Here is a 115,343-nt window from a genome sequence, read left to right as displayed (position 1 = left end):
CAGAAAAATATGCCAACAAACACGTATCATATGTAGCTGTTGGTAAAAAGGCCAATGATGCTTTTAAGAAAACTGGTAACGTAATTGCAAATAAAAGTGACATTTTTGATGATTTAACTTTTGATAATGTTGCTGAATTGGCACAAATGCTCATGGATAAATTTGTAGCTGGCGAATTTGATAAAATCGAAATCGTTTATAACAAGTTTAAAAATGCAGCAACACAAGAAATCATGGTGGAGCAATTTTTACCAATTGTTCCAATTGAAAAAGATGATAATGTACAATTAGAGTATATTTTTGAACCTTCAAAAATTGAAATCGTTGAACAATTAATTCCAAAGTCTCTTAAAACACAATTATATAAAGGTATTAGAGATTCGTTTGCTTCTGAACATGGCGCGCGTATGACGGCTATGCATAAAGCAACCGATAACGCTACGGAATTACGTGATCAATTAAAATTAACATATAACAAAGCCCGTCAAGCTGCTATTACTAATGAAATTTTAGAAATTGTTGGTGGAGCAGAGGCCTTGAATAATTAAGCTTTTAATAGGCAAGTCAAACAGATAAGACCTTTCAAGTTTAAAACTTGGAAGGTCTTTTTTTATGCCTTATATTTATTTGATATATTAGAGAATCAACCTTTAACATCTAAAATAATGAGAACTAAATACATTGCTGTTTTGTGTATATATGTAATTACTAGTTGCTCAAGTTCAAAAACTAAAATCTCTGTGAATGATTTGGAGTTTCAAGAAAAGCCTCCTTTTGTATTGGAACATATCCAGTATCAACGTTGGGTTTCTGAAATTCCAGGTGAAGGTTTTGTCTATAATATGGGTATATCAGTTTTAGAAAATAAGAATTACGTTCAATTTGATAGTGTGTATTATAAGGGTTATGCTGCTAAAATAGAAGTTGGTAAAATGGGATATTTTGCGACTATTCAAACCCCAGAAAATCGGAAGGAAGATTTAATCATGAGTAATAAACAAGGTGAGGAATATGGGAATTCTACTAAAATATTACGAAATAAACAGTTTGATTTTGGCGAAAAAACCTGTGTTATTAAATATATAGAAAAAGATCAGGTCTTTTATTTTAAATACAATCAGGTAACAAAAAAGGAACTGTAAGATCATCCTAATACTGCACGATTTTTGGAATAATGACTGCGTTGCAAGTCCTGTATTAAAACCTTATATTTAGCACTTCAAATATGGAAACTTGGGTACTATAAAAACCTTTTTTAAGGACACAATAATTTATGGTTTGGCAACCGTTCTGCCAAGACTGATGAATCTTATTTTGGTTCGCCTGCAAACGGATAAATTAGAAACCTCAAGTTATTCTGATAATACAACGTTTTACGTTTACGCTGCATTTTTTAATGTTCTTTTGACTTATGGAATGGAAACGGCTTTTTTCAGATTTTTCACTAAACACGAAGAGAAGGACAAGGTATTTTCAACTACACTGATTAGCCTTACGGTTTCAACCATTCTATTTTTAATTGCTGTTGTAATTTTTAATGAACAGCTGGCTAATTTGGTGAATCTAAACCAAACCTATTTCAATCTATTGATTGGTGTTTTGGTGTTAGATGCACTTGTCGTTGCGCCTTTTGCCTATTTGAGAGCTACTGGAAGACCTATTAAATTTACGGCAATAAAATTGTCCAATGTCATAATTTTTGTAATTCTAAACTATTTCTTTCTTTGGGCAATTCCTGAATTTGGAATCAACTTTCCAGGCTACAATCCAAACGATTTGGTGCAGTACATTTTTATAGCTAATCTTTGTGCAAGTATTACAACGCTGCTATTATTATCGCCTTATTTCTTTAAAACAAAACTTCAGTTTAGTAAAACTATTTTCAAACAATTACTCAATTATGGTTGGCCAATAATGGTAGCCGGTTTGGCTTATGTTATCAACGAAAATTTCGATAAATGGTTATTGCCAGAAATGTTGGGAAAATCAATAAACGGAGCTTATAGTGGTTGCTATAAAATTGCGGTTTTTATGACCATCTTTATTCAAGCTTTCAGACTTGGAGCTGAACCCTTCTTTTTCAATCATGCTAAAGAATTGAATGCAAAAGAAACCTATGCCAGAATTATGAAGTACTTTGTCATTTGTGGTAGCCTCATGTTTGTTTTTACAGTCGCTTTCCTTGATCAGTTTAAAATGCTACTCGTTCAAGATGAATCCTATTGGATTGCCATAGATATTGTTCCTATTGTCCTATTAGCAAACCTTTGCTTAGGTATTTATTTCAATTTGGCTATTTGGTATAAACTCACTGATAAAACACGCTTCGGGATGTATATTTCTATTTTCGGAGCCATTATAACTATTACGTTTAACTATATAATGATTCCTAAAATTGGATTCATGGCATCGGCTTGGGCCACATTAGCCGCTTATGGTAGTATGATGCTCGTTTCATATCAATTAGGAAAAAAGCATTATCCTGTTCCTTATGATATTAAGAGAATAGGCAGTTATTTGGTATTGGCAACCCTAATTTCCGCTGTTTCGTATTACGGATTTAATGCCAATTACTATGTGAGTACCATTTTAGTTTTAGTATTTTTGGGAATCGTTTATATCTCAGAACGAAAAGATATCAAACAATTATTAAAATCATAATATGACAATTAAAATCATTAACAAATCCAATCACGCCTTACCACACTATGAAACCATAGCATCAGCAGGAATGGATTTACGAGCCAATTTATCAGAATCTAGAGTTTTAAAGCCTTTAGAACGAAGCATTGTTGGCACTGGCCTTTTTATAGAATTACCAGTTGGTATTGAAGCGCAGGTAAGACCACGAAGTGGGTTAGCTGCTAAAAAAGGAATTACGGTTTTAAATGCGCCTGGAACAATTGATGCCGACTATAGAGGCGAAATTGGTGTTATTTTGGTAAACCTATCAAATGAAGATTTTACCATAGAAAATGGCGAACGAATTGCGCAATTAGTTATTGCCAAACACGAACGTGCGGAATGGGAACAGGTGGAGATCTTATCTGATACTGATCGAGGTGAAGGCGGTTTTGGGAGTACAGGTGTAAAATGATGGCGAATTATGATTAAAGATTTTGATTTCAGAAGGATAAGAAATAGCTCATTTCTGAAACAAATCAACAACGAAACAAAAAACGAATCAACTTTAAAAGATGAAAATAATAGTACCCATGGCAGGACGCGGTTCGCGTCTGCGTCCACACAGTTTAACAGTACCAAAACCATTAATACCAGTTGCTGGTGAACCTATAGTTCACAGGTTGGTAAAAGATATTGTAAAAGTTCTTAATCAACCTGTTGATGAAATTGCCTTTGTTTTGGGCGATGCAGCGTGGTTTGGTGATGATGTAGTGAGCAGTTTAAAAGCTTTAGCAGCATCTTTAGGTGCTAAAGCATCTATTTACCGTCAAGATGAGCCGCTAGGAACAGGACATGCTATTATGTGTGCTAAAGAGTCGTTATCAGGTCCAACCGTAATTGCCTATGCCGACACTCTAATTCGTGCCGATTTCAAACTAGATCAAGAAGCCGATTCCGTCATTTGGGTTAAAAAAGTAGACAAGCCAGAAGCGTTTGGTGTTGTAAAATTAAATGATAATAACGAAATTGTGGAACTCGTAGAAAAGCCTAAATTCTTTGTAAGCGATTTAGCAGTTATTGGTATATACTACTTTAAAGATGTTAGCGTTTTAAAAGAAGCTCTACAATACGTACTAGATAATAATATTGTTAATGGTGGTGAATACCAAATTAACGATGGTATAAAGCGGATGATGGCCGATGGAAAAATCTTTAAAACAGGTCAAGTAGATGAGTGGATGGATTGTGGAAATAAAGCGGTTACCGTTGAAACAAACGCAAGAATGCTTGGGTTTTTAGAGAAAGATGGCGAGGAATTAATAGCATCAAATTTAAAAATTCATAACTCCAAAATCATTCAACCGTGTTTTATTGGTGAAAATGTCGTGATTAAAGATGCTACTATTGGCCCTAATGTATCCATTGGAAATAATTGTACTATTGAAGCATCAACCGTTAAAAATAGCTTAATTCAGAATCATACCTCTATAAAAAATGCTACTTTAGACGAAGCCATGATTGGTAACCATGTAACCTTTGATGGTAATTTTACTAAAATAAGTATCGGTGATTATTCGGTTATGGAGTAAAATTCCTGCGAAAGCAGGAAGCTCATAATAAACGAGCAAGAACATTGGGACAACTATAAAAAGGCAAACAGTTTTATTTAATTTTTTGAAACAACTTTTTGTTTTGAGAATTGATTATATAATTCATTAAGATTTGAAATAAATACAAGATACCTGCTTTCGCAGACATATTATGAAACAAAAAATCTATATACTCATAAGTCTCTTCGGAATTTTTACATTTCCGCAGACAACGTATGCGCAAATAGATTATAATAAAATTAATCAAGATGATTTAGGTGATGTAGAAGATTTACAACAAGAGTATTTCTTTGAAGCCTTAAAACAAAAAGGGATTGAAAACTATGATCGTGCAGCAAAAGCCCTCCTTAAATGCTTGGAATTAGATGATTCTAAATCGGTTTACTATTACGAATTAGGTAAAAATTATAACAAGCTTAAAAATTTTGGCGCTGCAGAAGATGCGCTTAAAGATGCCGTAAAAATGGAACCTGATAACGAGTGGTATTTGGACGAACTTTACGAAGTCTATGCACAGCAGGATGACTATGACAAAGCTATTAAAGTTGTTAAGCAATTAGTAAAATACCACCCAGACTATAAAGAGGATTTAGCAACTTTATATGTTAAAACTAAAAACTATAATGATGCTTTAGATGTATTAGATGAAATGGATGCCGAATTAGGTATTTCAATGACTAGAGATGTGATAAGAAATCAGATTTACGAAATTACAGGTAAAAAGAAAGAACAAATAGAGAATTTGGAGGATCGCGTGGAAGATCATCCCGATGAAGAAACAAATTATTTAGCTTTAATTTATCGTTACAGTGAAAATAACGAGAAGGATAAAGCCTTTGAAACCGCTAAAAAACTATTAGAAGCAAAACCCAATTCGCAATTAGCACATTTAGCATTATACAAGTTTTACATAGAAGATAACCATCCTGAAGAGGCCATTGCGTCCATGAAAATAGTCATTCAAAGTCCTCAAATAAAACCAGAAGCAAAAATGATGGTATTATCAGACTTTGTAAATTTTGTTTCAGAAAACCCAGAATACGAAGCCGATTTAATTGAAGCTACGGCTTTGGTTACTGAAGATAATAAAGGAACCTCTTCTTTAGAAGTAGCGCAATATTATCTTAAAAAAGGTGAGAAAGATAAAGCCCTATCATATTACGAAAAAGCATTGGAAAAGGATGCAGATAATTTTGGCATTACTAGAAACATTTTATTGCTCCATATCGATTTAAAAAATTATAAAAAAGCGCAAACCATGAGTGCTTCAGCATTAGATAAATATCCATCTCAACCTATATTTTATTTGGTGAATGGTGTTGCCTTAAACGAACTTAAAAAACCAAAAGAAGCCATAGAAACGTTAGAAATGGGTCTGGATTATATTATTGAAGACACCAAAATGCAAGCTGATTTTTACAAACAATTGAGTGTGGCATATACTCAATTGAACAATACAAACAAGGCAAAAACGTTTATAGAAAAAGCCCAACAACTAGAGTCCTCCAATTAATGAATAAAACATATAATTATCCATGGCTTATAACACTCCTGTTTTTAGTGGTTATGAGTTGCAAATCAACAGCTAGCTTAACGTCAGGTGAAGCCAATTTAGCACTTTCCAAAAAAGATGTTTTAAAAGCACATCAAAAAAATACACCTGATTTTAAAACCATGCAAGCCAAAGTTCGTGTGGTTTATACGGAAGGCACGAAATCGCAAACCCATACCGTAAATTTGCGTATGGAAGCGGATAAAACCATTTGGATAAATTCGGCTTTAAATTTAATTCGGGTGATGATAACACCGGAAAAAGTGCAGTTTTATAACAAAATAGATAATACGTATTTTGATGGTGATTTCAGTTATTTAAGTGATTTGTTAGGTACGGAATTGGATTACAATAAAGTCCAAAATTTACTTTTAGGAAATGCCATTTTCAATTTAGATAAAAACAACTATAACATGTCTGTTTATGAAGACGCGTATTTGTTTCAACCCAAAGAACAAATAGCGCTTTTCGAGTTGTTTTATATTGTTAATGCTTCTCATTTCAAGATGAATTCCCAACAGTTGCAACAACCAAGAGAATCCCGATTTTTGCAAGTCGATTATTTAAATTATCAAATTATTGATAAACAAAGTTTACCAGAACAATTAAAAATAATAGCTTTGGAAGGTGACGATGAAACCATTATTGAATTGGAAATAAAATCAGTTAGCTTGAATGAAGAAGTACGATTTCCGTTTAAAATTCCTTCAGGATTTGATAAAATTGATTTAAAGTAATCATGATAAAACCAACGCAAACATATTCTCTAGTATTAGGATTTCTTTTGATGTCTGTTTTAGGCTTTTCGCAAAGTAAAAAGCAACAGGAATTAGAAGAGCGCAGGCAAGCTTTACGTACCGAAATTAAACAAATTAACGAGTTACTGTTTAAGGATAAAACCAAACAGAAATCGCAAATATCGTTGATTGAAGATGTGAATTACCGCGTAAATGTGCGTAAAAATCTCATTCAGGTTACCAATCAGCAAGCCAATTTATTAACGCGAGAAATAAACGACAATCAAAATAAAATTACCGAATTACGGGATGAACTGGAAACACTAAAAGCCAGTTATGCCAAAATGATTGAAACATCGTACAAAAGCAAAAGTGAGCAAAGTCGCGTGATGTTTTTATTATCGTCCACTAATTTTAAGCAAGCCTATAAACGTGTTCAATATTTAAATCAGTATGCCAATTACCAGAAGGAGCAAGGCGAATCCATAAAAACCAAAACAGCCGAACTTCAAGAAACCAATACCGATTTATTACGCCAAAAAGCGGACAAACAAAAGCTGATTGAAGAAAACCGCGTTGCACAGCGTGAACTAGAAAAGGAGCTTGTTCAGCATAGGGAGTTAATGGCTTCTATAACTAAAAATTTAACGAATTATACCGCTCAAATAAAGAAAAAGCAACGTGAAGCTGATCAGATTGATCGTGAGATAGAAAAAATTATTCGCGAAGCTATTGCAGCATCCAACAAAAAAGCGGGGAAAACAACAACCGCATCTAGTGGTTTTGCCTTAACACCAGAAGCAGCAGCTTTAGCCAAAGATTTTGTTTCTAATAAAGGTAAATTATTATGGCCTGTTGAAAAAGGGGTTGTTAAAGTCCGTTATGGAAAACAACCGTCTCCATTGGTGCCAAGTGTTATGATACAAAGTACAGGCGTCCGTATTGCTACCGAAAAAAATGCCCAAGTACGGGCTGTTTTTAATGGCGAAGTATTGCGTGTTATCTCCTCTAAAAACGGAAACCCAACCCTATTAATTCAGCATGGTAATTACATTACAGCCTATTCTAATTTGTCAAAAATATATGTGAAGAAAGGCGATAAGGTAAGCACCAAGCAACCCGTAGGCGAAGTATTTACCAATCCAGCCAACGGCGAAACCATTTTGAGTTTTAGTGTTTTTAAAGAAACCAAAACGGTCAATCCTGCGGAATGGATTTATAGGATGTAAAATAATCCCTTTGAAAAAAGGGATCTCTTTTACGATGTTTGACTATCATCAAAACCCCAAAAATTACGTATAACTACGTATTTTATAAACGGTATATTTAGCCTAGGTTTGTTAGCGAACCATTTAAAAATAAAAGATGAATTTTACAAAACAAAACAAAACAAAACAAAACAAAACAAGTTAAACCTATATTTCTATGGTTTACAATTTTACTAGCCTGTTTAGTTATTACTAATTGCCAAAAGGATGATGATATCCAAAATGCTGTTACCGCAGAAGAATACAAACAGAAACCAATTACCATTTCAACAATTCCTCAAAACCAGTTTATAGCGAACAAAAAAGTATGGTCAAAAATTGGTGCTTTAAAAACTGAACTAGCTGAATTTAGCAAAACAAGTCAAAATAGAACTGTTCATTCAAATGAAGCTGGTCTTTCCATTGATACTGATTTCGCGACTTATATTGAGTTTGAAAACGGATATCATTCCTACACTTTTTTGGTTACTAATACACCTTCAGGTGAAGGTTTACAGAATATTCTTTTAAGTTTACAAGATGATGGAAGCTATAAAGAATTTCTTGTTCATTATGATATTACAGATGAAGAAATTACTCGTTTGGACAATAGAGAAGAAGTAGATTTCTCTAATCGTTTTAGTATGATCGAAATTGAGGGCGGCTTTTCAAATCAACTATTTTCCAAAGTGCTATACCAAGATGATTGCATACTTATGGAATATATACCAGACACCTGTAGTTCAGGCAACCATGTTTATGGGCAAGCATGTGAATATGATGAGGATGATGGCAATCCAAATACTAATCCGCCTCCAAATTCAGGGGAAATTATAGTTACTGAATTTACATGTAATCCAAGTGGTGGTCCATCAGGAGGAGGAGCACCAAGTAATGGAGGTACACCTCCGCCTTATAATCCTGGTAACGGTCATGGTAATGGTAGTACAGGCGGGAATACCTCATCTCCTACTACTTCTTGCAAAGGTAAATGTGTACCGATAGGTGATATAGATTTTGAATGCACTGGAACGGAACCATTTAATGGCCCATCAGCTAATTTAAATTTATCAGCAGAAGAAGTGTGTTTTTTATTAAACAATCTTTTATTAAAAGATCAGTTAGATACATATTTAGAGGAAAACGGTAATGATGAATTTGCTGAAGCTGCTGTAGAAGCATGGTTGCTTGATGGTGAGGTGGATTGGGATGAAGAATTGATTTTAGATAGTGATCTAAAAAATAACACTTGTCTTAATTCTGTTTATATAGAAATGGGCAAAGCTCCAACTTTTGCAAATTATTTAAGTAACTTTGATAGTGATATGTCTGTTGCTAATTTAAAATTAACATCAAATACAAATTTAATTAGCGGTACAAATGCGCAAACAAGCCCTCCGCAAAATTATTTAATAACTATTACCTTTAATGAAAACAATTTAGATAGACCAAACTTATCTATAGCAAGAACTTTTATTCATGAAATAATTCATGCAGAAGTTTTTAGGAAATTACTTAGCGCTGCAAATCAACCTAATCTTAATTACACTCAATATACAGAGGAACAATGGCGTAATTATATTATTAATTTACGGAATAATTTTGAAGGATTATATGACTATTATATGCGATGGAAGTGGGACGTTCCGCATGATCAAACTCCTTCAGACCCTCAACATGAAGCCATGGCTCAACATTATAGGGATATAGTTATACAGGCTCTTATGGAATATGACCCAAATCAAACGAATGATGTCTATGAAGCTTTGGCATGGGAGGGTCTGATGGGAAGTGGCACTTTCAACGCTACTACAGGTTTATATTCAAATTCTACGGTAGCTTGGTCTAATTTGAGTCAACAAGAAAGATTAAATACTTTAAGCGTGATAAATACTTTTAAATCTTCTAATCCAAACTGTCAATAATAATGAAAAAATATAATCTACTAATTTTAATTCTTATGCTCACTGTAGGATGTGCTAAAAGAAATGACGTAAATCTATTGAGAAGCGAATTAAATGAACTTAAAAATTCTCATAAAACTTTAGATAAAGAATTGGATTCTATTAAAAAACTGTATGTAATGCCTTTTAAGCTTTACGAAAGCATTGTAACTAATGAAAAAGAAATTGAACCTGATTCAATTATACAAGATTACAAAAAATTAATAGATAGATATCCAAACTCATTTTGGAAACACGAATCAGAAAAAAGAATTAAAAATATTGAAATGCGAAAAAAGTATTGGACAAAAAAAGACGGTTGGAAATTAGATGGTTTTCCGAAAAAACCCCTTGTTGATGAGGAAACAATTAGTTGCCCAGGTTGTTGATGATTACACTATTAAAACAAATAGGTAATTAAAAAAACTAAGCAAAAACAGCCTGAATTTTCGTTCAGGCTGTTTTATATTATACAAAATCGATCTTTTACTCAAACAACGCCTTCAATTCCGTAGCATCATTCGGTTTCATTTTTCCAGCTAAAACCAAACTCAATTGTTTACGTCTTAAGGCTGCTGCGTAACGTTCATTTTCTAATTTGGTTTCAGGTTCAATTTCTGGTACTTGAATTGGTCGTCCGGTTTCATCAACAGCTACAAAGGTGTAAATTGCTTCGTTTGCTTTATCGCGTATGCCAGATTCACGGTCTTCAATCCAAACGTCCAAGAACACCTCCATAGAGGTTTTAAACGCCCGAGATACTTTAGCTTCAACAGTCACCACACTTCCTAAAGGTACGGAACGGTTAAAAGCCACATGGTTTACAGAAGCGGTAACCACAATTCGACGACTATGACGTCTGGCAGCAATACTAGCTGCTCGATCCATACGCGCTAATAGTTCGCCTCCAAATAAATTATTAAGTGGATTGGTTTCGCTTGGTAGTACCAAGTCGGTCATGATGGTTTTGGATTGTTCGGGTGTTTTAGGTGTCATGCGGTCATTTTTTAAATGCGCTGCAAAGGTATGATGAAAAAGTGGAATTATACTTCTCGATACAATCTTTCGTTCCTCAAGATCACTCGAAGTGACACCTATTGTTAATTAAGGGTATCTGATTATAATGTTATCCACGTCAGTTCGCGTGTTCATTTAAGCGATAGCTCAAAATGAACGTATCGAGAACTACTTCTCAATTAAATTTCTTTCTAGATAAATTCGGTAGTTTTTCAAATTCACCGTTTATTAAGGCTTCTTTCTTTACGCGTGACCATTTTTTGATTTGCTTTTCACTTTGAATGGCTAATCGAATATCTGTGAATTCCGTATAAAAAGCAAGAGTCAACGGTCGTCTTTTAAACGTATAACTATCTAAATATTTTCCTGATTGATGTTCTAAAAAGCGTTTTTCTATATTGGAAGTGACACCTGTCTAATAGGAGTCGTCAGCACAAAGTAATATGTAGACGTATGATAATTTCACATTTAATATTTGGCTTCTCGATACATCACGACAAAAAAGTCGTGACACTCGAAGTGACGCGTCGTTTTTATTGAAAGTATATAGTTTTGTTAAAAGTCCACGTCAGTTCGCGTGTTCATTTTAGCGATAGCTCAAAATGAAAGTATCGAGAACGAGAACGAAAAAAAAACTACTCCTCAATAGCCTTCACCAACAACCAAGCATCACTATTATGTGTTTTTTTAACATCACGTAAGGCTTGAAGGGCTTCTAATCGGTCTTCATAACTAGCGTAAACCACTTCATGTAAACCGTATTTATTGGTGCCGATTTTGCGTGCTGCATAACCCAACTCTTTTAGTTGGTTGACTTTTTTATCGCTATTTTCTTCAAGGCGAAAGGCACCAGCAACAATGTGATAGTTCCCATACTGCTTTTTCACGTTAAGCGTAACAGCCGGTAAAGGGTTATTAATGACAAATGTCGCTTCTTGAATTTTGCTTTCCAATTGGGTGTTGGCTTCCTCTTGTGCTAATTGATTATGTGTTTCAATCTGATTCACGTAATAATTAGAAGCTGCAAAACCACCAATAGTTAAAGCAATTAAACCAACAGCAGCATATTTTAAATAGCCACGAGATTGGCGTCTTTGTGGTGTTACTGCAATTGGAACTACTTTTTCAATAGCTTCTACCGTTTCTTTATGAAGGTCTCGAGTTACTTCAGGTGAAGTAAATTGAGATAAACCAAACGCATCCGTTAAATAGTTAAAACTATAGGATGGTTCAAATAACATTTTTCCTTCGTTGTTTAATGATAAACTACCAATGTTTTCAAAAGCAATGGTTTCACCTTCAACTAAATAGGATTTTAAGTATTTTACGCGTTTTTTAATTTTTTTAGAAGCTTCTTCGTAAGGGATTTTCTCAACATCAGCAATGTAACGTGCTAATAAACCATCATTTTCTTGAATTTGCTCATTAAAAGATAACACCTTTTTTGGTGGATAAAAAGCATGTGTTGTTTCATGAATTGTTGCTGACGTTTTTCGTGTTAAAAACGAGCCAAATTCAGGGACAGTCACACATTCGTAACGGTAAAGTAAATCGCTTATGTAAGGTTCTAATTGCATAGAAACAAAGTTAGAAATTTTTGAACATGAACAAAAAATCTTGCTAACAATTTATTAACATCTTAAAATTTCTTTACTTGTAAGTTGAAAATCAAAAGGCTACCATGACCGACACGCACTTATTACATATTTTAGCACTGCAACGTGTGCCGTTTATTGGTGATATTACGGCCAAAAAACTGATTAATCATTGTGGTTCGGTGGAAGCGGTTTTTCAAGAAAAAAAACACCATTTACTTCAAATAGATGGGATAGGAACCCATGTGTTACGCGATTTACATAATAAAAGTCATTTTAAAGCGGCCGAAGCGGAAATGCAGTTTATTTCTGAAAGCAATATTCAATGTTTGTATTTTATGGATGAAAACTATCCGCAATTATTAAAACAATGCATTGATAGTCCTGTTTTATTATTTCAAGCGGGACATGTAAACCTAGAAAATCAACGGATTATTAGCATTGTTGGTACACGGAAAATTACCAGTTCTGGAATTGCTTTTTGTAATAAGTTAATTGAAGAGCTCGTACCTTTCAATCCCGTTATTGTTTCAGGCTTTGCTTACGGAACTGATATTACTGCACAGAAGGCAGCTATAAAACACGGTTTACAAACTATTGGCTGTTTGGCTCATGGCTTAAATCAGATTTATCCTAAAACACATAAAAAATATATGGTAGATGTAGAAAAAAATGGCGGGTTTTTAACTGATTTTTGGAGCTCTGATCCGTTTGATAGAAATAATTTTTTAAAACGAAATAGGGTGATTGCTGGTATGAGTCAGGCGACTATTGTTATTGAATCTGCTGAAAAAGGTGGGAGTTTGGTAACAGCCGATATTGCTAATTCTTATAACCGCGATGTTTTTGCCGTTCCCGGACGCACAACCGATAGCCAAAGCGTGGGTTGTAATAATTTAATAAAATTTCAGAAAGCACATTTGCTATCCACTCCGTTAGACATTCCGTATATGTTGAATTGGGAATTGGAAACCAAGCAGAAACCTACCATTCAAAAACAGTTGTTTGTGGAGTTGGAACCAGAGGAACAGAAAATTTATAGTTATCTACAAACGAAATCTAAAGAAGAATTGGATAGTATTGCTATAGACTGTAATCTACCAACTTATAAAGTAGCTAGCCTATTGCTAAATATGGAATTAAAAGGGGTTATTAGACCTTTACCTGGAAAGTTGTTTGAGATTATATAAAATTCCTGCGAAGACAGGAATCTCATAATATAAAGACCCAGCCATTCTAGATGCCAAATCATTTTTAATACCCAACCTTCCCTCTAACACGTGTAATAACTGCATTGGCTACTTGACTTGCTTTTTCAGCGCCAAATTTTAAAGCGTTATCAATTTCGTGGAGGTTATTCATATAATGGTGGTAGCGTTCACGAGGTTCTGCAAATTTTTCTACAATTAGCTCAAACAAGGCTTGCTTGGCATGACCATAACCATAATTGCCTGCTTCGTAATTGGATTTCATGGTTGCTATTTCGGCTTCTGAAGCCAATAAACTGTATAAAGCAAAACAGTTACAGGTTGCCCAATCTTTAGGGTCTTCTAAAGCGGTACTATCTGTTTGGATAGACATAATTTGCTTACGGAGTTTTTTATCGTCTAAAAAGATATTGATAAAATTGCCACGACTTTTACTCATTTTTTCACCATCGGTTCCAGGAATTAGCATGGTATTGTCTGCTACTTTTCCGGTTGGTAATACAAATGTTTCACCCATTTGCGCATGAAAACGCGAAGCCACATCACGAGTAATTTCTATATGCTGTAATTGGTCTTTTCCAACGGGAATAATTTCTGCATCATAAGCTAAAATATCAGCTGCCATGAGCATCGGGTAATTAAATAACCCAGCATTTACATCTTCTAGTCTGTCGGCTTTGTCTTTAAAACTATGTGCTAGTGTTAAGCGCTGGAATGGAAAAAAACAACTTAAATACCAAGTTAATTCCGTTACTTGAGGAACATCACTTTGTCTATAAAACACGGTTTTTTCAATGTCTAATCCAAAAGCTAACCAGGTTGCAGCGGTGGAATAGGTATTATGTCTTAATTGTTCAGCATCTTTAATTTGGGTTAGGGTATGCAAATTAGCTATAAATAAAAACGAATCGTTTTCGGGTTTATTAGCCATTTCAATTGCTGGTAAAATTGCACCCAAAATATTTCCGAGATGTGGTGTTCCTGTGCTTTGTATGCCTGTAAGTATTCTTGCCATAGTAACTTCCTGCAAAAGCAGGAATCTAGTTTTAAGTTTAAACTTGTTTTTTAATATGTCAAAGGTAATTTTTTTAGCATAAAAGCTCAATTTATTTAAGTAGTTTTGGCCTTCATGATGGTTTTTAAATATATTTTTTGGATTTTTTATCGCATTTGGTTTTACGTACTCGTTGCAGTGCCTATTATTATCTTGTTACCAGTGCTATTTATTTCCATACTTAAAGAATCTTGGTATCCCTATTTCTATAAGTTAGCGCGCATTTGGGCACGGTTTATTTTAATAGGTATGGGTTTTCATACACAGGTATCTTTAGCTGAAAAGCCAAAACGTAAGGCTAGCTATATGTTTATTGCCAATCATACGTCTATGGCTGACATTATGCTCATGCTAGTAGTGTCCAAAAATCCGTTTGTATTTGTTGGTAAAAAAGAATTAGCTAAAATTCCCTTATTTGGATTTTTTTATAAACGCACCTGTATTTTGGTAGATAGAAGTTCAGAAAAAAGTAGGAAAGCAGTTTTTTTAAGAGCGCAGCGACGCTTAAAACAAGGATTGAGTATTTGTATTTTCCCAGAAGGAGGTGTGCCTGATGAGCATGTTATATTAGACGATTTTAAAGATGGTGCGTTTAGGTTAGCCATTAACCATCAAATTCCCATTGTACCTTTGGTGTTCTTGGATAATAAAAAACGGTTTCCATTTACTTTTTTTAGTGGAGGTCCCGGAAAAATGCGTGTTATAGGTCTTCCACTTATTCCAACGGCAGGGTTGCATGTTTCAGATACGAAAGCGTTGAATAAGGATACACGACGTTTGTTACTAGACACTTTAATTGCTAATTAAAAAAAAGCTATTCCTGGCACAGAATAGCTTTTTTAAGTAACATGCTGTTTAATTACATTGAAACAGCATCAATCTAACCAACTAAAAATTAAAATTTATAACTAAAACCAGTATAAACACCTATAATGTAGGGTCTGAAATTACCAGATGTATTATCAAAGCCATTCAATTGGTACTTAAAGGTTGGCTCAAAATTAAATAGGAGTTTCTCTGTGAATTTATAGTTCAGTCCAATTCCTAAATTGGTGCTAAAACTTACACTATTCACATTATTAGCTTCACCTATATAAGTTGTGTATTCTTCAAATTCCGAATATACCTCATTATCATTTAAAAAGAAGGTACTCATACCACCAATAATATGAACACCAAAACGGTTATTAACTAATTTATATTCTAGTTCAACAGGAACTTCATAGTAGCTTAGTCGTTGACTAATAGCAGCATTGTACAATTCATTATTAATTTGCTGAAACCCTAAATTATCACCACTAAAGGCACTCAACGTTTGACTTTCAGGTGCCAAATTAATGTTGCGCAGCGGATTTGTGTTATTTGGAGTATTGGTTGTTGGAGATTCATATAGTATAACATTATCCGTGTCATAACTCAAATTCAATGAACTTATTCCTGAACGAATAGCGAATTTTTTACTAATGGCATAACTCACGTTCACACCATAACTGGTATTGGTTTCACCACTTTTAGAGTTAATTACAAATTCGTTATCAATATGCGAGCCTTTACCTAATGAATTGTAGTAAACAGGGGCAATATTTGCTTGAACTTGCCACCTATTTACTAGTTTTTCATCTTCTTCCTTTTCACTGGTTTCTTCGGCTTGGGCAATAGCTTCCTCAATTGAAGGCGATTCACTAATTAGCGAATCGCCAACCATTAAGTTTTCCTCTTTTTCTTTTTCATTTTGAGGTGTGTTGCTTGACTTAGCATTCCAAGCAATAGCATTTTGCGAACTCGTTTCTTTCAACAGATTTTCGGTTTCCGAAGTAGAAACGGCACGCTGTATGTCAGATGCCGTTTTATTACTTCCATTCTCGCTGTTGATAGTTAAAGCTACCGTATTAGTATTTTGTCTTGTTTTATTTGTAAGGTTATTTGCTGTTGTATTTGTAGTTAAAGCATCCGCTTTGTTCGTTTCTAGATCCGTATTCAGCTCTGATATTTCACTTGATTTATTTACCTGACTTTCCGTTGCATTTTTTGGAGTATCCGAAGTTTTTATAGCTACAGAATTTATAAATTGGTTGTTGGAATTTGAATTGTTAGTGTTTTTTGGGTGGTTTAAAAATTCATTTTTATTTGAATTTGATGTATTTTCTTGACTAGTAATTCCATTATTAATACCATTGTTACCATTGTTATTTGGATTATTTAGGTCGTTACTAGTGTTATTTAAGGTGTTTAACTTATTAGAATAGTTGTTATTATTCGTGTTAGCAACCCTTGTATTTCTGCCTGAAGATGAAGTTGCTTTCTGTTGATTTGATAAAATGGTATCTGAATTCTTTTCAGAATTGTAACTTACTATTGGGTTTTCAGTACTATCTACTTCAGTATTTATGAGACTATTATTATTTGATTCAGAACTTTTATTTGAAGCGGATTGCGAATTGACAACCACTGAATTATTTTGGTTTACTGAACGATCATTAGCTATACTATCTATTTTATCAGAATTTGATGATTTATTATCTGTTTGAACTTTTGTGTCAACAGTTTTCTTATTGGAAGAATCAGGATTGTTAGATTCAGTAAAAATAAAAGAACCAATAGTAACGAAAATTGCTAAAATGGCTGCAACACTTGCAATTTTCAGCCAGATTGGAAGTGTTTTTTTAGGTTTTTCTGTTCCTAATACCATCTCGCTTTGAATTTTAGACCACAATTCAGGGTTTGGCTTTACCTCAAAATCCTTAAAGGATTCTTGGAAAATTCTATCGATGTGTTTTTTATTACTCATTATTATAATGATTGCGAGTTGAAACCCGCTTTATAGGCTTCAATTTTATCTTTTAATATTTTTCGTGCTCTTGCCAAATTCGATTTTGATGTACCATCATTAATATTCAATAAATCAGCTATTTCCTTATGCGAATATCCATCTAAAACGTACATGTTAAATACCAACCTATACCGATCTGGCAGCTCTTGAATAATTTTCAAAAGAAAATCGAGCGAAATGTCATTATCATCAATTTCTATATCTTCATCTTCAATGAAATCTTCATTAATAATTTCAAAAACGCCTTGATTTCTGTAGCGTTGCAAAGCTGTATTAATGGCAATGCGTTTTAACCAACCTTCAAATGAACCTTTATTATTAAACTGACTAATTTTGCTAAAAATAGTCAAAAACGCATCCTGCAGATTGTCTTCCGCTTCGGCGTAATTCCGTGAATACTTCAAGCAAACCGAAAATAATTTACTCGAAAAGAGTTGGTATAATTCGCTTTGTGCTTGAGTATCATGATTACTACATTTTTGTATGAGTTGATTTAAACTCACATGAAACACATTTAGTTAAACATTAATTAATTGACTACAGGAACTTCAAAAATGATAAACTCATCTTCTCCTGATCCATTGCTCCCATGCCAAAATTTAAATACATACGTATTTTTGTCTCTGATAGGTTTGATTTTAAATGATTTTTCTACCGTTTCTGTAATTGGAGGGCAATCATTATTTTCATTATAAACAGCAGACATAACAGCTATCATGTATCCATCTGATTCAATTTGAGAATAAATGTCTTTATAAACATGACATTCTGTAGGTCTAATATATGTTAAGAAAATTTCATATTCTTGACCAACTACAAATTCATTTGGAACCATAGCACTTTCTACAGGCAATAAGATTACATTGTTTGGCTGTACATCATCATTAACACTACAGGCAAATGATAGAAATATTAATAGGCAAACAAACAATTTTTTCATAATTCGAGGCAAACCTTAAACAGTGTGTTTCACTCTGTAGATGTAAGAAATGTAAAATGGTTGCGTTGCGATATAAAAAAATCCCAAATAATTTGGGATTTTTTTAAATTTAAGCTGATTTAATGAGCTCTTTTATTTTGGTTTCCAACTCATCCATAAGTTCAGGATTGTCTTTTATAAGCGCCTTAACAGCGTCTCGACCTTGTCCTAATTTGGTGTCGCCATAACTAAACCAAGAACCCGCTTTTTTAATTACATCAAACTCAACAGCGATATCTAAAATTTCACCTACTTTAGAAATACCTTCGCCGTACATAATATCAAATTCAGCCATTTTAAATGGTGGTGCTACTTTATTTTTTACAACTTTAACTCTGGTTTTATTTCCTTGCACATCACCATCTGTGTCTTTTATTTGTGTAGAGCGTCTAATATCTAAACGAACAGATGCATAAAATTTAAGGGCGTTTCCACCCGTTGTTGTTTCTGGATTTCCAAACATAACGCCAATTTTTTCACGTAACTGATTAATGAAAATTACAGTACAATTGGTTTTACTTATAGAAGCGGTTAGCTTACGTAAGGCTTGGGACATTAAACGTGCATGCAGTCCCATTTTAGAATCGCCCATTTCGCCCTCAATTTCGCTTTTTGGTGTTAATGCAGCTACCGAGTCAATAACAACAATATCAATAGCACCAGAACGAATTAAATTATCGGCAATCTCTAGAGCTTGTTCTCCATTATCAGGTTGGGAAATAATTAAATTGTCAATATCAACAGCTAACTTTTCAGCATAGGTTCTGTCAAAGGCATGTTCTGCATCAATAAAGGCTGCAATACCGCCTGCTTTTTGCGCTTCCGCAATAGCGTGTAAGGTTAAAGTGGTTTTACCAGAAGATTCTGGGCCATATATTTCAATAACACGACCTCTTGGGTACCCGTTAACTCCTAAAGCAATATCTAACCCTAAAGAACCTGATGAAATTGCATCTACATCAACTACAGCTTGATCACTCATTTTCATGACAGTCCCTTTACCGTAAGCTTTGTCTAATTTATCTAAAGTTAATTTTAACGCTTTTAATTTAGCTTCTTTTTCGTTGCTCATTTCTGTATTTTTTATCTTGTGAAAGTGCTGCTAAAATACCACTCTTTTTTCACTTTACAATTTTATCACGCAACCTTTTTGTTGTTTTTGCATCTACTTAATAAAGCTGGGAAACTTTTGATATGAGATTTATTAGAAAAATATTATTAATTGGCGAATTAGGCGTTTCAGTAACCGTATTTATAAACGGTAACTGTAAAGCCGATGGAGGTTAGCTCGGATTGTTATTTTTTTGAATTAAAAAAATAGTAATAACGAGTTAGTCTACTTAAAGCACTTTATAAACCTTTATAAAGTGCTTTTTGTTTGATGAAAATTTAGATTCACACAAAAAATAGTACATTTGCAGCTAAAATATTCTTTAACCTTAAACATTCGTATAGCATGCAACTGTACAATACCTTAAGCGCAAAAGAAAGAGCAGAACTTATTGAGCAAGCGGGAAAAGAACGCTTGACTATTTCTTTCTATAAATACGCTAAAATTGACAATCCAAACACGTTTAGAGACCACCTATTTCTAAACTGGAATACACTAGACGTTTTAGGACGTATATATGTGGCTCATGAAGGCATAAATGCCCAACTTTCTGTGCCAGCAGACAATTTCACGTTGTTTAAAAATCATTTAGATACCATTTCTTTTTTAGAAAATGTCCGATTAAATATAGCCATTGAACATGATAATTTTTCATTTTTAAAATTGAAAATAAAAGTTCGCGATAAAATTGTGGCCGATGGGCTGAATGATGACACGTTTGATGTTACCAATAAAGGTATTCATGTAGAAGCCGAACAATTTAATCAACTTATTGACGATCCAAATGTGGTTTTAGTAGATATGCGAAATCACTATGAAAGTGAAATTGGACATTTTATTAATGCCGTTAAACCAGATGTGGATACCTTTCGAGAATCTTTAGATATTATTGAAGCGGATTTAAAAGACCATAAAGAAGATAAAAAACTAGTCATGTATTGTACAGGTGGTATTCGTTGCGAAAAAGCCAGTGCTTATTACAAACACAAAGGGTTTAAAAATGTGTATCAATTAGAAGGTGGTATTATTAATTATGTACGCCAAGTGGAAGCCAAAGGATTAGAGAATAAGTTTATTGGTAAGAATTTTGTGTTTGATGAACGTCGTTCAGAGCGTATTTCTGAACATGTTATTGCGCAATGTCACCAATGTGGTGAACCAGCCGACTTGCATACCAATTGTGCAAATGAGGCTTGTCATTTACTTTTTATTCAATGTGATACGTGTAAAGAAACCATGGAAAACTGCTGTTCTTCTACCTGTCAAGAAGTTATTCAGCTACCATATGAAGAACAAAAAGCACTTCGTAAAGGACAGGGTAATAGCAATGATATATTTAAAAAAGGTCGAGCGGATTATTTGCCGTTTAAAAAAGACTTACGTAACATTTTTGAAAATTTCAAGAAGCCTAATTAATTCTTAAAAAGCTTAAGTTATGCAACAGATAGAATTAATGGCACCTGCTGGGAATTTTGAGTCGCTTCAAGCAGCATTAGATAATGGTGCAAATTCTATTTATTTTGGTGTAGACCAATTAAATATGAGAGCTCGTGCAACGGTTAATTTTACCATAGCCAATTTACCTGAAATTGTAACGCGATGTGAGGAAAAAAACGTTAGAACCTATTTAACCTTAAACACCATTATTTACGATCACGATTTATCTGTTGTAAAAACGGTTTTAAAACAAGCCAAAGAAGCCAATATTACAGCTGTTATTGCTATGGATCAAGCTGTAATTTCAGCTGCACGTGAAATTGGAATGGAAGTGCATATTTCTACACAATTAAATATTACCAATATCGAAACCGTTAAGTTTTATGCCCTCTTTGCGGATACTATGGTATTAAGTCGTGAATTGAGTTTAAGACAAGTAAAAAAAATTACCGAACAGATAGAAAAAGAGCAAATAAAAGGGCCTTCAGGTAGATTGGTGGAAATTGAAATTTTTGGTCATGGTGCACTTTGTATGGCTGTTTCTGGAAAATGCTATATGAGTTTGCATTCACATAACTCTTCGGCAAATAGAGGTGCTTGCAAACAAAATTGTCGAAAAAAATATACCGTTATCGATCAGGAAACTGGTTTTGAAATGGAATTAGATAACGAATACATCATGTCTCCAAAGGACTTATGTACCATTGATTTTTTAGATGAAATTGTTAACGCTGGAATTAAAGTTTTAAAAATTGAAGGTCGCGGACGCGCACCAGAATATGTCGCTAAAGTTATTAAATGCTATCGTGATGCCATTGATAGTGTTCGTAACGATACATACAGTAAAGAAAACGTTATTTCTTGGATGCAGGAGTTGGAAAAGGTATATAATCGTGGGTTTTGGAGCGGTTATTATCTAGGTCAAAAGTTAGGTGAGTGGAGTACAGGTTCAGGTTCTCATGCCACTCAAAAAAAAGTATATTTAGGTAAAGGAACCCATTTTTATCCAAAAGCTAAAATTGGGGAATTTAAAATAGAAGCTTTTGATTTAACACTAGGCGATACCATTTTAATAACGGGTCCAACTACAGGTGCTAAAGAAATGGAAGTAACCGACATGATGGTAAACAATACAAAATCTGGGAAAGGATCTAAAGGCGATTTTGTTACAATCCCTATTGATTTTAGAATCAGGCCTTCAGATAAATTGTATAAAATTGTTGAAAACAAAGTAGAAGCTTAATGGTAATTATTACCTTACAACGAAATAAATGCATAGGTTGCAACTACTGTGTGGAAATGGCGCCAAACCAATTTCAGATGTCAAAAAAAGATGGGAAAACTGTCTTGTTGCATGGAAAAGAAAAAAAAGGTTTTTTTACATTCAAATCTAATGATTTCAACATTTTAGAGCCTTGTGAAAATGCTTCAAAAGCCTGTCCAGTAAATATTATTAACGTAAAATTAAATTGATTAATAAATTTAGAATGAACGTTTACAAGCTGCTAAAATTAAACAGAAAAGTAAAAAGCCACAGGATTAAATTTCTTGGCCTTTATTTGTTACATACGTTCAATAAACGCTATTTAGCAGTAAATCTGGATCCAGTTCTGGCTTGTAATCTGCGTTGTAAAATGTGCTATTTTACAGATGCTGACTACGTTAAAACCTTAAAAGGTCAGTTTAAAGAAGATGAATTAGAACAAGTTGCAAAAACTATTTTTAAACGTGCTTTAAAACTTCAAATAGGTTGTGGTACAGAGCCTACATTATATAAAGATTTGGTAAAGGTTGTGGCATTGGGCAAACAGTATCATGTACCCTATATTTCTATAACAACAAATGCTAATTTATTAGATGAAGAAAAAATAGAAGCACTTTTAAAAGCTGGGTTAAATGAATTTACAATCTCGCTTCATGGTGTCCATAAAGAAAGTTATGAAAGCTTCATGAAAAAGGCCAGTTATGAAAAATTTCATGCAGCTTTCCAAGCATTTGAAAAACTTAAAAAACACTATAAATTTAAAGTCCGGATTAACTATACCTTCAACAAAGATAATTTTTACGAATTGGCTGATTTCTTTGAGCATTTTAATGGTGAAAGCTTTGATATTCTTCAAATTCGTCCCATTCAAAAGATAGGAAATACCGAGTATAATGATTTTGATTTAGAATCGTTAAGAGCAGATTATCCTAGAATAATTAATCAAATTAAAACAAGTTGTAAAGCCAATAATATTACACTTTTAGCCTCAGAAACGATTCCTAATCATGACCAAGTAAACAATTCTAGCTTTATTTTCGATTATACATTTTGCTACATTTCTCCACAAAAATTTTGGCACGAAGGCTTTAATTGGCGCCAAGAAAGCTTTAATGCCTATTCCAAGAAAATAGGTTGGAGTAGGCTTCTGTTTAAAAATATATTTAAATCTAAAACAGAATTAAAATCGCTTTCTAATCGGTTAAACTACGAAATAGAGTTTAATTAATTTCCTTTTAAAAAATAGGCTTTTCAAGTCAGTAGAATAATGGTATATTTACATCTTATAACAGATTATTAATCTTCTTCTGAAACATAAGGTTTCAGAATCAATATATATTATTAATTTATGGCTTGTGGAAGTTGTTCAACAGGAAAAGATGGTCAGCCAAAAGGATGTAAAAACAATGGAACGTGTGGCACCGATAGTTGTAATAAACTAACGGTATTTGATTGGCTTGCAAACATGACATTGCCAAATGGTGAAGAGCCATTTAATTGGGTTGAGGTGCGTTTTAAAAACGGCCGGAAACATTATTATAAAAACACTGAAAATTTAACATTAAGTATTGGTGATGTTGTGGCTACTCAAGCAGAATATGGTCATGATATAGGGATGGTTACTTTAACAGGCGAGCTGGTTCGGGTACAAATGAAACGCAAAAAAGTTTCTGAAACCGACCCAGATTTTTTCAAAATATACCGAAAAGCATCTCAAAAGGATATTGATATTTGGTCTGATGCACGGGATTTGGAAGAACCAATGAAAGTAAAAGCACGTCAGTTTGCTATCGATTTGAAATTACACATGAAAATTTCAGATATTGAATATCAAGGAGATGCCAGTAAAGCAACATTTTACTATACAGCAGAAGAGCGTGTAGATTTTAGGGAGCTAATTAAATTATTTGCTAAAGAATTCAAAACACGTATTGAAATGAAGCAGGTTGGTTTCCGTCAAGAAGCATCTCGTTTAGGAGGAATAGGTTCTTGTGGGCGTGAATTGTGCTGTTCAACTTGGCTAACAGATTTTCGTTCGGTAAGTACGTCAGCTGCTCGATACCAACAACTTTCATTGAACCCATTAAAACTCGCTGGGCAATGTGGTAAGTTAAAATGTTGTTTAAATTACGAACTGGATACCTACCTTGATGCGTTAAAGGATTTTCCGAAAACGGATATTAAACTCTACACAGAAAAAGGAACAGCTGTTTGCCAAAAAACAGATATTTTTAAAGGCCATATGTGGTATGCCTATGAAGGTGAGTGGATGAACTGGCACTTAATTACAACAACACAGGCTAATGATATTATAGCTCTTAATAAACAAAAGAAAAAGCCAGCTAGTCTGGAGGAATATGCTGTTGAATTAATTCAAGATACTAAAAGTGAATATGAAAACGTTGTTGGACAAGATAGTTTAACACGTTTTGATAGTCCAAAACGAAATAAAAAACGTAAAAGTAATAACAGAAAAGGTAATAAGCATCCTAATAAATCAAATAAAGATGCTAATTTAAAAGATAGTAACAGGTCTGGGAGAAATAAGCCAAACGCGCATAAATCCAAGTCTAAAAATAAGCCAAATCCAAGAAAAGAGGCTGTTAATAAAGACGTAAAGGCAAATAATAAAACCAATTTGGATAAATCAAATAAGTCAAGTAAACCAAACCCAAGAAAACGCAAACCACCAGTAAAAAAGAACGATTCAAATGATGCAAAATAAGTTCTTATACCTTATTGCTTTAATAGTGCTTGTATTAATTTCATGCGATTCGAATCGGGTTTATGATACGTATAAATCTGTTCCCAACCAATGGCATAAAGACTCTGTTGTGCAATTTAAATTTCGGGCACCAGATTCTACAAACACCTACAATTTGTTTGTAAACCTACGTAACAACAACAATTATCCATTTAATAATCTTTACTTAATTGTAGAAATGGATTTTCCAAATGGAAGAGTTATAAAGGACACCCTACAATACAAGATGGCTAAACCAAATGGAGAGTTATTAGGAACTGGATTTACGGATATTAAAGAAAGCAAGCTGTGGTATAAAGAAGGTGTTGTTTTTAGTGAATCAGGTGAATATCAAATTAAAATTCAGCAAGCCATGCGCGAAAATGGCAAGGTAAATGGTGTTATAAATTTAAAGGGTATAACAGATGTTGGTTTCCGAATAGAACACGCAACATCTCAAAAACAATAAAAACCATTATCAATTAGTATTTATACAATGTCGAAAAAGAAAGAAGCAAAAAAGCAGGCAACTACAACCAATGAATTTCAGCGTTATGTACGTTGGTTTTGGACATTATTTTTAGGTGGAATTTCAGCTGTTATTTTACTATTTCTATTAGCGTCATGGGGCGTTTTTGGAGAATTACCAGATTATACTATTTTAGAAAATCCAAAAACCAATTTAGCTACTGAAATTATATCTTCAGATTCCAAAACACTCGGAAAATTCTATTTTAATGATAACCGTACACCAGTTAGTTTTGATGAGTTGCCACAAAATTTGGTTGATGCTTTAATAGCCACTGAAGATGCTCGCTATTTTGAACATTCTGGTATAGATGCTCGCGGCACCTTGCGTGCTTTAGTATATTTAGGTTCCAAAGGAGGCGCCAGTACTATTTCGCAGCAATTAGCACGTCAGTTATTTGTTGGTGTCCGCTCTAAAGGCCTAGATAAATACACTCAAAAAGTAAAAGAATGGATAATTGCAACTAAATTAGAAAGGCAATATACTAAAGAAGAAATTATTGCCATGTATTTTAATATTTACGATTTTGGTAATAATGCAGATGGTATTCGCTCGGCAGCCAGTATTTACTTTGATAAAGAGCCTAACGAACTTGAGTTAAAGGAATCTGCTATGTTGGTTGGGATGTTTAAAAACTCATCCTTATACAATCCACGAGATCATAAAAATCCAATAGGAACCAGAAATAGGCGTAATGTGGTATTAGACCAGATGGAAAAGTATGATTACATTACTGAAGAAGTAAGGGATTCACTTCAAAAAACAGAACTAGATTTAAACTACACGCCACAATCACACAGAGATGGAATTGCAACGTATTTCAGAGCCTATTTAGACGGTTTTATGAAAGATTGGATTAAAAATAACCCAAAACCAGACGGTGAAAAATACAACTTATATGGCGATGGATTAAAAGTTTACACCACAATTGATTCACGCATGCAAAGTTATGCAGAAGAAGCTGTACAAAAGCATATGCCAAGATTACAGGCAGAATTTGACAATCAGAACAAACCAGAACGAAATCCAACAGCTCCATTTTTGGAGTTAGATAAAACAGAAATTGAATCACTAATGAATCGTGCCATGCGTCAGTCTGAACGTTGGCGCGTTATGAAAAAAGATGGTAAAAGTGATAAAGAAATCATAGCATCTTTTAATAAACCAACAGCCATGACTATTTTTTCTTGGAAAGGAGAAATAGATACCATTATGAAACCTATGGACTCTATGCGGTATTACAAAAAGTTTTTACATCCTGGTATGATGTCCATGGATCCATTAACAGGACATGTGAAAGCCTGGGTTGGAGGTATGAACTATAGGCACTTTCAATACGACCACGTAAATCAAGGGAAGCGTCAAGTAGGTTCTACATTTAAGCCATTTGTGTATGCCACAGCTATAGATCAATTGCATTTATCGCCATGTTATAAAATGCCACAATCTCAAATAACAATTGAAGCTTTAAAATTTGGAAATCCAGAGCCTTGGACACCAAAAAATTCCGATGGTAATTATGCTGGTGAGTTAACCCTACAGGACGCATTAGCAAACTCTGTAAATACTATTACAGCCCGATTAATGGATAAAGTTGGTCCACAACCCGTAATAGATTTAGTTCAAAAATTAGGTGTTGAATCTAATATTCCAGCTGTACCATCTATAGCGCTAGGAACAGCCGATTTAAGTGTTTATGAAATGGTAGCTGCATACGCTACATTTGCAAATCAAGGTGTTTATACCAAGCCAGTAATGGTTACCCATATTGAAGATAAAAATGGAACCGTTTTATACCAATTCACACCCGAATCGCGCGATGTTATTAGTGCCGAAACAGCCTACGTAACGGTCAAACTTTTAGAAGGAGTTACTCGAGGTGGTTCCGGAACGCGTTTACGTACCAAAGGGGCAGATGCCTACAGAGCTGATTATCGTGAGATTGTTACAGGCTATCCTTACGAATTTAAAAATCCTATTGCAGGAAAAACGGGAACCACACAAAACCAAAGTGACGGTTGGTTTATGGGTATGGTGCCAAATTTAGTAACAGGCGTTTGGGTAGGTGCTGAAGATCGGGCTACACATTTTAGGACTATTACATATGGTCAAGGCGCAGCTATGGCTTTGCCTATTTGGGGTATGTATATGCGCAGCTGTATTGATGATGAAGAATTGGAGATTTCTACAAGCGATTTTGAAGCGCCAAAAGATTTAACCATTCAAGTAGATTGTGAAGATTATAATCCAGATGGTGAAGAAACCACACCAACGGAAGAAATTCCCGATGAGCTTGATTTTTAATAATGAATATTCCTTGAAATTTCAAAAGCCATTCCCTTCCGAATGGCTTTTTTATTTTGTATTTTTCGGAAGCAAAAAAATAGATTATGATTAATAAACAAGTTGCCAATGTTAACGAAGCCTTGCAAGGCGTAACCGATAATATAACCTGTATGTTGGGTGGTTTTGGATTAAGTGGTATTCCAGAAAATTGTATCGCTAAATTGGTAGAATTGGAAGTAAAGGGGTTAACCTGCATTTCTAATAATGCTGGTGTGGACGATTTTGGACTTGGATTATTGCTTCACAAACGTCAAATAAAAAAAATGATATCATCTTACGTTGGTGAGAATGATGAGTTTGAACGCCAAATGTTAAGTGGTGAATTGGATGTGGAGCTTATTCCACAAGGCACGCTGGCTGAACGTTGTCGTGCAGCACAAGCTGGTTTTCCAGCTATTTACACGCCTGCTGGTTATGGTACTGAAGTTGCCGAAGGAAAAGAAACGCGCGAATTTGATGGCAAAATGTATGTGTTAGAACATGCCTTTAAAGCCGATTTTGCTTTTATAAAGGCTTGGAAAGGTGATGCTGCTGGGAATTTAATCTTTAAGGGAACAGCCAGAAACTTTAATCCAAATATGTGTGGTGCAGCCAAAATAACCGTTGTTGAGGTTGAAGAATTAGTACCAGTTGGTGAACTAAATCCCAACCAAATCCATATACCTGGAATTTTTGTGCAACGTATTTTTGAAGGTAAAAACTACGAAAAACGTATTGAGCAACGTACAGTAAGAAAAAGGGATTAAACGATGTGATGATTTGAAAATTTGAAGATGAGGAACGATAAGGAAAATATTATAGTGACGCTAACTTTCAAATTATCATTGAATATCATTGATTTTTCTGAAGAAATTTGAAAGAATCATAAATATGAAATGGCTTCTCAAATATTTAGAAGTGGAACATCTATTGGTTCTAACGTAGCAGAAGCACAGAATGCAGAGAGCAAAAAAGATTTTATTCATAAATTTAAAATTGCGGCTAAAGAAGCAGATGAATTACAGTATTGGTTAAAGTTATGTGAACAATCACAGCATTATCCAACGCCAGACAAACTAATTAATGACGATTTGAAATCCATAATTAAAATTATGTCGAAAATAATATCAAGCAGTAAACAAGGCTAATTTTCAAATCATCAAATTAACAAATCTTCAAATTATTAAAACATGTTAGATAAAAACGGAATAGCAAAACGCATAGCACAGGAAGTTCAAGACGGTTACTACGTGAATTTAGGAATTGGTATTCCAACCTTGGTTGCTAATTACGTGCGAGACGATATAGAAGTAGAATTTCAAAGTGAAAATGGCGTGCTTGGCATGGGACCATTTCCTTTTGAAGGCGAAGAAGATGCCGATATTATAAATGCCGGAAAACAAACCATTACCACCTTGCCGGGAGCTAGTTTCTTCGATTCGGCTATGAGTTTTTCTATGATACGTGGGCAACATGTAGATTTAACCATTTTAGGTTCCATGGAAGTGGCGGAAAATGGCGACATTGCCAACTGGAAAATTCCAAACAAAATGGTAAAAGGCATGGGTGGTGCTATGGATTTAGTGGCAAGTGCTGAAAACATAATCGTGGCTATGATGCATACAAACAAAGCAGGCGAATCTAAACTACTAAAACGTTGCTCATTGCCATTAACTGGTGTTGGTTGCGTTAAAAAAATTGTGACGAATCTTGCGGTTATAGAAGTTACAGATAAAGGCTTCAAGCTTTTAGAACGTGCGCCAGGTGTTACTGTTGAAGAAATTCAAAAAGCAACGGAAGGCACTTTAATTATTGAAGGCACAATCCCTGAAATGAGCATTTGAGCGAATTCAGTTTAACCCTCGCATAAAATAGAAATGCAAAACTAAATGGAGCTTTAACAGAATTCCATTTGTCCGAAACATAAATCTATTTTAGTTTTATAATTATTAAATTTAAAAGATATTCCTATAAAACGAAGCTACTTTTTAAAGTAGCTTTTTTTATAACATGGATTTTTTGTAGGAAAAAACTTTAATATGATGATGAAATGTTAAATAAACATGCATTTCATCGAAAAATAATGTGTTTTAACTGATATTTTCAAAATATATGTCATATTAGCAATCCCAAACCTAACTAATGAATTGAACTGAAACTTTTGAAATTTGAATTATAATTTGCCCCAAATCTATTATAATTTAAATTAGCAAAAACATCTCAAATCTACCTTAAACATAACCTACTTATGAATTTTGCCTCAAATCTACCTGAACAACCTACACGTTATGAAAACAGCTTGATTTTGAGTATTCAAAATACCAAGCGATTCATTAAAAGCTTTATGTATTTAACAAAGAAACTATTCATGCTATAGTCCTTTTGGAATAGCATGAATAAGTTTTTTGGTATATGCTTTTTGAGGATATTCGTAAATTACATCGGCATCATTCATCTCTTCAATTTCACCTTGATTCATTACAATTAAATTATCAGACATATATTTTACCACAGCTAAATCGTGTGAAATAAATATGTACGTAAATCCAAAATTTTCTTTTAAATCATTCAACAAGTTTAGCACTTGGGCTTGTACAGAAATATCTAATGCTGAAACAGATTCATCACAAATAATTAGTTTAGGTTCCAAGGCAATAGTTCTAGCAATGCCTATACGTTGGCGCTGACCACCAGAAAACTCATGTGGATAGCGCGAAAAGAACGAGGCATCTAAACCAACCTTCTCCAATAATTCTAAAACGCGTGTTTTTCTGTCCGTATCTGAAGTGCCAATACCATGAATTTTCATGGGCTCTAGAATGGCTTTTCCAACTGGAATCCTTGGGTTTAGTGAAGCATACGGATCTTGAAAAATAATTTGAATGTCTTTTCGTAATTCTCTAATAGCTTTTTTGGATAAAGTGGTTATATCCGTGCCTTTATAAATAATTTTGCCTGCAGATGCTTTGTCCAATTGTAAAATAACATTCGCTAATGTGGACTTTCCACATCCAGATTCACCAACCAATCCTAATGTTTCGCCTTCATATAAGTTAAAACTAACCTGATTGACAGCTTTAAAAGCTACGTCTTTTTTAAACCAACCCGACTTTGAAAAGTAAATTTTATCTAAATTGTTTACCGTTAATAGTGGTTGTTTGGCATAGATTTTCCCATGATTTAAGGCGCGATTTTCAGCGCTAACAATAGTTTTATCAATGGTGTCATTCATAAAATCTTTAATGGTTGCTAAACGCTTATACCGCAAGTTCAAAGCAGGTCTGGCATTAATTAATGCTTTGGTATAGGAGTGTTGAGGATTGTTAAAAATATTAGATACCAGACCCTGTTCTACAATATTGCCTTGATACATAACCAAAACCCGATTAGAAATTTCTGAAATAAGTGATAAATCGTGTGAAATGAATAAAATACTCATGCCTTCAGATTTTTGGAGCTCTTTTAGTAACAAAATTATCTCCTTTTGTACGGTTACATCTAAAGCGGTTGTTGGTTCATCGGCAATTAATATTTTAGGTTTGCAAGCAATAGCCATAGCAATCATTACGCGTTGTTTTTGGCCACCCGACAGTTCGTGAGGATAGGCTTTAAAAATACGTTCAGGATTTGGAAGCTTTACTTTTTCAAACAGATTGGTAGTTTCTATTTTTGCTGCAGATTTGGATAATTTGGTATGCTGTAACAGAATTTCCCGAACCTGGTCACCACAACGCATAGAGGGATTTAAAGAACTCATGGGTTCTTGAAAAATCATAGCAATATCATTACCACGAATTTTCTGAAAAGCTTTTGATGTTACTTTTGTTAAATCATAATTCTCAAAAAAAATAGTACCCGCTGTTATTTTAGAAATAGTTTTAGGTAACAGGCCCATTATGGCTAAAGATGAAACGGATTTCCCAGAACCTGACTCACCAACAATACCTAAAATTTCATTTGGGAATAATTTATAGGATATATCATGAATAATTTCATTTTCAATTTTATTATTTGAAAATGAAATTTTTAAGTTGCTTACGTTTAAAATTGGATTTGTTTGCATATGTAAAAGTAAGTTTTTTCTTCAAACCTGTTGTGGTAAAACCGTAATGTTGATAATTATTCATTTATTTCGGTAAAAAATCAATAATTATATAATCAATCTGCTATTTTTTATGTTAAATTCGTGATAAATTCACTTAATAACCACATAAATAGCAATTTATTATGATTAAAAAACTATTCTTATTATTAATTTTCTCTAGTATAAGTTTGAGCTTTGCGCAAAGTAAAAAACTCTGGGAAAAACAAACAGCAGTTAGTAAACAGTCTGTGAAAACTAATAAACTTAAATTACCAAATTCAGAAGTTTTCTCTCTAGATTTTAATGCTTTAAAACAGTCTCTCCAAAATGTTGCCAAACGAGAAGATTTAAGCCGTGGTTCAGAGGTTATTTTATCATTTCCAAACGACCAAGGTAAGATGGAACGTTTTCGGGTGATTGAAGCTTCGGTTTTACATCCAGATTTACAAGCTCGTTTTCCTGATATTCGTTCGTATGCTGGACAAGGAGTTGATAATCCAGCCGATGTTATTCGGTTTAGTATGTCGCCTAAAGGATTTCAGAGTATGCGTTTGTCGCCAGATAAACCTGCAAGCTTTATTGAAGCGTATACCAATGATTTAAGTCAATATGTTGTGTTCAATCGTCAAAATCGTAGAATGGAGCAAGATGATTTTGAATGTACAGTTACGGACGCCATGAATTCTAATATTTCGGGTGATGGAAATTCGTATCGAAATGCTGATGACGGTTTATTAAGAACATATAGGTTAGCGGTTTCTACTACTGGTGAGTATACGGCCTATCATGGTGGTACTAAAGCATTAGCTTTAGCAGCAATAAATGCTACAATGACCAGAGTAAACGGTGTTTTTGAAAATGATTTTAACGTAACTATGGTAGTTATTGCTAATAATACGAATGTTATTTACACTAATTCTGGTAACGATCCGTATACATCGTCATCAAATTATAACAGTCAATTACAAGCTACTTTAACAAGTGTTATAGGGGAATCAAATTATGATGTTGGTCACTTATTTGCACGTGCTTCCAATAATGGAAATGCTGGATGTATAGGCTGTATATGTGTAAATGGACAAAAAGGAAGTGGTTTTACATCTCGAACAGATCCAGAAGGTGATCCATTTGATATTGATTATGTAGCACACGAAATTGGTCATCAATTTGGTGCTAACCACACATTTTCTTTTAGAAATGAAAGTACCAATGCGCATTTTGAACCTGGAAGTGGTACTACTATTATGGGCTATGCAGGAATTACTGGAGCTACTGATGTGCAATCTAATAGTGATCCATATTTTCATGCGTTTTCTATTCAGCAGGTTACTGATTATATTAAGTCAAGAAGTTGCCAAACAAATACCAATACAGGAAATGCTATACCAACAGCAGATGCAGGATCCAATTATACCATTCCAAAAGGAACACCTTTTGTTTTAAACGGTACCAGTACTGATGCTAATTCTGGTGATGTATTAACCTATTGCTGGGAACAATTTGATGAAAACAATGCGGCTACAACCTATCCAAGCACTACAGCAACTTCTGGTGTAGCATTTCGTTCTTACAGCCCTACAACAGATACCAAAAGATATTTTCCACGATTGGCAACAATTAAAACAGGTAGCACATCTTGGCAATGGGAAGCGGTTCCAAATGTAGCACGAACATTAAATTTCCGAATGACCGTAAGAGATAATAAAGCAGGTGGAGCGGCCAATAATAGCGATGATATGGTTGTTACCGTAAATGGAACTGCTGGACCATTTATTGTAAATTCACCAAATTCTAATGTAACTTGGGCAGCTGGAAGTACTCAAAATGTAACCTGGAATGTTGCTGGAACTACAGGAAATGGTGTTAATGCGGCTAATGTAGATATCTTTTTATCTACAGATGGTGGAGATACATATCCGATTACATTGGCTACTAATGTGCCTAACGATGGATCTCAAAGTGTAGTTGTTCCTAATAATCAAGGAAGCCAAAACAGAATTATGGTTAAAGGGAGTAACCATATTTTTTTCGATATTTCTAATAGCAATTTCACTATTGCTGGACAGGTTGTTTGTAATGCTGCCGTACCAAGTGGTTTAAATGCATCAGGTGTAAATTCAAATTCTGCAAACCTATCGTGGAATGCTGTTTCGGGAGCGACTTATGATTTACGTTACCGACAAACAGGTACAACAACATGGATAACAAATAATGTATCTGGAAACTCAACATCTGTTTCAGGATTAAGTAGTTTAACACAGTATGAAGCGCAAGTTCGTAGTAAGTGTAGTGGTGGAAGTAATTCGGCTTATAGTAATTCTATCAGCTTCACAACTACCGACGTGCAATTGAATTACTGTGCTTCAGCAAGTACAAATGTGAATGATGAGTATATTAGTCGTGTACAATTGAATACGATTAATAATGCTTCTGGAGCGCAATTTTATTCAGATTTTACTGGTATTTCCACAACTTTAACTAAAGGTACACAATACACTATAACAGTAACACCAACATGGACAGGAACAGTTTATAGTGAAGGGTATGCTGTATGGATTGATTTTAATAGAGATGGTGATTTTGTAGATTCGGGCGAACTGGTTTGGAGTCGTGCAGCAACCAATACAACACCTGTTAGTGGTAATTTTACCATTCCAGCTGGTGCCGTTGAAAATGCAACACGTATGCGTGTATCTATGAAGTATAATAGCATTCCAACGTCTTGTGAATCGTTTACTTACGGAGAAGTTGAAGATTATACAGTTGTTATTCAGTCTCAAGGGCCAGATACCATAGCGCCAAGTGCGCCAGCTAATTTATCAGCATCTAATACAACGCAAACAACTACTGATTTAAATTGGAGTGCAGCTACAGATAACATTGCCGTTACGGCTTATGATGTTTATCAAGGTGCAAGTATTATTGCAACCGTTTCTGGAACTTCGTATGCAGTTGTTGGTTTAAGTGCCAGTACATCATATGCATTTAGTGTCCGAGCTAAAGATGCGGCAGGAAATGTGTCAGTTGCTAGTAATACGGTAAATGTTACTACGTTGAATCCGCCTGATACGCAAGCACCAAGTGTTCCCGCTAACTTATCTGCAACTAATACAACACAAACAAGTACCAGCTTGAGCTGGTCATCGTCTACCGATAATGTAGCCGTTACAGAGTATGACGTGTATCAAGGTTCTACAATTATTGCTAGTGTTTCTGGAACTACGAGACAAGTAACGGGTTTAACAGCTAACACGGCTTACACGTTTAGAGTTCGAGCAAGAGATGCTGCTGGAAATATTTCAGGTTATAGTAATACGGTAAACGTTACAACCTTACCTATTGCCAATACAGGTTGTACAGGAAGTGTTTCGGTATTTCCATATTCTGAAGGATTTGAAAACACATTAGGCGCTTGGACGCAATCCACTGCTGATGATATCAATTGGACAGTTGATGCAAACGGAACGCCTTCAAGCAACACAGGACCATCAAGTGCGGCTCAAGGCAGTTATTATATTTTTGTGGAAGCATCGAGTCCTAATTATCCAAACAAACGGGCCATTTTAAATTCACCTTGTTTTGATTTGTCAGCCGAAAGTGCTGCAACATTCAATTTCCAATACCACATGTATGGTTCAAATAACTTTGGAACTATTGCGTTAGAAGCAAGCACCAATAATGGTACCTCTTGGACTTCTATTTGGAATGAGTCCGGGAATAAAGGGAATTCTTGGCAGTCTGCTAGCGTCGATTTAGCAGCTTATGTCGGTGGAACGGTTCAATTACGTTTTAATAGAAACGTTGGAACGACATGGCAGGCTGATTTAGCAATTGATAATATTAGTCTAACCACTGGTGGTGGAACAGGTGGAAACTGTAATATAGGTAATGTTACTTTAAGTTTGACCTTTGATAATTATCCTGAAGAAACAGCTTGGACGCTTAAAAATGCATCTGGTACAACAGTGGCTTCGGCTTCGTATTCAACATCTAATCCAGATGGATCTACAATAACCAGAATCTTCACTGGTTTAGCTGCTGGCGAATATACATTTACAATAACCGACGCCTATGGTGACGGTATTTGCTGTTCATATGGAAATGGCTCTTATACATTAACAGGCTCTACAGGAACGTTAGCTTCTGGTGGTAGTTTTTCAGCCTCTGAAACAACAACATTCTGTATACAATCGGCCTCTCGTGAGGTGAATGAAACATCTATTTCTCAATTAGAACGAGACATTGTTTTATATCCAAACCCTGTAAAAGGTAGTGTTTTAAATATTAAAACAACTTATCAGGATGTAACATATGAAGTGTTCAACAACCTTGGACAATTAGTTAGTAAAGGCGCCTTGAGTCATGGAACTATAGATGTCAGCAATTTAGAAACGGCATTGTATCAAATTCGTTTTAAAACGGAAAGTGGTTCTGTAACCAAACGCTTTATTAAGCAATAATAATCGATTGAATTTAAAGTAAAAACGTCCAGATTTTTAAATCTGGACGTTTTTTATTTATAAATCATTTCAGTTTAGTCATAATAAAATTAACATTTGTTATTAGATATTCATATAAAAAAGTAAGTTTTTTCTTCAAACCTGTTGTGGTAAAACCGTAAAGTATTTTTTTTAATGGTTATTCAACGAAAAACGGATTATAAAATTTCGATATTATCATTTTTATAATACATTCACAGATAATTATTTAATTATTAACTTAAAATTTTACATTTTACACATGAAAAAACCTACTACTTTATTCTTTATGTGTTTTCTGTTTAGCATGGCGATTTTTTCCCAAGAACGCAACTGCTCAACTATGGAAAACCTTGAATACCGAAAACAGCAAGACCCAGGTCTTGAGCAACGAATGGCTCAAATTGAAGCCTTTACACAAACCCAAATCCAACAGATGGCAAATAACAGAATTGATGGCTCTGTTATTACACTTCCTGTTGTGGTACATGTACTTTATAGAAACAGCACCGAAAACATAAGTGTGGCACAAATTCAGTCGCAAATAGATGTTTTAAATGAAGATTTTAGACGAACAAATCCTGATGCCGATAACACGTGGTCTCAAGCCGCTGATACAGAAATTGAATTCTGCTTAGCAACAGTAGACCCGAATGGTAATCCAACATCTGGAATAACCAGAAAGTCTACTACACGTCAAGACTGGGGAACAACTGATGACATGAAAAAAGCATCGCAAGGTGGTGTTAATCCTTGGAATACAGCAGAATATATCAATATGTGGATTGTTCCAAAAATGACCAGTGGTGGACAAACCATTTTAGGTTATGCGCAATTTCCAGGAGGAAGTGCTGCTACAGATGGTGTTGTCATGGCATATAATTATTTTGGTCGTGTTGGAAATGTATCCGCTCCATTTGATGGCGGACGTACAACGACACATGAAGTCGGACACTATTTAAATCTTCGTCATATTTGGGGAGATGCTAATTGTGGTAATGATTTTGTAAGTGATACACCTACACATCAAACCTCAAATGGTGGTTGTCCAACAGGACGCGTGTCTTGTGGATCGGTAGATATGATTCAAAATTACATGGATTATACTAACGACTCTTGTATGAACTTATTTACAACGGGACAAAAAAATAGAATGCGAGCTGTTTTAAATGCTGGAGGAGCAAGAAGATCATTAGCATTATCAGATAAATGTGGAGGCGGTAGTACACCACCAACATGTAATGATGGCATTCAAAACGGAACTGAAACAGGCGTAGATTGTGGCGGTTCTTCTTGTCAGCCATGTCAAACAGGTTCGCAATATTGTAGTTCTCAAGGCAACAGCGTTGCGGATGAGTATATTTCTCGTGTACAGTTAGGGACTATTAATAACGTGTCTGGAGCACAATCGTACTCAAACTTTACAGCAACATCTACTAATTTAACAAAATCCGATAGCTACACGATTACCGTAACACCTACTTGGACAGGAACTAGTTATAATGAAGGATATGCTGTTTGGATAGATTATAATCAAGATGGTGATTTTACGGATACAGGCGAATTAGTTTGGTCTAGAGCGGCCTCTAAAACCAGTCCAGTAAGTGGAAGTTTTACAATTCCTACTTCTGCTTCTGTTGGTGAAACACGTATGCGTGTGTCTATGAAGTATAATGGTATTCCAACATCATGCGAAACATTTAATTATGGTGAAGTTGAAGATTACACCGTAAACATTGTAAATGGTGGCAGCTCTGGTGGTGATACAACCGTTAGATTATCTATTACATTCGATAATTATCCAGAAGAAACTTCGTGGTCTATTCTTGATGGTAGTACAACTGTAGCTTCTGGTGGTACGTATGGATCTCAAGCAGATGGTTCTACTATAAATATTGATGTCGATTTACCTGCTGGTTGTTATTCATTAGTTGTTAATGATGCTTATGGTGATGGTATTTGTTGTTCTTACGGAAATGGCTCTTATACCTTAAAAGCAGGGACAACAACACTAGCTAGTGGCGGATCGTTTACAAGTTCTCAAACAACTAATTTCTGTGTTGGTGGTTCAACAAGAACTTTTGGAAGCGTAACGACAACAGATGATATATTTAAGATACATCCAAATCCAACAAAACAAGTATTAAACATTTCGTTAAATGGATTAGAAGCGCAGCGTTACCAAGTCACTAATATGCTTGGTCAAGCAGTATTGAATGGTGCTTTTGAGAAATCAATTAATGTGTCTGAACTGCCTGCTGGTATGTATATAATTCAATTGTATATCGGAGAAAAAACGAAAGTGAAACGCTTTATCAAGCAATAATTATCAATTAATTCTATAAATTCAAAACGTCCAGATTTCTTAATCTGGACGTTTTTTATACGTGAATAATTTCGTTGGTATGGAGTAGTTCGTCACCACGGAGCCTTAAAAATATTTGTGCCACAGCAATGGTATCTTTTTCACAATAAATAATAATCCGGTCGATGTCGTTTTCTTCATAATAAACTCGATACACTTCGCTACCATCAATATCATCTTTAGGCGATGGGATACCCAACACATTAGTCAATAGTTTTAAAGACGTGTAGGTTTTATAATCGCCAAATTTCCACAATTCTAGCGTATCTAAATGTGGAACTTCCCAGGGTTTTTTTCCAAATAAATTGAGTTTATATGGCAATTCTATATTATGGATAATCATGCGTCTTGCTATATATGGAAAATCGAATTCCTTGCCATTATGCGCACAAAGCAGGTGTTTATTATTACTGAAATGTGTAATTAGTAAGTTTTTAAAGTCTTTAAGAATCTTGATTTCTTCACCATAGAAGGAGGTAACCCGAAAGGATTTTATAGTACCCTCAATTTTAAAATACCCAACCGAAATACAGATTATTTTTCCGAATTCTGCCCAAATTCCAGCACGATTATAAAATTCCTCGGCAGTAAAATCGTCTTTACGTTGGTATTCGGATTTGGCATCCCAAAGCATTTGCTTGGTCTCGTCTAAATCTGAAAAATGCCTAGTTTCTGGAACCGTTTCAATGTCCAAGAATAGAATGTTTTCGAGATTTAATTTAGAAATCATGGTTTAGTTTTTTTCAAGCATCTTATAAGCTTCATCAATATACGTAGAAATATCTGGAGTAAAGGTTGCAATGGCATCTCCAGGACCTTTGGAATGACCTAATCTTACAATAATAACGTTGTCATTAGGTTCTACGATAACATATTGCCCTAGGTGGCCACGCATCATAAAAAACTCTTTATCACCTACATTTTTTAACCACCAACCATAGCCATATTCGGGACTAGCAGGAAAACGTGGTTTAATAGACTTGGCAATAAATGCCGAATCTAAAAGTTGTTTACCTTGCCATTTACCATGGTCTTTGTAGAGTTTGCCTAAACGTGCAAAATCTTTCGCATTACTGGCAATACAGCAATAGGCTTTTACCATATCGTGTTCTTCACTATCCACTTGCCAAAGAGTTGCGTTTTCTGAACCTAGAGGTTTCCAAAAGGATTCGGTTAAATAATCATATAGTTTTTTGCCTGTTGCACGCTCAATAACCATGGCCAGCATTTGCGTATCACCACTAGAATATTTGTAAGCTTGTCCAGGCTCTTCAACCACCTTTAATCCGTTAATTACTTTATCTAAATCATCATCAAAATAAGCACGCGTTGTTATGGATAATGGCGAATAATAGGCTTCGTCCCAGTCAGTTCCTGATGCCATGGAAGATAAATCGCCAACCGTTAATTTGGCTGCTAAACCGTCTTTAAATTCGGGAAGGAAATCACCAACAGGCTGATTTAAACTTTCAATATGTCCTTCCATGAGCGCTTTTCCTAATAATGCCGAAACATAACTTTTTGCCATGGAAAATGAGTTGGATTTGGAATTTTCTCCAAAACCATCGTAATAATTTTCAAACCAAACACTATCATTTTTTATAATAACGTAGGCAATAGTGCCATTTTCTTTATTGATTTTAGTTAGGGTTTCCGTTTCTTTTACGCTATTATAATCTTGATGATTTGGCCATGGTTGCGGTGTTCCATTTGCAATAACTTGATTATCGAATTCTTTATAATCTTCTAAGTATGCAGTGGAGTAGCCTTTAAAGTAAATAGTTCTCACGGCTTTTAGAAGGTAATCAGTATCGGTTATATACAAGGTTGCAACAAGTAATGCAAAAATAAGAACAACCCATTTTAAGACAGATTTTAGGAATTTCATGTAGTTTAGTTTAGAAAATAAATATAGGAATTTTTATTGAGGCTAAAACAGTGATTGTTGTTTATAGGGACTTTCATGTTCTAGTAGCCATTTTTTTCGGTGCAGACCACCAGCATAACCCGTTAAGCTGCCATCTGAACCAATAACGCGATGACAGGGTATAACAATCCATAATGGATTTTTTCCATTGGCATTTGCCACAGCACGAATAGCTTTTACGTCCCCTAATTGTTTGGAAAGTTCCAAATATGAAGCCGTTTTTCCATATGGGATTTTACTTAAAGCATCCCAAACACTTTTTTGAAACGAAGTGCCTTCTGGATTTAATGTTAAATTAAATTCTTTTCGGTTTCCTTCAAAGTATTCATGGAGTTGGTACACGCAATCTTGAAGCGTTTCTGGAATGATATCGGTTATTTTCTCGTTTGAATTTAAAACGGTTATAGTGGAAATACCATTAGCATCTCCAGTAATTTGAGTAAACCCTAACGGTGAATTTATAATACAACTATCTTGTTCCATTAATCCTTGGGCTCTTCGTTGTCAATTATGCCAAGTCGTTTAGCGCGTGCCTCCCAACCGCGTCTGGCTAAAACTTGTAAATCTGGAACGTCATCACTTTCATCCATGATTTCCATGCCAAGAAGGGTTTCTATAACATCTTCCATAGTTACTAAACCACTTACGGAACCATACTCATCAACCACCAATGCTAAATGGTTTTTACTCTCTACGAGTTGTTCAAAAAGGCGTGGAATTGGCACGTTTCGATTGATAATAATAATTGGTCTCTTTATTTCTGTGAGCAATTTATCACCATTTCCAAAAGCCATTTCCTTAAAAACTTCATCTTTTAATACCAGTCCTGTTATGTTGTCTGACTTTTTAGTATATACAGGAATTCGTGAAAATTTGGTATTGGCATTTTTTTTAAAAAAATCTTCAATCGTTTGATTTTCATTTTCTAAAGACATTACTGTACGTGGTGTCATGACATCTTTAGCTAGAACTTCTTTAAACGTGAGCATATTTTTTATAACCTTACTTTCAGATTCATGAAAAACACCTTCTTCTTCTGCTAAATTGGTCATAGCGTGAAAATCTTCGCGACTTAATACGCTACCATGTGGACTACCACCAATTAGCTTGGTGGTGAGGCGTAAGAGCCATAAAATTCCAGAATATTTTAAAGGAAACATTAAAATGTTAAGTGTTGTTGCTGTAAACCCAGCTAATGATTTCCAATATGAAGCACCAATGGTTTTCGGAATTATTTCTGATACTATTAAAATAAGTAAAGTCATGATTGCCGAGACAATTCCAACGGTATTTATCCCAAAAACTTCAATTTTATAAGGGAGCTTTTCAGCTTCTATACCAACCATCATGGCACCTAATGTGTGTGCAATGGTATTTAGTGTTAAAATAGCAATGAGTGGTTGATCTACATCGTTTTTTAGTTTTTCTAATTTTAAAGCATAGTCTTTACCTTCTTGCTTTTTAACTGTTATAAAAGTAGGTGTAACACTTAATAAAACGGCTTCCAGTATGGAGCATAAAAATGAAAAGAAAATTGAAATAGTGGCCCAAAAAATGAGTGTGCTCATTAACGTATGTTTAGTTTTCCTGCTAATTTACAAAATCAAAAGGGAATTTTTAGGTTTTAAATATAGGTAATAAATGCACAATCCTGAAAGTTCAGAACTGTGCATTTAAAATTCATTTATTTTATCTTGCCAATAGTAATTTCTCTTTGGGGAGAATGATAATAGGTTATTTTTATAGCGCAATATTTATTTCAATTAATGCAAATTCATTACTTGTTGTTTTGCCAGTCATGAATAAAGTATTACCGTTAATGAATATGTTTTCATAATTTAAGTTGTAGGAAGGAATTTCAATTGGTTCTGTTTTCCAAATTCCCTCAATCGTGTCATAAATATGGATATCATTTCGTGTCAAAGCAAAAATATATCTATTATTATACACTGCAGTTTGGTGTTCTGTACTATATCCAGATAAATTAAAAGGGAGATCAGGCAAAACGGTCCAACCATTTGTTTCGCTGTAAGAAGAAAAATTCTTTTGATCATCAACGCTTCTTCCTCCCAAACTATACAAGGCATTGTTAACTGCAATGAGTTCAGATTCGGTATTCACATATGGTCCGTTTGGTGCTGTATGCCAAGAATCAGTAGCTATTTCGTAGTACTTAAAGGTTGTTGAGGCTGTTCTACCACCGAAAAAATAAATTTTACCATTTAAATACGCTACACCTGCTTCACCATTGTTATTACGGAATTCGTCAGGATAGTTGAGCGCTGACCAAGAATCTGTAGTCGGAGAATAGGTTACGGCTTCATTGGCAATATGATACAAATTAATTCCATCTGTAATGATTTTTGAGCTATAACCACATGCGCAGATGGCATTGTCAGGTGTTTTCGAGCGGAAGTTGTTACTCGTTATATTATATTCTAAAGCGAATTGTGTTAAAGGTGTATTGGATGGATTCATGAAGTAAATTTTATCTCCAACCATAGAAAACCAAACTGAATAATTTCCTGGATCTTCTGGTGTTAAAGGTGTATCAACTTCGTTAAATGTTAAGTTAATATCGTTGACAGTTTTTGGTGCAATATATATATCATCATCATCGTTACTGCAGCCAACAAATGCCATTAACATTACACTTAAAATCAGAATATTTTTACATGTTGAACGTTTCATAATTATTTTATTTAGGTTTTCTATTTAATGAAAAATCTAAATAAAGGTTAACAAGTATAAAGATTATATTAATTTTTTAATTGCCAACAATGTTTTAAACTGAAATTATAAAAAACGTTTACGAAATTAACTTCACCACATCCTTGGCAAAGTAGGAAGCAATTACATCTGCTCCAGCACGTTTAATGGCGGTAACTTGTTCCATCATAACGGCATCATGGTTTAACCAACCTTTTTCGGCAGCTGCTTTAAGCATGGCATATTCGCCAGAAACTTGATAAACAGCAACAGGAACATCAACCGTATTTTTAATTTCACGAACAATATCCAAATAGCATAAACCTGGTTTTACCATAACAATATCTGCACCTTCATCTATATCCATTTCGGTTTCTCGGATGGCTTCCAGACGGTTTGCTGGATCCATTTGATAGCTTTGTTTGTCTTTGGGAACATCTACCATATCAACAGGAGCCGAATCTAATGCATCTCGAAACGGACCATAAAAAGCCGATGCGTATTTTGCTGAATAACTCATAATACCTGTATTGTAAAAGCCGTTATTTTCAAAAGCTTCACGAATGCTTAAAATACGACCATCCATCATATCACTTGGTGCTACAAAATTGGCACCCGCTTCAGCATGAGAGAGGCTCATATCTGTTAAAATATCTACCGTTTCGTCGTTTAAAATTAGGCCGTTTTTTACAACACCATCATGACCATAGGACGAATATGGATCCATGGCCACATCTGTCATAACCAACATGTCAGGACAAATATTCTTTACCGTTTTAATGGCGCGTTGCATGAGTCCGTTTGGATTTAGTGCTTCTGTGCCTTTATTGTCTTTTAAATTATCAGGTACTTTTACAAAAAGTAAAACCGATCTTAAACCAAGACGCCATAGTTCTCTTACTTCGTTTTCCAAAAGGTCTAAACTGTAGCGAAAATAATTTGGCATGGAAGCAATTTCTTCTTTTACGCCTTTACCTTCAACTATAAAAAGTGGTACTAAAAAATCATTTGGTGATATTATGGTTTCACGAACTAACGAGCGAATAGCTTCATTGCTACGTAAACGTCTGTTTCTTTTTAATGGATACATATTATTTTTTTAGCTTTATTTTTTTATTTAATTCTTCCGTTTTATAAACCAATTTTTTAGGAGCTTTAAACCGGTAGCCTAAAAAGATTTGAAAAAAAGGAATATCATCCTTTACATAGGTTTCTCGGTCTGTATTGTGATTTAAAATGAGGTAACTATAATCAGCACCTAAATAAAAGTCATTAATATCATAGGTTATTGCGCCTCTAAAATTTAATTCCGTTAATAATGAGAATAGACTTTCATCGGTTGACGTGGAATAATTTAACCCCATTCCAACCGAAGCTCCAGCCGAAATAAATAGGTTTTTTGTAGGGACAAAATTGTAATAATAGGAAGGAGCAAAAGCAATATCAAAAGTATAGTAGTCGCTATCAAGAAAATTATCTTCTGTTTTTAAAGAGAATTTTGAGTAATAATAAACAAATCTAGGAATAAAACTACCAACACTTTTTAGTTGTTTTTCATCTTGGCTTACAATAGCACGAAACGAGAAGTTTTCGTTCCAAATATAGGATGTACTTCCGCCTATTTTAAAGTTTTTAAATTTTGGAAAATATGCCGAGTTACTGCCATCTGACAGATAAAATCCTTTTTCCGAAAACACATCCAGTGTTTGCATCCAATGTTTTCCAAAGTATTGCCTTAAATTTAAATTAAAGAGTTTGGAGTCGTCATTATCCTTATTTTCTGAAAGGAAATCAGGAGCAAAGGAATAAGATATGGTAAGCGATCTGAATGATACCGAAGCGCCAATTCGGTTTTGTTTATTTGGGTTTAATTTGAAAAACAAATCGGAGTTTCTATCCTTAAGCTCTAAAGAATTGGAGGTGTTTACATAAAATAATCTGGCTGTAATTCTATTGGGAAACAGTTCTTTATATTCGGTTTGTTTTAAATAAATGACCTCCGGAATGCTATCTTGAGCAAAAAGTGTGCATGTTGTAAAAACAATAAATAATATGATTGAAACATTTTTTAAACCCATGATTTTGGATTTTGCAATACGTTAAGCAGCTTTTCTTCGGCACTTCCAACTTCTGGATGATGATCATAAACCCATTGAACATGAGGTGGCAGACTCATTAAAATACTTTCAATTCTACCATTTGTTTTTAGTCCGAAAAGCGTGCCTTTATCATGAACCAAATTGAATTCTACATAACGGCCACGACGAATTTCTTGCCAAGTGCGTTGGGCGTCGGTATATGGTAATTCTTTACGTTTTTCTACAATTGGAGCATAGGCTTCTAAAAAGCTATCGCCAACTTCGGTTACAAAATCATACCAGTTTTTCATGGTCATGGTTTCGGTAGCTTTGCAATAATCGAAAAATAAACCACCTAAACCGCGACCTTCATTTCTATGTGTATTATAGAAATATTCATCACATCTGGCTTTATATTTTGGGTAAAACTCCGGATCATGTTTATCGCATGCCGTTTTACAAGTTTGGTGAAAGTGTATTGCATCCTCTTCAAATAAATAGTAAGGTGTTAAATCTTGTCCGCCACCAAACCATTGGTCCACAATGTTGCCGTTTGTATCATACATTTCAAAATAACGCCAATTAGCGTGAACGGTAGGAACCATTGGGTTTTTGGGATGAAGGACTAAACTTAATCCACAAGCAAAAAAATCGGCATCTTCTACGCCAAAATAGGTTTGCATGCTGTCTGGTAATTTGCCGTGAACACCAGATATATTCACACCACCTTTTTCAAAAACAGCGCCATTTTCAATAACACGTGTTCGTCCACCACCACCTTCTGGTCGTTTCCAAATATCTTCTTGAAATGTAGCCTTACCATCTACAGCCTCTAATTTATCTGTAATAGTATCTTGTAATGCTTGTATGTATTGGTAGAATTTATTTTTCATGCTGTAATTCGTATAATTCCATATCTAAAACAGACTTGCCTGTTACGTGTTCCCGATTTAAGGTTTTTACCCAATTAAAGCCATTTTTTTTAGCTATCTGTATGCTTGCTTCATTGGATTTATGGATAATAATTTGCAGGGATTTTAGCTCTAATTCGTTAAAAGCGTAGGTTTTTGCAGCTTTTATACTTCGTGTCATCCAACCTCTTCCGGAATATTTCTGACCTAAACAATATGAAAATTCACCCTGTTTTAAATGACAATCTATATTTTTTAAAATAATTAATCCAGCAACATCACCAGAACCATTATCTTTTATAGCAAAGGTAAATTCTTCTTGATTTTTTATCTGTTTGTTTTTTCTTTGAATGTAATTTTTAGAATCGGCTTCAGATAGGTTTTCGGAAAGCGTTTTAGGAAGGTATTTTTGAAATCGTCTTCCATTGGAAATCATTAACCGACTTAAGCTTTGTGCATCTTGTGGTTTTAAGACTTCCAATGAAAACGATTCTGTTTTTAATTTCATAATAAAATTTACGCACGATACTCTTTTACAGCATCAATAAACGCTTTGGCATGATCCAAAGGAATATTAGGTAAAATACCGTGACCTAAATTTACAATATATTTATCTTTTCCAAACTCATTAATCATTTGATGAACCATTTTTTTAATTTCTGCAGGTGGTGAAAATAAACGTGTTGGATCAAAATTTCCTTGTAGCGTAATGTTTCCACCTGTTATATAACGTGCGTTTTTTGGTGAGCATGTCCAGTCTACACCCAAAGCAGATGCCCCAGATTTTGCCATAGTATCTAAAGCAAACCAACAGCCTTTTCCGAAAGCAATAACAGGACTCTCATCTTTTAATGCATCAATAATTTGTTGGATATATTGCCAAGAAAATTCTTGATAATCTACAGGCGATAACATGCCTCCCCAAGAATCGAATACTTGAACCGCATTGCAACCAGCTTTTACTTTTTCCTTTAAATATGCTATAGTTGTATCTGTAATTTTTTGTAACAATTGGTGTGCAGCTACCGGATTGGTAAAACAAAACTCCTTGGCTTTATCAAAATTTTTACTGCCTTGCCCTTGTACGCAATAGCATAAAATGGTCCATGGTGAACCTGCAAAACCAATTAATGGAATTTCATCATTCAACTTTTCTTTAGTAGCTTTAATGGCTTGATATACATAATCTAAAGCAACTGATACATCAGGAACTATTACATGGTCCACATCTTTTTGTGTGCGAATAGGATTGGGTAAATATGGTCCGAAATTAGGTTTCATTTGGACTTCAATATTCATGGCCTGCGGAATTACTAAAATATCACTAAATAAAATAGCAGCATCCATACCGTATCTACGAATAGGTTGTACTGTAATTTCACTCGCTAATTCGGGTGTTTGGCAACGTGTAAAGAAATCATATTTGGCCTTTATTTCCATGAATTCTGGTAAATAACGACCCGCTTGACGCATCATCCAAACAGGAGGACGTTCTACGGTTTCACCTTTTAATGCTCTTAAAAATAAATCGTTCTTAATCATATTTTGCTAGATGCTATTAATTAATTACTAATAGTTTTTTTATAACGAACTTATAGTCATTTTACGGATTAAGTTCTTTGTTTTATAGGTAAAATTCATTCACTAATTCTACAACACTTTCAACTGTTGGTACTTTTGCTATACGTACATCAGAAAAGTATTTTTTAGCTTCGTTTGCAGTGGTTGTACCGATACAGAATGCGACACCTTGGGCATCATTTTCTTGAATATAACTTTCAACCGTTGAGGGGCTGTAAAACATAATACCTTCCACAGATTCGGGTATTGTTTTTCCATCGTATTTTGTTTGGTAAGCCTCTATTTCTTTTACGGAAATATTATTTTCTCTTAATACAGTTGGTAAGGTGTCTAGATGTATGCTGCTGCAGAAATAGGTTACAGCCGTACCGTCCATAAATTCTATAAGATAATCGGCTAACGCTTTGGCATTTTTTGCGGCATGTTTTACGGGTCCAATACGTTTCTCAATCAGGCGTTTGGTTCGACGACCAACACAATAAATATTTTTAAACTGCAATTCCGCTGCAGAATAATTGGTTGTCAAAGATTCCACACCATTTTTACTCGTTATTATAACGTTTTCAATTTCGTTTTTCAGGACGCTTGGATGTATGCGATTTAAACTTATTTTTATAAAATCTGTGCTCTCCGAAACTACATCCTTATGAAATAATAATTTTTGATCTTCGGTTAATTTCTTTGTGGAAAAAATATTGATTTTCCGATCTGAATTTTTAATATCATCCATTAAGCGTTTTCCACCACGCTCAATAATATAATTAGCGCAGAACTGTGCTAAATTATGATGTTCACCTAATTTTTCGTTACGAGTTACTTCAATTTTTTTACTACCATCAGGACTTAATAAAACACCTGTAAAGTTTATTTCTTCATCTTTAATAAATGCTAAAGCGCCTATTGGAGCCGAGCAACCTCCTTCTAAAAGGTTTAAAAATTTGCGTTCTATAGTCGTGCAAATTTCAGTTTCTTCATGATTTATTTCTGCACAAATAGCTCGAATTTCTTCGTCTTCTTCTAAAGCAGTAACCATAATAGCTCCTTGAGCAGGTGCTGGAATCATCCAGTTTAGGTTAATAGCATTTTCTGGTCTTTTATCTATACGGCCTAGTCCTGCTGCTGCAAAAATTGCAGCATTCCAACGTGGGTTATCTTCTAATTTTTGTAGACGTAAATTTACATTCCCACGAATATCTTCAACAGAATGTGTAGGAAAACGGTTTAACCATTGTGCGCGTCTGCGCAAACTACCAGTTGCTATAACAGCATTTTTTTGCGATAAGAACTCTTCATTATCCTTAAACACCAATGTATCTCTTACATTTCCTCTTTTAATTACAGCAGCTTGAACAATGCCAGCTGGCAACAGAGTTGGAACATCTTTAAAAGAATGTACGGCAATATCAATGTCATTATTTAACATAGCAATATCTAGTGTTTTGGTAAAAACACCTGTAATTCCAAGCTCGTAAATGGGTTTATTTAAAACTAAATCGCCTGCAGATTTTACAGGCACGATAATGGTTTTATGTCCAAGCTGTTCAATTATGCTTTGGACTGTTTTGGCTTGCCATAATGCTAACTCACTATCGCGCGTGCCAATGCGTATTATTTTAGACATGTTTTAGGGTTTCTTCAAGTTGAAAGACCTTTTTTATAAGTTCCAAACTTTCATCGGTAGTTACGGCATCATCTTTTAAATGATGCGCGAAATGATTGGTAATTTTTTGAATAATATTATTACTGATAATTTCTGCTTGCAATTCATTGAAATCTGCAATCTTTTTTCGTTGAGTATCTAACTCGGCATTTTTAAAATCGGTTAGTTTTAACTTGAGAGCTTTAATAGTTGGAGCAAATTTTCTAGTTTCTAACCAATTATTGAACTCTGTTTTTACTTCTTCAATAATAGATTCTGCAACCGGAATATCTAAACGCCTGTTTTCAATGGTTGTATCGGTAATTTTAGATAACTGATCTAAATGAATTAATGATACATGCTCCAATGACGTTACGTTTTCATTTACGTTTTTTGGAATAGATAAATCTAAAATTAATAGCGGTTTTTTATTTTGAATGATATCCTTATCAACTGTTGGTAATTGAGCACCAGTTGCAACAATTAGGATATCCGTTCTGCTTATTTCTTCCTGCAAATTTGCGTAATCTTTTACTATTAGGTTGAATTTACCGGCTATCTTTTCAGCTTTGTCTTTTGTTCTATTAATAAGTGTAATGTGAGAATTTTTAGAGTGTTTCACTAAATTTTCACAGGTATTTCGTCCAATTTTACCGGTTCCGAAGAGCAGGATATTTTTGGAAGCCACATCTGTTACTTCATTTAAAATATATTGAACAGATGCAAACGAAACAGAAGTTGCACCAGATGATATATTTGTTTCGGTTTTGATACGTTTGCTTGCTTGAATAACAGAATTTATTAAACGCTCGATAAAGGCGTTAACCAAACCTAGTTTTTTGGAAGCAATTGTTGCTGTTTTAAGCTGCCCAATTATTTCAAAATCACCTAAAATCTGACTGTCTAATCCAGAACCAACACGAAACATATGTGAAATAGCCTCACGGTTTTTGTAAATATAGGCTACTTTCTGAAACTCATCAACAGTGCCTTTGGTATTATCACATAGTAGCTTAATAAGCTGGTAAGGATGTTCTGCAAAACCATAAATTTCTGTACGGTTACAAGTTGAGGTTACTATTAAACTTTCAACACCATTGGCTTTAGCTTGGTTTAAAATTGCTTGTTTTCCAGTATCATCTAAACTAAAGTGACCACGTATTTCGGCATCAGCTTTTTTATAACTCAATCCAATAGCGTAGAAGTAGGTTCCTTTAGAAATTTGGTATTGCTCCATAGTCGTTTTCAAAATTCCTAACAAATGTAATTTTGTAATGCGGAATAAAGTAACGCTGAAAGAACTTTTAGTATCGTTACGGGTTTTTTAACGTTATTTTTAAATTTAATATGATAAATGTCATATTTTTGTAGTCATATCAACGATTTTTGACTCGTTAGTTTAGAATGAATCTAAATAAAAAGAAAAAAACATACATGTCAGATACCACAAAAAATGTCGCTCAAAGAACTTTTAAAGAAACAACTGTAGAAGATGGATTTATTATTTTAACCTATCAGAATGATACAGATCAATCAGAAATAGTTGAGCGCGAGATTGATAGTACCTTTATACAATTTCATTTTTGTGTCAAGGGTTCTAGCGTGTTTATGTTTAATAATGGGAGTTATTCATTAAATATCAAGGAGGAAACAGCTTTGCTTTTATATAATCCGCAGCGTGATTTACCCATCCACATGAATGTACAACCAAAATCTTGGTTGGTTTCATTGGTTTTTTCTATCCAAAAATTCCATGGTTTATTTTCGCAAGAGGCCAACTATATTACCTTTTTAAGTGGTGATAATAAAGATAAGAAATACTATAAGGATAGTGTTATTTCACCATCCATGGCCATTGTTTTGAATCAATTAATTAATTATAACTTGAATTCCTCTGTTAAAAACCTCTATTTTAAAGCGAAAGCCTACGAGTTATTGAGTTTGTATTTTAATAGAAGTGAAGATGCTAATATTGAACAATGTCCATTTTTAGCTGATGAAACAAATGTTCTTAAAATAAAAAAGGCCAAAGATATTATAATTGCTCGTATGGCAGAACCTCCATCGTTACAGGAATTAGCAGATGAAATTCAATTAAGCTTAAAAAAGTTGAAAGAAGGTTTTAAGGAAATTTATGGCGATTCAGTTTTTAGCTTCCTATTTGATTATAAAATGGAAGTGGCCAGAAAATTATTGGAGTCAGGAGATAATAATGTCAATGAGGTTGGTTTAAAAGTTGGTTATAGTACTTCCAGTCATTTTATTGCAGCTTTTAAAAAGAAATATGGTACAACACCAAAAAAATACATAATGTCCGTATCTTCGTAGTCGTAACTTGTGAATAAAAGATAGTGGTCTTCACCAAAAAAATATTGAATGAAAAAAGGCGTTTTACTGGTTAATTTGGGATCGCCAGATAGTCCAGATCCGAAAGATGTAAAAAAATATTTAGGAGAATTTTTAATGGATGAACGCGTAATTGATGTGCCGCTTTGGGCACGTACATTACTGGTAAAAGGCATTATTCTAAATACACGTCCAAAGGCTTCGGCGGCGGCTTATAAAAAAATTTGGTGGGAAAACGGATCACCATTAATTGTGCTTTCAGAACAGCTACAAGAACGTGTTCAAGAATCTGTTGATTATCCTGTAGCTCTGGCCATGCGTTATGGCAGTATGACCATTAAAAAAGGACTTCAGGAATTAGTAGATAAAGGTGTTGACGATGTGTTTTTAATACCCTTATATCCACAATTTGCTATGGCAACAACCGAAACGATTTTGGTATTAGCAGAGCAAATCCGTCAAGACCATTTTCCGAATATTACTATGAATAGCTTGCCTGCCTTTTATAATAATCCCGATTATATTGAAGTGCTTTCCAATAGTATTGCCAGACATTTAAAAGATAAAGATTACGAGCATTTACTCTTTTCATATCATGGTGTTCCAGAACGGCATATTCGAAAAAGCGATATAACTAAATCTCATTGTAAAATTGATGGCAGTTGTTGTGCTACCCCTTCACCTGCTCATGAGTTTTGCTACAGACACCAATGCTTAGAAGTTACCCGTTTGGTAGCAGAAAAACTGGGGTTTGCTCCTGGAACGTATTCAACTAGTTTCCAGTCTCGATTGGGTTTTGACCCATGGTTGCAACCTTATACAGATAGAACAATTGAAAGATTAGGTAAAGAAGGTATTAAAAATATGGCTATTGTTACACCAGCTTTTGTGAGCGATTGCCTAGAAACTTTGGAGGAAATTGCTATGGAAGGTGAAGAGATATTCCATGAAATGGGTGGAAAAGAGTTTACCACAATTCCCTGTTTAAATGCTGATATGCCTTGGGTGAATTTGCTCTCCAAATGGATAACTAATTGGGCAACATCAAAAAAAGAAACGGTCTAAAGTATAACATAAATCCAATCTTCTAGTAAAGCAATATGGCTAAAATATCATCTGAAGAGTTAGGCACCAAGCCTATTGGTAAATTGCTTATTAAGCAAGCTGTACCTGCATCTATAGGTATTTTAGTTATGTCCTTGAATATTTTAGTAGACACTATTTTTGTTGGTAACTGGATTGGCTCAACTGCTATTGCTGCTATCAATGTGGTGTTACCAGTGTCTTTCTTTATTGCTGCCTTGGGTATGAGTATCGGAATAGGAGGTTCCTCTATTATTTCTCGTGCTTTAGGCGCTAATAACGCAGTAAAAGCTTTAAAGGTATTTGGTAATCAAATTACACTTACCCTATTGTTAACCATTTCTATGGTTATATTTGGGTTAATTTATATAAATAGTATTATACCAGCATTTGGTGGCCAAGGTGCTATTTTTGAGCCTGCTAAAATTTACTATAAAATTGTTTTGTATGGCGTGCCTGTTTTAGCTTTAAGTATGATGGGTAATACTGTCATTCGTGCTGAAGGCAAACCAAAATTTGCAATGTACGCTATGTTAATTCCCTCCGTAGGAAATTTAATTTTAGATTATGTGTTTATAAACTTATTAGATTTAGGGATGGCAGGAGCTGCTTGGGCTACAACGAGTTCTTATTTTTTATGTTTAGCCTTTATAGTTTGGTTTTTTTTATCTAAACACTCCGAATTAAAACTGAACTTTTCGCATTTAGGACTCAATAAAAACATTGTTAGTGAAATTAGTTCATTAGGATTTGTTACACTGGCTAGACAAGCAGTTGTTAGCATTACTTATTTGTTTATGAATAACATTCTATTTGATTTAGGTGGTGAAACATCCGTAACAGCCTATGCTATTGTAGGACGAATGCTTATGTTTGCGCTTTTTCCCGTTTTTGGTGTTACTCAAGGCTTTTTACCAATTGCAGGTTATAATTATGGAGCGCAACAGTATAACCGTGTTAAGAAAACAATTTATACAGCCATCAGTTATGCAGCAGGTTTAGCCACTTTAGTCTTTATTTTATTAATGATTTTTCCAGAGGCAATTACGCGGTTATTTACATCAGATGCAAATGTTATAGCACAAACACCAAGTGCCATGCGGTGGGTGTTTGCAGCCACGCCAATTATTGCTATTCAACTAATTGGAGCGGCTTATTTTCAAGCTGTAGGAAAAGCTATACCAGCATTATTATTAACGCTTACAAGACAAGGTTTTTTCTTTATTCCGCTGATTCTAATTTTGCCAAAGTTTTATGGTGAAATAGGGGTGTGGATTTCTTTTCCAATTGCCGATGTTTTATCAACTATTGTTACGGCTTTTTTCTTAAAGCGTGAAGTCACGTTAAAATTGAATACGAATATCGGTTAGTTGTGAATAATCCGTATTTTTAGTCCTCATTAACCAAACCATCCAAAAATGCGTCAACTTTTAGCTATTTTTATTCTAGTGTTTTCATTAGGGAATCAGACATTTTTAAATGCACAATCATTCTCTGAATCCAGCTATTCCAATTTAGAGTACAGATTAATTGGTCCATTTCGCGGTGGTAGAAGTGCGGCAGTAACAGGTGTTCCCAATAAACCTAACCTTTTTTATTTTGGAGCTACAGGAGGAGGCGTTTGGAGAACTACCGATGGTGGTAGATCATGGGAAAATATTTCCGATGGCTTTTTTGGAGGTAGTATAGGCGCTATTTCTGTTGCTAAAAACGATCCAAACGTGATATATGTTGGAGGTGGCGAGAAAACTGTTCGTGGTAACGTGTCATCTGGTTATGGTATCTGGAAAAGTGTGGATGCTGGCAAAACTTGGAAGGCTTCTGGATTAAAAAATTCCCGACACATTCCTAGAATAGTAATAGATCCCACTAATCACGACATAGTTTATGCAGGCGTTTTAGGAAATATTTATAAACCAACCGAAGAGCGTGGTGTTTATAAAAGTATAGATGGTGGAAAAACATGGAAGAAAACCTTATTTGCCAATGCTAATTCAGGTGTGGTTGATTTAATTATCGATCCAACAAATCCAAGAATTATCTATGCATCTACGTGGCGCGTGCAACGCACGCCTTATAGTTTGAGCTCTGGAGGCAACGGTTCAGCACTGTGGAAAAGTGTAGATCGTGGTGAAACCTGGACAGAGATTTCATCAAATAAAGGGTTTCCAACAGATACATTGGGAATTATAGGTGTTACTGTTTCACCTGTAAACAACCAACGTATTTGGGCCATGGTTGAAAATAAGGAAAAAGGAGGTTTGTATAGAAGCGATGATGGCGGAGTATCTTGGAAAAATGTGAATAGCGAGCGTAACTTGCGTCAACGCGCTTGGTATTACACACGTGTTTATGCTGATACTGAAAATGTGAATACGGTTTACGTATTGAATGTTAATTATCATAAAAGTACAGATGGTGGACAGTCTTTTGAAAGCTATAATGCACCACATGGAGATCATCACGACCTTTGGATTGCTCCTGAAAATCCCAAACGCATGATAATTGGAGACGATGGCGGAGCGCAAGTGACCTATGATGGTGGCGAAACATGGAGTACTTATCACAATCAACCAACCTCACAATTTTATCGGGTTACTACAGATAATCATTTTCCATACCGCATTTATGCAGCGCAACAAGATAATTCAACTGTTAGAATTCCTCATAGAACCGATGGCTGGTCTATTTCAGAAGACGATTGGGAAAGCACAGCAGGAGGTGAATCTGCTCATATTGCTGTTGATCCTAAAAATGATGATATCGTTTATGGCGGTAGTTATGGTGGGTTTTTAACCCGTATCAATCATAAAAGAGGTACGGAACGTGCAATAAATGTTTGGCCAGATAACCCTATGGGTCATGGAGCTGAAGGCATGAAATACCGTTTTCAATGGAATTTTCCAATTATTTTTTCAAAGCATAATCCTAATAGACTTTATACATTTTCTCAAAATGTTCATGTTAGCGAAAATGAAGGGCAATCTTGGGAGATTATCAGTCCCGATTTAACCAGAAATGATCCTGAAAAACTCAAGTCTTCAGGAGGGCCAATTACCCAAGATAACACCTCTGTAGAATATTATTGTACCATTTTTGCAGCTCAAGAATCACCATTAGTAGAAGGTTTACTTTGGGTTGGAAGTGATGATGGTTTAATTCATGTCACGCAGGATGGTGGAAAAAATTGGGCAAATGTTACACCAAAAGGGATGCCTGAATGGATGATGATTAATAGTATGGAACCAAGTGCTTTTGATGCTGGAACTTGTTATGTGGCAGGAACAAAATATAAAACAGGTGATTTCTCACCATACATCTACAAAACAACAGATTACGGAAAAACGTGGAAGAAAATCACTAATGGTATTCATGAAGAACACTTTACTAGAGTTGTTCGGGAAGATCCTAAACAAAAAGGCTTGTTGTATGCAGGAACGGAAACAGGTATTTATATATCATTTAATGAAGGAAAAGATTGGCAACCCTTTCAGTTAAATTTACCCATTGTTCCCATAACCGATTTAACCATTAAAGATAATAACCTGATTGTAGCAACACAAGGTCGTAGTCTTTGGATTTTAGACGATTTATCGCTTTTACATCAATTGTATACAACAAAGCCAAATACCACTAAATTATTTAAACCCAAACCAACGTACCGCATGGATGGAGGTGGACGCTCTGGAAGTAAAACCTCTGGAACCAATCATCCAAGTGGTGTAATAACATATTTTAATGTTGAAAATATTACAGAAAAAGATTCCATATCATTAACTTATTTTGATACAAAAGGAGATACCATTCAAGTGTTTTCAAATACAAGTGATAAGTATAAACTAAAGGTTGAGAACGGATTAAATCAATTTACGTGGGATATGATATATAAAGGTGCTGAAAAATTAGACGGCATGATTTTGTGGTGGGCAAGTTTAAATGGACCTAAAGCGGTTCCGGGAAGCTATAAAGTTACTTTAAAAGTTAATGATGACAGCCAAACCCAAAACTTTGAAATTTTACCAGACCCCAGGTCAGAAAGTACTATTGCAGATATGCAAAAGCAATTCGATTTTATTACAGACGTGAATAAAACCATGGATGATGCGCATCAGTCTATTAAAAAAATACGAGATATTAAATCGCAATTATTAGCATTCGAGAAGCAATATAAGGGCGATGAACGTGTTTCAGGCTTATTAGAAAAATCAAAAAAATTAAGAGAACAATTTACCGAAATAGAAGAGGTTTTATATCAAACAAAAAACAGAAGTGGGCAAGACCCCTTGAATTTCCCTATCCGATTAACCAATAAATTAGGTCATTTAAATGCCTTGGTTAGTATGGGCGATTTTGCGCCAACAGATCAAGATGTGGCTGTTAAAAACCAGTTAACACAAGAAATAGAGGTGCAGTTAACGCAGTTTAATAAATTGGTTAGTGATGAAATTTCAGCCTTTAATTCTGCATTTAATGACAAGCAGTTGAATTATTTATTTATTGAAAAATAATGGAATACTACAATTATATAAAATCATTTCATCTCATTTTTGTCGTTACTTGGTTTGCTGGGTTGTTTTATATACCTAGGCTGTTTGTATATCAAATTGAAGCGTATTACAAACCATCACCAGATAAGGAAATATTGGGCACGCAATTAAAATTAATGGCTAAACGATTGTGGAACATCATAACATGGCCATCGGCTATATTGGCGACTACTTTCGCTATATGGCTCTTAATTTTACAACCAGTTTGGTTGGAACAGCCTTGGATGCATGTTAAATTATTATTTGTTTTGTTATTAGTTTTGTACCATTTAAAAACACATCAATTTTACAAACAACTTCAAAAAGATGATGTCCGAAAATCATCAAATTTTATGCGACTTTGGAACGAAGGCGCTACTTTTATCCTATTTGCCGTTGTGTTTTTAGTCATCCTGAAAAGCGCCATAAATTGGGTGTTTGGCGTGATAGGTATTTTCGTTTTAGGTGTTTTATTGATGTTAGGATTTAAGATTTATAAAAATATTAGAGGTAAAAATCCCAACGCATAAGTAAGTTGGCTTAATTGTTGTTAACTTTAAAATTAAACGCACCACATGAAATTAGCTAGATTCTCATTACGCTTACGCATTTTTATTGCCATGATTTTATTGGTTTTACTAGCTTCAATACTGATTGCTGGTGTAACCATTTATCAATATAATGAAGAGGCTAGAGAGTATCATCAAGATAGGCTGGAGCGGAAAGAAGAAAACATCCAAGCGAGTATAGATTACACGATAAAAGAAACCACTTATGAGGTGAAACCCGAAATGATGTCTCTTATTTTTAAGGATGCTATTTACCAAATTGCAACCATTCATAATATGGAAATTAATCTCTATAATTTAGATGGTGGCTTATTAAAATCCTCGAAAGCGAGTTTTGACTCGGATTCGCTAACAAAATGTTTAGACGCTAAAATTTTAAATACCATTTCTCATTCGTTGGATCATCGGTATGTAAATAAAACGTTGGAGAATAATGACAGTTACCTATCATCTTATTCCATTATTACCGATAAACGTTTCAAGCCATTAGCTATTTTAAACTTGCACTATTTAGAAAATGATGATTTTTTAAACAAGGAACTTCAGGAATTTTTGGAGCGTTTAAGTTACGCTTATTTTGTGATGCTAATTATTGCTATTGGATTGGCGTATTTATTGTCAAAATACATTACAAAATCACTTAAAACCATAAGTGATAAAATGAATGAAACGCGTTTTGAAACAGGTAATAAAAAAATTGATATTGGGAATACCAGTCAGGAAATTGCCATATTAGTAAAATCGTACAACAGTATGATTGATGAGTTGGAAGCCAGTGCTGTAAAACTTGCCACCAGCGAGCGTGAACAAGCTTGGCGTGAAATGGCCAAACAGGTAGCGCACGAAATTAAAAACCCATTAACGCCTATGCGTTTGAGTGTGCAAAGTTTTCAGCGTAAATTTGATCCTGAAGATCCTAATATTCATCAAAAAGTAGATGAATATAGTAAAACCTTAATCCAACAGATTGATACTATGAGCTCTATTGCGTCAGCATTTTCAAATTTTGCTAAAATGCCTGCACAACAAAATGAAACTTTAAATGTGGTTAATATTGTTAAATTGGCTTTAGATATATTTAATGAAGACTACATTGTTTTTCTTGCTGATAAGAAAGAAATTATTGCCAATTTTGATAGAACACAGCTGATTCGTGTGGTAACAAATTTAGTAAAAAATGGTATTCAAGCCATCCCTGAAGATAGTTTAAAAACACCTAAAATTGTTGTAGAGGTTCGAGATGATGATGATTTTGTAAACATTACTGTTACGGATAATGGCAAAGGGATTTCAGAAGAAAATATGGTAAAAATTTTCGAACCAAAATTCACCACAAAAACTAGTGGAATGGGATTAGGATTAGGAATGGTTAAGAATATTGTGGAAACTTATAATGGAAATATTACCTTTACATCACAACTAAACGAAGGAACCACGTTTACAGTAACGATTCCTAAAAAATAATTATTTTATAAATTTATAGTGGCTCATTGATTCTTATGGAGTCACTTTTAAAAAATTCGATATATGTCATACAATAACATCCTTTCAGAAACCCAAAATGGTTTAACAACCATAACAATAAACAGGCCTAGTAAATTAAACGCCTTAAATAAAGAAACCATTCAAGAATTACATGAGGCATTTAAAGCAGCTAATACTGATACCGAAACCAAAGTTATTATTGTTACTGGAAGTGGAGAAAAGGCCTTTGTAGCCGGTGCTGACATTAGTGAATTTGCTAATTTTGATGAGTATAACGGTGGTCAATTAGCAGCTAAAGGACAAGACTTACTTTTTAACTTTGTTGAAAATTTAGGAACTCCGGTTATTGCAGCTATTAATGGTTTTGCTTTAGGAGGCGGATTAGAATTAGCTATGGCTTGCCATTTTAGAATAGCGAGTATGAATGCTAAAATGGGACTTCCAGAAGTTTCTTTAGGTGTAATTCCAGGGTATGGTGGCACCCAGCGTTTGCCACAGTTGGTAGGTAAAGGACGCGCAATGGAAATGGTTATGACTGCAGGAATGATTGATGCCAACCAAGCATTGGAATACGGGCTAGTGAACCACGTAACAACTGAAGACGACCTTATTCCGCTAACTGAAAAAATTGCAGGTAAAATCATGCGTAATTCATCAGTTGCCATTAAAGGTGCTATAAAAGCTATAAATGCCAATTTTAAAGACGGGATTCATGGTTATGATGTGGAAATTGAAGAGTTTGGAAACTGTTTTGGAACAGACGATTTTAAAGAAGGAACAACGGCCTTTTTAGAAAAACGTAAAGCCGATTTTCCTGGGAAATAAAACAAGAGAATTTTAAATATTTTAAAACCTGAAAGCACTTCGTTTTCAGGTTTTTTGTTATAATTTATTTAAGCTTTTTTCAAACACAATTTTGGTCTGTCCTTTTGTATTTGTATAGATTTTAGTGATATTAAAACCGTTTTTTAAATTTAAAATCATCATGGGTTTAAACCGATTCATGGATTTTGTTTTTAGAATTTTAAAGCCAGATAATCGCGCATGGTTTTCCTGAATCATGGCCAATTGTTTTCCAATGCCTTGATTTCTAAAGGTCTTTTTTATGCCGCCAATCCAGCTGTAGAATATGATTTCAGATTGTGAGTAGCCAATTTTGAATCCAATAAGTTTATTTGAGTGAAATGCTAATATGGAAAAAACATCAGACTCATTTTTTAGTCTTTCAATGAAGAATGCTGCATCAGCATCTTCAAAAATTTCTTGATATAATGTTAGCAGCAACTCAATCTGATTATCATTAGGAATACCAGATATAGTTTTAAATATGCAGTTAGCTTCTTCCATCCCATTCGGCATAAAACGCTTCTAAAAACGCGAGCATAAATTCATGTCGTTTTTCAGCTATTTTTTTTCCTGCTTTGGTATTCATAGTATCTTTTAACAGTAGTAATTTTTCATAAAAATGATTTATGGTAGGTGCTTCAGATTTTTTGTAAGTACTTTTATCCATCGTTAAATTAGGTTTAATGTCTGGATTATAAAGTGCCCGATTTTTAAAGCCACCATAATTAAAAGTTCTAGCAATACCAATGGCTCCCAAAGCATCCAACCGGTCTGCATCCTGAACAACATCCAATTCGGGTGATGTAAATGATTTGTTGGAATCTAAACTGGAACTGTACGAAATGTGCTTAATAATTTGAACAACGTGTTCAATGGTTTTGGAATCCACGTTTTCTTTAAACAGAAATTCACGGGCTATTTTTGGACCAATAGTTTCATCGCCATTATGAAATTTACTATCTGCAATATCATGCAGCAAAGCACCCAAAGCAACAACAAAATTATCTACAGTTTCGTCTTTTGCAATTAAAAGGGCGTTTTTATAAACGCGTTCTATGTGAAACCAGTCATGACCACCTTCGGCACTTTTTAAGTGCGTTTTTACAAAAGCGATGGTATTTGTTAGTGTTTGTTGGTTTTTCATAGAGTTATAAAAATAAGAATTCCTTTCAGAAACCTGAAAGGAATTTTAAAAATTAATACCTGATTCATTACTTCAAAGAAGCAGGCTCCACCCACTTAAACTGAAACGAGTTTTCAGGAACTTTCATACGTTCAGAAAGTCGGGTTAAACGCGCTGGAAGTTTCATGAGGTAATCTCTTGCTTTTTCAGCTTCGTCTGATAGATTCGTTATTTTATCAATTTCCCAGCGTACTAATAGTTTGTCTAAAATAGCCACATAATCGGCAGAAGTGTACACGCCAATGCGTTGAGCGGTATTTGAAAATTCTTCGAAAGCTGTTCCTATTTTATTTCCAGATTCTCTTAAAAAATGTGCTGGCATGGTAATTTTTAATTTCATCATGTGTTGAAAAGCGAGCATCATCTGATTGGGATCCACTTTAAAAATGCGTTCTACAAATTCGCAATATGCATGGTGGTGACGCATTTCATCACCCGAAATAATTTTACACATTTTAGACAGCTGTTTATTGCCGCGATCTTTGGCTAATTTAGCTACACGATTGTGTGAAATATAGGTTGCTAGTTCTTGAAAACTGGTATATAAAAAGTTTTTATACGGATCACGATCCGTTCCAATATCAAAACCATCAGCAATCAGATGCTGTGTGGTTTTTTCAATTTCTTTCATGTTAACGCGGCCTGATAGATACAAGTATTTATTCAGTACATCACCATGTCGGTTTTCTTCAGCCGTCCAATGGCGTACCCATTTTCCCCAAGAATTACGCCCTACTTGATCAACTCCTTCTACATCCATTAACCAAGATTCGTAGGTTGGTAAGGCTTCTTCTGTTATCATATCGCCTACTAAAACTACCCAAAAATCGTAAGGTAATTCTTTAGATAGCTCCCGAATTTCTTTCACACTTTCCAAGAAATTATCGTTTTCAGAATTCGGTAAAAAATCAGATGGCTGCCAAATGCTATCAACAGGAATTAAATATTTTTCTATAAGTGCATCCACATCTTTTTCAAGGTGTTGCATGACTTCTAATCGGACGTTTTTTAAAGACATAATGTTAAATTTTACAGTTCTACTGCCGAAGAAATGGTGGTTTCTATTTGTTCAATTAGCTTTGCTTTATCTTCAAAGGTAGCCAATTTTAAAGGTTTATGAACTGTTAATTTTAGATGATTTCCAATTCCCATTGGGAATTTACCGTATTTTAAGAGCTTCCATGAATTATTAATCGTAATTGGAACAATAACGGCTGAAGGGATTTTTTTTAATAAAATTTCCAACCCTTTTGTTTGAAATGGTTTGGGCTGTCCATTTTTACTGCGAGTGCCTTCTGGAAAAATGACCGCTGTACCCTTTGTTTTTTCAATATTTTCACCAAATTTCATGAGTGCCGGTAATGATTGCCTTGGGTTTTTTCGGTCAATTAATACATTGCCACCGTGGCGTAAATTATAGGACACACTCGGAATGCCTTTTCCAAGTTCTTTTTTACTAATAAATTTTGGGTTTATATCCCGTAAGTACCACATGATAGGCGAAATATCATACATACTTTGATGATTGGCGACTATAATTACAGGTTGATTTTTAGGAATAGTATATTGGTTAGTAAAGGTGTAATGTGTTCCTAAAATATTGGTACAGCGCATAATGAAGAATTGCAACCAATCAACACTTATTTTGTGTGCTTTACGGCCAAATACATTAAAGCAAAACCATTGAATGGGATGAAAAATAACCAATGTTAGCAAAAAGAAAACAGCATAAATACTCGTTAAAATATAGGCGACAAATTTTTCCATTTTAATGACAACTATTTAGTATTGCTAAATTACTTTAAACTGTTTCAAGCACAAAAAAAACCACGACATAATCGTGGTTTAAATTCTATTTTGATACTATTTTTAACAATTTGCATTGTAAGCATCTTTTAGGTTTTCTGCTATCATCTCAGCTGGACGACCTTCAATATGATGGCGTTCAAGCATATGAACCAATTCACCATCTTTAAACAAGGCCATACAAGGTGAGCTAGGAGGAAATGGCACCATGTGCTGACGTGCTTGGTTAACCGCATCCTTATCTACACCTGCAAAAACCGTTACAATATGGTCTGGTTTTTTGCTGTTTTCTAAACTCATACGAGCTCCTGGACGTGCATTGGCTGCTGCACAACCGCAAACGGAATTGACAACCACAAGTGTTGTTCCTTCTTTAGCTAAAGCTGCATCAACAGCTTCGGCAGTATGTAATTCTTCAAAACCAATTTTGGTTAAATCTTCACGCATTGGTTTTACTAATTCTGCTGGATACATATATTCTGTTTTATATGATTAATACTTATTGAAATGCAAAGATACCAATTGTGTAACAAATGCCGTAAGCAATCTACTAACAAATAGTATATTTACGCAAAATTTTTATTGTCGAGACTGGATTTCGTAAACCTGAAAATCCATTCTAGAGATTAGGATTGTATTTAATAGTTTCAGGTTTTTCATAAAATAAAAAATTAGAGTTTAAATGAATTTTTCAAAATGGATAGGAGCCGCATTAGGCTGGTCGTTTGGTGGTCCAATAGGTGCTATAATTGGTATGGCTTTAGGTGGTTTAATGGATGCGTTTTCAGATAGAAAAGATTTGGAATCCGTATTCAGACAGGGTCAGCAAGGGCGAACATACAGATCGCGTGCAACTCAACCACAAACACGTTCCGGCGATTTTGAGGTTAGTTTGTTAGTCTTAGCTTCTATTGTTATAAAAGCCGATGGCAAGCAGGACCAACGCGAATTGGATTTTGTACGCCAACAGTTTTTGCATATGTATGGAAAAGAGCGTGCAAATCATGCCTTTCAGTTGTTTAAAAATATTAACAAACAAGAAATTCCTGTACAGCAAGTGTGTTTGCAAATCAGACAAATGATGGATCATCCGTCACGTTTGCAATTATTACATTTTCTTTTCGGAATAGCTAAAGCTGATGGCCATGTTACGGAAGCCGAAGTGAATAAGATTTATACCATTTCAGGTTATTTAGGTATTCGAGCTATAGATTACGAAAGCATAAAAGCCATGTTTTATAATAGCAGTGATAATGCGTATAAAATATTGGAGATTGAAAAATCGGCAAGCGTAACCGAAATAAAAGCCGCTTACCGAAAAATGGCTAAAAAATATCATCCTGATCGCGTGATTCATTTAGGAAAAGAACACCAACATGGCGCTGAAGAAAAGTTTAGGCAAGTGCAAGAAGCTTATGAACAATTGCAGAAGGAGCGTGGGTTTTAGGATTGTTTTAGTGTTGGCATCATAATTGCCACCAAGATATTCTAAACCAACACATCATGAAACAGATTCTTTTTTTCCTTGTCATACTTTTTCAAACCGCTTTATTTTCTCAATCGGAAACGGTTTCTGGCACCTATCAATTAAATTTTGAAGGTTCAAACGGTATTTGTAACGAGACACTTACGTTAAATTCAGATAGCAGTTTCGAGTTTCTTAGTTATAAAAAATTTGATGGTATGCATCCTCCAGAATCCTATACCTATGGGAAAGGGACTTGGGAATTAAAAAAGAATATTGTTTATTTCACTAATACTGAATCTGATTTAGATTCAAAACATACGTTGGATTTGAATAACACGGAAGCACGATTTAGCACAAAATCACCGAGAGCTAAATCGAGTCGTGAGATACCAACAACGTTGCGGATTTTTAAGTCTGATGTAGAATGGTTGGTTGGACGTAATTTGGTGAAGGAATAATTTTTTTCAGTTGACTAACCCCTAAACAAGAAGAAATCATCCTTCATATCTTCAATTTGTGCATCTTCGTTGGTAATGATATAATCGATGGCTTGTGTGGTGAAAATATCCCCTTTTTCGGTTAAGGAAACAAGATTGTTTTCAATGGTAATCATGTTATTTTTTTTCGCTAAATCTAAAACCGTTTTTGCACGTATTTTTTGCCAGTTAATATGTTCAGAAAGGTGATTTACATGGCGTTCACTCGCTTCAGTGTGGTTTTTTAAATGCAGTAGAAAGGTAAGGAGCGAGACTTCTATTTTTTGTTGCTTCTCTCGATGCATGACAGCAATTAATCCTTTACTAGGCGCAAACAGGTAAACGAATAAAAATAAAATTCCCAACATGGTTGTAATGGAACCGGCTATGGAAGCATCCAGCCAATGCGCTAGCCAATAGCCAGAAATAGCGCTAAACACGCCAAAAAACATGGATAATGCGAGCATTTTTTTTAAATCGGTTGTTAATAAATAGGCGCTTGCAGCTGGCGCAATCATAAGCGCCACTACTAAAATAGCACCAACAGCATCAAAGGCACCAACGGTTGTAATTGATGAAACCGTCATGAGTCCGTAATGAATAGCCACAGGTGAAAATCCTAAAGAAGCAGCCAATCCAGCATCAAACGTGCTTAACTTAAGCTCTTTAAAAAAAGCGACTAAAAGTCCAATTGTAATGAAGAGAATGGTGCCAACTACCCAAAGGGATTTTGGCCCAACATCTGTTCCTGAAATAATGAGTCTATCAAAAGGAGCGAAAGCTAATTCACCTAGTAAAACGGCATCAATATCTAAATGAATATCGTTGGCATTTTTCGCAATTAAAATGACACCAATACTAAACAATGCTGGAAAAACGAGTCCAATAGCTGTGTCTTCTTTTACCAAACCTGTTTTCTGAATTTGTTCAACTAAAACAACAGTAATAACTCCTGTTAATGCGGCTAAAAGTATGAGTAGTGGCGAATTTAAATCTTGAGTCATAAAAAAACCAACTACTAAACCTGGTAAAATGGAATGACTGATAGCATCGCTAATCATGGCCATTTTTCGTAATACTAAAAACGTACCTGGAATAGCACAGGCTAAAGCCACCAAACTAGCTATGAGTTGTATTTCAAATTGTGCGCTACTCATGTTTTGTAATTTGTTGATTGTACAAATTGGAAGCGGTTTCAAACCCTTCCTGTGTTAAGCTCCACATATTTCCTTCTAGAGTTACCAAGTTTTTATCGACTAACTTTTGAAGCGTTCCTCGGGTAAATCCTTGAAAATTATTCAGGATCTTAATGGTGTGCGGATGCGAAATATTATCGTGTGTTTTCGCAATTTGAAACATGAATGCTAGTGTTTTATGTTGTTCTAAGTCACGACGGTTTTTAATAAATCGAATTTGCCTGAAAAGTAAGCCACGACTTGGCGAAAATACAAAGGAGAATAATACAAAAACTGAAGCGACTAAAACAATAACAGGACCTGTAGATAAGTTGTTTTGACTAGCGCTAATAGCTGTTCCAAAAACTCCCGAAAAAGCGCCGAAAATAGCAGCAAGAAAAACCATAGTGCTCAAACTATTTGTCCATTGTCGTGCAGCAGCGGCAGGTGCCAACAACATAGCACTCATTAAAACCACACCTACGGTTTGCAAACCTAAAACAATAGCTAATACAATGAATGAGGTAATGAGAATATCAATAGTTTTGGTGTTGAAGCCTATGGTTTGCGCATAATCTTTATCAAATAATAGAATTTTGAATTCCTTCCAAAATAAGAGCAACACTATTAAGCATAGCCCAGTAACAATTGCCATGAGCCAAACATCACTTTCCACAAGTGTTGCTGCCTGACCAAATAAATATTTATCCAAGCCTGCTTGATTGGCATTGGGCTGTTTTTGAATGAAGGTTAATAACAGCATGCCAAATCCAAAAAACAAGGATAAAATTAATCCTAAAGCCGTATCTGATTTTAAGTGTGTTTTAGTAATAATACCACGAATCCAAAATGTTCCTATTAAGCCACTAACTAAAGCACCAAGTAATAAGGTATTACTGTCTTTGGCTCCTGTAATTAAAAATGCAATGGCTATTCCTGGTAAGGCAGCATGCGAAATAGCATCACCAAGTAAACTTTGTTTTCGCAATACAGCAAAACTTCCTAGCATACCAGTTACGGCACCAAGAATTGCGGTTCCAAGTGTTATGGTGCGCAAGGTGTAGTCGTTGATGAGGAGTTCTATGTATTCTAGGAAGTTTATTAGCGGATAGTTTTTAGAGGTTAGTTTTTTTAATTTTAAGATATTTTTGGAGGCTTGTTATCATTTTGGATAATTCAACAAGTTTTAGTCTTATCCCCGAATCAACATCTTCAGAAATATAATTTTGACGTTTTGAAATAGTAGAACAAACCACACATTCATTAACAGAATCTAAAGCCATTTGGAGAAATCGATTAAACTGTTTGTCGGTGTCAGATGATCCTTCCGCAATATTTAGAGCAATTGAAACTGCTGCACGCGTAAATTGTGAGGAAAGAGCAAATCGTTCTGCATTTGGAAATTTTTCACATGTTTTATATGTTAAGTCTATAAAGTCTAAAGCTTTATCATAAACCTTTAAGTCTTCAAATTTAAATTTCGATTTTTCCATATAATTAAATTAGTTTTCTAACCACTAACCACTAACCACTAACCACTAACTACTATTTCTGAATACTAACTTTATAATTAATACCGTATGTTTTAGTCAAATTATCATCATTAAAAATATCTTTAACAGGACCTGTAGCAATTTTTTTCACATTTAAGAAAGTCACCCAATCAAAATATTCTGGAACGGTTTGTAAGTCGTGATGAACAACTATAACTGTTTTGTTGGCTTTTCGTAAAGCTTTTAGGATGTTAATGATAGCAATTTCGGTTGTGGCATCGACACCCTGAAAAGGTTCATCCATAAAATAAATAGACGCATCTTGAACGAGTGCTCGTGCTAAAAAAATACGTTGTTGCTGACCTCCAGATAGCTGACTAATTTGTCGGTTTTTAAAGGCTAACATTCCAACCTGCTCCAAGGCTTCTAAAGAGGCTTTTTTCTCTTTTTGACCAGGCCGTTTTATCCAACCCAAACTGCCATAAGTTCCCATCATAACAACATCTAAAGCAGTGGTTGGGAAGTCCCAATCTACGCTACCTTTTTGAGGAACATAGGCTACTAAATCGCGCTGTTGTTTATAGGGCTTACCATAAATACTTATGCTGCCAGCAATGGGTTTTAAAATTCCTAAAATAGCTTTAATAAGCGTAGATTTTCCGGCGCCATTTGGGCCAACAATAGCCATAAGTACGCCTTCTGGAATTTCTAAATCAATATCCCAAAGTACGGGTTTGTAGTTGTAGGCAACGGTGAGGTCGTCTATTTGAACGGCCATGACGCCCGACGGGTCCGTTATGTTTTTATTTTCGTTTGGTTGTTTCATAAATTTATTTCTGTTCATTTTGTCTTGATACAAAACGAACCAAAAAATCATTATCAAAATTAGGAAATCACTAAAGAGCCATTCGTTTTCGAATCTTTATGTTTGAAGCTGCGCTTCGCAATTACGTTTTTTTACTCATTATTTCTGAATTTTGATGGTCAATTCTACGAATTGATATGGGAATTTCACCTTACTTTTTTTTTAATTCTTTAAATCTCTTTAATCAAAATAGGACTTGAATACTCATAATTCACTTTTATTACTTGAGCGCATTCACTATGGTATTCACATTATACCTAAACATCCCAATATAAGTTCCTTCCTCTGTACCTGCATTTCCTAACGCATCCGAATATAATGTGCCACCAATTTGTACATCAAACCCTTTATACTGGACGGCTGCTTGAAGTGCTTCAATAGTACGTTTTGGTACAGAACTTTCTATAAAAATAGCCTTAACTTGTTTGTCAATAATAAAGGTAGCTAGATTTTGAACATCTTGAACACCAGCTTCGGTAGCAGTTGACAATCCTTGAAGTCCAACCACCTCAAAACCATACGCTTGACCAAAATAATTAAATGCATCATGAGCTGTAACTAGAATTCTTTTGTTTTCAGGTAGTGTTTTGATTACGGATTTTATATGAACATTTAAAGCTTGTAATTTGTTGAGGTAATCTTCGCCATTCTTTTTAAATATGGCTTGATTTTCTGGATTCGCTTCTGATAATTTCTTAACAACAAATTGTGTAATTAATTCCCAATTAGTCACATCAAACCATATATGAGGATCATAATTAGAGGCAAAATATTCAGATCCAATTAGGGTTTTCTTATCTAAAGTATCTGAAACTGCTATGGTGTTTATATTTTGGCTACCCATTTTTTCAAAGACTTCAACGAGCTTGCCTTCCAAATGCAATCCGCCATAAAAAATAACATCCGCACGTGCAATTTTATTAACATCGCCTTCACTAGCTTTATATAAATGCGGATCTACTCCGCTTCCCATTAAGCCTTCTACAGCTATATAGTTGCCACCTATATTTTGAACCAAATCGGTAATCATGGTTGTGGTGGTAACCACTTTTAATTTAGAATTGGTTTCATTTCCGTTTTTACATGAAATAATACCCATTAAAATTACAGCAATAAAAACTAATTTTTTCATAAGTCTAAAATATAGTTGCGAAGGTACTAAAAAAATAGAAATTTAACGTAGTTTATAACGAATACCAAAGAAGAAACGAATACCTTGATTTGGTCCATAAACATAGGAAGGGTCGAATGTTAATGCGTAGGGATTTTCTGGCGTTGCAATGGCATTTCCGTTAGTATCGAATTGTACGTTTTTATCAAACGGATCATTAGCACGTGCAATTATGAATGGATTTCCTTTATTTGGTGTCCAGTCTAGTACGTTTTTTATACCGCCATAAAATTCAAAATTGGTAATTCCATCATAGGTTAATTGGATATTTTGAATACTCCAAACTGGTGAATATTCTTCCCGTGGATCTAAATCACCTAATAGCGGTAAACGCATAGGACCGTATAAATTTCCTGTGTAATCTAGCGTTAAATTTGTTGGATAATTTTTATAACTAAATGACCACACACCCGAATAACTTTCGGTTAAAATTTGTTCGGTTCGGATGCCATTTTCATTTTGTGAAACATCTTGCCAAGTTGCGCCAAATGAAGCCGAAATACCACTACCAAATGTGGCATCAACACTTAAACTAACACCTTTAGATGTGGAATAACCATTTAGGTTAGAATATATAATTTGGTTTGGATTACTGTCATAATCGGGAATGATGGCATTTGTGAAATAGGTATACCAAACCGAGGTATCAAACGTAAATAACATACCATTTTTCGAGTATATTTTTTTTAAATAATTTAAAGTAATGTTATAAGATTGTTCGGGTTTTAAAGCTTCCTCAATAATAACATCTCGCGCGCCAGTAAGTGCAGCATGTTCTTCAGTGAAAAGATTAACAACACGGAAGCCAGTTCCAGCATTTAATCTAATAATATCATTTTCTGTTGGTTTGAAACGGTATGCTAAACGTGGTGTAAAAATATTGCCATGACGTTTATCATAATCATAGCGCAAGCCTAAAAGTAAGCTTTGTATCCTACCGAAGTTAATTTCATCTTGTATAAATAACGAAGGAATAGTCACTTGGTCCGCATGAATTGTAGCGGTTGTATTATCATTGTAATAATTATAGCGAAGAGCTGCACCCAATAAAAAGTCATGATTTTTAACCTGTTTATCCCAAATAAATTGCCCAAAACCAATACGTTGTTGTGCTAAATATGGGATGTTACCATATACAGAGTTTTGGTCATGATTAGAATAAGAAAATTGAAATAAGATATCTTCAACAGTAGGTAATTGATAGTCGCCAATTAACTCGAAACGAGAGGTGTAAATACTTTCGCCATAAACATCGCTAGTGCCTCTGTAGTTTTTGTTCCAATTCATTTCACCTCCCCAACGATCTTCGTAAAAGTATCGACCTGCTAAAGAAAATTTCCGATTATCTTTACGCTTAAATCGCCATTTTTGAAAAATAGAAATTCGGTTTTGAAGGGTCACGTCCGTAAAATTATCGTTGTTGTTATCTATAGGATTATTATAATTAAAATAATTAGTACCGAAAAGTAACGTGGTTTTTTTACCTACTTTAGTTTTAAAACCAACATCTAGGTTCCATTCTCCCCAAGAATTAATATTACTATCAACAAAAAATACTGGTGCATTTTCAGGAAGTTTGGTAATGATATTAATTAAACCTCCAACAGCTTCACTTCCGTATAAAGATGAAGCAGGACCTTTTATTATTTCGACTTGCTCGATAAGTGAATTTGGAATTCCAGATAAACCATAAACTGTAGATAAACCACTAACAATAGGCATTCCGTCAATTAAAACCAATGTATAAGGTCCTTCAAGGCCATTTATATGGATGTCTCCTGTATTGCAAATGTTACAGTTTAATTGTGGCCTGACACCGTTAACATTTTGAAGTGCTTCAAAAACATTTGGTGTTGGATTCTTCTTAAAAAATGTGGCTGTATATATTTCAACTGGTACGGCACTTTCTAATTTAGAAACAGCTTTCATAGTACCAGTAATGACGACTTCATTTAATAATTCACCACTTTTTAAATTAAAATGGACGGTTATGTTTTTATTCGAAATTAGAATTCGTTTTCGTATGGTTTCATGGCCAGTAAAGGATGCAACCAAGGTATAATTACCAGGATACACGCCCTCTATTGTAAAACTACCATCATTTCTTGTAGTGGTTCTTAAGGTGGTGTTTTCTAGAAATACATTAGCGTAAGGCAAAGACTCACCTTCAGAGCTTACCAATCCACTAATACTGAAGTTGGTTTGTGAAAAACTTGTAAAGGACAACATCAAAACAACAATAATTAGTCTCACATTAAATATATTTTACACAAATATAAATAAATATTTAGATTAGACTAAAAATATATTTAAAAAGTATAATACTGTATATTTGTTAGATAACTTATTTTTATGATTACGTTAACGGAAGAAAATTACATTAAAGCTATTTATCATTTAGGTAAACAGGGTCGCGAGAATGTGAACACCAATGCTTTAGCTGAAGCAATGAATACAAAGGCATCATCAGCTACCGATATGATTCGTAAATTAGCGGAAAAGGATTATGCAAATTATAAAAAGTATAAAGGTGTAACGTTAACGGAGTCGGGTAAAGACATAGCAATTAATATTATTAGAAAACACCGACTTTGGGAAGTTTTTTTAGTTGAGAAGTTGAATTTTACGTGGGATGAGGTTCATGAATTAGCTGAACAATTGGAGCATATTAAATCGCAAAAATTAATTGATGAATTGGATGCATTTTTAGGCCATCCAACTCATGATCCGCATGGAGACCCAATTCCTGATAAAAATGGCGAGTTTACCTTTGTTGAAAAAATAGTGTTATCGCAAGCTCAAGAACACCAAACGTATAGTTGTTTGGGTGTAAATGATAGTTCGACAGAGTTTTTACAATACTTAAACAAGAATGACATTGGTTTAGGGTCTACTATTGAAGTCGTGCATATTGAACCTTTTGATAAATCCATCAATATTAAGGCAAATGGGAAACTATTAACGGTTTCACAAAGTGTGGCCAAAAATTTATACTTAAAAAAGCTTTAAAAACTTGCCTAAATTCTAAATGGAAATTTAAAAAATTTTAAAAACGATGTTGAAAAAAGGCCTCTGCAGTTTGTGTTTAATATTAGGTTTTATTGGTTTTTCGCAAGAAAAAGTAAAAGTAGAAACACCGTTAATTCTAAAAAAATTGTTCTATAAAGACAGTGTAATGGTAAACAATTATGTCGTAAAGTTTAGTGATGTTGTTACAGATTCACGCTGTCCAAAAAATGTGACCTGTGTTTGGGCTGGCGAAGTCGTTTTTAAACTAGAAGTTATTAAAAACAAAACACGAATTAATATTCAAACTTTCAAAATTCCACCAACAAGTTATACCATTCAGGAGCGTAAAACTTTAACTATTGAAGGTGAAGAATTGCTTTATCTATATAATGTTTTGCCATTTCCAGAAGCTGACAAGAACATAGAAAAGACAGATTATTATTTGCAATTTTCTGGTGTAAATTAGTGGCAACCACAACCATCATCGCCACCGCAATTTTTAGATTTCCCCTTTTTAGGATGCCAAATAAATTTCCTAATCAAATATAATATGGCCAGACCTAGAATGGTAAAAGCTATTATATTTTGAATAGTTAACCCCATTTTTTAGAATATTATTTTAATAATTGATAGGCAATTAAAGCCACCACATAGGCAAAAGCTGTCATCACTACCAGTTGCCAAGCTGGCCATTTCCAGCTGTTGGTTTCACGTTTTACAATAGCTAGCGTGCTCATACATTGCATGGCAAATGCATAAAATAGTAGGAGTGAAATTCCAGAAGCAAAATTAAATAACGGACCACCTAAAATAGGATTAACCTCACCAGCCATTCGGTTTTTAATAGTTTCTTCCTCATCGCTTCCTACGTTGTAAATAGTGGCTAATGTACCAACAAATACTTCACGTGCCGCAAACGAACTGATTAGTGCGATACCTATTTTCCAGTCGTAACCTAATGGGCGAATGGCAGGTTCAATAGCCCGACCTGTAATACCAATATACGAGTGTTCTAATTTGTAGGAGTCTATATGTTGTTCTATTTCAGTATCTGTTAAATCTTCATTAGCATATTGTTCGGTAACAATGGCTTCGGCATTATTGAAGTTTTCGCCAGGACCATAAGAGGCTAAAAACCATAAAACAATAGATATAGCCAAAATAATTTTACCCGCACCAAATACAAACGACTTTGTTTTTTCTAGAACCGTTATGGCTACATTTTTAAATAAGGGTAATTTGTAATTAGGCATTTCAACGACAAAAAACGTTTTACTTTTTATTTTTAAAACCTTATTTAAAATCCAAGCAGACCCAACTGCTGTCCCAAAACCTATTAAATATAAAAGCATCAATGTCAATGCTTGAAAGCTCAGCCCTAGAAAACGACCTTCAGGTATAACAAGTGCAATGATAATTAAATACACAGGTAACCTTGCCGAACAAGTGGTAAATGGTGTAACTAAAATAGTAATTAAGCGCTCTTTCCAACTTTCAATATTTCGGGTTGCCATAATTGCAGGAATGGCACATGCAGTACCAGAAATTAAAGGAACAACACTTTTTCCACTTAATCCAAATCTTCGCATTACCCGATCCATCAGAAAGACTACGCGACTCATATAACCACTTTCTTCTAAAACGGAAATAAATAAAAATAAAAAGGCAATTTGTGGAATAAAAATAACAATGCCTCCAATACCTGGGATGATTCCTTCAGAAATTAAATTGGTTAATGTGCCTTCTGGCATAACGTTTTTTGTCCATTCACTTAAAGCAGCAAAAGAGCTATCAATAAAATCCATGGGTACACTGGACCAGTCATAAATAGCTTGAAAAATAGTTAATAAAATAATCCCAAAAATAGCATATCCCCAAACTTTATGGGTTAGAATGCGGTCTAAACGAATGCGTAAATCTTTAGCAGAATTTAAATCAATAGTCTGACCAGTTTTTAGGATGTTATTAATAAACTGATACCGTTTTATAGTTTCTTTTTGTTGAAGGCGCTTTAAATCCGTATTTGTCTTGGTTTTAAAATCGGCTACAGCGTCAATGGTATTTCTATCCATTTTCCCAAAGTTCACATCTTGTGTAATAACCAACCATAATTTATATAAAAGTTGATTTGGGAATGCTTTTTGTAAATTATTAAAATAGTCTTTGTCAATTTCTGAAGCATTTAAGCACGGATCAATTGACAGGTCTTTATAGTTGGAGATTAAATCTTTTAGGCCAGAAATACCTTGCTTTTTTCGGGTGCTTACCAGAGCAATTTTAGTATTTAAATGCTCTTCTAAATACGGGATATCCAGACTGATACCCTTGTAATCCATCCTGTCTGCCATATTTATGACCAATATGGTTGGGATTTCAAGGTCCTTAATTTGAGTAAATAGTAAGAGGTTGCGTTTAATGTTCTCGACATCGCAAACTACAACAGCTACATCAGGGAAATCCTTATCGTTTTTATTTAGCAGTAATTCAATAACCACATTTTCATCTAGAGAGGAGGCATTTAAGCTATACGTGCCTGGTAAATCTATAATATGGGCTTTAACACCACGCGGAAGTTTACAAATTCCTTCTTTTTTTTCAACCGTAATACCTGGGTAATTACCTACTTTTTGGTTTAAGCCTGTTAAGGCATTAAAAACGGATGTTTTTCCAGTATTCGGATTTCCTATTAAGGCAACATTGATTTGCTTACTCATCTAGAAATTTCTATTTGAATGTGAATGGCGGTTTCTTTACGAATAGCCAAATGACTTCCATTAATATTTAAATACATAGGATCAGCAAAAGGGGCCACTTGAACAAGTTCTACTGTGTTTCCAGGAAGACAACCCATTTCCAATAGTTTTAAAGGGATGTGTATGGAAGACACATCGACAATAATGCCTATTTCACCACGTTTAATTTCTGCTAAAGTCACCTGTACGCTTATTTAGATTGATTTTAAAGAAGCAAAAATAATGTAAAAAGTTAGGGTAAAAAAATTGTACTTATAAAACTATTCAGAATCTTTCTTTAGTTTTTGAATATCAGCAATTAAGCGTTTAATTTCTTCAGGATTTGTACCATCGTAAAACCCACGAATTTGGCGTTTTTTATCAATTAGCATGAAGTTTTCTGTATGAATCATATCATAAGGGTCAAAACCTTCCACATCTTTAACGGCTAAATAGCTTTTTCTTGCTAAATCATAAATTTGTTTTTTGTCGCCTGTAACTAAATTCCAACGAGTATCATCAACACCCTTTTTTAAGGCGTATTTTTTTAATTGCGGTACCGAATCAATTTCTGGTGTAACCGTATGTGATAGAAGCATAACTTCTGGGTCATTTTTTAATTCTTTTTGTATATAAACCATATGATCCGTCATGATAGGACAAATGGTTTGGCAAGTGGTAAAAAAGAAATCTGCTACATAAATTTTGTCCTTGTAATCTGCTTGTGTAATGGTTTTTCCATTTTGATTGGTTAAGCTAAAATCGGCAATTTTATGATATTTTTTTTGGTGTTGAATTGTGCTATCCACCAATTCAAAATTCACCATAGCGGGTTGGTAAATGGGTAACGGTTTTTCAACATCTAGTATATTGTATATAATGGTTACAATTATTAGGGAAATAATAAGAAAAACGATAGCAAAATACTTGTAGTCTTTAAAAAATGACAACATAACTAATGGTATTATAGGGGTTTAGATATACAATTCTCTTGCAAAATTACAACAGAATAGAGATTTAAGTGGTATTTTTAACAATCAATTTTTTTTTCAGTAAAAACACCTTTATGAAACCTTACTTATTCGCGCTATTATTTTTAATATCGACACCTTTTATGGCTCAAGATTATTTAAAATCTTTCACTAAAATACAAGAAGCAGAGGCTAAAATGGCACTTAAAAAAATGCGCCAACGTTTTAGCTTAAATACTGGTGATTATGATGTTAAATACCACCGATTAGAGTTGTCAGTAGATCCTGATGTAGCATTTATATCTGGCGATGTTACTACTTATTTTGAAGCAAAAGAAGCTTTATCAGAAATCACCTTTGAATTAACTGATAATATGACGGTTTCGCAAGTTACTCAACGTGGTGTTTCTTTATCTTTTGTCCATAATTCTGATGATGAGGTAGTCATTACTTTGCCACAAGTTCAAAATATAAATGTTTTGGACTCCTTAACCATTTCATATTCAGGAAACCCTGAAAGTTCTGGTTTTGGTTCTTTTGAACAAGCAACCCACAATGGAACACCTGTTATTTGGACACTTTCAGAGCCATTTGGTGCTAAAGGATGGTGGCCATGTAAGCAGGATTTAATCGACAAAATAGACTCTATAGATGTGTACTTAAATACACCACAATTTACACCTAATAATGAAGAGTATATTGCAGTTTCAAACGGATTGGAAATTAGTCAAACCTTAACGGGAAATTCTAAAACAACTAGGTTTAAGCATAATTATCCAATTCCTGCATATTTAATAGCTATTGCGGCTACCAATTATACAGTTTATTCTCACGAAGTAGCCAATAACGGGACTCCGTTCGATATTGTAAATTATGTGTATCCTGAAGATTTAGCCTATGCGCAAGCTAGCACACCAATTACAGTGGATATTATGAATGTTTTTGCTACGCTTTTTGAAACCTATCCGTATGCAAATGAAAAATATGGTCATGCACAATTTGGTTGGGGAGGCGGTATGGAGCATACCACGGTTTCGTTTATGGGTAGTTTTGGACAGAACTTGGTGGCTCATGAATTGGCACATCAGTGGTTTGGTAACAAAATAACCTGTGGTAGTTGGAAAGATATTTGGTTAAATGAGGGATTTGCTACCTATTTAACTGGCTTAGCCGTAGAAAATTTAAATGGTAATGCAAATTTTACAGCTTTTAAACAAGATCGTATTAATTCTATTGTTTCACAACCTGGTGGCGCGGTATATTTAGCTGATTCTGATACAACGAGTGTTAGTCGCATATTTAGTAGTCGGTTAAGTTATAATAAAGGCTCCATGGTTGTACATATGCTTCGGAAAAAACTTGGAGATGAGACTTTTTTTCAAGCCATGCGGAATTATTTAAGCCATCCAGATCATGCATATGGATATGCCAAAACAGCCGATTTTATAAACATCGTTGAGACGACATCTGGTGATGATTTAACAGCGTTTTTTAACGATTGGGTATACAATCAAGGTTACCCAACCTATACATTAACATGGAATCAACCATCCTCAAACTCGGTGTTTTTTAATTTATCGCAAGTGCAAAGTCACGCATCTGTGGACTTTTTTGAAGTACCCGTTCCTGTCCGACTTATTGGTGTCAATGGTGAAACGCAAGATGTAATTTTAAATAACACCTATAACAACCAAGATTTTCTAAAACCAGTTAATTTCACCGTTGCCGATGTTCTTTTTGATCCTGAAAGCGATATTATATCTAAAAATAATGAGGTAACACTCTCTACAGAACCATATAATAGTGTTTCAGACATCACGCTACATCCAAATCCGACATCCCATATTATATACCTAAAAAAACCAGAAAATTTACAGATTCAACAGGTTAAAATATATAATGCTTTAGGACAACTTTTGGAAACTAACGTATGGACTTCACATATAGATATTTCTCGCTTTGCAACTGGCATATTATTTGTTAAGTTTGAAACTGCTAACGGTTTAATTAACAAAACCGTGTTAAAAAAATAGCAATAACCCTCTTATAGTTTTCTAAATGGTGTTAAAACACTACTTTTGTGCGCTATAAAAAGAAGAAACTCTTATGACAATTATATTAATTAAGGCAGCACAATTATTTTTAAGCCTGTCTATACTTATTGTTTTACACGAATTAGGTCATTTTATTCCGGCAAAGTTATTTGGAACACGTGTAGAAAAGTTCTATCTGTTTTTCGATATTAAGTTTTCACTATTCAAGAAAAAAATTGGGGATACCGTTTACGGAATAGGATGGTTGCCATTAGGTGGTTATGTAAAAATTGCTGGAATGATTGATGAAAGCATGGATAAAGAGCAAATGGCACAACCACCACAGCCATGGGAATTTAGAACCAAGCCAGCATGGCAACGTTTAATCATTATGCTTGGCGGTGTATTCGTGAACTTCGTATTAGGATTTGTTATCTATATGATGATTTTATTTGTTTGGGGAACGGATTACTCTACAAAAGATGATATAAAATATGGTTTTGGAGTTACTAAAACCATGGAGCAATACGGTTTTCAGCAAGGTGATAAAATTGTTTCAGTAGATGGCCAACCGTTTTCTGAAGTAACTGACATCAACTCTTATTTACTTTTTAGAGATATTAATGAAATTCAAGTAGAACGCGCTTCTGGAACGACTGAAAATTTAAAAATCCCAGACGATATAGGGACACAATTATTTGAAGCAGGCGATTTGCCCGCATTAACACCACGTTCACCATTTAAATTAGATTCTATAACGCCTAATTCTCCAGCAGAAAAAGCTGGACTTTTAGTGACGGACAAATTGGTAAATATTAATGGAACTGAAATTAATTACTTGTCGGATTTATCCTATATGCTAAAAAATACAAATAGTTCAGAAATGAATTTAGTTGTAGAACGCAATGGCGAGAACAAAACTTTAAAAATAACACCAAATGAAGATTTTACTATTGGTGTTGTTACAAGAGCAACAGACTCAAACTATATTGCTTTTAATCATAAAGAGTATTCTTTTGGAGAAAGTATTACTAAAGGCGCTTCATTAGGTTATTGGACCATTAAAGACTATTTAGCACAGTTTAAGTATATATTCACTAAAAAAGGAGCCGCTCAAGTAGGAGGCTTTGCAGCTATTGGAAATATGTTTCCACCATCGTGGAATTGGAAAGCGTTTTGGGCTATCACGGCATTCCTATCCATAATGCTTGGTGTTTTAAATTTATTACCAATTCCGGCTTTAGATGGCGGTCACGTTATGTTTTTAATTTATGAAATAATTTCAGGTAGGAAACCAGGTGATAAATTTATGGAATACGCCCAACTTGTTGGTTTTATACTACTTATATCCTTGGTGTTGTTTGCCAATGGCAATGATATTTACAAAGCAATTTTTGAATAATTGCAGAGATAAAAATTTTTTTTACAAAAAATCTAATCTTGTTTTGTAGTAATTAAAAATATATATATATTTGCGCTCGCAAACGCGATAACACTCCTCCTTAGCTCAGTTGGTTAGAGCATCTGACTGTTAATCAGAGGGTCCTTAGTTCGAGCCTAAGAGGAGGAGCAAGTTAGACAAAGCCTTTACAGAAATGTAAAGGCTTTTGTTTTTTAGGTAGGTTAAATGAATTGTTATGGTTACCTATAAAGGCTGAATTCCTCCCTTCTTTTTGCTATAACTTTTTGTTCTTCAAACACCTGCCTCTAGGCTCATTGCCTACATAAAGTACTGTTTTAGAATGCAAAAATTTTGCGGCTTCAGCCGAGTCTTTAACTTTGGTAGCACTGCGTTCTAACATTTCTAATTCAAAAGCTGTTAATACACTGTCCCGTAAACCAACTTCACGCCAATTAGATTGTGGCCTGCATCCTTTTGATAAGCTACGAGCAAGTGATAGCGCGTCCAGCAACGCTTGGTTTGCTCCTTGACCTTTAAATGGGCTCATGGGATGTGCTGCGTCCCCAATTAGGGTTATGTGATCACTTTTTTTAAGTAATTCTGTTGTAAGCAATGCTCTATCATAAACGGGATATCCTGAAATTTGTGCTTCCAAAGTTGCTGATACAATTTGGGGAATAGGGTCATGCCATTGGGTTCTGCGTGTAGCTTCTGCTTTAAGCGCCTTTGAGCCTTTTTTACTTAAAGCAATGGCTTCATTTTCGGGCATTGGGAAACTAAGTTGCCACATTACGGAATCTGATGTAAATGGCATAACGTAAATTCGTTCGTTACCATTGGCAGTTTGGAATACAGTAGCCGAATCTAACAAAGAGCTGCTTACATCCTTAAGCGCATCTAACGGACAAATTCCTAATATTACAATACAATCTAAATAGCGTAAAGGTGTTTTAACTTCACCAATCAGCAAGCTCCGAACAGTACTCCTAATACCATCAGCACCGACCACAAGGTCTGCTTCAATACGTTTTATTTTCCCATTTACCTGAAAGTTCAGTTCAACATTTTTATTTTTAGTTTCCTTAATAGTAACCAACTGATGGTCCCATTTTATCCTATCATGATTACCTAATTGTTCTAGTAGTGCAGACCGTAAAGACTGCCTGGCAATATGGATATTTGTGCGTCTAGGAGTAGCTTTTTCATTAGACTGGACCCATTTTCTAATTCCCCATTCACCAATCACCTTTCCTTCGGTAGTATGAACAATATGTCTTGTAGAAATAACACCCTCATCTAATGAAAAAATACCCAAACCTTGAATGGCTTTGCTAGCTTGTTGTAAGGTAAGACCATAACCTTGAGACCGAGTATTGAAGTCCTTATCGCGCTCATAAAGTGTAAAGGGAATTTTACGATGTAAACAAGCCACAGCTAATGCAGCACCACCAATTCCACCACCAATAATAGCAACATGTGGGTAGTTTTCGGTATCAGAAATTGGATGGTTGTCGGCTGGAATAAGACCTGAACCCTTACAATTTAAACACAAAGTAAAATGGCCTTTAGGTCGTGTAGGAGCTTTTCCGTTCTCGTTATTTTTTTTAAATTCAGCTAGTGCTTTTTGATATTGGAGTCGTACTTTTTTTCGAAGTCTTTGTCTTTTTCTTCCACTTCCATGACAGGACTGGCAAATACTCCAGCAGGTTTCTTTTTGTTGCACTTTTTTCACGGTTTTTTTAATCAATTTTACTGTTTTTGTTGCTCAAATACTATTTCATTCTTCAAATCCACGGCTAGGAAATGGATTCAATTCTGTTTGGAAGTTTTCAGAGACTTCAATTAATTGTAAGTTATTTAATTCTAAATCTACATAGTATGGTTTGCCTGTTTCACTGTTATCGGGTGTGCATTCTGAATGAAAGTATATGCGTACATTGGTAATACGAGCATTTTTTTTAATGCCCTCAAAGGATATACCTTTATCTTTGAAACACAATTGTGGTGTGATAATTGTATTTTGTGCTAGGTTATAAAACCAATCAATTATTTTTTCTACATCTGTTGTTGAAAGCGCACAGCTATCAGTTTGCCAATTACCAAATTCACTTTTTATAATTAAATTAAGATATAGAAAGTTGGATTCGTATGAAGGGCCATAATTTTCAGGAAGCTCATAGCCCAATATTTGAAATTCTATTTGTTGATTTCTAATTCCTTTAAGTATCATTTTTTAGTTTAAAATTCTTACTAACTATATGCGTTTAGAACTAGCGGTTTTGGTGAATTTTTTTTCTATGGTTTAATTATAATCCGTTTTCCAGTAATACAGGCAAATTATTAATTAATTCAATTCAGTTAAGAGCTCTTTTTTTTCTTCATATGAATAAAATAGAGAACGTTGTAAGCTATCTTTGAATTTGATTATAGTGTTTGAAGTATCAAGGTTTAATTGTTTTTGAGCATCTATGATGTATAAATACGCTTCTGAAAAACTTGGATACTGACTAATAAGTTCATTCCAAACGTCTATAGCTTTTTGGTAATCCTTGTCATTATAGAAGCCCCAACCTTTTCCGTTTAATACGCCTATCGAAAAATGCAAGTTATGCCCATAATGGTTTATCATATTGTTTTTTAATTCAGTAAATAGATCTGCTTGCTTATTGGAGGCGTTGAAAAATGTGTATTGCTGAATGGACCAATATTCAAATATGTCATACAAAGCTTCTCCAATTCCTAACCCTGGTATAGCATTATGAAAAGCGTTAGGGAAATAGGTACCGTTAATGTTTATTTTAGTATTTGTAATGTTATTTTTAACCTGTTCAATTGCTTTATAATCTTCTGGATAATCTTTCCCTATAGCATACCGATAATATTTTGTATGCGGCATAGTAAGTTTATCTAGTGCTGAAATGGAGTCTATTAAAGACACGTTTTTTTGATTAAAAAAAGGATCTAAAGCAATAACAGCCGTTACGTTATTAATATTTTTAGTAAACATGGCTGTGGTAAAATGGCCATACCAAGAATGACCAATTAAGACTCGAAATTGACTTGCTTTAAATTTTGTTTCGGCAAGTTTTATAATCTCATTAAATAGGTATTTTTCATTCAGATGTGCTTTCCCGCTTTGGGGTGACATAGAACTTTTAGCTTCATTAATTCGTTTAGAGTTATCAGACTCAATACTAATAATGATTGAGCGAGGCATCTGCTCGGCAGCCGTTAAATAGTCTATTGTGTGTATTATTTGATTGTGACTTCTTTGGTTTTGTTTATCAAAAATAATAATAAGCGGATATTTTTTTTGATTATCACCTTGCCAATCATCTGGCAAGATAATGGCTATTTTTTTTTCGTAGCCCAAATGAGATGACACGAAAGCGGTATCAATTTTCGGTTTATAGACGCTATATTCCTGTCCTATTAGGATCTGACTAATAAAGACTACTAGGATTAAAGAGAAAACAGATTTTTTCATAATTATTCTTGAAATTGATGAACGTAAGATAGTCTGATTAAAATTAAAAATTAGCTCTTACTATTGCAAAATCTGGACGAAATAAATGGTAATACTCATAACGTCAGGTGTTTAATATTAACCGAAATATTGAATAAATAACCATTAAGTGATTTATAAATAATGGTTTTAAAACCAAACGTTTTATTATTATTTAATTGCTTCCGTTTTTTTGAGTAATATAACATTTCTTACTCCTTCTTCAGGTAATAATTTTTATTTAACAATACCAACACATGATTCTTAAAATGAATTTTCTACCAGTTTATAGAAGAATTCTTCTTTTGAAATTATATGTCCCTCAAATATATAAATCGTAGTTATTATTCCAATTAATATTAAAACCTGAACCAATAACAATTTTAATTTGGACGTTTTTTTTAAATGGTTACATCGGTGTATACGACTTGTGGTGGTTTTATAGCTCTTCTTTTGGTTTAAGACAAAGTTTTACTTTTCAATATTTTTTGTTTCTTTCTCTAATTGGCCTTTAAATTCTGGTACAGCTCTCTGTAACCTATCATTCTCTGTTTCAACAATTCCATTTTCTTTTATATCCTTAATTAGCCATTGCATTTCCATAATTTCTTTTCGCTGGGCTTTAATAATTTTGTCTGCAAGTTTACGGACTCTAACATCCTTAATTACTGCTCTATCACTAGTTAATATGGCTATTGAATGATGAGGAATCATACCTTCCATATAGTCGGTATCAGATACGGTTACTTGACTTCTAACTAACCAAATTGCACCAATTATCATCATTGCTCCAAGTCCAAATATTGCCGTGTTGGCGCTTTTACTATTATACATATTTAGCATATAAGCAAGCATGATAATTATCATCGAACCACCCATTATGATGGTCATAAATAGGCGAGTTTCGCTAAACCAAAAATGGTCAATAACTTGATAGGAATGCGTGTACATCAGTAAAAACATTGCAACCATAGAGGTCGCGATCATAGCAAAAAATTTTCCGTATTTCTTCTTATTGTCTTGTTTGTTTTCCATGGTTATAAGTTAAAATTATAGTTTTTTAGCCTGTAGTTAATAATGTCTTTAACAATTTAAGGCTTTTATTTCCTTTTTAATACATCCATTTATTTCATATTTAGATGCTTGTATTGGCTACAAAAGCTATTATTTAATAATAATTTATACAGACTCTATACGAATTTTTTTTAACCGAAAACAATAAAAGACTAAAAGGTATGATATTTATCATCTTTTGAGTGATTTACATTTAGCACTTTTACAGCTTAATTATTTTATAAATTACACATCATGATAGCATCCAACCACACACATAATTTCCATATTCCTGTTATGGGTTTAGCCTATACTATTGATAGTCCTATTCGTGTGGCGCAATACGGGATTTCATCCCTAATATCTATTATTGACGATGAGCTTTTAGAGCGCATGAACGCTTTTTATAGTGAAAAATTTAGTTTGCCATATCAGGAAATTTCTAAAAAAGTGGACGATTATCGCGCTAAACGTATTACAGCATATTTAAACCTGGTGGATACCATTGTTAAAAACAAGTTTTCAAAATTTAAAGAAGAAATTTCAGGAAGCAAATCGGCTTTAGAGAATTTTATTGATATGCTTCCCAATAAATCCAGCATTAAGCTAGGGCTTTCAAATTTGTTAGATGAAGGTTTGATGCTTAAAGATACCATTAAAAACTATGTAGATTCTCATTTATCTGCTGGTGAAATAGATGTGAATATCATGACGAAAATCGATAAAGAAAACTTTTATAAATCAGAACAATTACCAGTAGAATTTAATGATGCACATGCCTCACTTCGCGGTTTTGCTAATAGTAATTTAAGTTCGTCTGTGGTACTTTCAGCAGGTATGAATCCAAGATTATATAGTTATTTTGAGAATTTCAAAGATTTTTATCCCAACGCAAAAAATCAGATAAAAAAGAAAATTATTTTAAAAGTAAGCGATTTTCGTTCAGCTATAATTCAGGGAAAATTTTTAGCCAAAAAAGGGCTTTGGGTTTCCGAATACCGAATTGAATCTGGTTTAAATTGTGGTGGTCATGCCTTTGCTACAGAAGGGCATTTATTGGGACCCATTTTAGAAGAATTTAAAAGTAAAAAAGTAGAATTAATACAAGACACACATAGCGTTTTTGTAAAAGCATTAACGGAAAAAGCGTTATGTATTCCAGAACAACCATTAGGCATAAAAATAACCGTTCAAGGCGGTGTTGGTACAGCTGCGGAACACGATTTTTTAATTGACAACTACCAAGTAGATTCTGTTGGTTGGGGAAGTCCATTTCTATTAGTTCCAGAGGCAACATCTGTGGATACCGAAACACGTAAGCTATTGGCAGAAGCTAAAGAATCCGATTTGTATTTAAGTAACATTTCACCGTTAGGCGTGCCTTTTAATACCATTAAGGGAACATCTAACGAGTTTTACAAACAAACACGTATTGAGAATAACAAAGCGGGAAGTTCCTGTCCTAAAAAGTTTTTAGCCTTGAGTAAAGAGTTTGGTCCAGAAGGTATATGTACGGCATCCAAAAAATATCAGGATGTAAAATTGGAGGAATTGGAGGCAAGAAAAGCAACGTTGACGGCTACTGTTTTTGAAATGACAAAAAACAAAATCACTGAAAAAGCCTGCCTTTGTGTTGGCCTTGCCAATGCGTCTTATCTAGAAAATGATATGCCAATAAAAGGGCAGCAGCAAGGTGTGGTAATTTGTCCTGGACCCAATTTGGCTTATTTTGACAAGGAGGTTTCATTGGCACAAATGGTTAAGCATATTTATGGAAAAACATCTGTTTTATCGGATGCTTACAGACCAAATATGTTTGTAAAAGAGCTAAAAATGTATGTGAATTATTTAAAGAACGACATCGCTACGTTTACAGATGATGTAACCGTAAAGCAAATTAAAAAATGGACAACTTTCAAAAGTAATTTATTAGTAGGTGTGGGTTATTATAAAAAGTTGTTTAAAGAAACCATGCAACCAAATGCTACTGTAGTTCAAGCAGATATTATGGTTTATGAGCAGGCTATAAATAGTATTGAAATTCCCATTTTATAGTCAACTAAAGGGGTTTATTTATAAAAGTTCATCTCATCAATATACTGCCAAACGGTTTGTGGTAACATGGGTTTAACGTTGATTCCGTCTTTTATAGATTGCCTGATAAATGTAGAAGATAGCTCTATAATAGGCGCAGTTATATGATGAATGCGTTTATGGCCATCAAATTGGGTTTCAATGGTTCCTTCAGAAATTCTTGGATACACGTAAATATCGTGATTATCCAAAATAACTTGGTAGTTTTTCCACTTGTGAAAACTCTTTAAATTGTCTTCACCCATAATTAAAGAAAATTCATGTTGCGGATATTTTTCCTGTAAATGAGCCAAGGTATTTACCGTGTAATTGGGTTGTGGTAAGGAGAATTCAATGTCGCTTGGTTGGAGTTTATCATACTCTTCGGTAGCACGAAAAACCATTTCCAAACGTTGGTAGTTATCCAATAAGGATTGTTTCTTTTTAAACGGACTTTGTGGTGTAACAACTAACCAAATTTGATCCAAATCGCTTTGTTCAGCAAGCTGATTGGCAATAATAAGATGTCCAATATGAATAGGATTAAAGGTTCCGAAGTATAAGCCTATTTTCATGTTAGCTATTTAAGATTTTAAAAAATTAGATACCAAACTTTCGGCTTCTTTAAGAGCTTTTTCCAAGTTATCATTTTCAATAATAACATCAAAAAGGGGTGCAGTAGCTAATTCTGCCGATGCTTTAGCTATACGCATATTAATTTTGTCAGCACTTTCGGTTTGTCGCTTTTTAAGTCTAATTTTTAATTCGTCAATGCTGGGTGGTTTTACAAAAATGGCGAGAGTTTCCTTTGGGAATTTTCGCTTAATACGTAAACCGCCAGAGACGTCAATATCAAAAATAACATGTTTACCTTGCGCCCAAATACGTTCCACTTCCGTTTTTAAAGTGCCATAAAAATTATCACGATATACTTCTTCCCATTCCAGAAACTCATCCGCTTTAATTTTGTTTTTAAACGCTTGGGCCGACAGAAAATAATAATCTTTACCGTCTATTTCGTCACCGCGTTTTTCACGAGAGGTAGCCGAAATAGAAAACTCCAAATTTAAAGCGTCTAACCCTAAAAGATGACGGACAATGGTGGTTTTTCCAGATCCTGAAGGAGCAGAGAATACAATAAGTTTTCCTGTTTGGTTGTTGGTTTGCTGTGTCAAAGTAATTTATTTTACAAACGAATAGAAATGGATTATCTATTATAATACGTTTAAGAGTTGTTCTTTAATTTTTTCTAATTCATCTTTCATTTGCACCACAAGTTTTTGCATGGGTGCATAATTACTTTTTGAGCCAATGGTGTTAATTTCACGACCCATTTCCTGACTTATAAAGCCTAATTTTTTACCGTTTGAATCGGCAGAATTTAAGGCTTGCAGGAAATAATCTAGATGATTTTTTAGGCGCACTTTTTCTTCTGTGATATCAAATTTTTCGATGTAGAAAACTAATTCCTGCTCAAATCTATTTTCGTCTACTTTTTCTTTTAATTCTTCTACCCCTTTTCGTAAACGCTCACGAACACCTACAATACGTTCGGGATCCATAGCAATGATCATTTCTAAAATATCGGCTATGTTATTAACACGGTTTCTAAAGTCTAATTCAAGAGCTTTTCCTTCATCTAAACGATAGGTGTCAATATTTTTCAAGGCTATTTTAATTTCATCTAATATAGCTTGCCATTCGTTTTCATCAATTTCGTCACGTTCCGTATTTAACGCATCCGGAAACCGAACAGCCATTTTTAGGAGTTCAGTTTCATCACCATCCACAAGTTCTTTAAGCTGTTTCATGTATTGCTTAACAGCTGGTTTATTGATTTGTGTACTAGTTTCCTCGCCAGTCATTTCAACGTAAATAGAAAAGTCAATTTTACCACGCTCTAATTGATTGCCAATTAATTTGCGTAAACTCAATTCTTTTTCTCGATAAATTGAAGGCATTCTAGCATTCAAATCCAGGTTTTTACTGTTTAACGATTTTACCTCAATCGTTACTTTTTTGGTTGGTAACTGTAAAACAGATTTCCCATAACCAGTCATTGAATGTATCATAATTCTTAAATAAAGTTGTACAAAGGTAATTAAAACTGAAGGTTTAGAAAACTGTGAGCGAATATTATGTGTAGCACATAGATTTATGTAGTTTTGCAACTTAATTTTTATAAAATGTATACCAAACAATTCGAAATTCGTTGGAGCGATGTAGATGCCAACAGACATTTAGCAAACAGTGCTTATACCAATTTTATGAGTCATACCCGAATGGCTTTTTTAATAGAAAAAGGGTTTTCTATGAAAGAACTTGCACATTTTAATATAGGTCCAGTGGTTTTTTACGAGCACATGTATTATTTTAAAGAAGTGTTTATGGGAAAACCATTAACGGTAAGTTTGGAGGTTTCTGGATTAAGTAAAGATGGTATGTTTTTTAAATTTGATCATAATTTCTACAATCATAAAGGTGAAAATATAGCACATTGTGAAATGCTTGGTGCTTGGATGGATTTAAAAACACGTAAGTTGGTTGAATTACCTGATGAGTTATTAACAGTAGCCGAAACGTTCCCGAAAACAAAAAAGTTTCAGTACTTAACAAAAGAAGACACGCGAGTGGGTAGTAAAAAACCGGTGCATTTAAGTCTTTAATTTTGGTTTTTTAGTTACTAAATATACGCCTACAAATATCAGTCCGGCTGCTACAAATTTCACTACATTCATGGTGTCACTTCCCATTAATACAGCAAAAATTCCAGCAATAACCGGTTGGAGGTATAAAAACGTACTAACGGTTGATGCTTTTAAATGTTGTAAAGCAATAGGGTTTAATAAGTAGGTGGCAAAAGTAGCTCCAATAATAACGAAGAGCACCGAAAAGGTGATGTAAGGTGAAAATTCATACCAATTTATGTAAAGAACTTCGTTGTAACCAAACGGTAATACGAGTATGAATCCGAATAAAAATAACCATTTTATAAAGGTAAACGGATGGTATTTCTCGGTTATTTTTTTTATGAGAATTAGATAGATACTATACGAAACCGCATTGATGAAAACCAAGAGGTTTCCTAATGGAATATTATCACCAATTTGAGTAGATTTCCCATAAATACTTAAAATTATAGCGCCTGCAAAACCTAAAACAATTCCAGATATTTTAAGACTGGTTATCCGTTCTTTTAGGAATATGGCTGACAGTGTTAGCACCACAATTGGCACTACAGTCATAATAACTGAAGCGTGGATTGGAGTTGTATATTCAAAGCCTTTAAAGAATGTGAGCATGTTTAAGGCAATCCCGAAAATGGAAGCTACAAAAAACTTGATATAATCTTGTTTATCAATTTTTTGCTTGGGAGTAAAGATGCTCAACAGCCAAAAAAGAATGCAGGCTCCAAAAACACGAAGTACAATAAAACCAAATGGTTTTATGTGTCCATCATCTATCACATCGTTGGCAAAGGTGAACGTGAAACCATAAATAACCTGAACCATGAAAACGGCAAAAAGAGCAAAAATCCGTGTGCTATTCACTTAAAGCTGCTTTTAGATTTTCAATGGTTTTTTTAGAACTTCCAATAAAAATTTGATGATTAATAATAACAACTGGTCGGCTTAAAAAGGTATAATGTTCTAACAGATACTGTTTAAAGTCGGTTTCAGTTAAATTGGCGTTTTTTAAATCCATTTCCTTGTACAATTTGGCACGTTTACTAAAAAGCGCTTCATAACTTCCTGAAAGTTGGTGCATGGCTTCAACTTGTTTGACGGTTATTGGGTTTTGCTTGATGTCTTGGAATACAAAACCAGAAGGCCAATTGATAGCGTTGATAATTCGTGTACAGGTATTGCAAGTTTTTAGGTAGTAGACTTTTTTCATGGTATAAATGCAAGTTTAAAGGAGCAAAGTAAATGCATTTAAAATAAATACACCATTTCAAAAGGCTAATTTTATAAATCCGTGCTCCTTAGAAAAATCACATGTAATTTAAGTAAGGCATAATGGCATCAAAAGGAATTGTAAATTCAGTTAAACCTGTAGAATACGGAGCCACTTCATAACTATTGTAAAGTAAAATAATCCCGCTGTCATTAAAACCAATATTTGATGGAAGTATAAAATTATCAGGTTCAAAATAGAGCTCCTTTTTATCGGCTATGTGGTCGTTAAAGTAATCTTTAGCTAGTGTTTTAAAAGCGTTAAAATCGTTAAATAATTGTTCGTTTTCTAATGATTGACCTGTTAAAGCATCAAAATTTAGAAATGTAATTACCAAGCTGCCATGTGCACCGCCTGTATTTAAGTAACTGGTAATTGCTACCGAAATTACAGCATCAGTTTGATACATGATTTCACCATCAATCTGTGCTTCCCATTCTATAGCGCTATCAGGAAATTCAGATTTAAAACTAGCATACTCAGAATTAAACATATCGATGCTTTCTGAAATAGACTTATTTTTAGCTTCTAATTCTTTATCTAAACGTAAGCTTGCGCTTATTACCTCTTCTATGGATTTGTTAATATTGTTTTTTACGGCATCCCTACCTTCGGCAATGGGAATATTAATTTCAACAATTTTATTTTGGCTCGTGGTAAAGGTTTCCTCTGAAAAGGTAATAGCAGCTTCTTCTTGACAGGATAAAACGATAAATAATAAACATAAAAGGTAGAAAATACTTCGCATAAAGGAGAGACGTTAATTTAGTACTAAAGATAATTATTGCATTTGAATACACCGAATATAACTCTAACTTTGTTATAATAGAATTGAATATGATGAGTTTTTCTGTGTTAAATATTTGTTGTTAGCTATAAACAAAGTCTTTTCAAGCAAAACTTTAGAAATTTAAAATTATGAAATTTAATACCAAAACCATTCATGGTGGGCAAAAAGTAGATCCTGCTTTTGGAGCCGTTATGCCTCCTATTTATCAAACAACAACGTATGCGCAAAGTACTCCTGGAAGTCATAAAGGGTATGCGTATTCACGGAGCAAGAACCCTACCCGAACAGCATTAGAAAATGCCGTTGCTAGTATTGAGAATGGTAATTACGGATTGGCTTTTGGTTCGGGATTGGCAGCAATTGATGCCGTAATAAAACTCTTAAAACCGGGAGATGAGGTTATTTCTACAAACGATTTATATGGTGGGTCTTACCGTTTATTTACAGCTATATTTCAAGAATTAGGAATTATCTTTCACTTTGTTGACATGGGAAATGCCAGTGATATTGAAAAATATGTAACAGAAAACACCAAACTAATATGGGTGGAAACACCAACCAACCCAATGATGCGTGTTATTGATATTAAGACCTGTGCGGCCATTTCCAAAAAACATAATTTATTATTGGCTGTTGATAATACTTTTGCAACACCATATTTACAGCAACCATTAGATTTAGGTGCTGACATTGTTATGCATTCTGCTACCAAATATTTGGGTGGTCATAGTGATGTTGTACTCGGTGTTTTGGTGGTAAAGGATAAAGAACTTGCTAATAAATTATACTTCATTCAAAATGCAAGTGGAGCTATTTGTGGACCACAGGATAGTTTTTTAGTTTTAAGAGGTATTAAAACATTACACATTAGAATGCAGCGTCATTGTGAAAATGGTCGTGCTGTTGCTAAATATTTAAGCGAGCATGATAAAATTGAAAACGTGTATTGGCCAGGTTTTGAAAATCACCCTAACTATGAGATAGCCAAGACACAAATGAAAGATTTTGGTGGTATGATTTCATTTACTACCAAAGGGAATAATTATGAGGAAGCCATAAAAATAGTAGAGAACTTGAAAATTTTCACCTTGGCCGAGTCTTTAGGTGGAGTAGAGTCGTTAGCGGGTCATCCAGCAAGTATGACGCATGCTAGTATCCCTAAAGAAGAACGCGAAAAAACAGGTGTGGTAGATTCTTTAATAAGGTTAAGTGTTGGTATTGAAGATGTAGATGATTTGATTGCCGATTTAAAACAAGCTATCGGATAACATATCAGAAAAAATGAGGTTGTTTAGGATGTTCGTTTTTAATCTAAATAATAAATGTATCCAACGTTAAGCCATAAGAGGTAATCGTTATTTTTATTAGATTCTAGTTGGTGGTTTAAGCCATCAATCCAATCACTAAAATACGTTTGTAAACGTAAATCTAACATTAAATCTGATAATGTGGTTAATTTATAACGGACACCGACACTTGTTACCATGGACCAAGCACTTCCCGAAGAGGGATTGATAGAGCCTGGCTCCCAAGCGTCCCAAAAATTATTAGCATTAAGAATATTGTTATCTGCTATGCCAGTGGCCGGATCAACATATGTAGTATAGGCTTTAGGATTATACGAGGTATAGTGAGCACCAAGACTTATAAATGGAGCTAATCGGTAACTAAAAGATTGAAATTCTCTAATGCTCAACGGGAAATATTCCAGTTGCATACCAATGTCAAAATTATTTGCTTCACCAGTATGTCTTCGTAGTTTTTCTGCATTTTCGCCACTACCTTCTGCCCATTGGCCATGGTGATCTAATTTTGTTTTATTGAAAGATATTTCACTTCGTAATTTAAAGTGATCATTAAAATAGGTATCGGTAGAGTAGCAGTTACAATCTGCTCGGTAAGCAAAATTTATATAATGAACAATACCAATACCAAAACCGGAGTTTCCGTAATTGGTACCTTCATGATTACGAACACCAAAATCCGATCTAAACTGAACAGGTCCAACTATAGCACCAATTTCATGTGAAAATCCTAATTGAGAAAACCCAGATTGCAAACCAGCAAACAGGAATAAAAAAACAGTTAATAGTTTCAATTTGAACATAGTCTGATTTTCATGTATTTAGAGCAAATTACTAACAAATATATAAAATAGGCTTAATTACCCAAATTTATTTATTGCTTACAAGTCTAAATGTATATATTAAACTCACAAATAAACAAATTATTTTCAAGATGTTACAATTATGAAATATAAAAAAATAAGTATTGTTTTTTAAAGATAACGTATATTTGCAGCCACATAGCTAATTATTGTAAAATTTTTTAAATAGAAAAGTAAATGAAAGATAAAATAGACGCTTTTTTAAACCTAGTAAAAAAGAAAGATGGTCATGAACCAGAATTCCTACAAGCTGTACATGAAGTTGCTGAAACGGTAATTCCTTTTATTGAAAATAACCCTAAATATAAGGGAAAAATGTTGTTAGAGCGTATGGTAGAACCAGAACGCACAATTGTCTTTAGAGTGCCTTGGATTGATGATCAAGGACAAACTCAAGTAAATAGAGGTTTTCGAGTGGAATTCAATTCTGCAATTGGACCCTATAAAGGAGGTTTGCGTTTTCACCCGTCTGTAAACTTAAGCATTTTAAAGTTTTTAGGTTTTGAACAAGTATTTAAGAACTCTCTAACCACATTACCAATGGGTGGAGGAAAAGGAGGATCAGATTTTGATCCGAAAGGGAAAAGTGATAATGAAGTGATGCGTTTTTGCCAATCATTTATGTCTGAATTATTCCGCCATATTGGTCCGAATACCGACGTGCCTGCTGGAGATATTGGTGTTGGTGGCCGTGAAGTGGGTTATATGTTTGGTCAATATAAACGTTTACGAAACGAATTTACTGGAGTGTTAACAGGTAAAGGTATTTCATTTGGTGGATCATTAATTCGCCCTGAAGCTACAGGTTATGGTTGTGTGTATTTTGCACAAAATATGTTAGCTACCAAAGGAGATTCATTTAAAGGAAAAACGGTAGTTATTTCAGGTTCTGGAAATGTAGCTCAATATGCTTGCGAAAAAGCAACAGAATTGGGTGGTAAAGTTGTAACTATGTCTGATTCTTCAGGATATATTTATGATGAAGCTGGAATTGATGCTGAAAAATTAGCACACGTTATGGATATTAAAAATGTTCAAAGAGGTCGTATTAGTGATTATTTAAACAAATATCCATCTGCAACTTTCCATAGTGGTGAAAGACCTTGGTCTGTGTCTTGTGACGTGGCCATGCCTTGTGCGACACAAAATGAATTAAATGGAGACGAAGCACATGCTTTGATAAATAATAATGTGGTTGTAGTTGCCGAAGGTGCTAACATGCCTACAACGCCAGAAGCTATTGAAGCTTTTCAGAAAGCGAAAGTGATGTTTTCCCCTGGAAAAGCATCTAATGCTGGTGGTGTAGCAACTTCTGGTTTAGAAATGAGTCAGAACTCATTACGTTATAACTGGACTCGTGAAGAGGTTGACGCTAAACTACATCAAATTATGGATGCCATTCATGACTCGTGTGTTACGTTTGGTAGACAAGAAGATGGTTACATAGATTATGTAAAAGGAGCTAATATTGCTGGTTTTGTTAAAGTAGCCGATGCAATGCTAGCGCAAGGTGTTGTTTAATACAACAACAAAATAAAAATTTTAAAGCCTGCTAGTTTTCTAGGAGGCTTTTTTTATGTAGTAGTAGGTCAATATTACGTTCTACAATTTCGAAGATAATAATAGTTGGTTTTTTGGATTCAACTTCTTTTTTTCTAATGGTGTAGTTTTTAATATAATTTATAGTGGTAAAACTCTCATTAAAAAACGGCATCCACGCATAGGAAAAAGAATCGTAATACATAAAAAGATGCTCATTTTGAGCACCATTGCTAGTTGGTATTTTTTTTGTGAATTTTAAAGCGAATTCTTCAATGTTAAGGTTAATCATTTTTATAATATCACCTTGTTCAACTGGATTTAGTTGAATATCATAATCTTCTAAAGAAACAACTGGAATATTAAAATCTTGATTTAGTACTTGCATTGTTTCTTGATAGCCAATAAAAGCGCCATAATCATTCCAATGGGAATCTGTTTTTAAATAAAGTTGATTGGTGTTTTTTTTGGCTAATAAGGATTCGGTTAAATCAATGATTTCAAAATTTATATGTGTTTTCAAGTAGTTTTTTAATACACTTAAATTAGATTCGTGCTTTTTTAACTGGAATGGTAAAAACTCTTTGTAAATACTGTTTTTATTAGGAGGAACCACGATATAGAATGCAATATTCTGTTTTTTTAAATAAGTTCTCAACTCGGAAACTCTTCTGCTAATTTTCTCTAATTCTTCCTCGTTAAAAGGATTATTACCAAAGGCATTATTAAGCGTATTATTATAACTGTTACCTAAAAAATACCAATCATCTAGCCCTTTTACAACTTTATTTGGTAGTGGTGTTTCACCCAGTACTTCAAATTTAAAATGGATATAACTATTTACTAAAGTGGTTTTTAAACCAAAATTTTCTGTATAATAATTTTTAAATTGTGTAACTGAATGGATTGGTTTGTTAAAATTAAATTCTGGGACTTCTTTAAACACCCTGTTTTCATTGTTTTCTGCTGTTTCTAAATTAAAAAACATAACCACATTAGGAGTTAGTAGCATCAGTAAAAAAATGATGATAAAAATAAGTTGTATGTTTTTTTTATTATCCATTAAAATCTGAAATAAATAAAGGGGTTGTATGAGTCTGTTGCCATATAACTAAAACAAATAAGTAAGAGAACAAATAGGCCTACTAGCTTTAATGGTAAGAATAATCTATCAATTCCTATTGACCTGTTAGTGTTTGTAATATAAAAGATTATTTTTTTGTAGATAGGAGTAGATAATATGAGTGCAGCAAATAGTACAAAAATCACTTCTTTGGTGAGATAGAAATTTAAAAAAGCGGTATTAGATTCTAGTGAAAAGTTAAACATAGTTGTTACGTAATGAAAAGCATCGCTGATGGTTTCACTTCTGAAAAACACCCATGAAATTGCTAAGACTATTACCACATATATATGAGATATGATAGGAGAAAATGCTTTAAAATTTTGGTGTTTTAGTACGCGTTCAACAATAAGAAAAAACCCATGAAACAGTCCCCAAAAAACAAATGTCCAACTCGCGCCATGCCATAAACCTGTAATAAGAAAAACGATGGTTAAGTTAGCATAAGTTCGCCAATTACCATGCCTATTTCCACCCAGAGAAATATATAAATAATCTCTAAACCAAGCAGAAAGTGTAATGTGCCAACGTTGCCAAAATTCTCTAATAGATTTGGAAATATACGGGAAATTAAAATTTTCAGGAAAATTAAAACCAAACATTTTACCCAGCCCAATAGCCATATCGGAATAACCAGAAAAATCAAAATATATTTGAAAGCTATAAGCTATTACACCCAACCAAGCAATTAAGGAAGATGATTCAGAAGGCTGTAAATTAAAAACAGCATCGGCAAAAAAAGCACAATTATTTGCTATAATCATTTTTTTAGATAGTCCTATAATAAAACGTTCTATCCCTTGATAAAAAAGAGGTGTTGTTACTATTCTATTTTTTAATTCTTTTTCAATGATAGCATATCTTACAATTGGGCCTGCAATTAGTTGGGGGAAAAGAGTAACATACGTTGCAAAATCAATAAAGTTTTTAGAAGCTTTTACATGACCACGATATACGTCAATAGTGTAAGACATTGTTTGAAACGTATAAAAACTTATACCTAATGGTAAAGCAATATTAGAAAAGTTTAAAGCATTTTCTGAACTTAAATTTAAGGTTTCTAAAAGCTGTATTAAATTAATAGAAATAAAATTAGCATACTTAAAATAAAGGAGAATAGAAATATTAAAGATAATAGATGAGTATAAGCCTAGTTTTCTTTTTCCTGAACTTATCATGAGACCACTGCTGTAATCTACAAGCGCAGAAAGCAAAATTAAAAGTACCAATTCCTTTTCTCCCCAAGTATAGAAAAAGAGGCTAAAAACCAACAATGTTAGGTTTTTGTGTTTTTTAGGTGTTAAAAAATAGGCAAGTAGGACTAATGGAAGAAATATAAATAAAAATATCGGACTGCTAAATAACATTAAATAAGCCTAATTAATAAAACCAAAAATACAATAAAATATAGTATTTTTGGTTTAAAGTATACGCTTTCAAAAAACACCAAATTTTAATGAAAATACTTCAAAACAAGCTAATAGTTATTTTAGCGCTTTTTTTCGTGTCTCATGTAGTTTCTAGTCAAGATTATTCTGCAGATTGGAAAGGCCACTTTTCATTTTTAAATATTCAAAGCGTTTCAAGAGGTGAAACTAAAATTTATGTGGCAGCAGATAATGCTGTTTTTAGTTTTGATACGGTTTCTAGAGAAATGACTCAAATAACAACTATTAATGGCTTATCTGGTGAGTTAATTACGAACATTTACTATAGTGAAGGCTATGGATTGGTTCTTGTTGGTTTTGAAAATGGGTTAATGGAAATAATATTTGAAGATGGTAGTGATATTTTGAGTATTGTAGACATTAGAGATAAGCCAAATATCCCACCTGACCGTAAACGAATTAACCACTTTAATGTAGTGGATAATTTGGTTTATGTTGCCACAGATTATGGAATATCCGTATATAATTTGCAAGATTTAGAGTTTGGCGATACGTTTTTTATTGGAAATGGTGGCGCAAAAATAAAAGTTCATCAAACAACTGTTTACAACGGGTACATTTATGCAGCTTGTTCTGATAGTGGTGGAATACGAAAAGCTTTAATTTCAAGCCCTGATTTAATTGATTTTCTCGAATGGCAGAGAATACGTTCTGGCAATTATTCTTTCATTCAAGAAGTGGATAATAATCTCTATACTATTCAGAATAATAGGAATTTATTCAAGATTGATGAGAATAACAATTTTACAAATCTTTTTAATTATTCAAGTCTGCCCAATGATGTAGCTAGTAATAATAATAATTTATTGGTTACAACAAAAGATAATGTGTTTGTTTATGATGCTGAATTTAATCAAATAGCTATTGTAGATCAAAATGAGACTTACTCTGCAGATTTTTCTTGTGCTGCTATTTTTGAAAATGATCTACTTTACATTGGAACTAAAAACAGTAACAACTTCAGAAAACCAGGGTTTGGGATTTTAGAAACTAATTTAAATAATCTAACAAGTTTTAATGAAATTCATCCAGATGGGCCATTATTAAATACTGTTTTTTCTGTTGAAATAAAGAATAATAATTTATGGTGTACCTTCGGAGGTTATTCAGCTGCTTACGAGTTTAGTGGAGGGTTGCCTTTTACTGGTTTAAGTCATTATGTTAATGAGCAATGGATTAATAAACCATATGATTCTATTTTAACTACTGTTAGTAATCCACGATACTTGTCACACATAGCTATTAACCCTTTTAATACTGATCAGGTATATGTCAGTTCCTATTTTTCAGGTTTGATAGACATCCAAAATGATGAGGTTGTTGATGTTTATGATGAAAATAATAGTACCATTGTCCCTTTTGCTTCCGATTTATGCCTAACGCTCACTGCGGATTATGATAATCAAGGTGCGCTTTGGGTTACAAATGGTCGTGTTGAAAGTCCTTTAAACAAGTTTGAAAATGGTAACTGGACATCTTATGATTTAACAGGTATTATTAGTTCTCCTACAAGTAATTTAGGTTTTTCAGATATTGTTTTTGATCGTTCAGGAAACGTTTTTTTTGGCTCTTATAGTGCTGGAATAATTGGGTTAAATTTAAGCGGTAATGGTGAATTTAAAAATATAGTAGATGAAAGTCAAAATATGCCAACGCCCTATGTAACAGCAGTTGCTATGGATAAAAACAACCAAGTTTGGATTGGAACCAGTAACGGTTTGCGTGTTATATATAATACTAATAGCTTTTTTTCGGAAAGCAATCCACAAGTTCAAAATATTGTAATTTCAGGTGATGGTGCACCACAAGAACTATTATACCAACAGTTTATTTCAGATATTGAAGTAGATGGCGCGAATAATAAATGGATTGCTGCCATCGGTTCGGGTGTTTTTTATTTTTCTTCCGATGGGCAAAATACCATTCGTCATTTCACGAAAGATAATTCACCTTTGCCAAGTAACGATATTGTCGATATTTCAATAAATGAAATAAATGGAGATGTTTATTTTGCAACTCGAAACGGTCTAGTTTCCTTTGGTTCTGGTAGTTCAGAAACACAAGAAACTCTTGCAAACGCTTATGTATATCCAAATCCAGTTAGGCCAACATTTAATATTACAGAAGAAAAAGTAAAAATTAAAGATATTTCTGATAATGTCAACATTAAAATCACTGATATCGAAGGAAATTTAGTTGCTGAAGCACAGTCAAGAACCAATACGCGATTTAAAGGCTACAATTTGGAAATTGATGGAGGCATTGCCTATTGGAATGGTAATAATTTGGCAAATAATGTGGTAAAAACAGGTGTTTATCTGGTCATGCTTTCAGATCTAGATACCTTTGAAACCAAAGTTATAAAAGTAATGGTTGTGCGCTAATGTCTGCATCAGAAAAAGCTATTGTACTATCTAAAATAAAATACCGTGATAACGATTTAATTATAAGCTGTTATACACAACACAGAGGATTATCTAGTTATTTAATTCGTGGTGCATTTAAAAGTAAACGGCCAGGAAGCATTGCCTACTATCAATTACTTTCACAATTAGAAATAGTAGAAAATTACAAACCTAATCAGGCGCTAAATTTTATAAAAGAAGTTAAATCAAGTTATGTATACAGCACGTTACATACCAATGTTATAAAAAGCAGTATTGTATTATTTTTGTCGGAAGTATTAACAAACGTTTTAAAAGAGGAGGAGCAAAATAATTTGCTTTTCGATTATTTAGAAACAGCTTTACAATGGTTAGATTCTGAAAATAACTATGCCAATTTCCATTTATTATTTCTGTTGAAATTAACCAAGTATTTAGGCTTTTATCCAGATACTAATAATATGGAGTTGGGTGTGTTTAACTTGCAGTCTGGATATTTTCAATCTAATAATACCCATGTTTATGCTATTTCATTAGAAAATAACACACTTTTAAAGTTATTGTTAGGCATGAATTTTGATGCTTTACATACCGTTAAATTGCACGCGGAACAGCGCCAAGCCTTTCTAAATATGCTAATGCAATATTATGAATTGCATTTGGGGTATTTTAAAAAGCCCAAATCACTACAAATATTTAATCAGGTGTTTAAATAATCGCTATCTAAATCTCTTATCATGAAAGCAAAATTTGTTTTTAGTATTTGTTTGCTAATAGGTTTCTTTTTACAAGCACAACAAATTACCGTTTTAGAAACAGATTCTGGTTTACCAATTTCGGGCGTAATTATAACAAATACTTCAGAGTCTGTAATTACTAATTTAAATGGAGAAGCCAATTTAAATGGTTTTTCTAATGACGATATTCTTATAGTTCAAGCTGAAAATTATCACCTTCTAGAAATATTAAAGAGTCAAATTATAAATAATACCATTAAATTAAAGGGACGTGTGGGTTTAGATGAGATTATTATTTCAGCGTCTAAATTTGAGCAAAGCAAACGTGATATTCCTCAAAAAATCGTCAATTTTTCAGCTAAAGATATCCAGTTCGCTAACCCACAAACGAGCGCAGATTTACTACAAGAAACCGGAAATGTATATATTCAAAAAAGTCAGCTTGGAGGTGGAAGTCCCATGATTCGTGGGTTTTCAACTAATAGACTTTTAATAACTATAGATGGTGTCCGAATGAATAATGCTATTTTTAGAAGCGGGAATCTTCAAAATGTTATTTCAATAGATCCGTTGAGTATTCAAAATACGGAAATCACTCTTGGAGCAGGTTCTGTCGTTTATGGTAGTGATGCTATTGGAGGTGTTATGAGTTTTTACACAAAAAAACCACAATTGTCCTACAAGAACGAAGTTTATATAAAAGGAAACGCCTTTGCACGCTATGCATTGGCAAACCATGAAAAAACGGGTCATGTAGATATTAATTTCGGACTTAAAAAATGGGCCTTTTTAACTAGTATTAGTTACAGTGATTTTGATGATTTACGAATGGGAAGTCACGGCCCAACAGATTATTTAAGACCTGAATATGTAGTTACTACCAATGGTTTGGATGAAGTTGTTACAAATACAGATCCGAAACTCCAAAAGCCAACAGGTTTTAACCAATTTCATGCTGTCCAGAAAGTACGTTTCGAAGCCAATGAAAGCTTACTGATAGATTTTGGGGTCTATTATTCTACCACATCTAATTACTCTAGATATGATAGATTAATTCGGTATAAAGGTGACGATTTACGCTCTGCAGAATGGTATTATGGTCCACAAGAATGGTTTATGAATAATTTACAAATTACCCAATCTAATAATTCTATTTTTTATGATAAAATACAAACTACGCTAGCCTATCAATATTTTAAGGAAAGTAGGCATGATCGGGATTTTCAATCCGTTGTAAAAAATAATAGAGAAGAAAAGGTTAACGCCTTTTCAGTAAATTTAGATTTAGAGAAACAAATCAGCCCTAAAACGGGTTTGTTTTATGGTTTAGAATATGTTTATAATTTAGTAAAATCTGCAGGAGATGAAGAAAACATTAATACAGGAGTTAGTATACCAACGGTTTCTAGATATCCTAATGGTTCAACTTGGCAATCCTATGCTGCTTATACGAGTTTGAAATATAAGCCATCCTCTAAACTAATTTTTCAGACTGGAATTAGGTATAATCAGGTGATTTCTAGAGCTGATTTTGCTCAAAATAATACCTATTTAAATTTACCTTTTAATACAACTAACATTAATTCGGGCGCTTTTACCGGAACCGCTGGTTTTAGTTGGATGCCCAACAACATGATTCAGTGGAAACTTAATGCATCAACAGCATTCAGAGCGCCTAATGTTGATGATATTGGTAAGGTTTTCGATTCTGAACCTGGTAGCGTTGTAGTACCCAACAATAATTTGAAATCTGAATATGCATATGGTGGTGAATTAGGTTTACTCTTAAACTTTAGCGATGTGGTTATATTAGATTTAGCTACATATTACACATTTCTTGATGATGCCTTGGTGCGAAGGGATTATAGTTTAAACGGCGAATCTGAAATTATGTATGATGGTGAATTAAGTACGGTTCAAGCTATCCAAAACGCATCAAAAGCATGGATTTATGGTTTTGAAGTAGGGTTACATATCAATTTTTCTAAATCTTTTAAATTTTTATCGCAATACAATTTTATAGGTGGTACGGAAGAAGATAATGGGGTTGAGGTTCCAATTCGCCATGTGGCACCACAGTTTGGAAATGCACATTTAGTTTGGCAGAAAGAACGCTTTAAAATTGACGGGTTTTTAGATTTTAATGGTGAATTATCCTATCAACAACTGGCACCTTCAGAGCAAGCAAAAGCATATCTTTATGCAAAAGACTCCAACGGCAACCCGTATGCACCCTCCTGGTATACTTTAAATTTACGCACCAATTATCAGTTTAAAGAGGGGATTACGGTTACGGCAGGTTTAGAGAATATAACCAATCAGCGGTACAAAACGTATTCTTCAGGTATTGCTTCACCAGGAAGGAATTTTATTTTGTCTGTAAATTACACCTTGTAATCATGAATTGTTAGGCTATACTGTTATTTTTATTCTAACAACTTAAAAACCTAATAATGCAATAACTACTTTTATTTTTTAACCGCTTTCTTGACTAAAACTTGATTATTAGATAAGGTTACTTTAGCTAAATATGTAGTACTACTTAAGTTTGTAAGATTATAGGTTTCGGAACTATTTGAACCTTTAAATTTATATAAACTTCTACCCAACATATCAATTATTTCAACCGATTTAATAGTCGTGTTAGTAGACCCAATACTAAATTTAACTTGGTTATCTGTTAATTCAACAATGGTTAAATGATTATTATTAACGTCATATTCATTAACCGATAAGGCATTTTCTCTAAAAACAATTTTAAATCGATTATTGAATTCTCCAACACTAGATGTGAAATGGTATTCTGAAAGTGATAAGTTGTGAGTTACGTTTAATAAAAGGTCTTTTAAATAGACGGTATTTGTATTTAAAAAGTCGCCTTCTAATTGCGCCAAACTAATCGTGTAAATAGATGGTTGGTTAATAGTAGTACTGAAACCTAAAGAAATAACTTCATCTAAATCTAAACTTTCAGGCGCTTTACCTTGTATGGCAACTTTATCTATTTCTAACTCATTAGTTATTAGAGAATAGAAATAAACAAAGGAGTCAGAAGATAAATTTTTAGGTGCGTCAAAGTACATACCATCATTAGCATCCGTAGCGCCTTCAACATAACCAATTAATATTTGATTGAACACACCCATATCTGATGTAAAATTGAGCCATAATTTCTCATTTTGATAATTATCGGTATTTCTAAAAAACTGATTATTGTTTCCTGTAACGCGCATGCTATTTTGAAAAATAACATCACCCGATTTAATGTCTCCTGAAACGGTTGCAACTGTAGCTGCATCTGATAAAGTAATAAAGAAGCCTTGTCCAGAAGGGATGAATCTGCTTGGCATGACACCATCACCACCTGCTGTTTGTCCTGTACCGTTTATAACCGCATAATCAGATTGTGCAAAATTTAAGGCTTCGTTTCCATTGTTGGTATTAGAAGGTGCTGAATTTTGAGACCATAAAAAGATGGCACCATTTGTTACTCCAGATGGTTGAGGATATTCAGTTACATTTTGGTCTAGTAGCGCATTAGCAGAAAGAAACAAATCTGCATTAATAGCCGATGGATACGGATTTCCAATAAAATTCCAATTGTTATCATTCAGTTCAGAATCATTTCTATAAATAGGAACTACATAATCACCTGTGTTTAAGGTACCTTCAAAGGTGTATTCATAATTAGCGCCAGGCATTCCAAACCCAATAGGGTTGTGCATAGCAGCATAACCACGACCAGGTATCATTATATCTGCGTTATTGGTTGGTTGCCAATCATTACCATTGTCATCAACATCATCTTGACCCGCAATAGTTCCATTATTGTTATTAGTTTCAGCTGTAGCATCTAAATAGTTTTCAGCATTATACCAATACCGTCTTGTTGGGTGTGCTTCATTTAATCCATTTCCTATGGTTTCATTGGTAACTGGAGAACTCCAATAGGTATATTCAAGCCAGTTATTTAAAGCGGCTGTTTTTTTATTTACTTGTGTTCTAGCGTTTGTGTTTAGGGTGTATGTACCTGCATTAACACCATTACCACGTTGAACAAAACTAGCTTTGTCTTCAACCAATATACCATCTAGATTTGTGCCATCGCCATTAACAATTACGTTATTTATAACTTCTACAAAATGGCCATCTGTAATGACTAATTCGTTACCAGCATTTACTAGTAATTGACAAGCAGAAAAACTACCGTTTAGGGTGGTGTTGTAATGGTCATCAATAATGGCAATTGTAAATGAATCTGGTCCTGTTGTATTACTCCAAGCTCCTGAAGTCCAAATGGCTTTGGCAACATTCAAAGCAACGGCATTACTCGCTCTGAAACAAAAACTAGAATCTTCTCTAACTTGGCAGTAATATTGAAAACCTTCTAGACTAGCTGTATCAAGAATATTTAATGTGTTAGATTGCTGACCTGTATAATTGGTGTCAGCCAATAAAATTTCGTTCCAAACAGTAGTTCCAGGCACATTTACAAACCAACGGTAAGCTAAATCTTGAGTGTCAGTTGGCTCATTAAAACCTTCTGTGCCTGTTAAAGTGATACTTGCTGAATAGGAACAGTCAAAAACAGGATCGCTTGGCTGGATACTTATTGATGGTGCTGAACCAGTAGAAAAATCGTAAGAGCCAATTGAAGAATAATCAGCATCTGGACAATCATTCCAATTTGTAATAGTCCAATCGGCATTACTATAATTGGTGTTTGGATAAATGGCAGCGGTAAGCCTTTCAAAATTTGCGCCTTGTCCTTGAAGACCTAAACCAGTAGCCCAAGTTTCGTCACCAAAAACTCCCCAAGAATCTAATAATGTTACCGAAGCGTCATAAAGACCAATAAAATCATGACCAATATTAAAGTTACTTCCTTGTTTAAAGTTGATACTTGCAGACGCTGAAGCTATATTTGCTTGTGCATAACTTCCGTCGCCACCAGGTATTAAACATTCAGAACCACCAGTTCCCATAGAAATAACATATGTGCCGTTTTGAGCTATGCTTCCAGAATTCAGAACAATATCATTATAAGTAGTTGTACTACCATTATTGTAAACACGAATCGTGTAGTTGGTACTGTTAAAATCTATTGTTGTTCCTGTGGCATTGTAGAGCTCAACATAGCTCATGCTACCAAAAGGTGAGTCGCTAACTTCACTAATAAATAAATCATTTACCATGGTGCTTGCACTGGCTTCACATCCAGAAATAAGTTCGTCTATCAAAGTAAATGTGTTGCTAAACACACAACTATTAGAAGCTAAATTAACACTCAATGCACCTCCAGTAGTTATTGTATTTGGTAATCTAACTATTAACTCGTTTGTAGTATCTGAAACTGGTATTAAGGTAATACCATTCAGTTCAGCAGTTGCTCCTGTTAAATCATTTCCAGGTGACGTTATTCTAACAGTGGTTCCCGCAGGACCAGAAGTAGGAAATATATTACCGCTTACTGCAGGGCAATTTGCAGTTCCTTGTATTAGAAATGTATATGGATTTCTATCTGAATCGGAATTGGTAATAGTAACTGTAGCTTGTCTTAACCCTGAACTAGTAGTTGGTTGAAATGTAATTGTAAAATCCTGAAACGTATCCTCTGCAAATGGGTTTGTAAAACTTGAGGTTACAAAAAAGTCTGCTGTATCTCCTGTAAGGGTAATGTTGGATATTGTTAAGGGAGCTGTTCCACCTTCATTACCAATTCTAAAACTTTTAGTTTGTTGAGTAGAGTTGATTGTTTGCTGTGCAAAGAGTGTATTATTTAAAGACGATGGCGTTGTACTTCCATTAGTAATTGTTGGGTTAGAGCCAGTAACGCCTCTAACAATAATATTTGGTTTTGGTATAAAACCTTCGCCTTCTAGGTTTACAACGCACACACCTTCATCAATATCGTTGTTATTTATGGTTAAAATACCTGTTCTTACTCCTGTAGTTGAAGGCGTAAATCTAACAGTTACGGTTTGTGAATTTCCGCCTGCAATGGTAAGAGGTGCGGCTGGTGACATAATCGAATAATCGCCAGTGATGCTTAATGATGAAATATCTAAATCTGCAGAGCCAACGTTTTCAATATTAAAAGTTAAATCTGTATTTGTTGCATTTGCTTGTGAGCCAAAATCAATTGTGAAACCACAATTTTGATTGGTTGAAGTATTGTCTACAAGTTGTAGTTCAGGATTTGCTCCACCATTATAACAAGTCCAACTTAAGTTAGATATAAGAGTTCTATTTCCACTGTTTCTCAATTCAACATCAACTGACCCAGGTACATTTATTGTTGCCGAAAATGTGGAACTTGAAGTTGATGATATCGTGATGTCTCCACCGTATTGAGTTCCATTAATAAAAACTTGCAATGTTGAGTTGTTACTAAAAATACGCGCATAATCAAAAGTAATGACACCACAACCACCTAAAAAAGAAGTATCGTTAGTTAATGACCCATTTCTAAGCATAATAGCTTCATTACCTGCTAAATCTTGATCGGATCTAGAGTCTGTAGCTGTCCAATCTATACCATTATCACCTGTCCAATTTTTTGTGTTGTATGTGCCATTGTCCAAAACGTTCATAAAAGATTCGCTAGCACAAGGCCCTACATAAACCTCAAAAGTAACACTAATAGTATGCGGAGCAGTAACATTAGTAAAATTATAAGATGTTATGGCACCAACTGAAACACCATCTACTAGTACATCTTGTACAGCATAACCACTATCTGGTGTAAACGTATACGTTTGATCTGTACCGCAAGTCGCATTTGTAGTTCCATTTGGTGTTATAGTACCATTAGCACCAGCAGATGCTGTAATGTTATAAGTATTAATAGTATAATTAGCAGTAATTGTGTGGTCTGTAGTAACATTTGTAAATGTGTAAGGGTTTGAATTGCCTGCATTTACACCATCTACTACCCAATTGGCAAATGTATAGCAAGCATCTGGTGTTGCAGTAAATGATTGATTGGTATTATTTGGCACATTTGTAGTTACTGGCGTAATTGTACCACCTGTTGCTTGTGCTACTGTGATGATTGAGCCTACTGGTGTAAAATCAGTAATTTCAAAATCATCAATAATTAAACGCTCTCCACTTTCACGTATAACCCTAATTTTAATATTGTCGCTAACATTATTAAGAGTATGTGTCCATTGAGAATAGCTTGTGCTTGAAGTAGCGATTTGAGAACCTATGTTTGAATAACCACCACCATTGATATTAACCTCAACATTATATACAGCTGTTGGAAATGCATCCCAAGAACGATACCAAAAAGAAATTATTCCAACACCTCCATCCTTTCCATTACCATCAGACCCAACATATTCTAAATTTGAAGTTCCACTGTCTCTTAATCTAATCGCTCTACCAGATCTTGAATTACCTAATTCACTTAATCCATTATTTATTTCGAAATCATTGTAATTGTAGTTGCCATAACCACTTCCAAAAGAAGTGTCAAAATTTTCAGTAACCTGCCCATAACCAGACAAAACAGCACACAAAAGAGTAATAAATATGAGGGAGTATTTATGTTTCATAAATGGAATCTTGCTATTATTTATATAAATTAAAGAATCAAATATACGCTAAAACCACTATAAAACAATAGGTTACGGTTTCTTTATTTTTAACAAATTGTTATTATCTTGCTCCTTATGAATCATGTAAAAACATATACTATTGAAGAAGCCAAGCGCAAACTGGAACGTTATTGTGCGTATCAAGAGCGTTGCCATCAAGAAGTTACTAATAAATTGTATACCATGCGCATGATTCCAGAAGCTATTGATGTGATTATAGTGCACCTGTTAAAACATGACTTTTTAAATGAAACCCGTTTTGCACAAACTTATGTGCGCGGGAAATTCAATATTAAAAAATGGGGACGTCAGCGTTTAAAATTAGAATTAAAAAAACGGGATATTAGTAAATACAATATCGACTTGGCTTTAAAAGAGATATCTGAACCCGATTATTTAAAAACATTCAATGATTTAGCTTTAAAAAAATTGAATACCATTTCGGAAAACAATCCCTGGAAAAAACGCAAGAAACTAGCCGATTATTTGTTGTATCGTGGTTGGGAAAATCATTTGGTTTATGATAAGGTAGCTGAATTAATTCCATAAAAAAAGCCTTTTGCATTGGTTGTAAAAGGCTTTTTTAAATAATGTTTATTCGGTTTTATAAATTAAAAACAGCACCTAAATTCATAGAAAACTGATTGTTCAGTTCTTGAGCTGGTGTTAGATTATCTTTATATTTGGCAATAGGGAATTGTGCTTCCGTATAGATGCCAAAACCAGATGTAAAGAAATAACGTGCACCTACATGACCACCAAAATTCTTTAAACTAAAACTCAAGCCTGGGTACAAGTCAAAGTTGTCATCTATTTTTAAAACGTTACCAATATTGGCATTAAAACGTGCTTTTAAATCAAACCGATCATCAAAACCTGCTTTTTCTAAAACGGTATTTCCAAAAGGATCTTTTACGCCATCTTGCAAATCACCAGAGATGCCTAAAGCATAGCTTGAACTAATACCTATAGAAATGTTTTCACCTAATCCGTAGTCATAGCTTACATTAAGGCCAGTTGCATGCGCTTGAAAATTTGCACCTACTTGAAATTTTTGGTCACCTTTACCTGAAAATGCTTGAGCATTTGCAAATGAAACGGTTAATATAGCTGCAATAACCAATAATTTTTTCATGTTATCTTGTTTTAAAATTAGTCTGCAAATATATTAATAATTTGGCGTAAGCATACCGCTAAATCGTTTTAAATAAAAGGCTTACTTAAATTATTATTTTTTTAGTAATTACAACATCTGAATCTAAAGTTATGGATGCAAAATAAGCACCTTTTGACATGGAATTTGTATCAATTACTGCTACATTACTTGTTCCTTGTAATTGAGAAATACGCTGGCCTGTCATATCATACAGAGCAATATGTTTTATTATAGTATTTGAGTTCGTTTTAAAAGCTATAGCTTCTTCTTTTAAAAGCGTTACGGTTAGGTTATTGTTTGTCTTACTTACCGTTTGATTGCTTAAAGTGTTTAGATCAAAAATAATAGTAAAACGATCATTAAACTCTCCAGATGACGCTGTAAAACTATAATCTGAATCTTTTAAATTGTGTGTTATACCCATAACATCATCTACAATATAAATGGGGTTTTCCGTTAAGAAATTGCCTTGAATTTTACCTATAGATAAGGTGTAAATGGTAGCATTATTTATGGTTGTATAAAACCCTAATGGAATGGTTTCAGCTGCATGAATACTACTAGCGGCTTTTCCTTGAATAGCATATTTATTGTTTAGATTGCCAGAAATAGTCGTGTAGATGGTTGCCGCTAAATCATGATTTAATATGCGTTGCGTGTCATAGGCCAAGCCATCAAATCCATCAGTTGCATTATCTACATAGGCTACTAAAATTTGATTGAAAATACCATGATTTGTTGTTAAGTTAATCCAAAGCTTATTAAAAGAGTCTTGGTTTTTAAAAAACTGGGAATTACTGGTCATGTCGGCTACACGCATATTGTTATTGAAAATAGCATCATCGTTTTCTAATGCTTGAATAAAAAAACCTTGACCAGAAGGAATATATCTATTTGGGATAATATTTTTACCACCTGCAATTTCACCACTACCAGAATTTATAATAGCGTAATCATCGGCAGAGAAGTTATAAACTGAATTTCCGCTACCATTAGCATCTGCGGTAGATGCATGAGACCATAAGTAAATAGCTCCACCAATGGCACTTGAATTTTCAGCAAAAAAGGCATCGGCACTGATGGCAGACGGATAGGGATTTCCGATAAGGTTCCAATCTTTGTCTCCATTATCTCCATTATAATATATTGGTGTGGATATATTTCCAGTATTAAAAGAACCCTCAAAGCTAAAATCATAAGTGTTTCCTGTAACAAAACCGCTAGAGCTTTGTGCTGTTGCATACCCAGCTCCAGGAGTTAAAATGGTTTCATTAGTAAGGAAAGACCAATCGTCTCCATTATCATCAATATCATCATGGCCTGCAATGTAGGTGTTTGTATTGGCTATTTCAAATAGGATATCTAGAAAATTCTGTGCATTATACCAATAGCGTCTACCACTATTGGCTTCAGCAAAAGCATCCATTGCAGTAATACCATTTACGGGAGATGACCAATAAGTATAATCATAATAGTGCGCTAAAGGCGATGTTGTTTTGTTAACTTGCGAAGCGCCACCTTCTCTAACATTAAAATTTCCAGAATTGTTGACCTGTACGAATGCACCTTCAGTTTCAACAATTATTTGGCCATCCACACCAACATCTTGAATAATATTGGCATAACTTCCATTATCAACAGTTAAAACCATATTGGTATTAACCTGTAAGTTGTAGGCATTTAAATTTCCGTTAGTAAGCGTATTGTAATGTCCGTTTAATGTCGCATTGAAATTTTCATCGGGTATATCATTACTCCAAGAATTACCGTTCCAGATGGTGGATTTTGGTGAAACGGTACCTTCTAAATATATAACTTCATTAAACACGGGTAGGGGATTTACTGCAGGTGCCATTAATGATAATTCGCCTGAATAGGTACCAACAGGCTGATTGCCTTTAAGACGAACGTACAGCGTAATGTCAGCAGCTGTTATTTCAACCTCATTCATAGAAAAACTATCGGTGTAATTTGAATCAATCTCTAATGATATTTCATAACCGCTTGGCGCACTTAGTGTTAAAAATGGTCGTGTTGTTAAATCGGTTGTTACAATCGTTACCGTTTGAAAATCTGAAGGGCCATCACCATAAATATAATCGAATCCCGATAAATTACTAGGCAAACTAGCTGGTTTTATTGGGTTGAATTTGAAAGTGTGTTCTGAATTTTCAGCAAAAATTTTTATTTGAGTGCTATTTGAAAATAAAACAAAAAAAGCAATCGCGAAAGTGTAATTTAGGGCTTTCATATTATTAAGTAGGTTAGTTGGGATATCTAACTTAATAATATTTCTTTTTGGAATGAAGTTTTATAAGAAGTTTTCGATGAAATGCATTTTAACTATAAAATCTACATTTCATCGACAAGTTGAATTTAAAGGTAGTCCTTATTTACCTGTTAACTTCTTGGTGCGTGTTAAGGCTTGTGCATTTTTCCAATCTATCCAGTTTTGACCTTTTATTCTGCGCATTATATTATCAAAATTTCGCATAATGAATACGTTATAAATAGCCTTTCCTAAATTTTTTGGATTTCTTGGAATAGCGCGTAAACTCATAGAAAAACCTGGTGTCACGTATTTCATATAGTGCCAATATCCTTCAGGCATATAAAGAATCTCGCCATGTTTTAAGGTAGTTTTAAAACCGTTAGCTTGCTTCAAAGCAGGCCATTTTTCAAAATCTGGATTCGAAAAATCTATATCTTCACGAGTTATTAAGGCATGAGGAATTTTATATAGATAATTATTTTGGTTCTGGTCGAACAAAATAATTTCTTTTTCACCTTGAAAATGAAAGTGAAATATATTAGCCAAATCTATGTCATAATGCATGAAGGTGTACGAATCTTTTCCGCCAAAAAACAACATAGGTAATCCTTTCATGAGTTTTAAGCCAAAATCCGGAAATGAAAAATCATTTTGAAGTTCTGGAACTTCCTTTAAAATATTCCAAAGAAAAATGCGAAATTTTGTAGGTTCTTTTTTAAGCAAATCAATGTATTCGCTCATTTTCATTTTAGCATGAGGCTCATTAAAACCGTCTTTGTAGTCTACAGGTCTGTCATCATAAAGTGGGACAGTTTTGTGTCCTGCAACAGATTTAATGTAGTCAAAATTCCATTTGGTATATGCTGGCCAATCGTCTATAAATTGTTCAATAACCACTGGTTTTTGTGGTTTAAAGTAATGCTTTATAAAATCCGCTTTAGTAATTGTTTTAACACGCGGAATTGTTTGTAGGTTCCATGTCAATGCTCAAAACTTTTAGAACACCAAAGTTAAGGAATTGTAAGCAAATTAAAACGAGAAACCTCTGTTCAATTTGTTTGCCTAATAGAAGCTGTTTTTTATGATTTGTAAACTATTTTTGGTCTGTTTTGTTTTTATCTGCTTCTTGAGCGTCGCTTATATCTTTACCTTTTAAGTATTCAGGTAGTTCCATACCTGCCATATTAAACATTTCTTGTAATGGAGGAACGGATTTGTACATGCCAGAGAGGAAATTAGCTGTGGATGTTTTTCCATCCTTGCCACTACCATTTTCCCAAACGGTAACTTTATCAATTTTAATGTTTTTAATGGCTTCTGCTTGTAATTTTACTAATTCAGGCAGTTTATCAGCAATTAATAATAGGACGGCATCTTTAGAATTATTTCCTGCCGCTTTAACAATTTCTTCTAATCCAGCTGCTTGCTTGGTTAACACTTCAAATTGACCTTGAGCTTCTGCTTGCGCTTTAAATAAAATAGCATCGGCTTCACCTCGTGCTTTCCGTCTTATGCGCTCGGCTTCTGCTTCGGCATCAATTTCTACTTTGCGCTTATCTATTTCAGCTGGAACAATAATATCGGCCATTTGCGATGAACGTTCGCGTTCAGCTCGAGCCGTTTCTGCTAATTGTTCAGCAGCATACGATTCTTCCAATGCTTTTGCAGCCTGTACTTTCTCTGATGCAATGGCCACACGTTCAGCTTCGGCCTCTCGCTGACGACGTAATGAGTCTGAATTTGCAACGGCAATTTTTGCTGTATTTTCACCTTCAACAGCCTGCGCATTGGCAGCAGCTACTTGAGTTCTTTCATCTTGAACCGCATTGGCTTCACCTATGGAACCATCTCTTGTTTTTTCGGCAACTGATTTTCTTGCAGCGTTAATGGCATGTGCTGCAGCTTCTTTACCTAACGCTTCAATATAACCAGACTCATCAACAATATCTGTAATGTTTACATTTATTAACTTTAATCCAACTTTCTTTAATTCTGTTTCTACACTCTGTGATATGTTGGTTAAAAATTTATCGCGATCATTATTAATTTCTTCAATATCCATGGAAGCCACAACCAAACGTAACTGACCAAAAATAATCTCTTTAGCTAGTTCCTGCACGTCTTGAGCACCAAGCCCTAATAATCGCTCGGCTGCATTTTGCATTATACCAGGCTCTGTTGAAACACCTATGGTAAAACGTGATGGTACATTAACACGAATATTTTGCTTACTTAAAGCATTCACTAAATTTACTTCAATTGAAATAGGTGTTAGGTCCAAAAATTCATAATCCTGAATGACTGGAATAATAAAAGCAGCACCACCATGAATACATTTGGCCGATTGGCCGCCTCCTACTTTTCCATAGACCACTAAAATTCTATCGGAAGGGCAACGTTTATAACGCCTAATGAGAACGATAAGAAATACAAATACAAATAAAATGGCTGCAACGATAGCAATTGGAAATCCTAAATTAAAGTCTTGAGTGAAAAGAAAGGTCATATAAATGTTAGGTTAAATTTGTTTTTTATTTTGTGAAGCGACTATTAAAACGCCATTAGCAGTTACGTCTAAAACGTTTATTACAGAACCCGATTTTAATTCAACAGAAGAATCCGTTAGAGCATCTAATTCCCGAAGGGAACCTTGCACATTAACACTAACTTTTCCTATTTTGGAACGATTGGCGCCAATCGTTAAATAAACCTCTCCAACAGCACCAATGGCATTTTTGTAAACCAAAGTACCGCTAGATGTTAGTTTTCTTGTGTAATAAAACATGGCAGACATAATGGTCATCATCAATAAACCACTAAAAAGTGAAATAATTACAGTTACTGGTTTAGATAAGCCAGCGTCTATACAAGCAATACCACTCCAACCAAAAAGCGTAAAAAAACCAATGAGGTTTTTAAAGGTGATGAATTGAAACTCAATACCAGTATCCGATTCTATTCCAGGATCTAGTTCGTCTAAATCATCTCCAGTATCAGCACCAATAAACGTTGTTATAACAATAAACAGGAAAAATAAGGAACCTATTAAAGCTATAATCCAATAAAATTTTGAAAATAATTCTAAAGTAGAAAACCAATCCATCATAAAACACACAGTTATAAGTTTGAAATATAAACCCTTTAACTCATAATTACAATGCAAATAAAAGATTTATTATATAAGTAGCGTTTAATGATATTTTGTTACAATCCCAATCTAGTTAAAAAGGTATTTTAACCCGAATAAAACCAGTCCTTTTGGAGCTGGAACCAGATTGGTTTCGGTATAATCTGCATTGAAAATATTGTTTGCTGTTA

General features: G+C 34.2%; 100 protein-coding genes, 1 tRNA gene and 1 pseudogene (2 of these 102 only partly in view). 46 read left to right on the top strand and 56 right to left on the bottom strand.

Annotated elements, in window-relative coordinates:
- The 10 genes from atpG to BM239_RS02860 form a co-directional block, all read left to right on the top strand.
- On the top strand, window positions 1-548 hold the 3' portion of the coding sequence (gene atpG, locus BM239_RS02910) for an ATP synthase F1 subunit gamma (RefSeq protein ID WP_092206138.1). It extends 313 nt beyond the left edge of the window; 548 of the gene's 861 nt are visible here — the last part of the coding sequence; its start codon lies off the left edge, out of view; its stop codon occupies window positions 546-548.
- 117 nt (window positions 549-665) lie between these two features.
- Window positions 666-1,142: a hypothetical protein gene (locus tag BM239_RS02905; RefSeq protein ID WP_092206137.1), complete on the top strand. Its 477-nt coding sequence runs from the start codon at window positions 666-668 to the stop codon at window positions 1,140-1,142.
- Window positions 1,143-1,233: 91 nt separating this feature from the next.
- Window positions 1,234-2,661: an oligosaccharide flippase family protein gene (locus BM239_RS02900; protein ID WP_092206136.1), complete on the top strand. Its 1,428-nt coding sequence runs from the start codon at window positions 1,234-1,236 to the stop codon at window positions 2,659-2,661.
- Window position 2,662: 1 nt separating this feature from the next.
- Window positions 2,663-3,097 (top strand): dUTP diphosphatase, encoded by a 435-nt coding sequence (dut, locus tag BM239_RS02895; protein ID WP_092206135.1) that lies wholly within the window; start codon window positions 2,663-2,665, stop codon window positions 3,095-3,097.
- A 100-nt stretch (window positions 3,098-3,197) separates the two neighbouring features.
- Window positions 3,198-4,214 carry a sugar phosphate nucleotidyltransferase gene (locus tag BM239_RS02890; protein WP_092206134.1) on the top strand — a complete coding sequence of 339 codons (1,017 nt, stop codon included), beginning with the start codon at window positions 3,198-3,200 and terminating at the stop codon, window positions 4,212-4,214.
- A 172-nt stretch (window positions 4,215-4,386) separates the two neighbouring features.
- On the top strand, window positions 4,387-5,748 hold the full coding sequence (locus tag BM239_RS02885) for a tetratricopeptide repeat protein (protein WP_092206133.1): 1,362 nt from the start codon (window positions 4,387-4,389) through the stop codon (window positions 5,746-5,748).
- The gene (locus tag BM239_RS02880) at window positions 5,748-6,524 is read left to right on the top strand and encodes a lipoprotein insertase outer membrane protein LolB1 (RefSeq protein ID WP_245758178.1); all 777 of its coding nucleotides are present in this window, start codon (window positions 5,748-5,750) and stop codon (window positions 6,522-6,524) included. Before BM239_RS02885 ends, BM239_RS02880 begins: the two co-directional genes overlap by 1 nt.
- Before the next feature lie 2 nt (window positions 6,525-6,526).
- Entirely contained in the window at window positions 6,527-7,753 is a 1,227-nt protein-coding gene (locus tag BM239_RS02875) for a murein hydrolase activator EnvC family protein (protein WP_092206132.1), read from the top strand.
- A gap of 707 nt (window positions 7,754-8,460) precedes the next feature.
- The gene (locus BM239_RS02865) at window positions 8,461-9,696 is read left to right on the top strand and encodes a hypothetical protein (RefSeq protein ID WP_143094876.1); all 1,236 of its coding nucleotides are present in this window, start codon (window positions 8,461-8,463) and stop codon (window positions 9,694-9,696) included.
- Between the two features lie 2 nt (window positions 9,697-9,698).
- A complete protein-coding gene (locus tag BM239_RS02860; RefSeq protein ID WP_092206129.1) occupies window positions 9,699-10,103 on the top strand; it encodes a hypothetical protein in 405 nt (134 codons plus the stop codon).
- A gap of 97 nt (window positions 10,104-10,200) precedes the next feature.
- Here BM239_RS02860 and BM239_RS02855 read toward each other — a convergent pair whose 3' ends face one another.
- The 3 genes and pseudogenes from BM239_RS02855 to BM239_RS02845 all read right to left on the bottom strand — a co-directional run bounded on the left by BM239_RS02855 (window position 10,201) and on the right by BM239_RS02845 (window position 12,308).
- Window positions 10,201-10,710 (bottom strand): acyl-CoA thioesterase, encoded by a 510-nt coding sequence (locus tag BM239_RS02855; protein WP_092206128.1) that lies wholly within the window; start codon window positions 10,708-10,710, stop codon window positions 10,201-10,203.
- 196 nt (window positions 10,711-10,906) lie between these two features.
- Window positions 10,907-11,197: pseudogene (locus BM239_RS02850) on the bottom strand (GIY-YIG nuclease family protein).
- Between the two features lie 169 nt (window positions 11,198-11,366).
- The gene (locus BM239_RS02845) at window positions 11,367-12,308 is read right to left on the bottom strand and encodes an HU domain-containing protein (RefSeq protein ID WP_092206127.1); all 942 of its coding nucleotides are present in this window, start codon (window positions 12,306-12,308) and stop codon (window positions 11,367-11,369) included.
- Window positions 12,309-12,412: 104 nt separating this feature from the next.
- Between BM239_RS02845 and dprA the strand changes: the two genes are divergently transcribed.
- Window positions 12,413-13,516 (top strand): DNA-processing protein DprA, encoded by a 1,104-nt coding sequence (gene dprA, locus BM239_RS02840; RefSeq protein ID WP_092206126.1) that lies wholly within the window; start codon window positions 12,413-12,415, stop codon window positions 13,514-13,516.
- 64 nt (window positions 13,517-13,580) lie between these two features.
- Here the strand turns inward: dprA and trpS are convergent, their stop codons facing one another.
- Window positions 13,581-14,549 carry a tryptophan--tRNA ligase gene (gene trpS / locus BM239_RS02835; protein ID WP_092206125.1) on the bottom strand — a complete coding sequence of 323 codons (969 nt, stop codon included), beginning with the start codon at window positions 14,547-14,549 and terminating at the stop codon, window positions 13,581-13,583.
- 114 nt (window positions 14,550-14,663) lie between these two features.
- Between trpS and BM239_RS02830 the strand changes: the two genes are divergently transcribed.
- Complete coding sequence (locus BM239_RS02830; RefSeq protein ID WP_092206124.1) at window positions 14,664-15,395, top strand: lysophospholipid acyltransferase family protein; 732 nt, start codon at window positions 14,664-14,666, stop codon at window positions 15,393-15,395.
- Between the two features lie 88 nt (window positions 15,396-15,483).
- On the opposite strand, the gene BM239_RS02825 is transcribed toward BM239_RS02830, so the two are convergent.
- The 4 genes from BM239_RS02825 to recA all read right to left on the bottom strand — a co-directional run bounded on the left by BM239_RS02825 (window position 15,484) and on the right by recA (window position 19,469).
- The gene (locus tag BM239_RS02825) at window positions 15,484-17,376 is read right to left on the bottom strand and encodes a porin family protein (RefSeq protein ID WP_092206123.1); all 1,893 of its coding nucleotides are present in this window, start codon (window positions 17,374-17,376) and stop codon (window positions 15,484-15,486) included.
- Window positions 17,377-17,378: 2 nt separating this feature from the next.
- Entirely contained in the window at window positions 17,379-17,921 is a 543-nt protein-coding gene (locus BM239_RS02820) for an RNA polymerase sigma factor (protein WP_092206122.1), read from the bottom strand.
- Window positions 17,922-17,947: 26 nt separating this feature from the next.
- Window positions 17,948-18,370, bottom strand: a complete 423-nt coding sequence (locus BM239_RS02815; protein ID WP_143094875.1) for a hypothetical protein — start codon at window positions 18,368-18,370, stop codon at window positions 17,948-17,950.
- Between the two features lie 97 nt (window positions 18,371-18,467).
- The gene (recA, locus tag BM239_RS02810; protein ID WP_092206120.1) at window positions 18,468-19,469 is read right to left on the bottom strand and encodes a recombinase RecA; all 1,002 of its coding nucleotides are present in this window, start codon (window positions 19,467-19,469) and stop codon (window positions 18,468-18,470) included.
- A 384-nt stretch (window positions 19,470-19,853) separates the two neighbouring features.
- Between recA and trhO the strand changes: the two genes are divergently transcribed.
- The 10 genes from trhO (at window position 19,854) to BM239_RS02760 (ending at window position 29,650) form a co-directional block, all read left to right on the top strand.
- Complete coding sequence (trhO, locus tag BM239_RS02805; RefSeq protein ID WP_092206119.1) at window positions 19,854-20,924, top strand: oxygen-dependent tRNA uridine(34) hydroxylase TrhO; 1,071 nt, start codon at window positions 19,854-19,856, stop codon at window positions 20,922-20,924.
- A 19-nt stretch (window positions 20,925-20,943) separates the two neighbouring features.
- Window positions 20,944-22,188: a peptidase U32 family protein gene (locus tag BM239_RS02800; RefSeq protein ID WP_092206118.1), complete on the top strand. Its 1,245-nt coding sequence runs from the start codon at window positions 20,944-20,946 to the stop codon at window positions 22,186-22,188.
- The gene (locus BM239_RS02795; protein ID WP_092206117.1) at window positions 22,188-22,418 is read left to right on the top strand and encodes a ferredoxin; all 231 of its coding nucleotides are present in this window, start codon (window positions 22,188-22,190) and stop codon (window positions 22,416-22,418) included. Before BM239_RS02800 ends, BM239_RS02795 begins: the two co-directional genes overlap by 1 nt.
- A gap of 14 nt (window positions 22,419-22,432) precedes the next feature.
- Window positions 22,433-23,437, top strand: a complete 1,005-nt coding sequence (locus BM239_RS02790) for a radical SAM protein (RefSeq protein ID WP_092206116.1) — start codon at window positions 22,433-22,435, stop codon at window positions 23,435-23,437.
- A gap of 120 nt (window positions 23,438-23,557) precedes the next feature.
- Entirely contained in the window at window positions 23,558-24,934 is a 1,377-nt protein-coding gene (gene ricT / locus BM239_RS02785) for a PSP1 domain-containing protein (RefSeq protein WP_092206115.1), read from the top strand.
- A complete protein-coding gene (locus tag BM239_RS02780) occupies window positions 24,921-25,421 on the top strand; it encodes a gliding motility lipoprotein GldH (protein ID WP_092206114.1) in 501 nt (166 codons plus the stop codon). The genes ricT and BM239_RS02780 overlap by 14 nt, the downstream gene beginning before the upstream one ends.
- Before the next feature lie 27 nt (window positions 25,422-25,448).
- Window positions 25,449-27,785, top strand: a complete 2,337-nt coding sequence (locus tag BM239_RS02775) for a penicillin-binding protein 1A (RefSeq protein WP_092206113.1) — start codon at window positions 25,449-25,451, stop codon at window positions 27,783-27,785.
- An 86-nt stretch (window positions 27,786-27,871) separates the two neighbouring features.
- Complete coding sequence (locus BM239_RS02770) at window positions 27,872-28,573, top strand: CoA transferase subunit A (RefSeq protein WP_092206112.1); 702 nt, start codon at window positions 27,872-27,874, stop codon at window positions 28,571-28,573.
- Window positions 28,574-28,702: 129 nt separating this feature from the next.
- Window positions 28,703-28,954 carry a four helix bundle protein gene (locus BM239_RS02765; RefSeq protein WP_394333911.1) on the top strand — a complete coding sequence of 84 codons (252 nt, stop codon included), beginning with the start codon at window positions 28,703-28,705 and terminating at the stop codon, window positions 28,952-28,954.
- 42 nt (window positions 28,955-28,996) lie between these two features.
- Window positions 28,997-29,650: a CoA transferase subunit B gene (locus BM239_RS02760; RefSeq protein WP_092206111.1), complete on the top strand. Its 654-nt coding sequence runs from the start codon at window positions 28,997-28,999 to the stop codon at window positions 29,648-29,650.
- A gap of 527 nt (window positions 29,651-30,177) precedes the next feature.
- On the opposite strand, the gene BM239_RS02755 is transcribed toward BM239_RS02760, so the two are convergent.
- Window positions 30,178-31,869, bottom strand: coding sequence for an ABC transporter ATP-binding protein (locus BM239_RS02755; protein WP_092206110.1), 1,692 nt, complete (start codon window positions 31,867-31,869; stop codon window positions 30,178-30,180).
- A gap of 164 nt (window positions 31,870-32,033) precedes the next feature.
- Between BM239_RS02755 and BM239_RS02750 the strand changes: the two genes are divergently transcribed.
- Together BM239_RS02750 and BM239_RS15280 are read left to right on the top strand one after the other, a co-directional pair.
- Window positions 32,034-36,350 carry a reprolysin-like metallopeptidase gene (locus BM239_RS02750; RefSeq protein ID WP_092206109.1) on the top strand — a complete coding sequence of 1,439 codons (4,317 nt, stop codon included), beginning with the start codon at window positions 32,034-32,036 and terminating at the stop codon, window positions 36,348-36,350.
- Window positions 36,351-36,711: 361 nt separating this feature from the next.
- A complete protein-coding gene (locus BM239_RS15280) occupies window positions 36,712-38,694 on the top strand; it encodes a GEVED domain-containing protein (RefSeq protein ID WP_394333910.1) in 1,983 nt (660 codons plus the stop codon).
- 55 nt (window positions 38,695-38,749) lie between these two features.
- Here the strand turns inward: BM239_RS15280 and BM239_RS02740 are convergent, their stop codons facing one another.
- From BM239_RS02740 to hemA, 12 genes are all read right to left on the bottom strand, one after another.
- Window positions 38,750-39,463 (bottom strand): 3'-5' exonuclease, encoded by a 714-nt coding sequence (locus BM239_RS02740; protein ID WP_092206108.1) that lies wholly within the window; start codon window positions 39,461-39,463, stop codon window positions 38,750-38,752.
- Between the two features lie 3 nt (window positions 39,464-39,466).
- A complete protein-coding gene (locus tag BM239_RS02735; RefSeq protein WP_092206107.1) occupies window positions 39,467-40,621 on the bottom strand; it encodes a serine hydrolase domain-containing protein in 1,155 nt (384 codons plus the stop codon).
- A 42-nt stretch (window positions 40,622-40,663) separates the two neighbouring features.
- Window positions 40,664-41,143, bottom strand: a complete 480-nt coding sequence (locus tag BM239_RS02730) for a methylated-DNA--[protein]-cysteine S-methyltransferase (RefSeq protein WP_092206106.1) — start codon at window positions 41,141-41,143, stop codon at window positions 40,664-40,666.
- Window positions 41,143-42,228: a CNNM domain-containing protein gene (locus BM239_RS02725; protein WP_092206105.1), complete on the bottom strand. Its 1,086-nt coding sequence runs from the start codon at window positions 42,226-42,228 to the stop codon at window positions 41,143-41,145. The genes BM239_RS02730 and BM239_RS02725 overlap by 1 nt, the downstream gene beginning before the upstream one ends.
- Window positions 42,229-42,400: 172 nt before the next feature.
- Entirely contained in the window at window positions 42,401-43,351 is a 951-nt protein-coding gene (locus BM239_RS02720; protein ID WP_092206104.1) for a Kelch repeat-containing protein, read from the bottom strand.
- 118 nt (window positions 43,352-43,469) lie between these two features.
- Window positions 43,470-44,459: a porphobilinogen synthase gene (hemB, locus tag BM239_RS02715; RefSeq protein WP_092206103.1), complete on the bottom strand. Its 990-nt coding sequence runs from the start codon at window positions 44,457-44,459 to the stop codon at window positions 43,470-43,472.
- 1 nt (window position 44,460) lies between these two features.
- On the bottom strand, window positions 44,461-45,447 hold the full coding sequence (locus tag BM239_RS02710) for a DUF4421 domain-containing protein (protein WP_092206102.1): 987 nt from the start codon (window positions 45,445-45,447) through the stop codon (window positions 44,461-44,463).
- A complete protein-coding gene (hemF, locus tag BM239_RS02705; protein ID WP_092206101.1) occupies window positions 45,438-46,340 on the bottom strand; it encodes an oxygen-dependent coproporphyrinogen oxidase in 903 nt (300 codons plus the stop codon). The genes BM239_RS02710 and hemF overlap by 10 nt, the downstream gene beginning before the upstream one ends.
- A complete protein-coding gene (locus BM239_RS02700) occupies window positions 46,330-46,866 on the bottom strand; it encodes a GNAT family N-acetyltransferase (protein ID WP_092206100.1) in 537 nt (178 codons plus the stop codon). Before BM239_RS02700 ends, hemF begins: the two co-directional genes overlap by 11 nt.
- Window positions 46,867-46,874: 8 nt before the next feature.
- A complete protein-coding gene (gene hemE, locus BM239_RS02695) occupies window positions 46,875-47,900 on the bottom strand; it encodes a uroporphyrinogen decarboxylase (RefSeq protein WP_092206099.1) in 1,026 nt (341 codons plus the stop codon).
- Between the two features lie 82 nt (window positions 47,901-47,982).
- Window positions 47,983-49,560, bottom strand: a complete 1,578-nt coding sequence (gene hemC, locus BM239_RS02690) for a hydroxymethylbilane synthase (protein ID WP_092206098.1) — start codon at window positions 49,558-49,560, stop codon at window positions 47,983-47,985.
- Window positions 49,553-50,815 (bottom strand): glutamyl-tRNA reductase, encoded by a 1,263-nt coding sequence (hemA, locus tag BM239_RS02685; RefSeq protein WP_092206097.1) that lies wholly within the window; start codon window positions 50,813-50,815, stop codon window positions 49,553-49,555. Before hemA ends, hemC begins: the two co-directional genes overlap by 8 nt.
- Before the next feature lie 197 nt (window positions 50,816-51,012).
- Between hemA and BM239_RS02680 the strand changes: the two genes are divergently transcribed.
- The 7 genes from BM239_RS02680 to BM239_RS02650 all read left to right on the top strand — a co-directional run bounded on the left by BM239_RS02680 (window position 51,013) and on the right by BM239_RS02650 (window position 60,412).
- Window positions 51,013-51,906 (top strand): helix-turn-helix transcriptional regulator, encoded by an 894-nt coding sequence (locus BM239_RS02680; protein ID WP_092206759.1) that lies wholly within the window; start codon window positions 51,013-51,015, stop codon window positions 51,904-51,906.
- A 48-nt stretch (window positions 51,907-51,954) separates the two neighbouring features.
- Window positions 51,955-52,989: a ferrochelatase gene (gene hemH / locus BM239_RS02675; protein ID WP_092206096.1), complete on the top strand. Its 1,035-nt coding sequence runs from the start codon at window positions 51,955-51,957 to the stop codon at window positions 52,987-52,989.
- A gap of 35 nt (window positions 52,990-53,024) precedes the next feature.
- Entirely contained in the window at window positions 53,025-54,377 is a 1,353-nt protein-coding gene (locus BM239_RS02670; RefSeq protein WP_092206095.1) for an MATE family efflux transporter, read from the top strand.
- 48 nt (window positions 54,378-54,425) lie between these two features.
- Window positions 54,426-57,515, top strand: a complete 3,090-nt coding sequence (locus BM239_RS02665; RefSeq protein WP_092206094.1) for a VPS10 domain-containing protein — start codon at window positions 54,426-54,428, stop codon at window positions 57,513-57,515.
- Window positions 57,515-58,063 (top strand): CopD family protein, encoded by a 549-nt coding sequence (locus BM239_RS02660; protein WP_092206093.1) that lies wholly within the window; start codon window positions 57,515-57,517, stop codon window positions 58,061-58,063. Before BM239_RS02665 ends, BM239_RS02660 begins: the two co-directional genes overlap by 1 nt.
- A 45-nt stretch (window positions 58,064-58,108) precedes the next feature.
- Window positions 58,109-59,566 carry a sensor histidine kinase gene (locus BM239_RS02655; protein ID WP_177208966.1) on the top strand — a complete coding sequence of 486 codons (1,458 nt, stop codon included), beginning with the start codon at window positions 58,109-58,111 and terminating at the stop codon, window positions 59,564-59,566.
- A 63-nt stretch (window positions 59,567-59,629) separates the two neighbouring features.
- Complete coding sequence (locus BM239_RS02650) at window positions 59,630-60,412, top strand: enoyl-CoA hydratase/isomerase family protein (RefSeq protein ID WP_092206092.1); 783 nt, start codon at window positions 59,630-59,632, stop codon at window positions 60,410-60,412.
- A 57-nt stretch (window positions 60,413-60,469) separates the two neighbouring features.
- On the opposite strand, the gene BM239_RS02645 is transcribed toward BM239_RS02650, so the two are convergent.
- The 5 genes from BM239_RS02645 to BM239_RS02625 form a co-directional block, all read right to left on the bottom strand.
- Window positions 60,470-60,946 (bottom strand): GNAT family N-acetyltransferase, encoded by a 477-nt coding sequence (locus BM239_RS02645; RefSeq protein WP_177208965.1) that lies wholly within the window; start codon window positions 60,944-60,946, stop codon window positions 60,470-60,472.
- Window positions 60,921-61,577, bottom strand: a complete 657-nt coding sequence (locus BM239_RS02640) for an HD domain-containing protein (RefSeq protein WP_092206090.1) — start codon at window positions 61,575-61,577, stop codon at window positions 60,921-60,923. Before BM239_RS02640 ends, BM239_RS02645 begins: the two co-directional genes overlap by 26 nt.
- A 67-nt stretch (window positions 61,578-61,644) precedes the next feature.
- Window positions 61,645-62,634: an acyl-ACP desaturase gene (locus tag BM239_RS02635; protein ID WP_092206089.1), complete on the bottom strand. Its 990-nt coding sequence runs from the start codon at window positions 62,632-62,634 to the stop codon at window positions 61,645-61,647.
- An 11-nt stretch (window positions 62,635-62,645) separates the two neighbouring features.
- The gene (locus BM239_RS02630; protein WP_092206088.1) at window positions 62,646-63,383 is read right to left on the bottom strand and encodes a lysophospholipid acyltransferase family protein; all 738 of its coding nucleotides are present in this window, start codon (window positions 63,381-63,383) and stop codon (window positions 62,646-62,648) included.
- A gap of 102 nt (window positions 63,384-63,485) precedes the next feature.
- The gene (locus BM239_RS02625; RefSeq protein WP_092206087.1) at window positions 63,486-63,896 is read right to left on the bottom strand and encodes a BrxA/BrxB family bacilliredoxin; all 411 of its coding nucleotides are present in this window, start codon (window positions 63,894-63,896) and stop codon (window positions 63,486-63,488) included.
- Window positions 63,897-64,104: 208 nt separating this feature from the next.
- On the opposite strand from BM239_RS02625, the gene BM239_RS02620 reads away from it, so the two are divergent.
- Both BM239_RS02620 and BM239_RS02615 read left to right on the top strand, forming a co-directional pair.
- Entirely contained in the window at window positions 64,105-64,869 is a 765-nt protein-coding gene (locus BM239_RS02620) for a TerB family tellurite resistance protein (RefSeq protein WP_092206086.1), read from the top strand.
- 56 nt (window positions 64,870-64,925) lie between these two features.
- Window positions 64,926-65,348, top strand: coding sequence for a hypothetical protein (locus tag BM239_RS02615; RefSeq protein WP_092206085.1), 423 nt, complete (start codon window positions 64,926-64,928; stop codon window positions 65,346-65,348).
- A gap of 14 nt (window positions 65,349-65,362) precedes the next feature.
- On the opposite strand, the gene BM239_RS02610 is transcribed toward BM239_RS02615, so the two are convergent.
- The 6 genes from BM239_RS02610 to BM239_RS02585 form a co-directional block, all read right to left on the bottom strand.
- Complete coding sequence (locus BM239_RS02610; RefSeq protein ID WP_092206084.1) at window positions 65,363-66,523, bottom strand: metal ABC transporter permease; 1,161 nt, start codon at window positions 66,521-66,523, stop codon at window positions 65,363-65,365.
- Window positions 66,516-67,598, bottom strand: a complete 1,083-nt coding sequence (locus BM239_RS02605; protein ID WP_262484322.1) for a metal ABC transporter permease — start codon at window positions 67,596-67,598, stop codon at window positions 66,516-66,518. Before BM239_RS02605 ends, BM239_RS02610 begins: the two co-directional genes overlap by 8 nt.
- A gap of 58 nt (window positions 67,599-67,656) precedes the next feature.
- On the bottom strand, window positions 67,657-68,034 hold the full coding sequence (locus tag BM239_RS02600) for a four helix bundle protein (protein WP_092206082.1): 378 nt from the start codon (window positions 68,032-68,034) through the stop codon (window positions 67,657-67,659).
- Window positions 68,035-68,086: 52 nt separating this feature from the next.
- Entirely contained in the window at window positions 68,087-68,860 is a 774-nt protein-coding gene (locus tag BM239_RS02595; RefSeq protein ID WP_177208964.1) for a metal ABC transporter ATP-binding protein, read from the bottom strand.
- A 259-nt stretch (window positions 68,861-69,119) separates the two neighbouring features.
- Window positions 69,120-70,031 carry a metal ABC transporter solute-binding protein, Zn/Mn family gene (locus tag BM239_RS02590; RefSeq protein ID WP_092206081.1) on the bottom strand — a complete coding sequence of 304 codons (912 nt, stop codon included), beginning with the start codon at window positions 70,029-70,031 and terminating at the stop codon, window positions 69,120-69,122.
- Window positions 70,032-70,073: 42 nt separating this feature from the next.
- Window positions 70,074-72,299 carry a TonB-dependent receptor gene (locus tag BM239_RS02585; RefSeq protein ID WP_092206080.1) on the bottom strand — a complete coding sequence of 742 codons (2,226 nt, stop codon included), beginning with the start codon at window positions 72,297-72,299 and terminating at the stop codon, window positions 70,074-70,076.
- Between the two features lie 123 nt (window positions 72,300-72,422).
- Between BM239_RS02585 and BM239_RS02580 the strand changes: the two genes are divergently transcribed.
- Window positions 72,423-73,079: a metal-dependent transcriptional regulator gene (locus BM239_RS02580; RefSeq protein ID WP_092206079.1), complete on the top strand. Its 657-nt coding sequence runs from the start codon at window positions 72,423-72,425 to the stop codon at window positions 73,077-73,079.
- A gap of 46 nt (window positions 73,080-73,125) precedes the next feature.
- On the top strand, window positions 73,126-73,545 hold the full coding sequence (locus BM239_RS02575) for a hypothetical protein (RefSeq protein WP_092206078.1): 420 nt from the start codon (window positions 73,126-73,128) through the stop codon (window positions 73,543-73,545).
- Here the strand turns inward: BM239_RS02575 and BM239_RS02570 are convergent.
- The 4 genes from BM239_RS02570 to BM239_RS02555 form a co-directional block, all read right to left on the bottom strand.
- Entirely contained in the window at window positions 73,542-73,682 is a 141-nt protein-coding gene (locus BM239_RS02570; protein WP_092206077.1) for a FeoB-associated Cys-rich membrane protein, read from the bottom strand. The two genes, BM239_RS02575 and BM239_RS02570, sit on opposite strands and share 4 nt — an antisense overlap.
- 11 nt (window positions 73,683-73,693) lie before the next feature.
- A complete protein-coding gene (feoB, locus tag BM239_RS02565; protein ID WP_092206076.1) occupies window positions 73,694-75,793 on the bottom strand; it encodes a ferrous iron transport protein B in 2,100 nt (699 codons plus the stop codon).
- Window positions 75,790-76,014, bottom strand: a complete 225-nt coding sequence (locus BM239_RS02560) for a FeoA family protein (RefSeq protein WP_177208963.1) — start codon at window positions 76,012-76,014, stop codon at window positions 75,790-75,792. The genes feoB and BM239_RS02560 overlap by 4 nt, the downstream gene beginning before the upstream one ends.
- Before the next feature lie 78 nt (window positions 76,015-76,092).
- Window positions 76,093-76,764 (bottom strand): SCO family protein, encoded by a 672-nt coding sequence (locus tag BM239_RS02555; RefSeq protein ID WP_092206074.1) that lies wholly within the window; start codon window positions 76,762-76,764, stop codon window positions 76,093-76,095.
- 113 nt (window positions 76,765-76,877) lie between these two features.
- Between BM239_RS02555 and BM239_RS02550 the strand changes: the two genes are divergently transcribed.
- The 3 genes from BM239_RS02550 to BM239_RS02540 all read left to right on the top strand — a co-directional run bounded on the left by BM239_RS02550 (window position 76,878) and on the right by BM239_RS02540 (window position 80,385).
- Entirely contained in the window at window positions 76,878-78,815 is a 1,938-nt protein-coding gene (locus tag BM239_RS02550; RefSeq protein ID WP_092206073.1) for a M1 family metallopeptidase, read from the top strand.
- Between the two features lie 73 nt (window positions 78,816-78,888).
- On the top strand, window positions 78,889-80,217 hold the full coding sequence (gene rseP, locus BM239_RS02545; RefSeq protein WP_092206072.1) for an RIP metalloprotease RseP: 1,329 nt from the start codon (window positions 78,889-78,891) through the stop codon (window positions 80,215-80,217).
- Between the two features lie 94 nt (window positions 80,218-80,311).
- Window positions 80,312-80,385 (top strand) — tRNA-Asn (locus tag BM239_RS02540).
- Window positions 80,386-80,491: 106 nt separating this feature from the next.
- Here the strand turns inward: BM239_RS02540 and BM239_RS02535 are convergent.
- The 4 genes from BM239_RS02535 to BM239_RS02520 form a co-directional block, all read right to left on the bottom strand.
- Window positions 80,492-81,949: an FAD-dependent oxidoreductase gene (locus BM239_RS02535; RefSeq protein ID WP_092206756.1), complete on the bottom strand. Its 1,458-nt coding sequence runs from the start codon at window positions 81,947-81,949 to the stop codon at window positions 80,492-80,494.
- A gap of 45 nt (window positions 81,950-81,994) precedes the next feature.
- Window positions 81,995-82,447 (bottom strand): WapI family immunity protein, encoded by a 453-nt coding sequence (locus tag BM239_RS02530; RefSeq protein WP_092206071.1) that lies wholly within the window; start codon window positions 82,445-82,447, stop codon window positions 81,995-81,997.
- Between the two features lie 114 nt (window positions 82,448-82,561).
- Window positions 82,562-83,704 carry an alpha/beta hydrolase-fold protein gene (locus BM239_RS02525; RefSeq protein ID WP_092206070.1) on the bottom strand — a complete coding sequence of 381 codons (1,143 nt, stop codon included), beginning with the start codon at window positions 83,702-83,704 and terminating at the stop codon, window positions 82,562-82,564.
- Window positions 83,705-84,193: 489 nt separating this feature from the next.
- Complete coding sequence (locus BM239_RS02520; RefSeq protein WP_092206069.1) at window positions 84,194-84,757, bottom strand: DUF305 domain-containing protein; 564 nt, start codon at window positions 84,755-84,757, stop codon at window positions 84,194-84,196.
- Between the two features lie 273 nt (window positions 84,758-85,030).
- Here BM239_RS02520 and BM239_RS02515 point away from each other — a divergent pair, with 273 nt between their 5' ends.
- Entirely contained in the window at window positions 85,031-86,830 is a 1,800-nt protein-coding gene (locus BM239_RS02515) for a hypothetical protein (protein ID WP_245758176.1), read from the top strand.
- Window positions 86,831-86,844: 14 nt separating this feature from the next.
- Here BM239_RS02515 and nadD read toward each other — a convergent pair whose 3' ends face one another.
- The 3 genes from nadD to BM239_RS02500 are packed head-to-tail and all read right to left on the bottom strand — an operon-like array spanning window position 86,845 to window position 88,920.
- A complete protein-coding gene (gene nadD, locus BM239_RS02510; RefSeq protein ID WP_092206068.1) occupies window positions 86,845-87,423 on the bottom strand; it encodes a nicotinate (nicotinamide) nucleotide adenylyltransferase in 579 nt (192 codons plus the stop codon).
- Window positions 87,424-87,432: 9 nt separating this feature from the next.
- Window positions 87,433-88,023: a guanylate kinase gene (gene gmk / locus BM239_RS02505; RefSeq protein ID WP_092206067.1), complete on the bottom strand. Its 591-nt coding sequence runs from the start codon at window positions 88,021-88,023 to the stop codon at window positions 87,433-87,435.
- Between the two features lie 39 nt (window positions 88,024-88,062).
- A complete protein-coding gene (locus tag BM239_RS02500) occupies window positions 88,063-88,920 on the bottom strand; it encodes a YicC/YloC family endoribonuclease (protein WP_092206066.1) in 858 nt (285 codons plus the stop codon).
- Window positions 88,921-89,034: 114 nt separating this feature from the next.
- On the opposite strand from BM239_RS02500, the gene BM239_RS02495 reads away from it, so the two are divergent.
- Window positions 89,035-89,514 carry an acyl-CoA thioesterase gene (locus BM239_RS02495; RefSeq protein ID WP_092206065.1) on the top strand — a complete coding sequence of 160 codons (480 nt, stop codon included), beginning with the start codon at window positions 89,035-89,037 and terminating at the stop codon, window positions 89,512-89,514.
- Here the strand turns inward: BM239_RS02495 and BM239_RS02490 are convergent.
- From BM239_RS02490 to BM239_RS02480, 3 genes are all read right to left on the bottom strand, one after another.
- Window positions 89,503-90,399, bottom strand: a complete 897-nt coding sequence (locus BM239_RS02490; protein ID WP_092206064.1) for a DMT family transporter — start codon at window positions 90,397-90,399, stop codon at window positions 89,503-89,505. The two genes, BM239_RS02495 and BM239_RS02490, sit on opposite strands and share 12 nt — an antisense overlap.
- On the bottom strand, window positions 90,392-90,745 hold the full coding sequence (locus BM239_RS02485; protein ID WP_092206063.1) for an arsenate reductase family protein: 354 nt from the start codon (window positions 90,743-90,745) through the stop codon (window positions 90,392-90,394). Before BM239_RS02485 ends, BM239_RS02490 begins: the two co-directional genes overlap by 8 nt.
- A 97-nt stretch (window positions 90,746-90,842) precedes the next feature.
- Window positions 90,843-91,553 (bottom strand): DUF3298 and DUF4163 domain-containing protein, encoded by a 711-nt coding sequence (locus BM239_RS02480; protein ID WP_092206062.1) that lies wholly within the window; start codon window positions 91,551-91,553, stop codon window positions 90,843-90,845.
- Between the two features lie 170 nt (window positions 91,554-91,723).
- On the opposite strand from BM239_RS02480, the gene BM239_RS02475 reads away from it, so the two are divergent.
- Window positions 91,724-92,863, top strand: coding sequence for a cystathionine gamma-synthase (locus tag BM239_RS02475; RefSeq protein ID WP_092206061.1), 1,140 nt, complete (start codon window positions 91,724-91,726; stop codon window positions 92,861-92,863).
- Window positions 92,864-92,901: 38 nt separating this feature from the next.
- Here the strand turns inward: BM239_RS02475 and BM239_RS02470 are convergent, their stop codons facing one another.
- Window positions 92,902-93,702 carry a THC0290_0291 family protein gene (locus BM239_RS02470; protein ID WP_092206060.1) on the bottom strand — a complete coding sequence of 267 codons (801 nt, stop codon included), beginning with the start codon at window positions 93,700-93,702 and terminating at the stop codon, window positions 92,902-92,904.
- A 237-nt stretch (window positions 93,703-93,939) separates the two neighbouring features.
- Between BM239_RS02470 and gdhA the strand changes: the two genes are divergently transcribed.
- Window positions 93,940-95,283 carry an NADP-specific glutamate dehydrogenase gene (gene gdhA, locus BM239_RS02465; RefSeq protein WP_092206059.1) on the top strand — a complete coding sequence of 448 codons (1,344 nt, stop codon included), beginning with the start codon at window positions 93,940-93,942 and terminating at the stop codon, window positions 95,281-95,283.
- A gap of 31 nt (window positions 95,284-95,314) precedes the next feature.
- Here gdhA and BM239_RS02460 read toward each other — a convergent pair whose 3' ends face one another.
- Window positions 95,315-96,364 (bottom strand): alginate O-acetyltransferase AlgX-related protein, encoded by a 1,050-nt coding sequence (locus BM239_RS02460; RefSeq protein WP_092206058.1) that lies wholly within the window; start codon window positions 96,362-96,364, stop codon window positions 95,315-95,317.
- A complete protein-coding gene (locus tag BM239_RS02455; RefSeq protein WP_092206057.1) occupies window positions 96,364-97,791 on the bottom strand; it encodes an MBOAT family O-acyltransferase in 1,428 nt (475 codons plus the stop codon). The genes BM239_RS02460 and BM239_RS02455 overlap by 1 nt, the downstream gene beginning before the upstream one ends.
- An 89-nt stretch (window positions 97,792-97,880) precedes the next feature.
- On the opposite strand from BM239_RS02455, the gene porZ reads away from it, so the two are divergent.
- From porZ to BM239_RS02440, 3 genes are read left to right on the top strand one after another with little or no spacing between them, the layout of a single operon-like run.
- The gene (gene porZ, locus BM239_RS02450) at window positions 97,881-100,256 is read left to right on the top strand and encodes a type IX secretion system anionic LPS delivery protein PorZ (protein WP_092206056.1); all 2,376 of its coding nucleotides are present in this window, start codon (window positions 97,881-97,883) and stop codon (window positions 100,254-100,256) included.
- Window positions 100,256-100,972 carry a DNA repair protein RecO gene (recO, locus tag BM239_RS02445; RefSeq protein WP_092206055.1) on the top strand — a complete coding sequence of 239 codons (717 nt, stop codon included), beginning with the start codon at window positions 100,256-100,258 and terminating at the stop codon, window positions 100,970-100,972. The genes porZ and recO overlap by 1 nt, the downstream gene beginning before the upstream one ends.
- Before the next feature lie 21 nt (window positions 100,973-100,993).
- Window positions 100,994-103,390, top strand: coding sequence for a TonB-dependent receptor plug domain-containing protein (locus tag BM239_RS02440; protein ID WP_092206054.1), 2,397 nt, complete (start codon window positions 100,994-100,996; stop codon window positions 103,388-103,390).
- 71 nt (window positions 103,391-103,461) lie between these two features.
- Here the strand turns inward: BM239_RS02440 and BM239_RS02435 are convergent, their stop codons facing one another.
- Entirely contained in the window at window positions 103,462-108,555 is a 5,094-nt protein-coding gene (locus tag BM239_RS02435) for a choice-of-anchor D domain-containing protein (RefSeq protein WP_092206053.1), read from the bottom strand.
- Between the two features lie 117 nt (window positions 108,556-108,672).
- Between BM239_RS02435 and BM239_RS02430 the strand changes: the two genes are divergently transcribed.
- The gene (locus BM239_RS02430; RefSeq protein WP_092206052.1) at window positions 108,673-109,146 is read left to right on the top strand and encodes a regulatory protein RecX; all 474 of its coding nucleotides are present in this window, start codon (window positions 108,673-108,675) and stop codon (window positions 109,144-109,146) included.
- A 55-nt stretch (window positions 109,147-109,201) separates the two neighbouring features.
- Here the strand turns inward: BM239_RS02430 and BM239_RS02425 are convergent, their stop codons facing one another.
- The 6 genes from BM239_RS02425 to BM239_RS02400 all read right to left on the bottom strand — a co-directional run.
- Window positions 109,202-109,732 carry a DUF6646 family protein gene (locus tag BM239_RS02425; RefSeq protein ID WP_092206051.1) on the bottom strand — a complete coding sequence of 177 codons (531 nt, stop codon included), beginning with the start codon at window positions 109,730-109,732 and terminating at the stop codon, window positions 109,202-109,204.
- Window positions 109,733-109,817: 85 nt separating this feature from the next.
- Complete coding sequence (locus BM239_RS02420; RefSeq protein ID WP_092206050.1) at window positions 109,818-112,004, bottom strand: T9SS type A sorting domain-containing protein; 2,187 nt, start codon at window positions 112,002-112,004, stop codon at window positions 109,818-109,820.
- A gap of 138 nt (window positions 112,005-112,142) precedes the next feature.
- On the bottom strand, window positions 112,143-113,009 hold the full coding sequence (locus BM239_RS02415; RefSeq protein WP_092206049.1) for a cupin-like domain-containing protein: 867 nt from the start codon (window positions 113,007-113,009) through the stop codon (window positions 112,143-112,145).
- A gap of 109 nt (window positions 113,010-113,118) precedes the next feature.
- Window positions 113,119-114,531: a flotillin family protein gene (locus BM239_RS02410; protein WP_092206048.1), complete on the bottom strand. Its 1,413-nt coding sequence runs from the start codon at window positions 114,529-114,531 to the stop codon at window positions 113,119-113,121.
- 12 nt (window positions 114,532-114,543) lie between these two features.
- On the bottom strand, window positions 114,544-115,131 hold the full coding sequence (locus BM239_RS02405) for a hypothetical protein (protein WP_092206047.1): 588 nt from the start codon (window positions 115,129-115,131) through the stop codon (window positions 114,544-114,546).
- 111 nt (window positions 115,132-115,242) lie between these two features.
- On the bottom strand, window positions 115,243-115,343 hold the 3' portion of the coding sequence (locus BM239_RS02400) for a TonB-dependent receptor plug domain-containing protein (protein WP_092206046.1). The gene runs 1,714 nt beyond the window's last position; 101 of the gene's 1,815 nt are visible here — the last part of the coding sequence; its start codon lies beyond the right edge, outside the window — the gene reads right to left on this strand; it ends in the stop codon at window positions 115,243-115,245.

The sequence above is a fragment of the Algorimicrobium echini genome (assembly GCF_900115185.1).
GTDB lineage: Bacteria > Bacteroidota > Bacteroidia > Flavobacteriales > Flavobacteriaceae > Algorimicrobium > Algorimicrobium echini.
Note: the sequence above shows the minus strand (reverse complement) of the source record. Positions and strands in the feature narration are given on the sequence as shown.

Bases quoted from the DNA above. Each gene is read 5' to 3' on its own strand.
- BM239_RS02635 (WP_092206089.1), bottom strand. From the start codon at position 62,634: ATGTCTTTAAAAAACGTCCGATTAGAAGTCATGCAACACCTTGAAAAA.
- BM239_RS02550 (WP_092206073.1), top strand. From the start codon at position 76,878: ATGAAACCTTACTTATTCGCGCTATTATTTTTAATATCGACACCTTTT.
- BM239_RS02590 (WP_092206081.1), bottom strand. From the start codon at position 70,031: ATGAAAAAATTAGTTTTTATTGCTGTAATTTTAATGGGTATTATTTCA.
- recA (WP_092206120.1), bottom strand. From the start codon at position 19,469: ATGAGCAACGAAAAAGAAGCTAAATTAAAAGCGTTAAAATTAACTTTA.
- hemA (WP_092206097.1), bottom strand. From the start codon at position 50,815: ATGGAGCAATACCAAATTTCTAAAGGAACCTACTTCTACGCTATTGGA.
- BM239_RS02420 (WP_092206050.1), bottom strand. From the start codon at position 112,004: ATGAAAGCCCTAAATTACACTTTCGCGATTGCTTTTTTTGTTTTATTT.
- BM239_RS02830 (WP_092206124.1), top strand. From the start codon at position 14,664: ATGATGGTTTTTAAATATATTTTTTGGATTTTTTATCGCATTTGGTTT.
- BM239_RS02700 (WP_092206100.1), bottom strand. From the start codon at position 46,866: ATGAAATTAAAAACAGAATCGTTTTCATTGGAAGTCTTAAAACCACAA.
- BM239_RS02555 (WP_092206074.1), bottom strand. From the start codon at position 76,764: ATGTTGTCATTTTTTAAAGACTACAAGTATTTTGCTATCGTTTTTCTT.
- BM239_RS02625 (WP_092206087.1), bottom strand. From the start codon at position 63,896: ATGTATCCAGCAGAATTAGTAAAACCAATGCGTGAAGATTTAACCAAA.
- BM239_RS02725 (WP_092206105.1), bottom strand. From the start codon at position 42,228: ATGAGCACACTCATTTTTTGGGCCACTATTTCAATTTTCTTTTCATTT.
- BM239_RS02440 (WP_092206054.1), top strand. From the start codon at position 100,994: ATGAAAGCAAAATTTGTTTTTAGTATTTGTTTGCTAATAGGTTTCTTT.
- trhO (WP_092206119.1), top strand. From the start codon at position 19,854: ATGCAACTGTACAATACCTTAAGCGCAAAAGAAAGAGCAGAACTTATT.
- BM239_RS02750 (WP_092206109.1), top strand. From the start codon at position 32,034: ATGATTAAAAAACTATTCTTATTATTAATTTTCTCTAGTATAAGTTTG.
- BM239_RS02630 (WP_092206088.1), bottom strand. From the start codon at position 63,383: ATGGAAAAATTTGTCGCCTATATTTTAACGAGTATTTATGCTGTTTTC.
- BM239_RS02855 (WP_092206128.1), bottom strand. From the start codon at position 10,710: ATGACACCTAAAACACCCGAACAATCCAAAACCATCATGACCGACTTG.
- BM239_RS02640 (WP_092206090.1), bottom strand. From the start codon at position 61,577: ATGAAAAACCAACAAACACTAACAAATACCATCGCTTTTGTAAAAACG.
- BM239_RS02795 (WP_092206117.1), top strand. From the start codon at position 22,188: ATGGTAATTATTACCTTACAACGAAATAAATGCATAGGTTGCAACTAC.
- feoB (WP_092206076.1), bottom strand. From the start codon at position 75,793: ATGAGTAAGCAAATCAATGTTGCCTTAATAGGAAATCCGAATACTGGA.
- BM239_RS15280 (WP_394333910.1), top strand. From the start codon at position 36,712: ATGGAAAACCTTGAATACCGAAAACAGCAAGACCCAGGTCTTGAGCAA.
- BM239_RS02580 (WP_092206079.1), top strand. From the start codon at position 72,423: ATGATTACGTTAACGGAAGAAAATTACATTAAAGCTATTTATCATTTA.
- recO (WP_092206055.1), top strand. From the start codon at position 100,256: ATGTCTGCATCAGAAAAAGCTATTGTACTATCTAAAATAAAATACCGT.
- BM239_RS02780 (WP_092206114.1), top strand. From the start codon at position 24,921: ATGATGCAAAATAAGTTCTTATACCTTATTGCTTTAATAGTGCTTGTA.
- hemC (WP_092206098.1), bottom strand. From the start codon at position 49,560: ATGTCTAAAATAATACGCATTGGCACGCGCGATAGTGAGTTAGCATTA.
- hemH (WP_092206096.1), top strand. From the start codon at position 51,955: ATGAAAAAAGGCGTTTTACTGGTTAATTTGGGATCGCCAGATAGTCCA.
- BM239_RS02655 (WP_177208966.1), top strand. From the start codon at position 58,109: ATGAAATTAGCTAGATTCTCATTACGCTTACGCATTTTTATTGCCATG.
- BM239_RS02905 (WP_092206137.1), top strand. From the start codon at position 666: ATGAGAACTAAATACATTGCTGTTTTGTGTATATATGTAATTACTAGT.
- BM239_RS02775 (WP_092206113.1), top strand. From the start codon at position 25,449: ATGTCGAAAAAGAAAGAAGCAAAAAAGCAGGCAACTACAACCAATGAA.
- BM239_RS02880 (WP_245758178.1), top strand. From the start codon at position 5,748: ATGAATAAAACATATAATTATCCATGGCTTATAACACTCCTGTTTTTA.
- trpS (WP_092206125.1), bottom strand. From the start codon at position 14,549: ATGGCAAGAATACTTACAGGCATACAAAGCACAGGAACACCACATCTC.
- dprA (WP_092206126.1), top strand. From the start codon at position 12,413: ATGACCGACACGCACTTATTACATATTTTAGCACTGCAACGTGTGCCG.
- BM239_RS02680 (WP_092206759.1), top strand. From the start codon at position 51,013: ATGTCAGATACCACAAAAAATGTCGCTCAAAGAACTTTTAAAGAAACA.
- BM239_RS02845 (WP_092206127.1), bottom strand. From the start codon at position 12,308: ATGCAATTAGAACCTTACATAAGCGATTTACTTTACCGTTACGAATGT.
- BM239_RS02520 (WP_092206069.1), bottom strand. From the start codon at position 84,757: ATGGAAAACAAACAAGACAATAAGAAGAAATACGGAAAATTTTTTGCT.
- BM239_RS02495 (WP_092206065.1), top strand. From the start codon at position 89,035: ATGTATACCAAACAATTCGAAATTCGTTGGAGCGATGTAGATGCCAAC.
- BM239_RS02670 (WP_092206095.1), top strand. From the start codon at position 53,025: ATGGCTAAAATATCATCTGAAGAGTTAGGCACCAAGCCTATTGGTAAA.
- BM239_RS02660 (WP_092206093.1), top strand. From the start codon at position 57,515: ATGGAATACTACAATTATATAAAATCATTTCATCTCATTTTTGTCGTT.
- BM239_RS02730 (WP_092206106.1), bottom strand. From the start codon at position 41,143: ATGGAACAAGATAGTTGTATTATAAATTCACCGTTAGGGTTTACTCAA.
- BM239_RS02525 (WP_092206070.1), bottom strand. From the start codon at position 83,704: ATGAAAAAATCTGTTTTCTCTTTAATCCTAGTAGTCTTTATTAGTCAG.
- BM239_RS02455 (WP_092206057.1), bottom strand. From the start codon at position 97,791: ATGTTATTTAGCAGTCCGATATTTTTATTTATATTTCTTCCATTAGTC.
- BM239_RS02735 (WP_092206107.1), bottom strand. From the start codon at position 40,621: ATGAAATTCCTAAAATCTGTCTTAAAATGGGTTGTTCTTATTTTTGCA.
- BM239_RS02710 (WP_092206102.1), bottom strand. From the start codon at position 45,447: ATGGGTTTAAAAAATGTTTCAATCATATTATTTATTGTTTTTACAACA.
- BM239_RS02645 (WP_177208965.1), bottom strand. From the start codon at position 60,946: ATGCCGAATGGGATGGAAGAAGCTAACTGCATATTTAAAACTATATCT.
- dut (WP_092206135.1), top strand. From the start codon at position 2,663: ATGACAATTAAAATCATTAACAAATCCAATCACGCCTTACCACACTAT.
- BM239_RS02615 (WP_092206085.1), top strand. From the start codon at position 64,926: ATGAAACAGATTCTTTTTTTCCTTGTCATACTTTTTCAAACCGCTTTA.
- BM239_RS02500 (WP_092206066.1), bottom strand. From the start codon at position 88,920: ATGATACATTCAATGACTGGTTATGGGAAATCTGTTTTACAGTTACCA.
- BM239_RS02860 (WP_092206129.1), top strand. From the start codon at position 9,699: ATGAAAAAATATAATCTACTAATTTTAATTCTTATGCTCACTGTAGGA.
- BM239_RS02470 (WP_092206060.1), bottom strand. From the start codon at position 93,702: ATGTTCAAATTGAAACTATTAACTGTTTTTTTATTCCTGTTTGCTGGT.
- BM239_RS02885 (WP_092206133.1), top strand. From the start codon at position 4,387: ATGAAACAAAAAATCTATATACTCATAAGTCTCTTCGGAATTTTTACA.
- BM239_RS02530 (WP_092206071.1), bottom strand. From the start codon at position 82,447: ATGATACTTAAAGGAATTAGAAATCAACAAATAGAATTTCAAATATTG.
- rseP (WP_092206072.1), top strand. From the start codon at position 78,889: ATGACAATTATATTAATTAAGGCAGCACAATTATTTTTAAGCCTGTCT.
- BM239_RS02825 (WP_092206123.1), bottom strand. From the start codon at position 17,376: ATGAGTAATAAAAAACACATCGATAGAATTTTCCAAGAATCCTTTAAG.
- BM239_RS02875 (WP_092206132.1), top strand. From the start codon at position 6,527: ATGATAAAACCAACGCAAACATATTCTCTAGTATTAGGATTTCTTTTG.
- BM239_RS02480 (WP_092206062.1), bottom strand. From the start codon at position 91,553: ATGCGAAGTATTTTCTACCTTTTATGTTTATTATTTATCGTTTTATCC.
- BM239_RS02515 (WP_245758176.1), top strand. From the start codon at position 85,031: ATGATAGCATCCAACCACACACATAATTTCCATATTCCTGTTATGGGT.
- BM239_RS02430 (WP_092206052.1), top strand. From the start codon at position 108,673: ATGAATCATGTAAAAACATATACTATTGAAGAAGCCAAGCGCAAACTG.
- BM239_RS02595 (WP_177208964.1), bottom strand. From the start codon at position 68,860: ATGAAACAACCAAACGAAAATAAAAACATAACGGACCCGTCGGGCGTC.
- porZ (WP_092206056.1), top strand. From the start codon at position 97,881: ATGAAAATACTTCAAAACAAGCTAATAGTTATTTTAGCGCTTTTTTTC.
- ricT (WP_092206115.1), top strand. From the start codon at position 23,558: ATGGCTTGTGGAAGTTGTTCAACAGGAAAAGATGGTCAGCCAAAAGGA.
- BM239_RS02760 (WP_092206111.1), top strand. From the start codon at position 28,997: ATGTTAGATAAAAACGGAATAGCAAAACGCATAGCACAGGAAGTTCAA.
- BM239_RS02665 (WP_092206094.1), top strand. From the start codon at position 54,426: ATGCGTCAACTTTTAGCTATTTTTATTCTAGTGTTTTCATTAGGGAAT.
- hemB (WP_092206103.1), bottom strand. From the start codon at position 44,459: ATGTATCCATTAAAAAGAAACAGACGTTTACGTAGCAATGAAGCTATT.
- BM239_RS02485 (WP_092206063.1), bottom strand. From the start codon at position 90,745: ATGAAAAAAGTCTACTACCTAAAAACTTGCAATACCTGTACACGAATT.
- gdhA (WP_092206059.1), top strand. From the start codon at position 93,940: ATGAAAGATAAAATAGACGCTTTTTTAAACCTAGTAAAAAAGAAAGAT.
- nadD (WP_092206068.1), bottom strand. From the start codon at position 87,423: ATGAAAATAGGCTTATACTTCGGAACCTTTAATCCTATTCATATTGGA.
- BM239_RS02575 (WP_092206078.1), top strand. From the start codon at position 73,126: ATGTTGAAAAAAGGCCTCTGCAGTTTGTGTTTAATATTAGGTTTTATT.
- BM239_RS02610 (WP_092206084.1), bottom strand. From the start codon at position 66,523: ATGAGTAGCGCACAATTTGAAATACAACTCATAGCTAGTTTGGTGGCT.
- BM239_RS02600 (WP_092206082.1), bottom strand. From the start codon at position 68,034: ATGGAAAAATCGAAATTTAAATTTGAAGACTTAAAGGTTTATGATAAA.
- hemE (WP_092206099.1), bottom strand. From the start codon at position 47,900: ATGATTAAGAACGATTTATTTTTAAGAGCATTAAAAGGTGAAACCGTA.
- BM239_RS02570 (WP_092206077.1), bottom strand. From the start codon at position 73,682: ATGGGGTTAACTATTCAAAATATAATAGCTTTTACCATTCTAGGTCTG.
- BM239_RS02460 (WP_092206058.1), bottom strand. From the start codon at position 96,364: ATGGATAATAAAAAAAACATACAACTTATTTTTATCATCATTTTTTTA.
- BM239_RS02765 (WP_394333911.1), top strand. From the start codon at position 28,703: ATGGCTTCTCAAATATTTAGAAGTGGAACATCTATTGGTTCTAACGTA.
- BM239_RS02585 (WP_092206080.1), bottom strand. From the start codon at position 72,299: ATGTTGTCCTTTACAAGTTTTTCACAAACCAACTTCAGTATTAGTGGA.
- BM239_RS02740 (WP_092206108.1), bottom strand. From the start codon at position 39,463: ATGATTTCTAAATTAAATCTCGAAAACATTCTATTCTTGGACATTGAA.
- BM239_RS02650 (WP_092206092.1), top strand. From the start codon at position 59,630: ATGTCATACAATAACATCCTTTCAGAAACCCAAAATGGTTTAACAACC.
- BM239_RS02620 (WP_092206086.1), top strand. From the start codon at position 64,105: ATGAATTTTTCAAAATGGATAGGAGCCGCATTAGGCTGGTCGTTTGGT.
- BM239_RS02410 (WP_092206048.1), bottom strand. From the start codon at position 114,531: ATGACCTTTCTTTTCACTCAAGACTTTAATTTAGGATTTCCAATTGCT.
- BM239_RS02790 (WP_092206116.1), top strand. From the start codon at position 22,433: ATGAACGTTTACAAGCTGCTAAAATTAAACAGAAAAGTAAAAAGCCAC.
- BM239_RS02755 (WP_092206110.1), bottom strand. From the start codon at position 31,869: ATGCAAACAAATCCAATTTTAAACGTAAGCAACTTAAAAATTTCATTT.
- hemF (WP_092206101.1), bottom strand. From the start codon at position 46,340: ATGAAAAATAAATTCTACCAATACATACAAGCATTACAAGATACTATT.
- BM239_RS02800 (WP_092206118.1), top strand. From the start codon at position 20,944: ATGCAACAGATAGAATTAATGGCACCTGCTGGGAATTTTGAGTCGCTT.
- BM239_RS02720 (WP_092206104.1), bottom strand. From the start codon at position 43,351: ATGAAACGTTCAACATGTAAAAATATTCTGATTTTAAGTGTAATGTTA.
- BM239_RS02405 (WP_092206047.1), bottom strand. From the start codon at position 115,131: ATGATGGATTGGTTTTCTACTTTAGAATTATTTTCAAAATTTTATTGG.
- BM239_RS02435 (WP_092206053.1), bottom strand. From the start codon at position 108,555: ATGAAACATAAATACTCCCTCATATTTATTACTCTTTTGTGTGCTGTT.
- BM239_RS02770 (WP_092206112.1), top strand. From the start codon at position 27,872: ATGATTAATAAACAAGTTGCCAATGTTAACGAAGCCTTGCAAGGCGTA.
- BM239_RS02890 (WP_092206134.1), top strand. From the start codon at position 3,198: ATGAAAATAATAGTACCCATGGCAGGACGCGGTTCGCGTCTGCGTCCA.
- BM239_RS02425 (WP_092206051.1), bottom strand. From the start codon at position 109,732: ATGAAAAAATTATTGGTTATTGCAGCTATATTAACCGTTTCATTTGCA.
- BM239_RS02475 (WP_092206061.1), top strand. From the start codon at position 91,724: ATGAAATTTAATACCAAAACCATTCATGGTGGGCAAAAAGTAGATCCT.